Annotated in this window: 111 protein-coding genes, 1 tRNA gene and 1 pseudogene (1 of these 113 only partly in view); 51 read left to right on the top strand and 62 right to left on the bottom strand. The window is 70.9% G+C overall.

Annotation, left to right across the window (positions count from 1 at the left end; all coding sequences use genetic code 11):
- Positions 1 to 1,019: the 3' portion of an aminomethyl-transferring glycine dehydrogenase gene (gene gcvP, locus ABD205_RS19490; protein ID WP_344047762.1), read on the top strand. The gene continues 1,861 nt to the left of window position 1, outside the view; the window shows 1,019 of its 2,880 coding nt (coding positions 1,862-2,880); its start codon lies off the left edge, out of view; it ends in the stop codon at positions 1,017 to 1,019.
- A 6-nt stretch (positions 1,020 to 1,025) separates the two neighbouring features.
- Here gcvP and ABD205_RS19485 read toward each other — a convergent pair whose 3' ends face one another.
- The 4 genes from ABD205_RS19485 to ABD205_RS19470 all read right to left on the bottom strand — a co-directional run bounded on the left by ABD205_RS19485 (position 1,026) and on the right by ABD205_RS19470 (position 6,145).
- Positions 1,026 to 1,781 (bottom strand): class I SAM-dependent methyltransferase, encoded by a 756-nt coding sequence (locus ABD205_RS19485; RefSeq protein WP_344047760.1) that lies wholly within the window; start codon positions 1,779 to 1,781, stop codon positions 1,026 to 1,028.
- A gap of 31 nt (positions 1,782 to 1,812) precedes the next feature.
- A complete protein-coding gene (locus ABD205_RS19480; protein WP_344047759.1) occupies positions 1,813 to 3,276 on the bottom strand; it encodes a DNA recombination protein RmuC in 1,464 nt (487 codons plus the stop codon).
- Between the two features lie 82 nt (positions 3,277 to 3,358).
- Positions 3,359 to 5,797 carry an aminopeptidase N gene (gene pepN, locus ABD205_RS19475; protein WP_344047757.1) on the bottom strand — a complete coding sequence of 813 codons (2,439 nt, stop codon included), beginning with the start codon at positions 5,795 to 5,797 and terminating at the stop codon, positions 3,359 to 3,361.
- Positions 5,798 to 5,860: 63 nt separating this feature from the next.
- Positions 5,861 to 6,145: a Fe-S cluster assembly protein HesB gene (locus ABD205_RS19470; RefSeq protein WP_344047755.1), complete on the bottom strand. Its 285-nt coding sequence runs from the start codon at positions 6,143 to 6,145 to the stop codon at positions 5,861 to 5,863.
- Between the two features lie 79 nt (positions 6,146 to 6,224).
- Here ABD205_RS19470 and ABD205_RS19465 point away from each other — a divergent pair, with 79 nt between their 5' ends.
- Positions 6,225 to 6,662: an OsmC family protein gene (locus ABD205_RS19465; protein WP_344047753.1), complete on the top strand. Its 438-nt coding sequence runs from the start codon at positions 6,225 to 6,227 to the stop codon at positions 6,660 to 6,662.
- A 4-nt stretch (positions 6,663 to 6,666) separates the two neighbouring features.
- Here ABD205_RS19465 and ABD205_RS19460 read toward each other — a convergent pair whose 3' ends face one another.
- Positions 6,667 to 7,380: a peptidylprolyl isomerase gene (locus ABD205_RS19460; RefSeq protein WP_344047752.1), complete on the bottom strand. Its 714-nt coding sequence runs from the start codon at positions 7,378 to 7,380 to the stop codon at positions 6,667 to 6,669.
- Between the two features lie 75 nt (positions 7,381 to 7,455).
- Complete coding sequence (locus tag ABD205_RS19455; RefSeq protein ID WP_344047750.1) at positions 7,456 to 9,336, bottom strand: CocE/NonD family hydrolase; 1,881 nt, start codon at positions 9,334 to 9,336, stop codon at positions 7,456 to 7,458.
- A 43-nt stretch (positions 9,337 to 9,379) separates the two neighbouring features.
- Between ABD205_RS19455 and ABD205_RS19450 the strand changes: the two genes are divergently transcribed.
- Together ABD205_RS19450 and ABD205_RS19445 are read left to right on the top strand one after the other, a co-directional pair.
- Positions 9,380 to 10,261, top strand: coding sequence for an LLM class F420-dependent oxidoreductase (locus ABD205_RS19450; protein ID WP_344047748.1), 882 nt, complete (start codon positions 9,380 to 9,382; stop codon positions 10,259 to 10,261).
- 46 nt (positions 10,262 to 10,307) lie between these two features.
- The gene (locus ABD205_RS19445) at positions 10,308 to 11,045 is read left to right on the top strand and encodes a sortase domain-containing protein (RefSeq protein WP_344047746.1); all 738 of its coding nucleotides are present in this window, start codon (positions 10,308 to 10,310) and stop codon (positions 11,043 to 11,045) included.
- A gap of 1 nt (position 11,046) precedes the next feature.
- Here ABD205_RS19445 and ABD205_RS19440 read toward each other — a convergent pair whose 3' ends face one another.
- Together ABD205_RS19440 and ABD205_RS19435 are read right to left on the bottom strand one after the other, a co-directional pair.
- Positions 11,047 to 11,544 carry an SRPBCC family protein gene (locus ABD205_RS19440; RefSeq protein WP_344047745.1) on the bottom strand — a complete coding sequence of 166 codons (498 nt, stop codon included), beginning with the start codon at positions 11,542 to 11,544 and terminating at the stop codon, positions 11,047 to 11,049.
- Positions 11,541 to 11,879 carry an ArsR/SmtB family transcription factor gene (locus ABD205_RS19435; RefSeq protein WP_344047744.1) on the bottom strand — a complete coding sequence of 113 codons (339 nt, stop codon included), beginning with the start codon at positions 11,877 to 11,879 and terminating at the stop codon, positions 11,541 to 11,543. The genes ABD205_RS19440 and ABD205_RS19435 overlap by 4 nt, the downstream gene beginning before the upstream one ends.
- 59 nt (positions 11,880 to 11,938) lie before the next feature.
- Here ABD205_RS19435 and ABD205_RS19430 point away from each other — a divergent pair, with 59 nt between their 5' ends.
- From ABD205_RS19430 to ABD205_RS19420, 3 genes are all read left to right on the top strand, one after another.
- On the top strand, positions 11,939 to 12,400 hold the full coding sequence (locus ABD205_RS19430; RefSeq protein ID WP_344047743.1) for a GNAT family N-acetyltransferase: 462 nt from the start codon (positions 11,939 to 11,941) through the stop codon (positions 12,398 to 12,400).
- Positions 12,401 to 12,523: 123 nt separating this feature from the next.
- Positions 12,524 to 12,901, top strand: a complete 378-nt coding sequence (locus ABD205_RS19425; RefSeq protein ID WP_344047742.1) for a DUF2695 domain-containing protein — start codon at positions 12,524 to 12,526, stop codon at positions 12,899 to 12,901.
- A 44-nt stretch (positions 12,902 to 12,945) separates the two neighbouring features.
- Positions 12,946 to 13,554 (top strand): DNA-3-methyladenine glycosylase I, encoded by a 609-nt coding sequence (locus ABD205_RS19420; RefSeq protein ID WP_344047740.1) that lies wholly within the window; start codon positions 12,946 to 12,948, stop codon positions 13,552 to 13,554.
- Between the two features lie 6 nt (positions 13,555 to 13,560).
- Here the strand turns inward: ABD205_RS19420 and ABD205_RS19415 are convergent, their stop codons facing one another.
- Positions 13,561 to 13,959, bottom strand: a complete 399-nt coding sequence (locus ABD205_RS19415; protein WP_344047738.1) for a nitroreductase family deazaflavin-dependent oxidoreductase — start codon at positions 13,957 to 13,959, stop codon at positions 13,561 to 13,563.
- Positions 13,960 to 14,089: 130 nt separating this feature from the next.
- Between ABD205_RS19415 and ABD205_RS19410 the strand changes: the two genes are divergently transcribed.
- Positions 14,090 to 14,899 (top strand): PP2C family protein-serine/threonine phosphatase, encoded by an 810-nt coding sequence (locus ABD205_RS19410; RefSeq protein ID WP_344047736.1) that lies wholly within the window; start codon positions 14,090 to 14,092, stop codon positions 14,897 to 14,899.
- Between the two features lie 23 nt (positions 14,900 to 14,922).
- Positions 14,923 to 15,471 carry a GrpB family protein gene (locus tag ABD205_RS19405; protein ID WP_344047733.1) on the top strand — a complete coding sequence of 183 codons (549 nt, stop codon included), beginning with the start codon at positions 14,923 to 14,925 and terminating at the stop codon, positions 15,469 to 15,471.
- Between the two features lie 143 nt (positions 15,472 to 15,614).
- Here the strand turns inward: ABD205_RS19405 and ABD205_RS19400 are convergent, their stop codons facing one another.
- Complete coding sequence (locus tag ABD205_RS19400) at positions 15,615 to 16,001, bottom strand: PGPGW domain-containing protein (RefSeq protein ID WP_344047731.1); 387 nt, start codon at positions 15,999 to 16,001, stop codon at positions 15,615 to 15,617.
- Between the two features lie 175 nt (positions 16,002 to 16,176).
- On the opposite strand from ABD205_RS19400, the gene ABD205_RS19395 reads away from it, so the two are divergent.
- Positions 16,177 to 16,785, top strand: a complete 609-nt coding sequence (locus ABD205_RS19395; protein ID WP_344047729.1) for a glutamine amidotransferase-related protein — start codon at positions 16,177 to 16,179, stop codon at positions 16,783 to 16,785.
- Between the two features lie 77 nt (positions 16,786 to 16,862).
- On the opposite strand, the gene ABD205_RS19390 is transcribed toward ABD205_RS19395, so the two are convergent.
- From ABD205_RS19390 to ABD205_RS19380, 3 genes are all read right to left on the bottom strand, one after another.
- Positions 16,863 to 17,090: a hypothetical protein gene (locus ABD205_RS19390; RefSeq protein WP_344047727.1), complete on the bottom strand. Its 228-nt coding sequence runs from the start codon at positions 17,088 to 17,090 to the stop codon at positions 16,863 to 16,865.
- A gap of 219 nt (positions 17,091 to 17,309) precedes the next feature.
- A complete protein-coding gene (locus ABD205_RS19385; protein ID WP_344047725.1) occupies positions 17,310 to 18,161 on the bottom strand; it encodes an aminoglycoside phosphotransferase family protein in 852 nt (283 codons plus the stop codon).
- A gap of 38 nt (positions 18,162 to 18,199) precedes the next feature.
- Entirely contained in the window at positions 18,200 to 18,493 is a 294-nt protein-coding gene (locus ABD205_RS19380) for a WhiB family transcriptional regulator (RefSeq protein ID WP_344047723.1), read from the bottom strand.
- Between the two features lie 216 nt (positions 18,494 to 18,709).
- Between ABD205_RS19380 and ABD205_RS19375 the strand changes: the two genes are divergently transcribed.
- Positions 18,710 to 18,865 (top strand): hypothetical protein, encoded by a 156-nt coding sequence (locus ABD205_RS19375; protein ID WP_344047721.1) that lies wholly within the window; start codon positions 18,710 to 18,712, stop codon positions 18,863 to 18,865.
- Positions 18,866 to 18,882: 17 nt separating this feature from the next.
- Here the strand turns inward: ABD205_RS19375 and ABD205_RS19370 are convergent, their stop codons facing one another.
- Positions 18,883 to 19,899 (bottom strand): zinc-dependent alcohol dehydrogenase family protein, encoded by a 1,017-nt coding sequence (locus ABD205_RS19370; protein ID WP_344047719.1) that lies wholly within the window; start codon positions 19,897 to 19,899, stop codon positions 18,883 to 18,885.
- A gap of 133 nt (positions 19,900 to 20,032) precedes the next feature.
- Between ABD205_RS19370 and ABD205_RS19365 the strand changes: the two genes are divergently transcribed.
- The 4 genes from ABD205_RS19365 (at position 20,033) to ABD205_RS19350 (ending at position 24,381) form a co-directional block, all read left to right on the top strand.
- Complete coding sequence (locus ABD205_RS19365) at positions 20,033 to 21,565, top strand: UDP-N-acetylglucosamine 1-carboxyvinyltransferase (RefSeq protein WP_344047718.1); 1,533 nt, start codon at positions 20,033 to 20,035, stop codon at positions 21,563 to 21,565.
- An 86-nt stretch (positions 21,566 to 21,651) separates the two neighbouring features.
- On the top strand, positions 21,652 to 22,422 hold the full coding sequence (locus ABD205_RS19360; RefSeq protein WP_344047717.1) for a glycerophosphodiester phosphodiesterase family protein: 771 nt from the start codon (positions 21,652 to 21,654) through the stop codon (positions 22,420 to 22,422).
- Positions 22,419 to 23,804: an MFS transporter gene (locus ABD205_RS19355; RefSeq protein ID WP_344047716.1), complete on the top strand. Its 1,386-nt coding sequence runs from the start codon at positions 22,419 to 22,421 to the stop codon at positions 23,802 to 23,804. Before ABD205_RS19360 ends, ABD205_RS19355 begins: the two co-directional genes overlap by 4 nt.
- A 190-nt stretch (positions 23,805 to 23,994) precedes the next feature.
- On the top strand, positions 23,995 to 24,381 hold the full coding sequence (locus ABD205_RS19350) for an RNA polymerase-binding protein RbpA (RefSeq protein ID WP_344047714.1): 387 nt from the start codon (positions 23,995 to 23,997) through the stop codon (positions 24,379 to 24,381).
- A gap of 24 nt (positions 24,382 to 24,405) precedes the next feature.
- Here the strand turns inward: ABD205_RS19350 and ABD205_RS19345 are convergent, their stop codons facing one another.
- The 4 genes from ABD205_RS19345 to ABD205_RS19330 all read right to left on the bottom strand — a co-directional run bounded on the left by ABD205_RS19345 (position 24,406) and on the right by ABD205_RS19330 (position 28,017).
- Complete coding sequence (locus ABD205_RS19345) at positions 24,406 to 24,870, bottom strand: FxsA family protein (RefSeq protein WP_344047712.1); 465 nt, start codon at positions 24,868 to 24,870, stop codon at positions 24,406 to 24,408.
- A gap of 31 nt (positions 24,871 to 24,901) precedes the next feature.
- The gene (locus tag ABD205_RS19340; protein WP_344048209.1) at positions 24,902 to 25,624 is read right to left on the bottom strand and encodes a polyprenol monophosphomannose synthase; all 723 of its coding nucleotides are present in this window, start codon (positions 25,622 to 25,624) and stop codon (positions 24,902 to 24,904) included.
- A gap of 62 nt (positions 25,625 to 25,686) precedes the next feature.
- Positions 25,687 to 27,270: an apolipoprotein N-acyltransferase gene (lnt, locus tag ABD205_RS19335; protein ID WP_344047711.1), complete on the bottom strand. Its 1,584-nt coding sequence runs from the start codon at positions 27,268 to 27,270 to the stop codon at positions 25,687 to 25,689.
- A 291-nt stretch (positions 27,271 to 27,561) separates the two neighbouring features.
- Positions 27,562 to 28,017, bottom strand: coding sequence for an Lrp/AsnC family transcriptional regulator (locus ABD205_RS19330; protein WP_344047709.1), 456 nt, complete (start codon positions 28,015 to 28,017; stop codon positions 27,562 to 27,564).
- Between the two features lie 73 nt (positions 28,018 to 28,090).
- On the opposite strand from ABD205_RS19330, the gene ABD205_RS19325 reads away from it, so the two are divergent.
- The gene (locus tag ABD205_RS19325) at positions 28,091 to 29,002 is read left to right on the top strand and encodes a 5'-3' exonuclease (RefSeq protein ID WP_344048207.1); all 912 of its coding nucleotides are present in this window, start codon (positions 28,091 to 28,093) and stop codon (positions 29,000 to 29,002) included.
- On the opposite strand, the gene ABD205_RS19320 is transcribed toward ABD205_RS19325, so the two are convergent.
- The 12 genes from ABD205_RS19320 to dop form a co-directional block, all read right to left on the bottom strand.
- Entirely contained in the window at positions 28,992 to 31,805 is a 2,814-nt protein-coding gene (locus ABD205_RS19320) for a DEAD/DEAH box helicase (RefSeq protein WP_344047708.1), read from the bottom strand. The genes ABD205_RS19325 and ABD205_RS19320 overlap by 11 nt on opposite strands.
- Before the next feature lie 23 nt (positions 31,806 to 31,828).
- The gene (locus ABD205_RS19315) at positions 31,829 to 32,701 is read right to left on the bottom strand and encodes a diacylglycerol/lipid kinase family protein (protein WP_344047706.1); all 873 of its coding nucleotides are present in this window, start codon (positions 32,699 to 32,701) and stop codon (positions 31,829 to 31,831) included.
- A 27-nt stretch (positions 32,702 to 32,728) separates the two neighbouring features.
- A complete protein-coding gene (gene tatC, locus ABD205_RS19310; RefSeq protein ID WP_344047704.1) occupies positions 32,729 to 33,502 on the bottom strand; it encodes a twin-arginine translocase subunit TatC in 774 nt (257 codons plus the stop codon).
- A gap of 81 nt (positions 33,503 to 33,583) precedes the next feature.
- Positions 33,584 to 33,871 (bottom strand): Sec-independent protein translocase subunit TatA, encoded by a 288-nt coding sequence (tatA, locus tag ABD205_RS19305; protein ID WP_344047702.1) that lies wholly within the window; start codon positions 33,869 to 33,871, stop codon positions 33,584 to 33,586.
- A gap of 36 nt (positions 33,872 to 33,907) precedes the next feature.
- The gene (locus ABD205_RS19300; protein ID WP_344047700.1) at positions 33,908 to 34,906 is read right to left on the bottom strand and encodes a helix-turn-helix transcriptional regulator; all 999 of its coding nucleotides are present in this window, start codon (positions 34,904 to 34,906) and stop codon (positions 33,908 to 33,910) included.
- The gene (locus ABD205_RS19295; RefSeq protein WP_344047698.1) at positions 34,903 to 35,859 is read right to left on the bottom strand and encodes a helix-turn-helix transcriptional regulator; all 957 of its coding nucleotides are present in this window, start codon (positions 35,857 to 35,859) and stop codon (positions 34,903 to 34,905) included. The genes ABD205_RS19300 and ABD205_RS19295 overlap by 4 nt, the downstream gene beginning before the upstream one ends.
- A gap of 28 nt (positions 35,860 to 35,887) precedes the next feature.
- Positions 35,888 to 36,889, bottom strand: a complete 1,002-nt coding sequence (locus tag ABD205_RS19290; RefSeq protein ID WP_344047696.1) for an FKBP-type peptidyl-prolyl cis-trans isomerase — start codon at positions 36,887 to 36,889, stop codon at positions 35,888 to 35,890.
- A gap of 118 nt (positions 36,890 to 37,007) precedes the next feature.
- Complete coding sequence (gene pafA / locus ABD205_RS19285) at positions 37,008 to 38,369, bottom strand: Pup--protein ligase (protein WP_344047694.1); 1,362 nt, start codon at positions 38,367 to 38,369, stop codon at positions 37,008 to 37,010.
- A gap of 39 nt (positions 38,370 to 38,408) precedes the next feature.
- On the bottom strand, positions 38,409 to 39,311 hold the full coding sequence (prcA, locus tag ABD205_RS19280; RefSeq protein ID WP_344047692.1) for a proteasome subunit alpha: 903 nt from the start codon (positions 39,309 to 39,311) through the stop codon (positions 38,409 to 38,411).
- The gene (prcB, locus tag ABD205_RS19275) at positions 39,311 to 40,162 is read right to left on the bottom strand and encodes a proteasome subunit beta (protein ID WP_344047690.1); all 852 of its coding nucleotides are present in this window, start codon (positions 40,160 to 40,162) and stop codon (positions 39,311 to 39,313) included. Before prcB ends, prcA begins: the two co-directional genes overlap by 1 nt.
- Positions 40,163 to 40,165: 3 nt before the next feature.
- A complete protein-coding gene (locus ABD205_RS19270) occupies positions 40,166 to 40,363 on the bottom strand; it encodes a ubiquitin-like protein Pup (RefSeq protein ID WP_344047688.1) in 198 nt (65 codons plus the stop codon).
- 26 nt (positions 40,364 to 40,389) lie between these two features.
- The gene (gene dop / locus ABD205_RS19265; RefSeq protein WP_344047686.1) at positions 40,390 to 41,904 is read right to left on the bottom strand and encodes a depupylase/deamidase Dop; all 1,515 of its coding nucleotides are present in this window, start codon (positions 41,902 to 41,904) and stop codon (positions 40,390 to 40,392) included.
- 88 nt (positions 41,905 to 41,992) lie between these two features.
- On the opposite strand from dop, the gene ABD205_RS19260 reads away from it, so the two are divergent.
- Together ABD205_RS19260 and ABD205_RS19255 are read left to right on the top strand one after the other, a co-directional pair.
- Positions 41,993 to 42,841 (top strand): DUF1206 domain-containing protein, encoded by an 849-nt coding sequence (locus ABD205_RS19260; RefSeq protein ID WP_344047684.1) that lies wholly within the window; start codon positions 41,993 to 41,995, stop codon positions 42,839 to 42,841.
- A gap of 29 nt (positions 42,842 to 42,870) precedes the next feature.
- Positions 42,871 to 43,335 (top strand): aminoacyl-tRNA deacylase, encoded by a 465-nt coding sequence (locus ABD205_RS19255; protein ID WP_344047682.1) that lies wholly within the window; start codon positions 42,871 to 42,873, stop codon positions 43,333 to 43,335.
- Positions 43,336 to 43,354: 19 nt separating this feature from the next.
- On the opposite strand, the gene ABD205_RS19250 is transcribed toward ABD205_RS19255, so the two are convergent.
- The 5 genes from ABD205_RS19250 to ABD205_RS19230 all read right to left on the bottom strand — a co-directional run bounded on the left by ABD205_RS19250 (position 43,355) and on the right by ABD205_RS19230 (position 49,070).
- Entirely contained in the window at positions 43,355 to 44,716 is a 1,362-nt protein-coding gene (locus tag ABD205_RS19250) for a pyridoxal phosphate-dependent decarboxylase family protein (RefSeq protein WP_344047680.1), read from the bottom strand.
- Positions 44,717 to 44,767: 51 nt separating this feature from the next.
- Positions 44,768 to 44,947 carry a hypothetical protein gene (locus ABD205_RS19245; protein ID WP_344047678.1) on the bottom strand — a complete coding sequence of 60 codons (180 nt, stop codon included), beginning with the start codon at positions 44,945 to 44,947 and terminating at the stop codon, positions 44,768 to 44,770.
- 89 nt (positions 44,948 to 45,036) lie between these two features.
- Positions 45,037 to 46,803, bottom strand: a complete 1,767-nt coding sequence (arc, locus tag ABD205_RS19240; protein ID WP_344047676.1) for a proteasome ATPase — start codon at positions 46,801 to 46,803, stop codon at positions 45,037 to 45,039.
- Between the two features lie 114 nt (positions 46,804 to 46,917).
- The gene (locus ABD205_RS19235) at positions 46,918 to 47,898 is read right to left on the bottom strand and encodes a tRNA (adenine-N1)-methyltransferase (protein ID WP_344047674.1); all 981 of its coding nucleotides are present in this window, start codon (positions 47,896 to 47,898) and stop codon (positions 46,918 to 46,920) included.
- 11 nt (positions 47,899 to 47,909) lie between these two features.
- On the bottom strand, positions 47,910 to 49,070 hold the full coding sequence (locus ABD205_RS19230; RefSeq protein ID WP_344047671.1) for a site-2 protease family protein: 1,161 nt from the start codon (positions 49,068 to 49,070) through the stop codon (positions 47,910 to 47,912).
- A gap of 72 nt (positions 49,071 to 49,142) precedes the next feature.
- Between ABD205_RS19230 and ABD205_RS19225 the strand changes: the two genes are divergently transcribed.
- Both ABD205_RS19225 and ABD205_RS19220 read left to right on the top strand, forming a co-directional pair.
- Positions 49,143 to 50,006 carry a RecB family exonuclease gene (locus ABD205_RS19225; protein WP_344047669.1) on the top strand — a complete coding sequence of 288 codons (864 nt, stop codon included), beginning with the start codon at positions 49,143 to 49,145 and terminating at the stop codon, positions 50,004 to 50,006.
- Entirely contained in the window at positions 50,003 to 50,545 is a 543-nt protein-coding gene (locus ABD205_RS19220; protein ID WP_344047667.1) for a DUF1697 domain-containing protein, read from the top strand. The genes ABD205_RS19225 and ABD205_RS19220 overlap by 4 nt, the downstream gene beginning before the upstream one ends.
- Here ABD205_RS19220 and ABD205_RS19215 read toward each other — a convergent pair.
- The 3 genes from ABD205_RS19215 to metH form a co-directional block, all read right to left on the bottom strand.
- The gene (locus ABD205_RS19215) at positions 50,542 to 52,710 is read right to left on the bottom strand and encodes a DEAD/DEAH box helicase (protein ID WP_344047665.1); all 2,169 of its coding nucleotides are present in this window, start codon (positions 52,708 to 52,710) and stop codon (positions 50,542 to 50,544) included. The genes ABD205_RS19220 and ABD205_RS19215 overlap by 4 nt on opposite strands.
- Before the next feature lie 214 nt (positions 52,711 to 52,924).
- Positions 52,925 to 53,590, bottom strand: a complete 666-nt coding sequence (locus ABD205_RS19210) for an HAD family hydrolase (RefSeq protein WP_344047663.1) — start codon at positions 53,588 to 53,590, stop codon at positions 52,925 to 52,927.
- Positions 53,590 to 57,333 (bottom strand): methionine synthase, encoded by a 3,744-nt coding sequence (metH, locus tag ABD205_RS19205; protein ID WP_344047661.1) that lies wholly within the window; start codon positions 57,331 to 57,333, stop codon positions 53,590 to 53,592. Before metH ends, ABD205_RS19210 begins: the two co-directional genes overlap by 1 nt.
- A gap of 144 nt (positions 57,334 to 57,477) precedes the next feature.
- Between metH and ABD205_RS19200 the strand changes: the two genes are divergently transcribed.
- Positions 57,478 to 58,326: a PAC2 family protein gene (locus ABD205_RS19200; RefSeq protein WP_344047659.1), complete on the top strand. Its 849-nt coding sequence runs from the start codon at positions 57,478 to 57,480 to the stop codon at positions 58,324 to 58,326.
- 193 nt (positions 58,327 to 58,519) lie between these two features.
- Here the strand turns inward: ABD205_RS19200 and mshC are convergent, their stop codons facing one another.
- Genes mshC through ABD205_RS19180 form a run of 4 tightly spaced genes read right to left on the bottom strand, consistent with a single transcriptional unit; the run spans position 58,520 to position 61,907 of the window.
- The gene (gene mshC, locus ABD205_RS19195) at positions 58,520 to 59,752 is read right to left on the bottom strand and encodes a cysteine--1-D-myo-inosityl 2-amino-2-deoxy-alpha-D-glucopyranoside ligase (protein ID WP_344047657.1); all 1,233 of its coding nucleotides are present in this window, start codon (positions 59,750 to 59,752) and stop codon (positions 58,520 to 58,522) included.
- Between the two features lie 34 nt (positions 59,753 to 59,786).
- The gene (locus ABD205_RS19190) at positions 59,787 to 60,575 is read right to left on the bottom strand and encodes an SCO1664 family protein (protein ID WP_344047655.1); all 789 of its coding nucleotides are present in this window, start codon (positions 60,573 to 60,575) and stop codon (positions 59,787 to 59,789) included.
- An 11-nt stretch (positions 60,576 to 60,586) separates the two neighbouring features.
- Positions 60,587 to 61,171: a DUF3090 domain-containing protein gene (locus tag ABD205_RS19185; RefSeq protein ID WP_344047653.1), complete on the bottom strand. Its 585-nt coding sequence runs from the start codon at positions 61,169 to 61,171 to the stop codon at positions 60,587 to 60,589.
- A gap of 19 nt (positions 61,172 to 61,190) precedes the next feature.
- Positions 61,191 to 61,907 carry a histidine phosphatase family protein gene (locus tag ABD205_RS19180; RefSeq protein WP_344047651.1) on the bottom strand — a complete coding sequence of 239 codons (717 nt, stop codon included), beginning with the start codon at positions 61,905 to 61,907 and terminating at the stop codon, positions 61,191 to 61,193.
- A 45-nt stretch (positions 61,908 to 61,952) separates the two neighbouring features.
- Here ABD205_RS19180 and corA point away from each other — a divergent pair, with 45 nt between their 5' ends.
- Positions 61,953 to 62,933 carry a magnesium/cobalt transporter CorA gene (gene corA, locus ABD205_RS19175; RefSeq protein ID WP_344047649.1) on the top strand — a complete coding sequence of 327 codons (981 nt, stop codon included), beginning with the start codon at positions 61,953 to 61,955 and terminating at the stop codon, positions 62,931 to 62,933.
- A 103-nt stretch (positions 62,934 to 63,036) separates the two neighbouring features.
- On the opposite strand, the gene ABD205_RS19170 is transcribed toward corA, so the two are convergent.
- Positions 63,037 to 63,864: an undecaprenyl-diphosphate phosphatase gene (locus tag ABD205_RS19170; protein WP_344047647.1), complete on the bottom strand. Its 828-nt coding sequence runs from the start codon at positions 63,862 to 63,864 to the stop codon at positions 63,037 to 63,039.
- 121 nt (positions 63,865 to 63,985) lie between these two features.
- Between ABD205_RS19170 and ABD205_RS19165 the strand changes: the two genes are divergently transcribed.
- Complete coding sequence (locus tag ABD205_RS19165; protein WP_344047645.1) at positions 63,986 to 64,933, top strand: aldo/keto reductase; 948 nt, start codon at positions 63,986 to 63,988, stop codon at positions 64,931 to 64,933.
- Between the two features lie 32 nt (positions 64,934 to 64,965).
- Positions 64,966 to 65,184 (top strand): DUF5703 family protein, encoded by a 219-nt coding sequence (locus tag ABD205_RS19160; protein WP_344047643.1) that lies wholly within the window; start codon positions 64,966 to 64,968, stop codon positions 65,182 to 65,184.
- A gap of 22 nt (positions 65,185 to 65,206) precedes the next feature.
- Here ABD205_RS19160 and ABD205_RS19155 read toward each other — a convergent pair whose 3' ends face one another.
- Positions 65,207 to 66,997 (bottom strand): phosphatidylglycerol lysyltransferase domain-containing protein, encoded by a 1,791-nt coding sequence (locus ABD205_RS19155; protein WP_344047641.1) that lies wholly within the window; start codon positions 66,995 to 66,997, stop codon positions 65,207 to 65,209.
- 198 nt (positions 66,998 to 67,195) lie between these two features.
- Here ABD205_RS19155 and ABD205_RS19150 point away from each other — a divergent pair, with 198 nt between their 5' ends.
- Positions 67,196 to 68,074, top strand: coding sequence for a hypothetical protein (locus ABD205_RS19150; RefSeq protein ID WP_344047639.1), 879 nt, complete (start codon positions 67,196 to 67,198; stop codon positions 68,072 to 68,074).
- A gap of 107 nt (positions 68,075 to 68,181) precedes the next feature.
- Complete coding sequence (locus ABD205_RS19145) at positions 68,182 to 69,321, top strand: alpha/beta hydrolase (protein WP_344047637.1); 1,140 nt, start codon at positions 68,182 to 68,184, stop codon at positions 69,319 to 69,321.
- Between the two features lie 26 nt (positions 69,322 to 69,347).
- Here the strand turns inward: ABD205_RS19145 and ABD205_RS19140 are convergent, their stop codons facing one another.
- Positions 69,348 to 70,232 carry an SGNH/GDSL hydrolase family protein gene (locus tag ABD205_RS19140; protein WP_344047635.1) on the bottom strand — a complete coding sequence of 295 codons (885 nt, stop codon included), beginning with the start codon at positions 70,230 to 70,232 and terminating at the stop codon, positions 69,348 to 69,350.
- Positions 70,233 to 70,397: 165 nt separating this feature from the next.
- Here ABD205_RS19140 and ABD205_RS19135 point away from each other — a divergent pair, with 165 nt between their 5' ends.
- Positions 70,398 to 71,051 carry an NAD(P)H-binding protein gene (locus ABD205_RS19135; protein ID WP_344047632.1) on the top strand — a complete coding sequence of 218 codons (654 nt, stop codon included), beginning with the start codon at positions 70,398 to 70,400 and terminating at the stop codon, positions 71,049 to 71,051.
- Here the strand turns inward: ABD205_RS19135 and ABD205_RS19130 are convergent.
- Together ABD205_RS19130 and ABD205_RS19125 are read right to left on the bottom strand one after the other, a co-directional pair.
- Positions 71,048 to 72,367: a M20/M25/M40 family metallo-hydrolase gene (locus ABD205_RS19130; RefSeq protein WP_344047630.1), complete on the bottom strand. Its 1,320-nt coding sequence runs from the start codon at positions 72,365 to 72,367 to the stop codon at positions 71,048 to 71,050. The genes ABD205_RS19135 and ABD205_RS19130 overlap by 4 nt on opposite strands.
- Before the next feature lie 9 nt (positions 72,368 to 72,376).
- Positions 72,377 to 74,026: a SulP family inorganic anion transporter gene (locus ABD205_RS19125; RefSeq protein WP_344047628.1), complete on the bottom strand. Its 1,650-nt coding sequence runs from the start codon at positions 74,024 to 74,026 to the stop codon at positions 72,377 to 72,379.
- A 96-nt stretch (positions 74,027 to 74,122) separates the two neighbouring features.
- On the opposite strand from ABD205_RS19125, the gene ABD205_RS19120 reads away from it, so the two are divergent.
- From ABD205_RS19120 to ABD205_RS19080, 9 genes are all read left to right on the top strand, one after another.
- Positions 74,123 to 74,207 (top strand) — tRNA-Leu (locus ABD205_RS19120).
- Between the two features lie 242 nt (positions 74,208 to 74,449).
- Positions 74,450 to 74,986: an RNA polymerase sigma factor gene (locus ABD205_RS19115; protein WP_344047626.1), complete on the top strand. Its 537-nt coding sequence runs from the start codon at positions 74,450 to 74,452 to the stop codon at positions 74,984 to 74,986.
- A complete protein-coding gene (locus ABD205_RS19110) occupies positions 74,983 to 75,807 on the top strand; it encodes a zf-HC2 domain-containing protein (RefSeq protein ID WP_344047624.1) in 825 nt (274 codons plus the stop codon). Before ABD205_RS19115 ends, ABD205_RS19110 begins: the two co-directional genes overlap by 4 nt.
- A complete protein-coding gene (locus ABD205_RS19105; RefSeq protein WP_344047622.1) occupies positions 75,804 to 76,673 on the top strand; it encodes an ATP-binding cassette domain-containing protein in 870 nt (289 codons plus the stop codon). Before ABD205_RS19110 ends, ABD205_RS19105 begins: the two co-directional genes overlap by 4 nt.
- Positions 76,670 to 77,551 carry a hypothetical protein gene (locus ABD205_RS19100; RefSeq protein WP_344047620.1) on the top strand — a complete coding sequence of 294 codons (882 nt, stop codon included), beginning with the start codon at positions 76,670 to 76,672 and terminating at the stop codon, positions 77,549 to 77,551. The genes ABD205_RS19105 and ABD205_RS19100 overlap by 4 nt, the downstream gene beginning before the upstream one ends.
- A gap of 10 nt (positions 77,552 to 77,561) precedes the next feature.
- A complete protein-coding gene (locus tag ABD205_RS19095) occupies positions 77,562 to 78,185 on the top strand; it encodes a hypothetical protein (protein ID WP_344047618.1) in 624 nt (207 codons plus the stop codon).
- Between the two features lie 29 nt (positions 78,186 to 78,214).
- Entirely contained in the window at positions 78,215 to 79,108 is an 894-nt protein-coding gene (locus ABD205_RS19090) for a heavy metal-binding domain-containing protein (RefSeq protein WP_344047616.1), read from the top strand.
- A complete protein-coding gene (locus ABD205_RS19085; RefSeq protein WP_344047614.1) occupies positions 79,105 to 79,935 on the top strand; it encodes a heavy metal-binding domain-containing protein in 831 nt (276 codons plus the stop codon). The genes ABD205_RS19090 and ABD205_RS19085 overlap by 4 nt, the downstream gene beginning before the upstream one ends.
- A gap of 10 nt (positions 79,936 to 79,945) precedes the next feature.
- Entirely contained in the window at positions 79,946 to 80,353 is a 408-nt protein-coding gene (locus ABD205_RS19080; RefSeq protein ID WP_344047612.1) for a hypothetical protein, read from the top strand.
- A 70-nt stretch (positions 80,354 to 80,423) separates the two neighbouring features.
- Here the strand turns inward: ABD205_RS19080 and bglX are convergent, their stop codons facing one another.
- Positions 80,424 to 82,727, bottom strand: a complete 2,304-nt coding sequence (gene bglX, locus ABD205_RS19075) for a beta-glucosidase BglX (RefSeq protein WP_344047609.1) — start codon at positions 82,725 to 82,727, stop codon at positions 80,424 to 80,426.
- 198 nt (positions 82,728 to 82,925) lie between these two features.
- On the opposite strand from bglX, the gene ABD205_RS19070 reads away from it, so the two are divergent.
- Positions 82,926 to 83,471 carry an HAD family acid phosphatase gene (locus ABD205_RS19070; protein ID WP_344047607.1) on the top strand — a complete coding sequence of 182 codons (546 nt, stop codon included), beginning with the start codon at positions 82,926 to 82,928 and terminating at the stop codon, positions 83,469 to 83,471.
- A gap of 36 nt (positions 83,472 to 83,507) precedes the next feature.
- Here ABD205_RS19070 and ABD205_RS19065 read toward each other — a convergent pair whose 3' ends face one another.
- Positions 83,508 to 84,329 (bottom strand): hypothetical protein, encoded by an 822-nt coding sequence (locus ABD205_RS19065; RefSeq protein ID WP_344047605.1) that lies wholly within the window; start codon positions 84,327 to 84,329, stop codon positions 83,508 to 83,510.
- Positions 84,330 to 84,466: 137 nt separating this feature from the next.
- Between ABD205_RS19065 and ABD205_RS19060 the strand changes: the two genes are divergently transcribed.
- The 5 genes from ABD205_RS19060 (at position 84,467) to ABD205_RS19040 (ending at position 88,196) form a co-directional block, all read left to right on the top strand.
- A complete protein-coding gene (locus ABD205_RS19060) occupies positions 84,467 to 85,078 on the top strand; it encodes a sulfite oxidase-like oxidoreductase (RefSeq protein ID WP_344047603.1) in 612 nt (203 codons plus the stop codon).
- Entirely contained in the window at positions 85,075 to 85,788 is a 714-nt protein-coding gene (locus ABD205_RS19055; RefSeq protein WP_344047601.1) for an FAD-binding oxidoreductase, read from the top strand. Before ABD205_RS19060 ends, ABD205_RS19055 begins: the two co-directional genes overlap by 4 nt.
- A gap of 16 nt (positions 85,789 to 85,804) precedes the next feature.
- Positions 85,805 to 86,380 (top strand): LysR family substrate-binding domain-containing protein, encoded by a 576-nt coding sequence (locus ABD205_RS19050; protein ID WP_344047599.1) that lies wholly within the window; start codon positions 85,805 to 85,807, stop codon positions 86,378 to 86,380.
- A 19-nt stretch (positions 86,381 to 86,399) separates the two neighbouring features.
- Positions 86,400 to 87,569: a galactokinase gene (gene galK / locus ABD205_RS19045; RefSeq protein WP_344047597.1), complete on the top strand. Its 1,170-nt coding sequence runs from the start codon at positions 86,400 to 86,402 to the stop codon at positions 87,567 to 87,569.
- 63 nt (positions 87,570 to 87,632) lie between these two features.
- Positions 87,633 to 88,196 (top strand): hypothetical protein, encoded by a 564-nt coding sequence (locus tag ABD205_RS19040; RefSeq protein WP_344047595.1) that lies wholly within the window; start codon positions 87,633 to 87,635, stop codon positions 88,194 to 88,196.
- Between the two features lie 3 nt (positions 88,197 to 88,199).
- Here ABD205_RS19040 and ABD205_RS19035 read toward each other — a convergent pair whose 3' ends face one another.
- The 4 genes from ABD205_RS19035 to ABD205_RS19020 form a co-directional block, all read right to left on the bottom strand.
- Complete coding sequence (locus ABD205_RS19035) at positions 88,200 to 88,736, bottom strand: nucleosidase (RefSeq protein ID WP_344047593.1); 537 nt, start codon at positions 88,734 to 88,736, stop codon at positions 88,200 to 88,202.
- Positions 88,737 to 88,753: 17 nt separating this feature from the next.
- Positions 88,754 to 89,965 (bottom strand): acyl-CoA dehydrogenase family protein, encoded by a 1,212-nt coding sequence (locus ABD205_RS19030; protein ID WP_344047591.1) that lies wholly within the window; start codon positions 89,963 to 89,965, stop codon positions 88,754 to 88,756.
- Positions 89,965 to 91,356 (bottom strand): acyl-CoA dehydrogenase family protein, encoded by a 1,392-nt coding sequence (locus ABD205_RS19025; RefSeq protein WP_344047589.1) that lies wholly within the window; start codon positions 91,354 to 91,356, stop codon positions 89,965 to 89,967. The genes ABD205_RS19030 and ABD205_RS19025 overlap by 1 nt, the downstream gene beginning before the upstream one ends.
- An 86-nt stretch (positions 91,357 to 91,442) precedes the next feature.
- Complete coding sequence (locus ABD205_RS19020) at positions 91,443 to 94,247, bottom strand: Ig-like domain-containing protein (protein ID WP_344047586.1); 2,805 nt, start codon at positions 94,245 to 94,247, stop codon at positions 91,443 to 91,445.
- A gap of 251 nt (positions 94,248 to 94,498) precedes the next feature.
- On the opposite strand from ABD205_RS19020, the gene def reads away from it, so the two are divergent.
- Positions 94,499 to 95,101, top strand: coding sequence for a peptide deformylase (gene def / locus ABD205_RS19015; protein ID WP_344047584.1), 603 nt, complete (start codon positions 94,499 to 94,501; stop codon positions 95,099 to 95,101).
- Entirely contained in the window at positions 95,101 to 95,904 is an 804-nt protein-coding gene (locus ABD205_RS19010) for a TrmH family RNA methyltransferase (RefSeq protein WP_344047582.1), read from the top strand. The genes def and ABD205_RS19010 overlap by 1 nt, the downstream gene beginning before the upstream one ends.
- A 7-nt stretch (positions 95,905 to 95,911) precedes the next feature.
- Here the strand turns inward: ABD205_RS19010 and ABD205_RS19005 are convergent, their stop codons facing one another.
- Genes ABD205_RS19005 through cobA form a run of 3 tightly spaced genes read right to left on the bottom strand, consistent with a single transcriptional unit; the run spans position 95,912 to position 99,063 of the window.
- Positions 95,912 to 97,117 (bottom strand): low temperature requirement protein A, encoded by a 1,206-nt coding sequence (locus tag ABD205_RS19005; RefSeq protein ID WP_344047580.1) that lies wholly within the window; start codon positions 97,115 to 97,117, stop codon positions 95,912 to 95,914.
- Positions 97,118 to 97,168: 51 nt separating this feature from the next.
- Positions 97,169 to 97,840, bottom strand: coding sequence for an SDR family oxidoreductase (locus ABD205_RS19000; RefSeq protein WP_344047578.1), 672 nt, complete (start codon positions 97,838 to 97,840; stop codon positions 97,169 to 97,171).
- A 5-nt stretch (positions 97,841 to 97,845) separates the two neighbouring features.
- Positions 97,846 to 99,063: a uroporphyrinogen-III C-methyltransferase gene (gene cobA, locus ABD205_RS18995; RefSeq protein WP_344047576.1), complete on the bottom strand. Its 1,218-nt coding sequence runs from the start codon at positions 99,061 to 99,063 to the stop codon at positions 97,846 to 97,848.
- Positions 99,064 to 99,164: 101 nt separating this feature from the next.
- On the opposite strand from cobA, the gene ABD205_RS18990 reads away from it, so the two are divergent.
- The 5 genes from ABD205_RS18990 to ABD205_RS18970 all read left to right on the top strand — a co-directional run bounded on the left by ABD205_RS18990 (position 99,165) and on the right by ABD205_RS18970 (position 104,358).
- Positions 99,165 to 99,692, top strand: coding sequence for a YbhB/YbcL family Raf kinase inhibitor-like protein (locus ABD205_RS18990; RefSeq protein WP_344047575.1), 528 nt, complete (start codon positions 99,165 to 99,167; stop codon positions 99,690 to 99,692).
- Positions 99,693 to 99,718: 26 nt separating this feature from the next.
- Positions 99,719 to 100,504 carry an EAL domain-containing protein gene (locus ABD205_RS18985; protein ID WP_344047573.1) on the top strand — a complete coding sequence of 262 codons (786 nt, stop codon included), beginning with the start codon at positions 99,719 to 99,721 and terminating at the stop codon, positions 100,502 to 100,504.
- An 11-nt stretch (positions 100,505 to 100,515) separates the two neighbouring features.
- Positions 100,516 to 101,952, top strand: coding sequence for a glycosyltransferase family 2 protein (locus ABD205_RS18980; RefSeq protein ID WP_344047571.1), 1,437 nt, complete (start codon positions 100,516 to 100,518; stop codon positions 101,950 to 101,952).
- On the top strand, positions 101,949 to 102,164 hold the full coding sequence (locus tag ABD205_RS18975; protein ID WP_344047569.1) for a hypothetical protein: 216 nt from the start codon (positions 101,949 to 101,951) through the stop codon (positions 102,162 to 102,164). Before ABD205_RS18980 ends, ABD205_RS18975 begins: the two co-directional genes overlap by 4 nt.
- A 106-nt stretch (positions 102,165 to 102,270) precedes the next feature.
- Positions 102,271 to 104,358, top strand: a complete 2,088-nt coding sequence (locus tag ABD205_RS18970; protein WP_344047567.1) for an elongation factor G-like protein EF-G2 — start codon at positions 102,271 to 102,273, stop codon at positions 104,356 to 104,358.
- Positions 104,359 to 104,372: 14 nt separating this feature from the next.
- Here ABD205_RS18970 and ABD205_RS18965 read toward each other — a convergent pair whose 3' ends face one another.
- The 5 genes from ABD205_RS18965 to ABD205_RS18945 form a co-directional block, all read right to left on the bottom strand.
- Positions 104,373 to 105,035 (bottom strand): FMN reductase, encoded by a 663-nt coding sequence (locus ABD205_RS18965; RefSeq protein WP_344047565.1) that lies wholly within the window; start codon positions 105,033 to 105,035, stop codon positions 104,373 to 104,375.
- Positions 105,032 to 106,207, bottom strand: coding sequence for an LLM class flavin-dependent oxidoreductase (locus tag ABD205_RS18960; RefSeq protein WP_344047563.1), 1,176 nt, complete (start codon positions 106,205 to 106,207; stop codon positions 105,032 to 105,034). The genes ABD205_RS18965 and ABD205_RS18960 overlap by 4 nt, the downstream gene beginning before the upstream one ends.
- 96 nt (positions 106,208 to 106,303) lie before the next feature.
- A complete protein-coding gene (locus tag ABD205_RS18955; protein ID WP_344047562.1) occupies positions 106,304 to 106,954 on the bottom strand; it encodes a class F sortase in 651 nt (216 codons plus the stop codon).
- Positions 106,947 to 107,975, bottom strand: coding sequence for a hypothetical protein (locus ABD205_RS18950; RefSeq protein WP_344047560.1), 1,029 nt, complete (start codon positions 107,973 to 107,975; stop codon positions 106,947 to 106,949). Before ABD205_RS18950 ends, ABD205_RS18955 begins: the two co-directional genes overlap by 8 nt.
- A gap of 96 nt (positions 107,976 to 108,071) precedes the next feature.
- Positions 108,072 to 109,154 carry a PP2C family protein-serine/threonine phosphatase gene (locus ABD205_RS18945; protein ID WP_344047558.1) on the bottom strand — a complete coding sequence of 361 codons (1,083 nt, stop codon included), beginning with the start codon at positions 109,152 to 109,154 and terminating at the stop codon, positions 108,072 to 108,074.
- Between the two features lie 96 nt (positions 109,155 to 109,250).
- Between ABD205_RS18945 and ABD205_RS18940 the strand changes: the two genes are divergently transcribed.
- Positions 109,251 to 109,574, top strand: a complete 324-nt coding sequence (locus tag ABD205_RS18940; protein ID WP_344047557.1) for an antibiotic biosynthesis monooxygenase family protein — start codon at positions 109,251 to 109,253, stop codon at positions 109,572 to 109,574.
- Positions 109,575 to 109,605: 31 nt separating this feature from the next.
- Here ABD205_RS18940 and ABD205_RS18935 read toward each other — a convergent pair whose 3' ends face one another.
- Positions 109,606 to 109,998, bottom strand: coding sequence for a hypothetical protein (locus ABD205_RS18935; RefSeq protein WP_344047556.1), 393 nt, complete (start codon positions 109,996 to 109,998; stop codon positions 109,606 to 109,608).
- Positions 109,999 to 110,089: 91 nt separating this feature from the next.
- Here ABD205_RS18935 and ABD205_RS18930 point away from each other — a divergent pair.
- Positions 110,090 to 111,108, top strand: a pseudogene (locus ABD205_RS18930) (hypothetical protein); the annotation flags it as partial.

The following is a 111,108-nucleotide window of genomic DNA, read 5'->3' as shown; positions in this document are numbered from 1 at the left end:
TGGTGAAGTCCGCTGAGGACGGGACGGTCGACCTCGACGACCTGCGGGCCCAGTGCGACAAGCACAGCGAGGACCTCGCGGCCATCATGGTGACCTACCCCTCGACGCACGGCGTCTACGAGGAGGGCATCACCGAGCTCTGCGAGATCGTGCACAGCCACGGTGGGCAGGTCTACATCGACGGTGCCAACTTCAACGCGCTCCTCGGCTACGCCAAGCCGGGACAGTTCGGCGGCGACGTCTCGCACCTGAACCTCCACAAGACCTTCTGCATCCCGCACGGCGGCGGCGGACCGGGCGTCGGTCCGGTGGCGGTGCGCGCCCACCTGGCGCCGTACCTGCCCTCGCACGGCTTCCACCCCGACGAGGCGAAGCGCGCGGGGATCGGGCCGATCTCTGCGGCGCCGTACGGCTCGGCCGGCATCCTTCCGATCTCCTGGGCATACGTCCGGCTGATGGGCGCGGCCGGCCTGACCCGGGCCACGGCGAGCGCGGTGCTCAGCGCCAACTACGTCGCGGCACGCCTGGGCGAGCACTACCCCGTGCTGTACCGCGGCCAGAACGGCCTTGTCGCGCACGAGTGCATCCTCGACCTCCGGGGCATCACCGCCGAGACCGGCGTGAGCGTCGAGGATGTCGCCAAGCGACTCATCGACTACGGCTTCCACGCCCCGACGATGTCGTTCCCGGTCGCCGGCACGCTCATGGTCGAGCCGACCGAGTCCGAGGACCTGGCCGAGCTCGACCGGTTCATCGACGCGATGATCGCCATCAAGGGCGAGATCGACCGGGTGGCCTCGGGGGAGTGGACACCGGAGAACTCGGTGCTCCGCGGCGCGCCGCACACCGCCCGGACCCTGCTGGGCGAGTGGGACCGTGCCTACTCGCGCGAGCTCGCGGTCTTCCCGAGCGGCGTCGACCCGGACAAGTACTGGCCGCCGGTGGGCCGCATCGACAACGCGTACGGCGACCGCAACCTGGTCTGCGCGTGCCCGCCGCTGGAGGCCTTCGCCGAGTAGTCGGCGTCAGACGGTCGCCCGCACCGCCCAGGCGCGGGCGACCACGTCGAACGGCGGGTCCGGCAGCCGCCGCCGGCAGGCATCGCGCAGCCTCTCCCTCGCGCCGGGGGAGAGGCGCGCGACGTGGTCGCCGGCGGGTCCGACCCCGAGGGTGAACGGCTCCCACCACTCCTCGAAGGTCGCCATCGGCACCGTGACGCCGAGAAGAGCGTCGCCGAGGTCGTCGAACCCGGCGTCGCGCGCCATGGCCACGAGCTGCCCCGGGCCGGTGCCGGGCCGCCCGGCCTCGACCCGCACCGATGGGTCGAGCTCGTGGGCCGCGTCCCAGAACGGCCCGATCGGCGAGCCTTCGGCGAAGTCCCAGACGCAGGCCGCGACCGTGCCGCCCGGACGTACGACACGGCCCATCTCGGCCAGCCCCGCCACCGGCTCGGCCATGAAGTGCACGACGAGCTGCGCGTACGCCGCCCCGAACGTGCCGTCGCCGAACGGCAGCCTCTCCGCGGCGGCCACGACGACGTCGGTGCCCGGCAGGCGCTCGCGGATCGCGCCGACGAACGCCTCCGACGGATCGACCGCGCTCACCTGCTCAGCACCGTGAGCCTCGACCAGCCGCGTCGTCAGGGCGCCCGGCCCGCACCCGACGTCGAGCACGGGCGGCCCGTCCCCACCGCCGGCCCAGGCCAGGAACTCCGCCGCGAGCGGCTGCGAGAACCGGCCCATGTACCGGTCGTAGGCGCGCGCCGCGACCTCGAAGGACACGCGGCCAGACTAGGCCGACCGTGCGCTTCCGTCAGCCTGCGTCGGCCTCGTCGACCAGCTCGGCGTCGACGACCTCCGGCCCGATCTTCTCCTCGAAGGCGAGGGTGAGGTCGAGCTCGGGCCGGTCGAGGTCGGCGAGGACGGCGAAGTCACCGGCGGTGAGGGAGCGTGGCGCCTCCTCGATCTCCTGCGGCGCCGCGATCGCGGAGATCGGGTCGGCGGCGTTCAGCTTGCGCGCCGCCGGGAGCACCGAGCGCTCCAGGGAGCCTGTGAAGGCGTTGTAGTCCTTCACGCTGCGCTGGATCGAGCGGCCTAGCTTGTCGACGTGCTCGGCCATCTTCACGATCCGGCGGTAGAGCACCTGACCCATCTCGAACAGCGCCTGGGCATCCTCGGTGAGCGCCTCCTGCTTCCAGGTGAACGCGACAGTCTTGAGCATGCTCCACAGGTTCGTCGGCGTCGCGAGCACGATGCCCTGGCGGAAGGCGTGCTCCATCAGGGAAGGGTCGACGTCGAGCGCGGTGTTGAGCAGCTGCTCGTTGGGGATGAACGCGACGGTGAACTCCGGGCTCACGGGCAGGCCGGTCCAGTAGCCCTTGCGCGCCAGCACGTCGACGTGACCGCGCACCCTCTTGGCGTGGTCCTCGAGCAGCCGCTGCCGCGTCTCAGGCGCGAGGCCTTCGCGCTGGGCGTCCATGAACGAGTTGTAGGGGACCTTGGCATCGATCGCCATCTGCTTGCCGCCGGGCAGGTTGATGACCATGTCGGGGCGTCGGTCGCCCGAGTCGGCCTCGACCGAGTGCTGGAGCTCGAAGTCGACACGGTTGAGCAGGCCCGCGGTCTCGATCAGGGTCTGCAGCTGGGTCTCGCCCCAGGCACCGCGAACCACGTTGTTCTTGAGGACCGACGCCAGCGTGTCCGCGGCCTTGCGCGACTCTTCGACCGAGTGCTGGGTGTGACGGATCTGCGCGGCGAGCTCGGTGTGCTGCTCGACACGGGCCTTCTCGAGCGAGTCGACCTTCGTCTGCATGCTGCGCAGGTGCTCGAGCACGGGCGTCAGGGTCTTGAGCACCTGCGCCTGACCGGACTCACCCTGCTCGCGCTTGGTCTGCTCGCGGCGGTGGGCCTCGAGCTGTTCGCGGTGCTGGAGGCGTGCAGCCTCGAGCGCCTCCTGCAGCCCGGCGACCTGCGCGAGGGCGGCGGAGAGACGCTGCTCGACGTCCGCGCGGTCTCGGGCCGCCTGCTGGTGGAGCTGCGCGACGACCGCCTCCTGCCGCGCCGCGAGCACCGCGCGGGTGTGCTCGTCGTCGGCGGCCGCACGTCGCGCCGCCTCGCGCAGCGCTTCGTGGACCGCCTCGTCCCGCGCGCGGCGGGTCGCGTCGGCGTCGGCCAGGCGAGCCTGCTCGGCGCGATGCTGGTGGACCACGCGGACGGCCAGGCCACCGACGAGCATGCCGAGCACGAGACCGAGCAACACGAGACCCACCATTTCCATGGGTCACAGTCAATCAGCGACCGCCGACACTGAGCGCCGCACGCGCCGGGAGACGGTAGACGCCTCCCAGATCCTCACCGTCTCAGGCGGGGAAGGCCGCCTTCACGGCCAGCTGGCGGCGCAGCGCGTCCGCCGCGTCGACGAGTCGGCGCCGCAGCGGTCCGTCGAGATCAGGATCCTCGGCCAGGACCGAGGCCTTGGCGAGGGTCGCCTCCGAGATCGACGTCGCCGGGAAGAAGGCTTCGGCCGCGTCGGCGAGCACCCAGCCGCTGCGGACCTTCTCGGTCCCGGGCAGCTCGGCGAAGTAGCGGTCGACGTACGGCGCGGTGAGCTCCTCCTGACCGCCTCGCCACAGGCCGGCGCCGGCCGCCGTGACCTCGTAGTTGGGGAGGTCGGTCTCGCCGGTGAAGACGGACCAGGCGTACTCCTTCGCCTCGCGGTCGGGCAGCGAGCACAGCGCCCTGGTCAGCTCGACGCGGGCCTCGGCGGCCGGGTCGTCGTCGAACGCCGCCTGCAGCTCGGCCCGCTCGACCGCGCCCAGGGAGGCGAGGCGCACCAGCACGCGCCAGCGCAGGTCCCGGTCGAGCTCGATGCCGGCCGGGGGAGTGGCCAGCCACTCACGCAGACGGGCGGTGTCGGTCGAGGTCGCGACGGCCGCGCGGAAGCCGGCCAGCTGCCACTCCGTGCCCGCCGGGAGCGTCGCCAGCTTGCCGAGGACGGCCTCGTGCAGCCGTTCCGAGGACCCAACGGGTGCCAGCGGGAGGACCCGACTGAACAGCCACGTACGCGTACGCCGGTTGTGGTCCTCGGTGTCCTCGACGGGGAAGCTCGCCACGGCGATGTCGACGACGTCGGCGGGGGAGACGGCCGCGTTGTGGAACGCGTTGCGCAGGCCGTTCCAGACGCCGGCGCGCAGGTGCGCGTCCTCGATCGCGGGCAGCAGTGACGGCAGCGCCGCGATCGTCGCCGGGTCGGGGACTGTGACGGCCCAGGTGTCGTCGTACGGGTCGAGCAGCACGGCATCGCCCTCGGGGGCGTACGCCGTCTCCGCGCTGTCGAGCGTCACGGTCTCGGTGCGCCAGGACCCGCCGGAGGCGATCGCGACGCGGAAGCTGTGGGCCCGGTCAGCCTCGTGGCCGGCCGGCGGCGTGCGCCGCAGGACACCCGCCGCGCGGTCGAGCTCGATGCGGTCCGGACCGGCGGTCAGCAGCCACTCCTGGGTGAACCCGGACAGGTCTCCGGCACCCGCACGCTCCCACGACCCGATGAGGTCGTGCAGGGTCGCGTTGCCGAACCGGTGCCGGGTGAAGTGGTCGATCACGCCGTCGAAGAACACGCCGTCGCCCACCGACGAGCACAGCTGCCGCAGGATCGCCGAACCCTTCGTGTAGGAGATCCCGTCGAAGTTCTGGAGCGCCGAGACCGCGTCCTTCGCGCCGTTGCCGGCCACGGAGTGGCTGGAAGGCGCCTGGTCGGCGACGAGACCCCACTGACGCCGCGCGTAGGACATGTCCGCCCAGGTGTCGGAGTACTCGGTGACATCGGCGGTCACCCGGTTGCCGAGATACTCGGCGAACGACTCGTTGAGCCAGAGGTCGTCCCACCACACCGGCGTGACGAGGTTGCCGAACCACTGGTGCGCCATCTCGTGCGCGATCGTGGTCGCACGCTGGATGCGCACTCCGCGGGTCACGCGGGAGGTGAAGACGAGCGGGTCGCGGAAGGTCACGCACCCGGGGTTCTCCATCGCTCCGGCGTTGAACTCCGGCACGAAGGCCTGGTGGTACTTCCCGAACGGGTAGCGGATGCCGAACAGCCGGTGGAACTCGTCGAAGGACTGCCGGGTGACAGTGAGGATGTCGTCGGCGTCCCTCTCCAGGTCGGCCGCGATGCTGGCCCGCGACGACACCCCGAGCGGGATGCCGTCGTGGGTGTCCTCGATCAGGTGGTACGGACCCGCGACCAGCGTGACGAAGTACGTCGACAGGGGCGCCGACTCCTCGAACTCCCAGCGCCCGGGCTCCACCTGCTCGCCGGCGGCGTTGCCGAAGACGTGCCAGTCCGCCGGGGCCGTCACGTGGAACGTGTACGGCGCCTTGAGGTCGGGCTGGTCGAAGCAGGCGAAGATGGACGGCGCGGCGTCCATGAAGGACATGCCGTAGACGTAGTGGCGCCCGTCCGCCGGGTCGACGCTCCGGTGGAGGCCCTCGCCGTCGTTGCGGAACCGCATCGTGGCATCGACGACCAGCTCGTTCTGGCCGGCGCGGGTGTCGATCGTGAGCCGGCCGCGCTCGAGCAGGTCGACGTCGAGCGGCTCGCCGTTCAGGTGGATCGAGGCGACCGCCTGTGGCTTGAGGTCGACGAACGTCGCGCCGCCGCGGCTGGTGAAGCGCACGCGGGTCACGGAGCGGAAGGTGGCCTCGTCCGAGGCCAGGTCGAGCGTGACGTCGTACGAGGTGACGTCGAGGAGGGCGCGGCGGGCCTCGGCCTCGGCGCGCTGGAGAGACAGATGGGGGCTCACGGCGCCCAGCCTAGAAGCCGGCTGGTGGCGCGCCGCGAGCCCCCACCTCGAGGTCCGATCGGGTCAGGCCTGCTGCCCCAGGGCGAACTCGATCCTGCCTTCGGTGTCGACGCGTGCGTCGAGGACCTTGTCGTCGAGCAGGTCGGCCGTCGGGCCGTCCAGGTAGACGTTCGCACCCTCCCGGGAGACGAGCTGGTCACCCGGCGCCGCCTCGTCGGCGGCGGTCACCGCGAAGGGCGCCTCCGCGGTTCCTTCAGACGTGATCCGCAGGCCGGCTGTCTCCGGCTGCGGCGACTGGGTGGCGATGTTGCGGACGATGTTCGTCGCGTTCTCGGTCAGGGTCAGCATGCTGATCCTCCATCCGTTGACGTCAGGACCATGACCCAGTGCCCCGCTGCTCGCGACCCACACGTGGAATCCTTCGACCATGACCGACGCCACATCCGACCACCGTTCCGTCGACCTCGAGAAGGTGGGCGAGCACCGTTACAAGGCCGTCAACGCCCGTGGAGGGGTGCTCACCCTCGGACACGGGGACGATCCCGACTTCACACCTGTCGAGCTGCTGCTGGCCGCGCTGGCGGGCTGCGGCGCGATCGACATCGACTTCATCACCGGCAAGCGGGCGCCGTTCGAGACGTTCGCGGCACGAGCCGAAGGTGACAAGGTCCGCGACGAAGGTGGGAACCACTTGGTCGGCCTGACGGTGACCTACGACGTGACGTTCCCGGCGGGCGAGGGCGGCGACGCGGCGCGTGGCGTCCTCGAGTCGGCGATCCAGCGCAGCCAGGACCGGCTCTGCACCGTCGGCCGCACCATCACGCTGGGCGACGACGTGCGCTACCGCACCGGCACGCTGGAGTGACGGGTCAGCCGACGGTCACCTTGGTGAACTTCACCGGTGTCTTCGGCGCGCCCGTGCCGTCCGGGTTCGTCCCCGCGTTGCCCTTGGCCGCGACCGCCTTCAGGGTCGAGATCGTCTCTGGCGCGATCGTCCCGAACACGGTGTAGTCGGGCGAGAGCCCGATGTCACCGAACACCATGAAGAACTGCGATCCGTTGGTGTCGGGCCCGGAGTTGGCCATGGCGAGCGTGCCTGCGCCGTAGGTCTCCGAGCCGGTGAGCTCGTCGGCGAAGACGTAGCCGGGGCCACCCGCGCCGGCCGACGCCAGCTGCGAGGGGTCCTTGGCCGTCGGGTCCCCGCACTGCAGCATCGGGAACTGGGCCGGGTCGCCGATGCGGTGGCAGTAGATGCCCTCGAAGAAGCCCTGCTCGGCGAGCGAGACGAAGGAGTTGACCGTGCACGGCGTCTTGTCCGCGTCGAGGGTGAGCTTCAGGTCGCCGACGGTCGAGCTGATCGTCACCGGCACCTTCCCGGTCTTGCTCGGGTCGCTGGGCGGGAGCTTGACGTCGCTGGAGGAGCCGTCGGGGGAGTAGGTGCAGGCCCCGCCCGCAGGCGAGCTGCTCCCGGTCGCGCCGCCCCCTGCCGCGCTGCTGTCCGAGCCGCTGTCCGAGCTGCCGCATGCGGCGAGTGTCGTACCGGCGGCGAGCAGGGTGACGGAGAGCAGTGTGCGCTTCAGCATGGCTCGCATCGTAGGTGCCTTCGCTGTGCCCTCGGCGAACGGGCTACTCGACCCGGCACACGACACTCGCGCCGCTCAGGGTCGGTCCCGCGTCGGCAGCACCAGGCTCGAGGGGAAGGCTGTCGAGGAGTGCACGGTCAACGCGGTGAGCACACCTGGCGCCTGGGGGAGGGTCGGCGCGAGGTGGGGGACGTCGAAGGCCTGCACCGAGAGCCGCAGGCGGTGACCGGGCTGGATGGCCGCGCCGGTCGGGAAGACCTCGACGTCGACGGGCACGACCTGCCCGGGCTGGGCCGGGGCGACCGACGCGCTCGTGAACGGGTGGTAGGGCTGCACGACCCGGCCGTCGAGGTAGCGCGAGCGAGCGGTGTCGAGGCTGCGCATCGAGATGACCTGCCAGCCGCCGGTGAGCCGCTTCACCGAACCGTCGGGCGCGACGTCGCTGACGCCGACCGACAGCATCCCGTCGCCGGTGTTGCTCGAGACGAAGAGCCGCGCGTCGATCGGCCCGAGGATCGGCAGCGCCCGGGTCATGGGCGGCGTCTCGAACAGCGTCGCCGAGGCGTCGTTGACCCGGTTGTCGTCGAGGCAGGCGCCGTTGAGCAGCTGCAGCTGCGAGAGCAGCCCCGCCGTCCACTGGTCGGACGAGCGCGAGCACAGTCCGGCGACCGGCACCGGCAGCACCGTCGCCCGGTCGTCCCCGGTCGGCGCTGTGCCGAGTGTGCCCGGGGAGCCGGGCGCTGCCGAGCCGGCGAGGGACAGCGCCGTCGCGCGAGTGTCGGACTGGTCGACCCAGCGGTTCGCCGTACGCCACCGGTCGGTGCCCTGCTCGAAGTAGGTGATCGGGGCGATGTCGTCCAAGCCGGGGTCCGGCAGACCCTTGACCCAGTGGTCGAACCAGCGCAGCTGCAGCTCCTCGAGGCTCCCGTGCCCGGCGTCCGCGAGGCCGTCACCGGCGGAGGCCTGCAGGTGGTTCCAGGGGCCGACGACCATCTTCACCGGCACCCCGTGCTGCTGGAGGCGCTCGAAGAGGAGCGGGGTGCCGCGCTGGAAGAGGTCGTACTCGCCCGACACCAGGAACGTCGGCACCTGGACGCGGTCGACGACGTTGATCGGCGACCGCTGGGCGTAGAAGTCTCCGTCGTACGCCTGCTCCCGACCGCCGAGCGCGTCGAGCAGCATCGGTCCCGTGAAGCTGCCGAGGGTCGAGAGGTGCTGGGCGAGCGCCGTCACCCCGGACCGGGGGTCGGTCGCCGTGACCGCGGGTGGGATGGCGCCGGCGCCGGTGACCAGCCCCAGCCAAAGCGGGATGAAGCCGACGTCCACCTGGCCGCCGCTGGCCACCACGTCGCGGTAGACGTCGGCCGCCGGTACCTGGGGAAAGATCGCCTTCAGCCCCGGCGGGCGGGTGGCGGCGGCGAAGATCTGGTCGATCCCCATGTACGACGGCCCGGACATGGCCGTCGACCCGTTGCTCCAGGACTGCGTTGCCGCCCAGGTCATGATCTCGCCCGCATCGGTGTCCTCACGGGTGCAGAACGCGCACCACGAGCCTTCGGAGGAGCCGGTGCCGCGCGCGTCGACCGTCAGCTGCGCGTACCCGCGCTGCACCAGGTACGCCGGCTGGGCGCCGAGCAGACCGCTCGCGGCGGGCGACGCCTGGGCCGACTTGTTGTACGCCGTGATGGTGACGACCACCGGCCACCGGCCCGGCACGACGGCGCCGTCGGTGTCCGCCGGCAACGTCAGGTCGCCACGCAGCACGGTGCCGTCCGACATCGGGATCGCGAGGTCGTGTCGCGTCGCCGTGCCGGGGTAGTCGGGGGGCCGCGGCGTCCAGCTTGCCGCGGACGCCGGCGGGACGGGCACGCCCAGCAGCCCGACCGGCCCCGCCAGCACCAGCAGCCCGGCCAGCACGCCGATCGTCGCGAGATGGGTCAGTCGTCGCAGCGCCATGCCGTGACCAACGGCACATCCAGGCCGGGGTTACTGTGGCGGCATGGACGCCGGTATCCACTACTTCTCCTTCACCCACCCTGACTGGGAGCACCAGCTGACCGACCGCCTCACGGCGACGGCCCAGACGGCCGATCAGGGGGGCGTCTCGCTGCTCACCGTGATGGACCACTACTTCCAGATGATCCCGGTCGGCGGGCCGTTCGAGCCGATGCTCGAGGGCTACGCGACCCTGGGCTACCTCGCGGGCGTCACGCAGGACATCAACCTCGGGCTGCTCGTCACCGGTGTGACCTACCGCCACCCCGGCCTTCTGGCGAAGATCGCCACCACGGTCGACGTGCTCTCGCGCGGGCGTGCCTGGCTCGGCATCGGCGCCGCCTGGTACGACCGGGAGCACGAAGGTCTCGGAGTGCCGTTCCCCTCGACCGCCGAGCGGTTCGAGCGCCTCGAGGAGGCGCTCCAGATCGTCAACCAGATGTGGTCCGACGACGACGGGCCCTATGCGGGCAAGCACTACCAGCTCAAGGAGACGATCAACCTGCCCCAGCCGCCGCGGGGCCGGCTGCCGATCCTGATCGGTGGCGGGGGAGAGCGCAAGACGCTCCGGCTGGTGGCGCAGTACGGCGACGCCTGCCACCTCTTCGTCCGGGAGGGCAAGGACGCCATCGCCCACAAGCTCGAGGTGCTCAAGGGGCACTGCGACGCGGTCGGCCGCGACTACGACTCGATCCGCAAGACGATCGGCGGAGGTGGCGGCGGGATGGACCCGGTCACCGACAGCGATGCTTTCCTGGCCGCCATGGAGGAGTACGCCGAGCTCGGCGTCAGCCTCGTCACCGTCTCACCGCCGATCGGAGGCGACCCGCAGGCCTGGACGGAGCAGTTCACCGGGTCGGTGCTGCCGCGTCTGAAGGAGATCTAGCCCGACGCGACCGTCTGGGATCGGCCGTCGTGGGTACTTCCGGCACATGCACCCCTCTGCTCACACCGCCCCCATCGGTCACCGGCCGACCGGTCGTTCGCCGCGGAGAGCCGCCGCCCTCACCGCCGCGCTCGCCATCGGCGCCGTCACGTACGTCGGCGTGCCACCCGGCCCCGCCCAGGCACGCCCCGTCGGGGCCCACGCCGTCGCGGCCCCGGCACGGACCGCGATCGTCTACGGCAGCGGGAAGCCGCGCGACGCACGATTGACGATCCCGGCGATCGGCATCCGGCGGCTCTCCGTCATCGCCTACCGCGGCAAGACCGACGACGGGCCGGGCACACGGATCCAGAACCGCGGCATCGCCGCCAGCCCCTACGGCAAGGACGGCGGCACGGGCCCGGGCGGCATCGGCAACTACCAGGTCACGGCCCACCGGTCCTCACACGGCGGCATCTTCAGGCGGGTGCCGTCGCTCGACCCTGGGGACAGGGCGTACGTCGACGCCGGCGCGTGGCGCTACGTCTACCGCATCACCCGCACGCGGTGGGTGTCGTTCCGCTCGGCGGCTTCACTGCGCGCGCAGCGTGCCGCGGTCCCGGGCCACCCCGACCGCACGGCACACCGGGGCTACATCACGATCTCGACGTGCGCGACGTTCGAGGACCATGCGCGCGGCGACTACTGGACGGACCGCTACGGCAACCCCGAGCACCGGATCGACAAGATCGGCGTGCTGGTGCGGCGGGTCCACAACCCCTTCTTCCACCGCAGGCACCGCTGACTCAGACCGAGGCAGGCTCGGCGAGCAAGCCGTCGATCTGGCCGAGGGCCAGCGTCATGCCCTCCTCCATGCCCATGTCGGCGACCTGCTGCAGGTGCTCCAGGCTGGAGAAGTGGGTGGTCACGGTCATCCGCGAGCCGGGTCCGCCGTCCTCGATCGACACCTCGATGCGCATCGGCGCGGGGTCGTCGAGGAACTCGCCGTCTGCGTCGGCGAACGCGTCGGTGAACACCAGGCGGTGCGGGGGCGCGAGGTCGGTGACCTTCCAGGCGCCGTACGCGTGCTCGCCCTCGGGGCCGGTCATGTAGTAGTGGCTGCGCCCGTCGACGGCGAAGTCGTGGCGCGTGAAGGTGGCCGGCCAGGTCGGCGGACCCCACCATCGCGAGAGCTGCTGAGCGTCCTCCCACACCTGCCAGACGCGGGCGGGCGGGGCGGCGAACTCGGACGTGATGGCGAGCGTCAGACGCTCGGGGTCGCGGTGTGAGCTGACGACGGTCATGAGGGGGTCCCTTCCTCGGACAGGATGTCGGCGATGGCGTCGACGCGCTGCTCCCACAGCTGCTCGTAGGCCTGCAGCAGCTCTGCGGCGCGGTGCAGCGTCTCTCGGTCGGCGCGCACGAGCTGCTCGCGCCCACGGCGCTCTTTCGTGACCAGCGTGGCGCGCTCGAGGACGGCCACGTGCTTCTGGACGGCGGCGAAGCTCATCGCGTAGTGGCGCGCCAGGCCGGAGACCGACTCCGGTGCCCGGGCCGTGCGCGTGAGGATGTCGCGCCGGGTCACGTCGGCGAGAGCGCCGAAGATCCGGTCTGTCGCGACATCATAATCTACAACCATGAGGTTGTACATTACGCCGGGCCCGGATGCGCTGCAAGGGGCCGATACTGTGTCTCGCCGTGGATCTGCGCTTCGAGCTCGACGACCTGACCCGGCCCGCGATCATCGCGTTCCTCGAGGAGCACCTCGAGGACATGCACGCCGTCTCGCCGCCCGAGTCCGTGCACGCTCTCGATCTCACGGGGTTGCGTGGGCAGGATGTGGCGTTCTGGTCGGCGTGGGAGGGGGAGTCCCTGGCCGGCTGCGGGGCGCTCAAGGACCACGGCGACGGCACTTACGAGCTGAAGTCGATGCGAACGTCGTCCGGGGGCCGGGGGAGGGGAGTGGGCTCGGCGCTGCTCCGCTTCCTCCTCGACCAGGCGCGTGTCCGTGGCGCCGCGCGGGTGTTGCTGGAGACCGGGTCGGAGGAGTACTTCGCCCCTGCTCGGAGGTTGTACGCCCGTCATGGGTTCGAGGTGCGCGGGCCGTTCGCCGACTACACCGACGACCCGAACAGCGTCTACATGGAGCTCGCGCTCTGATTGGGGGCCGGTCGGCGTCCACAGCGTGACGCCGAACCGGCTCGTCCACAACTCCGGCCACACCCGAACACGGCTGTCGGTCATCCGTCCGACGATCGGTCACATCCGATCCGAGGAGGAGAGATGACGATCACCGAGGTCCCTGTCAACGCCGCCCCTGTCAACGCCCCTGTCAACGCCCCCGACCGTGCCCCGGGCCCCGACGAGTGCCTGGTGTGCTTCGTGCTGAGCCGTGTCGATCGCGACGGCTGTGACAACACGCTGCGCTGGGCGCGGTCCTATCGGGACGCGGTCGCGCTGGGCGACCGCGGCCTGGAGCGCCGGCTCGAGGCGGTCGGAGGCTACTGCGACTGCGAGATCCTGGTGAACGCCTTCGTGCCCACCTCGGTTGCGGCCGACGGGGACGAGTGGCCCGACGAGCTGCCCGAGTGCGGGGGAGTGCGGCATGGGTCCACGGTCCCCTGCCGGCACTGGGCGGCCGTGTCGGCGGGACGTCGATGACGCCCGCCTCCGCTTTGTCGGTGGCCGGTGGGAGGCTGACCCTCGTGACCGCCACGTTCATCGCGCCCGACGGCGACCCGCGCTGCGCCTGGAGCGGCTCGGCCCCGGACTTCCTCGACTACCACGACACCGAGTGGGGTTTCCCTGTCGCCGACGACCGCAGACTGTTCGAGAAGGTCAGCCTGGAGGGCTTCCAGTCGGGTCTCAGCTGGCGCACGATCCTGGCCAAGCGGCAGAACTTCCGTGCCGCGTTCCGCGGATTCGACTTCGCCGAGGTCGCGTCCTTCACCGAGCGCGATGTCGAGCGGCTGCTGCAGGACGCGGGCATCGTTCGCCACCGCGGGAAGATCGAGGCCGTCATCAACAATGCCGGCCGGGCCGTCGACCTCGTCGAGCAGGAGGGCTCCATCGCGGCTTACGTCTGGCGCTTCGAGGATCCCGAGCCCGAGCGCGTCCCCGAGTGGCGGGCGACCTCCCCGGCGTCGGTCGCGATGTCGCGCGACCTCAAGAAGCGTGGTTGGCGCTTCGTCGGCCCGACGACCGCCTATGCCTTCATGCAGGCGATGGGTCTGGTCAACGACCATGAGACCGGCTGCGTCGTCCGCGAGCAGGTGGCCGCGGCGCGCGCGAGCTTCACGCCGCCCGGGGGCTGACGTCGATCACGTGGTCGCACGGACACGCCGCACGCGCAGGAAGTCGGTCAGGGACCAGCGCTTCAGGATCTCGCGCTGGGGGAGCCGGGCGACGTTGAGCACTTCCGACTTGTCGACGAAGGTCGGGTCGCTCACGTCGTACCGCACGCCTCTCCAGACCATGGTGCCGCCGCCGGCCGCGCGGAGGTTGCGGACCCAGTCCGTGTCGCGACCCCACGGCAGCCCGACGTAGAAGACGCCGACCGCAGGAAAGACGGCAACGGGCGTGCGATACAGCGCGCCCGATCTCCGTCCGACATGGTGGACGAGCGCCCAGACCGGCATGGCGCGGGTGCCGGCCAGCTTCACGGCCACACGGTTGAAGACCAGCACGGCGCGGTTCGGCGGATGCCTTTCGGTTGCCATGCTCAACCGTCGGTCCGGCCGCCCGAGATGTCCAGACCCTTCGCACGAGGCCGCCGTTCGGGCATGATGGCCGGAACCCCGGCACCCGGGGGGTGGTCCGGACTGCCCGTCGGAGGGAGGAGTTCGAGCGATGCTGAGGTTCGACTACGCGGTGGCTTCTCACGTCGGGCTCGTCCGCGACGGCAACGAGGACTCGGGATTCGCCGCCCCCTATCTGCAGCTGGTCGCCGACGGGGTCGGCGGCGCGGCGGCCGGGGAGGTCGCGTCGGCCACGACCGCCTACGTCGTCAGCGCCATGGTCGCCGCCGATCCGGGGGCCGACCCCGCGACGTTGCTGCGACGGTCGGTCGCCGAGGCGCACCTGCAACTGCGTGAAGGTGTGCGGCGGTGTCCGGAGTGGGCGGGCATGGCGACGACCCTCACGGCGGTCGTCGCCCACGACGGCCAGTTCCACCTGCTGCACGTGGGGGACTCGCGCGCCTACCTGCTGCGCGGCGGCGAGCTGGCGCAGCTGACCGACGACCACACCCTGGTCCAGTCGTTGATCGACGACGGCCTGCTGTCGGAGGAGGGCGCCGCCGACTTCGCGTTCCGCTCGGTCGTCCTGCGGGCGGTGAGTGGGGAGGCGCCGGTCGAGCCCGACGTACGCCGCCTCGACCTGAGCCCAGGTGATCGGCTGCTGCTGTGCAGCGACGGGCTCTCCGACCTCGTCCCGGCCGACGTGATCCGGGATGCTCTGCTGACCGGGGACCTCGAGGACGCGACCGCGGCACTCGTCGACGCCGCGCTGGCCGCCGGAGGCCGGGACAACGTGACGTGCCTGGTCGCAGACGTCATCGACGGGCCGCCGATCAGTCGCGACGGCCGTGTCGTCGGCGCGTTGGCTGATCCGCGCCTCATCGTGGACCCGGGTGCGGTGAAGGTCGCGCACCCGGTGTGAGTGGCCGGCGATAGCCTGGCGCCGTGCCTGTGGTGGTTGTGCCGTACTCGTCTGACTGGCCGGTGCATTTCGAGCAGGTCGCACGCGACTTGCGAGCCGCGTTGGCCGCAGTTCCGTCCGCGACCGTCGAGCATGTCGGGTCGACGTCCGTGCCCGGTTTGGCGGCGAAGCCCATCCTCGACATCGACGTCATCGTGGAGGGCGTCGACATGGACGCGGCGGTCGCGGCGCTCGTCACTGTCGGCTATGCGCACCGTGGGGATCTCGGAGTTGCAGACCGGGAGGCGTTCGCGTCGCCCGACGAGGAGCCGCGGCGCCATGTCTACGTCTGCCGCGCCGGGACCCTCAACGTTCGCAACCACCTCGCTGTCCGGGACGCGCTCCGTGCGCGGCCGGACCTGCGCGACGAGTACGCCGCTACGAAGCTCGCGCTGGCGGCCGACGCCGCGATGGACATCGACACCTACATCGCGCGCAAGTCCACGGTCCTGCAGAAGGTGCTGGCTGCCTCGGACCTGACTCCCGACGAGCGGCTGCGGATCCTGCGCCTCAACGACCCGAGCGCAGGATGAAGGCTCGGAGCTGAGCCTGAGGGCGCGGTCGCGCAGCAGTGGGGCCACTTCCGCTGCCGCCGCGGCGCGCCACGCGGAGCGACCACGGCGTGTCGCGCCGTTTCAGTCTGCAGAGTTGGCCCCGCCTGACGGTGCGGAGCCCGTCACAAGAACGCTTGCGACCCCAAGAACGTCGTGATCGCACCGGTGGCGAGGGTCGTGACGACCAGGAAGCCGGCCGTGCCGGCGATGCCGGCGAGTCGCCGAACGGGGGAGCCGTCACGGGGGAGCGCTGTCTGCTTCGCGCGGGCGAGCGCGCGACCGAGCAGGGCCAGGAGGCCACGGGCCCACTGATACTCCACCGCCAGCAGTGCAAGGCCGAGCGCGATGACCACCAGGCCAGGGCCGGGAAGGACCAGCATCGCGACACCAGCGAGCACCACGAGCGGTCCGCCGACCGTCACGAGCACCTTCACCGCGATGGCGCGCACCGGACCCGAGCCCGACCAGGTCTCGATGCGGGACAGCAGCGACTGAGCGCGCGGAGACAAGGTCGCGTGAGACAAGAGGACTTCCCGGGGACGAGGCTGTGGGTGGCATCACGAGTGTCGGGCAGCCTTCTGAGAGCATCCTGAGCCGTAGCATCCGCATGTGACGACAGGCCCGAACATCGCGTTGCTGGGGGACGAGCGTGGCCATCGGAGCCACCAGGAGCTCAACGCGCTGGTGCCTCGTCTTGCCGAGGAGCTCGGAGTCTCGGCGGCCTGGCTGCCGACCGACTCACGCTTCGATGTGACTGCCTTCGACGGCGTATGGCTGGTGCCGGGCTCACCGTACGCCGACGACGAGGCGGTCATCGACGCCCTTCATGAGGTGCGGAAAGGCGGCGTCCCGTTCCTCGGGACCTGTGGCGGCATGCAGTACGCCGTGATGGAGTTCTTGCGGTTCGAACTCGGTCAGGTGGCCACCCACGCCGAATCCGACGGTGAGCGAGACGACAATGCCGTCATCGCCCTGGCGTGCTCGCTCTACGGCAAGGCAAGCACTGTGACACCTGTCGCAGGATCACGCTTCGCGGGCTGGTCTCCGGAGCCGTTCGAGGGCATGCACTTCTGCAACTACGCTGCTTCGCCCGACAGCGTGGCGGCGCTCGCGACCGCAGGGGTCGTCGTCGGAGCCACCGGAGACGAGGCCGGCGCGGAGGTTCTGGAATTCCCGGATCACCCGTTCTACGTCGCGAGCATGTTCCAGCCGCACATCGGCGCGTCAGCGGGCGCGCCCATTCACCCGCTCATCCGCGCGTTCGTGAGCGCTGTTCACGCGTCTCGCCGCTGACCGGCCTCAGGGGACGCGGCGGTGTTCGCGGGGAGAGTGCAGGTAGGGCGGATCTACATAAGTTGACATAATGTCGCTTATCGGCGATGCCAAGCAGCCAGGGGATCACGCTGCTCGCTGGGCCGTCGCAGCCACCGCAGCCCCCGAGTGGCTGCCCGGATCAGGGCCAAGGCGATGACGATCCCGCCGACATTGAGAACCATCGCAGGGAATAAGGGCAGTTCGTTGGCCCAGTGGCTCATCGACAGGATGCCGACGACAACGGCCAACAGGTTCTGGATGGTGGCCAGCGTCTGTGGCTTCACGGGCTACTCCTTCGTTGCGCGCAACGTATCGGATCTGCTGCCGGTGCAGGACCAGACTCGACCGACCCACGGTGAAGGCTCGCCAGATGCCTTTTGAGAACCCCGCCAGCGAGGCGACCTCGGCGCGTCGGACGATGTGGGCGTGTGGGCTGAGAGACGACAGGTCAGGGCCTGTATTGCTTTCGACGGGCCGTCGGACCCTACTGATGTGCGGTCAGCTCAGCCGACGCTCGCATACAGCGAGCCCAGCCGGCGATGCCCGAACCGCTCGAACTCCACGTCGCCGACGCCGTACGCCCACACAGCCGTGCCCACCGCCTGGCCGACGAGGTCGCGGCGCCATTGCTCGGGCTCACGAGGATCGTCACCGTAGCCGTCGAGGAATGCGGCCTCCAGTCTGGGATCGCGCGAGAAGTCCTGGCCGGCCAGGCGGAGGAAGTCCTCGGTCGGCGGCCGCAGGTCGGCGCGCCCGAAGTCGATCACCCGCACGACTCCCCCGTCGATCAGCCAGTTGCGTGGCTGCCAGTCGCCGTGGGTCGGCACGACGATCGACCCTCCGCTGGGCCAGGTCGCCAGCTCCGCCCGCACCGACTCCTCGATCTCCGGATCGATCCGGTGCGGGCCGTCGAGACTTCGCTGGACCCGTGCACGGAACTTGTCGTGCCATTCGTCGTCGTACGTCGACATCTGACCGTGGTACGCCGCCAGCAGCTCGCCCGCCTGGCGGTAGGCGTCGGGGTCGTCCTGAGCAGGCGTCCCTTCGAGCAGCCGCCCGGGCAGATACCGCGTGACCAGCACCTTGGCCTCAGCGTCGCCGTACAGAAGCTCGGGTGCGTGCCCGGTCGTGACCCACGGCCGCAGCCACTCCCGGTGAGCTCGCAGCTCACGCTCGATGTGGCCGTCCGACGGTCCGCCCGCCTTCAGGACGAGTCGGCCGTGGAGGCTGCTCAGCTCGAGCACGACGGTCTCGACCAGCCCCCAGCTGTGATCGACCAGGACCCGGGCATCCGGCACCCAGCGGGCGACGAGGTCACGCTGCTCCGGCCTGAGCCGACTCAGTTCATCCACCACGCGAGGCAGACTACTGATCCGACGGCGTCCGCTCCCCCTCAGCTCGCGAGCGGGGTCGCGTCCTTGCGCGGTCGCCCACGCGGCCGCTTGAACGTCACCACCGAGCCGTTCTCGAACAGCTCCCCGCCCCACACGCCCCAGGGCTCGCGCCGCGCGGCGGCCTCCTCGAAGCACGACTGCTGGAACGGGCACGTGCGGCACAGCGACTTCGCGCGCTCGACCGCGGCCGGATGCGAGGCGAACCACAGATCGCCGTCCGTGCCGCTGCACGGAACCTCGTCGACCCGCTCGAGGAAGCTCGGCGCGGGAGTGTCGTAGGCACTGTGGGTCATGCCCTCAGCCTGGCCATCTGAGGTACCTGGCCACATCGGGAAAGATCCCTAGTCCGACCGGTTCCAACCTGGTGGCCCGTCTGGGTGGTTCCACCCAGTTTCGGCCCCGCGCGGCTCATCGCGGGTGGAACGTTGCCGAAACGGTATCCAAACACGCCGCGACGCCTACGCCAACCAGCAGACCTGTGGGCGCATCGTGGATTCAGGAGGCCAGCAATGTGGGACACCGTCGAGATCGCGACCGAGCACCTCTCCCATGACCTGCCCTGCCCGCGCTGCGGCCATGCCGGGCACCGCTACCTCGCGTGCGACACGCACGCATGCGGCTGCGCCGCGCACCCGTTCCCGGGTGACGCGGCGTCCCCCGCCTAGACAGGCCCGATCTGCACTCAGGGCTGCAGGAAGACCTTGATGGCGGTGCGCTCGTCCATCGCGCGGTAGCCGTCCGCGACCGACTCGAGCGGCAGCGTCATGTCGAAGACACGACCGGGATCGATCCGGCCGTCCAGCACCAGGGGAAGCAGCTCGTCGAGATAGCGACGTACCGGCGCCATCCCGCCCGCCAGGCCGACGTTCTTCACGAACATCTGCCGCACGGGCAGCGTGACGCCGTGGGGCGCCCCGACGAAGCCGACCATGGCTCCGGGACGCGCCACCGAGAACGCAGTGTTCATGGCCTGGCCGGTCCCGACGCACTCCAGGACGGCATCGGCTCCGACGCCGTCGGTGAGCTCGAGGACCTCCGCCTCACCCTCCTCGCCGCGGGTCGCGACGATGTGCGTCGCTCCGAACTCCATCGCGAGCTTCTGGCGGTCGGCGTGGCGTGACATCGCGATCACCTTCTCGGCGCCCATCACCGACGCGGCGATGACGCCGCACAGGCCGACAGCGCCGTCGCCGACGACGACCGCCGTCCCACCCTTGCGTACGCCGGCGGCGACGGCGGCGTGCCAGCCGGTGGCCATGACGTCGGTGAGCGAGAGCAGCGACGGCATCAGCTCCGCCCCGGGGTCGCCGGGGACCTTGTAGAGGGTCCCCTCGGCCTGCGTGACGCGGGTGTACTCGGCCTGGCCGCTCATGGTGAAGCCGACGTGGGTGCAGGCCGACTGGACGCCCGCCAGGCAGTGCGGACACGTGTTGTCGCAGTGGCAGAACGGCACGATCACGAAGTCGCCCGGCCGGAACGACGTCACCGACGAGCCGACCTCCTCGACGATGCCGAGGCACTCGTGGCCGATCGTCATGCCCGGGGTGATCGTGTTGTCGCCGCGGTAGTTCCACAGGTCCGAACCACAGATGCAGCTCGCCGTGATCTTGACGATCGCGTCGGTCGGCGCCTCGATGACCGGGTCCGGCACCTCGGTGAAGCGGATGTCCTTCAGGTCATGCAGTGTGGTTGCGCGCATGCCTCCATGGTGTCAGAGTCGGGTCTGCCGCTCCCCTCCCCCTGTGCTCCACCGCGGGAACACGCGGGAGCACCGGGACACACCGACCCCGGCGTCTGTGGATCTATCTCATGTATGAGTTACCGTGGCCGACATGAGCGAGGGATACAAGGGCCGCATCGGCAACCTCATCCGCGACGCCCGCACTCACCGCGGGCTCACCCAGGCCCAGCTGGCCGAGCGACTCGGCACCAGTCAGAGTGCGATCAACCGCATCGAGAAGGGCCAGCAGAACCTCACCCTGGAGACGATCGCGCGCATCAGCGACGCCGTCGACTCGGAGATCGTCAGCCTGGGCGCCGGCCCCGTGCACCTCCGGGTCACGGGTCCGACGACGCTCTCGGGCAGCATCGCGGTGAAGACGTCGAAGAACGCCGGTGTCGCGCTGCTGTGCGCGTCCCTCCTCAACAGGGGACGCACGACGCTGCGCAAGGTCGCCCGCATCGAGGAGGTCAACCGGCTGATCGAGGTGCTCAACAGCCTCGGCGTCCAGACCCGGTGGCTGAACGACGACAACGACCTCGAGATCGTCCCGCCGCGCGAGCTGCGCCTGGACAACGTCGATGAGGACGCGGCCCGACGTACCCGCTCCGTCATCATGTTCCTCGGGCCGCTGCTGCACCGTGCGCGCACCTTCGACCTGCCCTACGCCGGCGGCTGCAACCTCGGCACCCGCACCGTCGAGCCGCACATGTCGGCGCTCCGCTCGTTCGGGCTCGAGGTCAAGGCGACCGACGGCGCCTACCACGCGACCGTCGACCCGCGGATCGTTCCCGGCCGCCCGATCGTGCTCACCGAGCGCGGCGACACCGTCACCGAGAACGCACTGATGGCCGCCGCGCTCCACCCGGGCACGACCGTCATCCGCAACGCCAGCTCGAACTACATGGTCCAGGACCTCTGCTTCTACCTGCAGCGGCTCGGCGTCCGTGTCGAGGGCATCGGCACCACCACGCTGACCGTCACCGGCCTGGAGACCATCGACGTCGACGTCGACTACGCGCCGGCCGAGGACCCGATCGAGGCGATGAGCCTGCTCGCTGCCGCGATCGTCACCGACTCCGAGATCACCATTCGCCGGGTGCCGATCGAGTTCCTCGAGATCGAGCTCGCGACGCTCGAGGAGATGGGCTTCCACTACGAGCGCTCCGAGGAGTACGACGCGGCCAACGGCAAGACCCGCCTCGTCGACATCACGACGAAGCACTCGGTGCTGCACGCGCCCAACGACAAGATCCACCCGATGCCGTTCCCCGGCCTCAACATCGACAACCTGCCGTTCTTCGCGGTCATCGCCACGGTCGCGACGGGCTCGACGCTGCTGCACGACTGGGTCTACGAGAACCGCGCCATCTACCTCACCGAGCTCACCAAGCTCGGTGGGCAGGTCAAGCTCCTGGACCCGCACCGGGTGATGATCGAGGGGCCGACGCACTTCTCGGGCGCCGAGATCGTCTGCCCGCCGGCGCTGCGGCCGGCCGTAGTGATCCTGCTGGCCATGCTCGCCAGCAAGGGCACCAGCGTGCTGCGGTCGACGTACGTCATCGCCCGTGGTTACGAGGACCTCGCCGAGCGTCTCAACGAGCTCGGGGCCAACATCGAGCCGTTCCGGGACCTCAGCCACTGAGCTGATCCGGGGGCATCCGCGACTCGGAGCGCCGTTCGTCGCCAGCTTGCGTACGCGGGAGCGTGATCCGGGTCATACTCTCCCCCGTGACCAAGCTGGGCCCGGTGGTGGCGTTCGCTCACCGCGGCGGCGCCTACCACCCCGACATCGAGGGACTCGAGAACACGCTGGCGGCCTTCGAGCACGCCGTGGCTCTCGGCTACAGCCATCTCGAGACCGACGTGCACACGACCAGCGACGGCGTACTGCTCGCGTTCCACGACGCCGTGCTCGACCGGGTGACGGACACGAGCGGCGAGATCGCGACGATGACGCTGGCCGACGTCCGAAAGGCTCGGATCGGGACGCACCACCAGGTGCCGACCCTGGCCGAGCTCTTCGACTCCTTCCCGGGGGCGAGCTTCAACATCGATCTCAAGTCGCGTACGGCGGCGTCGGCGCTCGCGGCGTTCCTCGACGAGCGCTCCGCCTGGGACCGCGCGGTCGTCAGCTCCTTCTCCCCCGCGACGCTCCGGATGTTCCGCCGGCTCTCGGGCGGGCGTGCCCGCACCGGCGCCCACCCGCTCGAGGTCGCCGCCTACCTGCTGCTGCCGAGCGCCCGGCTGGCCCGGCTCCTCACACCCGGCCGTCCGGTGGCGCTGCAGATACCGCACACGCGCGGGCCGGTCGTCGTCGCGAGCCGCGGCCTGATCCGTCGCGCGCACGCCAACGGCCTGCAGGTGCACGTGTGGACGATCGACGACCCGGCCGAGATGCGGGAGCTCCTCGACCGCGGGGTGGACGGTCTGATGACCGACCGCACAGACCTGTTGAAGGACGTGCTCGTGGCGCGCGGCCAGTGGAGGGACGAAGAATGAGGCAGACCGATCCGGCGCCGATCGCCGACCTGGCGCCGGTGCGCAGGCGCGCTCAGCAGCGTGCCTGGAACTGGTACGACTGGGCGAACTCGGCCTTCTACACCACGACCCTCACGGTCCTGTTCGGACCGCTCATGATCACCGTCGCCGGCCGCGCGGCCGGCTGCGGCGGCAGCCCCGACGACACCTGCAAGAAGACCGTCGACGTGCTGGGCCTGCACCTGGCGGCGGGGTCGCTGCCGTCGTACCTGACCAGCTTCGCCACGATCGCCAGCGCGTTCATCCTGCCGGTCGTCGGCGCGCTCGTGGACCGCAGCGGGCGCAAGAAGATGCACATGGCGTGGTTCGCCTGGTCGGGCTCGTTCTTCGCGGCTCTGCTGTTCTTCCTGCGGGGCGACAACTGGCAGCTGGGCGCCGTCGTCGTCGTGATCGCGAGCATCCTCGCCGGATGCTCGCTGGTCAGCTACTACGCGATCATGGTCGACATCTCCACCGAGTCCGAGCGCGACGGTGTGTCCGCCCGCGGCTGGGCCTTCGGCTACCTCGGCGGCGGCCTGCTGCTGCTGATCAACCTCGGCATGGTGCTCGGCCACGGTGCGCTCGGCATCGACAAGGAGCTGGCCGTCCGACTCTCACTCCTGAGCGCGGCGCTGTGGTGGGCGGGCTTCACGATCATCCCGGTGGCCAAGCTCAAGAACGTCCCGCCGCGCAACGTCTTGCCGGAGCCCGGCGGTCTGCTGAAGCGCAGCTTCGGCCAGCTGTGGGCCACGCTCAAGGACCTGCGCAACTACCCCATGACGATGACCTTCCTGCTCGCCTACCTCTTCTACAACGACGGCATCCAGACGGTCATCTACAGCGCCTCGATCTACGGCTCCAAGCAGCTCCACTTCGGGGAGAGCGTGCTCATCGCCGCGATCCTGCTCATCCAGTTCGTCGCGTTCGGCGGCGCGCTGTTCTTCGGTCGCTTCGCCGCCAAGTACGGCGCCTACCGCTGCCTCGTCTGGGGCACCGTGGCCTGGATGGTGATCGTCGTCGGCGCGATGTTCCTGCCCGAGAAGAACATCGCCCTCTTCCTGCTCGCCGGGGTGGCGATCGCGCTGGTCATGGGCGGCACCCAGGCACTGTCGCGGTCCTTCTACAGCCTCTTCATCCCCCGCGGCCGGGAGGGCGAGTACTTCGCGCTCTACAACGCCTGCGAGCGCGGCACGTCGTGGTTCGGCACGCTGCTGTTCGGTGTGGTCTTCCAGGTCACAGGCTCCTACCGACCCGCGATCCTCTCGCTCATCGTCTTCTTCGCTCTGGGGCTGGTCCTCCTCCTCCGGCTCGACACCCGCCGCGGCATCGCCGAGGCGGGGAACGCGGTGCCGAGCGTCGTCTGAGAACGCGTGTGACCGACGTCAAGACCGGGAACCTGGTGATTGTCGGAATCTTGGGCGGCTCGGTACCGTTGAAGACTTCGCAGGGGGACTTGGCCTACGTCGTCACGATCGGCGCGATGGTCGTCTGACGAATGGCCTGCGGTGACTGCCGGACCGGTGGTCAGCGGGAGACGAAACAGGAGGTGCCGCGATGGCGGAGCGCACACTACGAGGTGCCCGACTCGGAGGCCAGAGCTTCGAGGACGAGCGCGGGATCGAGTTCGCCGCGCGGCAGCAGGTCGGGTACCGCTGTCCTCAGGGGCACGGTTTCGAGATCACGATGTCGGACGAAGCCGACGTCCCGGCGGTGTGGGAGTGCCCGCGCTGCGGCCAGGAGGCGCTGAGCATCTCCGGTGTCCAGCCCGAGGCGAAGAACGAGAAGCCGGCCCGCACGCACTGGGACATGCTGCTCGAGCGCCGCTCGGAGAAGGAGCTCGAGGAGATCCTCAAGGAGCGCCTGGAGCTGCTGCGCGACGGCGAGATCGGCCCCGCGCACCTGCACCGCGCGAACAGCAGGAAGCGCAAGGCAAGCGCCTGATCGCCCTCCCCCGCCGGTCGGGGGTCAGTCGATCACCTCGCCCCGGACCACGGAGTCATCTCCGGGTCCGGGGCGCTTGTGTGCCACCACGGTGGTGACGCGACGGGCGACCAGCGCGGTCAGGACGCGGCGCCCGAGGGGGCGGGTGAAGGGCAGCAGCAGAAGGACGCCGAAGACGTCGGTCACGAAGCCGGGGCTGAGCATCAAGGCTCCGGCGAGCACGATCAGCGCGCCGTCTGCGAGCTCGCGGTGCGGCATCCGACCGTCCTGAAGCGCCTCGCGGAGCGCTGCGTACGCCTTGGCTCCCTCGCGCTTGATCAGCCATGTGCCGAGGATCGAGTCGGCGACGAGCAGCAGGAGCGTCCAGCCGACGCCGATGGCCTGCCCGACCTGGATGAGCACCCACAGCTCGACGATCGGGACGATCAGGAACGCGGCGAACACGGCCCACACCCAGGCGGGACGGCGGCGGCTTCGAGTCGGACTCACCTGACCATGATCCCGCGCACCGCAAGCGGTGTCAGCGGCGGCCCAACGCGCGCCGCAGCTGGGCCCGTCGCTGCTGGATGCCCCAGCGGGTGACACGCTTCATCGACTCGGCGGCGACCCCACCGCTCATCTTCGACGCACCGCGCACGCGCTCGACGAACTCGATCGGCACCTCGGCCACCGTCAGGCCGGCCTGCAGGGCCCGGGTGACGAGCTCGGTCTGGAAGACGTACCCCGTCGACTGCACCGTGGACAGGTCGATCTTCTCGAGCGTGGAGCGTCGGAACAGCCGGTAGCCGGCCGTCGCGTCGCGGACCTTGATGCCCAGCAGCAGGCGGACGTAGAGGTTGCCGCCGCGCGAGAGGGCCTCTCGCGACAGCGGCCAGTTCACGACCGAGCCACCAGGCACCCAGCGCGCGCCGATGACCATGTCGGCACGCGCGAGCGCCTCGAGCAGCCGACCGAGCTCCTCGGGCTGGTGGGACCCGTCGGCATCCATCTCGCCGATGACGTCGTAGCCCTCGGCGAGGGCCCACCGGAAGCCGTGGAGGTACGCCGCGCCGAGGCCGGCCTTCTCGGTCCGGTGCAGCACGTGCACCTGCCGGTCCGCGGCCGCGAGACGGTCGGCGATCTCACCGGTGCCGTCCGGGGACCCGTCGTCGACGACGAGCACGTCGACCGCGGGCTGGGCACGGCGCAGCCTGCCGACGACCCACTCGAGGTTCTCCGCCTCGTTGTACGTCGGCACGCACATCACCACACGGCCGAGGTCGGCCGGCTGCCTCGCGCCGGTCGCCTCGCCGGCCCTGCTGTCGCTCACGTCAGGCTCATCTCCTGGTCGGGTGAATCGGGTGCATCCGGGTGGGATGCTCGCACAACGCTACGACGGCGCCGACCCTGGAGTCCTGCGAACAGCAGGGCACCGAGCGTGATCACCGCGAACGCGCGCCCCGGCCACGGCCCGAGCCGGACGGCGGGCGTCAGCGCGTCCACCAGGCCGACCTGCTCGTCGAGCACGGCCGTTGTCCGCGGCTGCGCACGTGCGATCACGCGGCCGTCGGGTCCGATGACACCGGTCAGCCCGTTGGTCGAGGCCACGACCACGTACCGGCCGGTCTCGATCGCGCGCAGCCGGGTGATCGCGAACTGCTGCTCGATCTGGTGGGTGAAGATGAACGTGGCGTTGCTCGTCTGCACGGTCACCAGGCGGGCGCCGCGCGCGACCTGGTCGTCCAGCACGTCGTCGTACGCGACGTCGAAGCAGATCGCGTCCGCCACCTTCGTCCCCGCGACGGTGAGCGGCTCCTTGCCGGTGCCGGCCACCATGTCGCGGCCGATGATGGCGAGCCGGCCGAAGTTCCAGTTGTCGATCACGCCGCGGAACGGGATGTACTCGCCGAACGGCACCGGGTGTCGCTTGGTGTAGCGCTCCCCCGGCCCCGTCACCGGGTCCCAGACGATGCCCTGGTTGTAGATGTGCGTCGGGCCGCCGTCGACCATGCCACCGACCATCACGGGCACGCCGACCGACTGCACGGCGGACACGATGGCGGCGTTGTCGGCGCCGTCGCTGAACGGGTCCGCCGCCGTCGAGTTCTCCGGCCACACGACGAACGCCGGGGGCTCGTCGGTGCCGGCGCGCACCCGCTCGGCGAGCTGGATCGTCGCCTCGGCGTGGTTGCGGGTCACCTGCCGGTGGTCCCACAGGATGTCGTTGCCGGGCCCCGGCACGTTGCCCTGCACCGCGGCCACGTTGATCCGACCGGTCTCCTCGGCCTGCCACGGTCGTACGTCGGCCGCCACGACGGCCACGAGGACGGCCGCGATGCCCGCCAGGCCGAGCAGGTGGCGCCCTCGGCGGGCGATCAGCAGCCAGGTCAGCAGGGCGCCGAGCAGCGCGAGGGCGAAGCTGACGCCGGTCGCGCCGACGTACGCCAGCGACGGCGCGACGGGCGTGTCCGCCACGGCGTAGGCCAGCCTCCCCCACGGCATGCCGCTGAACGGCCACCCGCTGCGCACGAACTCCATCGACGACCAGGCGGCCGCCACCCACAGCGGCCAGAACGGTAGCCGCGAAAGCAGCGGGACGATCGCGCCGAGGGCGCCGTAGAAGAGCGCCTCGATGCTGGCCAGCGCGATCCAGGCATCGGTGCCGACGGTGCGCATCCAGACGATGTGCGTGAAGTAGAACGCCACGCCGAACGCGAGGCCGACCACGAACCCGACCCGCGGGCGCACGCCGCGCACCGACAGGAAGAACCCGGCGAGGGCGATCGGCATCAGCCACGGCAGCGCGACCGGCTCGAAAGCGGCCGCCAGCATCAGCCCGGATCCGACGGCCAGCGCCAGTCGGACGGCGAGGACGAGGACGCGCGGCACGCGCACACGGTACGCGCTCATCCTGAGGATTGGAGAGCCTCGGGAAGGACCCCGGTGCACGTCGGGCCAGCCCGCACCCGACCGGTTGCCGGGCGCGGGAGTTGTCTATCGAGACCGGGGTCCTTCCGCGGCGGTGAGTCCGCGACAACGGACCGACATAGATTCACTGGGTTGACGCGGAGAGTCAACCCTGCTCTGACCTGGGAAGACGATCGTTGCCGCAGGTCAGCGACGGTGTACGGAAGGCGAAAACGAAGGGGTCAATCCGTGACGTCCTCGGCGTGTCGTCCGCGACACGCCGAGGCCATCCCCTCAATCGGTGACAGGACGATTTTCGTAGTAGGTCGAGAGCACGATCGTCGTCCTGGTCGAGACGTTGGCGAGGTTGCGGATGCGGCCGAGGAGGTCCTCCAACGCCGCCGGGGTGGCGGTCCGGACCTTGAGCACGTACGACTCATCACCCGCCACCGACCAGCACGACTCGATCTCGGAGATGTCTCGCACCCGCTCCGGGCAGTCGTCGGGCTGGGAGGGGTCGATCGGCCGGATCGAGACGAACGCCGTGAGCGGCAGTCCGAGCTCGGCGTGGTTGACCGTGGCGCCGTATCCCTGGATCAGCCCACGCTGCTCGAGCCGCTTCACCCGCTGGTGCACAGCGGACGTGGACAGCCCCGTCGCCTTGCCCAGATCGGTGAAGGACATCCGGCCGTCACCCGCCAGGAGCTGGAGGATCTTGCGGTCGGTGCTCTCGACGGCGGAATCTGTCACGGCGGTCACTGTAGCCACCCGCGCCCGCGCGGCGCGCGGGCGTGATTGGATGCCGGACGTGACCCGTCGGCTGATGCTCCTCGACTCCGCCTCGATGTACTTCCGCGCCTTCTACGGGGTGCCCGACATCGCGGCGCCCGACGGCACGCCCGTCAACGCCGTGCGCGGGCTGCTGGACTTCATCGCGCGGCTGGTCGAGCAGTACTCCCCCACCGACCTCGTCTGCTGCTGGGACAACGACTGGCGCCCGCAGTGGCGCGTCGACCTGATCCCGTCGTACAAGGCCCACCGGGTGGTGACCGAGAACGCCGTCGGTCCGGACGTCGAGGAAGTGCCGGACCCGCTACAGATCCAGGTGCCGATCATCGTCGACGTCCTCGAGGCGTTCGGGATCGCGCTGCGCGGGGCGGACGGCTACGAGGCCGACGACGTGATCGGCGCGCTCGCCACAGGCGCCGGGATGCCCGTCGACGTCGTGACCGGCGACCGCGACCTGTTCCAGCTGGTCGACGACGAGGCCGGCGTACGGGTGCTCTACATCGCCCGCGGCGTCGGCAACCACGAGCGGGTGGACGACGCCTGGGTGCACGCGAAGTACGCCGTCCATGCCGCCCAGTACGCCGACTTCGCCACGATGCGCGGTGACGCCTCGGACGGCCTGCCCGGTGTGCCGGGTGTCGGCGAGAAGACCGCGGCCGGCCTGCTGGGCCGCTTCGGCGACCTGCCCGGCATCGTCGCGGCCGCCGCCGACCCGTCGTCCGGGATGGCGCCCGGTCCGCGCGCGAAGATCCGCGCGGCCTCCGACTACCTGGCCGTGGCGCCGAAGGTCGTCGAGGTCGCCCGCGACCTGCCGATCGACCGGGACGGCACCGCGCTCCCCCAGGTGCCCGCACATCCCGAGCGCCTGACCGAGCTCGCGGAGCGGTTCAACCTCGCCGGCCCTGCTGCCCGCGTGACGACCGCCCTCGCCGGGCTCAGTCGCTGAGACCCGAGTAGGCCACGACGCCCCGCCTGAGCAGCTCCACGAGGTCGCGCGCGTTGCGGCGGACCGGAGAGTCCCCGGCGGCCTTCGCGACCTGACCGGCGAGGTCGATGAGCTGCTTCATCCAGCGGACGAAGTCGCCCGCGGCCAGCTCGATGGCGCCGAGCACCTCGTCGAGGTCGTCGCCCTCCGCCCAGCGATAGGCGGCCCAGGCGAAGCCGAGGTCGGGCTGGCGCAGGAAGTCGAGCTTGTTGTCGCGCTCCAAGGCGTCCAGGTCGGCCCAGGTGCGGACCATCGCCGCGATGGCCTCGTTGGCGCGGCCGCCGGGCAGCCGGGGCGCCGAGGCGTCGTCGGGGCGCCGCGCCTCGAAGACGAGCGTGGACAGGGCGGCCGCCAGCTCGGAGGGGGTGAGCGCGTCCCAGACACGGTGCCGCAGCGACTCGGCCGCGACGAGGTCGAGCTCGGAGTAGAGCCGCATGAGCGGACGTCCGAGCGTGGTGACCTGCTCCCCGTCGAGGTAGCCGAGCGCGGTCAGCACGTCGCAGACCCGGTCGAACTGCCGTGCCACGGTGTTCGTGCGCGACTCGACCCGGCGCGCCAGCGTGTCGGCGTCCCTGCGCAGCTTGAACCACCGCTCCGCCCAGCGGGCGTGGTCCTCCCGGTCGGGGCACGAGTGGCACGGATGCGCCTTGAGCTGCTGGCGGAGGTCGGCGACCTGACGCTCGACGCCGGGCGGGAGTCCCTGCCGCCCGGGCTGCTGGCCGCCCGAGCGCAGGTGCGACGGCGGGATGTCGCGGGTGCGCTCCCGCAGCGCGCTGGAGAGGTCACGCCGCATCTGCGGGTTGCGGCCGTTGAACGTCTTCGGGATCCGCATGCGGCTCAGCGCGTGCACCGGCTCCTGGAAGTCGATCATCGCGAGCCGACGGGCCTGCCGGTCGAGCGTCACGACGTAGGGCCGCGGGCTGTCCGGGTCGAAGCCGGGGTCCACGACGACGGCGTACCCGGCGAACTTGCCGGACGGCACGTCGATGACGTCGCCGATCTTGAGCCGGGACAGCGACTGCAGCACCTCGTCGCGCCGGTCGGCGCGTCGGGCACGGGACGCGTCCTTCTCGGCGTCGCCGATCCGGTGACGGAGCGCGGCGTATTCCATGAAGTCGCCACGGTCGCAGGTGGCGCTCTCGCGGTAGCCGTCGAGCGCATCCTCGGCCTTCTTCAGCTGCCGCGCCAGCCCGACGACCGCCTTGTCGGCCTGGAACTGTGCGAAAGACTGCTCCAGCAGCTCGCGCGAGCGCGACCGGCCGAACTGGTTCACCAGGTTGACCGCCATGTTGTACGACGGCCGGAAGCTCGACCGCAGTGGGTAGGTGCGGGTGGAGGCGAGTCCGGCGACCTCGCCCGGGTTCATGCCGGGCTGCCACAGCACGACCCCGTGGCCCTCGACGTCGAGACCGCGGCGGCCGGCCCGTCCGGTGAGCTGGGTGTACTCCCCCGGCGTGATGTCGGCGTGCGTCTCGCCGTTCCACTTCGTCAGCTTCTCGATGACGACGGTGCGCGCGGGCATGTTGATGCCGAGGGCCAGCGTCTCGGTGGCGAAGACGACCTTGATCAGGCCGCGCACGTAGAGCTCCTCGACGACCTCCTTGAACGCCGGCAGCATGCCCGCGTGGTGCGCGGCGACACCGCGGGTCAGGCCGTCGAGCCAGTCGTGGTAGCCGAGGACGTGGCGGTCCTCCCCGGGCAGGTCGGCGCAGGCGGCCTCGACGTACTCGTGGATCTCATCACGCTCGGCCGGCGTGGTCAGGCGGACGTTGGCCGCCAGGCACTGGGTGACCGCCGCGTCGCAGCCGACCCGGCTGAAGATGAACACGATCGCCGGCAGCAGACGGTCGCGCTCGAGGGCGTCGATGACGTCGACGCGGGAAGGGATCCACACCCGCCGGCCGTTGCCGACGTTGCGGCGGTCCTTCGCCGTGCCCCTGGCGTTGCGGTCCCGAGGGCTGCGCCGGTCGCGGATCCGGGTCGAGGCCCAGTCGTCGCGCGCGATCCGCAGCAGCTCGCCGTTGACGGGCGCACCCTCCTTCACGAAGCCAGCGGCAGCATCGACGTCGGAGGAGGCGAACAGGTCGGTGATCCGCTTGCCGACCATCACGTGCTGGTAGAGCGGGACCGGCCGCCTCTCCTCGAGGATCGTCGTCGTGTCTCCGCGCACGGTGGAGAGCCACTCCCCGAACTCCTCGGCGTTGCTGACGGTCGCGCTGAGCGACACCAGGGTCACCGACTCCGGGAGGTGGATGATGACCTCCTCCCAGACCGCGCCACGGGAGCGGTCGGCCAGGTAGTGGACCTCGTCCATGACGACGAAGCCGAGACCGAGCAGCGTCGAGGAGCCGGCGTAGAGCATGTTGCGCAGGACCTCGGTCGTCATGACGACGATCGGAGCCTCGCCGTTGACCGTGTTGTCGCCGGTCAGCAGACCGACCTCGTCGGGGCCGTAGCGGTCGACGAGGTCGTGGTACTTCTGGTTCGACAGCGCCTTGATCGGCGTCGTGTAGAACGCCTTGCGCCCGGTCGCGAGAGCGAGGTGGATCGCGAACTCGCCGACGATGGTCTTGCCGGATCCGGTGGGTGCGGCGACGAGCACGCCCCGCCCGTCCTCGATCTCGCGGCAGGCGCGGGCCTGGAAGTCGTCGAGCGGGAAGTCGTAGAGGGCCGTGAAGTCCCGGAACACCGGGTGCTTGCGGTCACGGCTGAAGCTCGCGTAGCGCTCTGCCGGACCTCGGCCTGTCGACAGGTCGGCGTCCATGCGCTCCAACCTACCGGGCGTCGTCAGGCGTAGACGGTCAACGCACCAGGAACGACCTCGACGGTCAGCGGGAGATCTCCGAACCGCTCCCCGTCCGCGTACGCCACGACGCCCGGCGCGGCGACGGTCACGCGCCTCACCCGGTGTCGCTCGTACGCCGGGTGGCCGGTGTGGCCGCCCGAGAAGAGCTTCGGGTAGGTCTTGATGAGCTCGCGTCGCGGCACGCTGGTGAACAGCACGACGTCGAGCAGCCCGTCGTCGAGCTCGGCGCCGTGGGTGACCTTGAGCCCGCCGCCCATGGAGTCGCCGTTGCCGACCGACACGAGCATCCCGTCGACGTGCCGCGTCTCGCCGTCGAGGTCGAGGGTGTAGTGGATCGGCCTGAACGCCTTGAGCACGGCCAGGATGGCCAGGCTGTACTTGAGCTGCCCCTTCGGCCAGGCCATCGCGTTGGCGCGCTCGTTCACGGCGGCGTCGAAGCCGGCGGCGAGCACGGTGACGAAGTAGCGGTCGCCGCTGCGGGCGAGGTCGATGACCCGCGTCCGGCCGCTCACGACGGCGTCGGCGGCGGCCAGTGGGTCCTTGATCGGCAGCCCGAGCGAGCGGGCCGTGTCGTTGCCCGTGCCCATCGCGATGATGCCGAGCGGGACACCGCTGCCGGCGAGCACCTGGGCCGCGATGTTGACCATGCCGTCGCCCCCGCAGACGACCAGTCCGTCGACACCGTCGGCGACCGCCGCCCGCGCCAGTCGCTCCGACTCGGCCGCGTCGGCGCCTCGCAGCTCGCGTACGCCGAGCCCCGCCTCCCGCAGCCGTGCCGCGACCGCGGAGACAGCCGCATCGTTGCGGCCCTTCCCGGCCACGGGGTTGGGTAGCAGGGCCAGCACGCGCGTCACCCGCGGAAGACTAGTGGCAGGGCGGGATCAGAGCGGCGAGACCTCGTCGTCGCCCCACTGATCGGTGCTCTCGCGTCGACGGCCACGGGCCCGGTCGACGGTCCGGGCGATCACCTCGGCGATGCCGAAGAGGATCAGCATCGGCACGGCGAGCATGAGCATCGAGAAAGGGTCGGTCGACGGTGTCGCGACCGCCGCGAAGACCATCGTCCCCATGATGATCCAGGGTCGGTAGCGGCTCAGCATCTTCCCGGACACCACGCCCGCGAGGTTGAGCAGCACGACGAAGAGCGGGATCTCCATCGCGATGCCGAAGACCAGCAGCATCCGGGTCATGAACGTGAAGAACTCACCGAAGTCCTGGAGGTTCTTCACACCCTCCGGCGTGAAGGTGAGGAGCACCTCGACGCCCTTGGGCAGGATGTAGTAGCCGAGCGCAACACCGGCGATGAACAGCGGGCCGGCGACCAGCCCGAAGACGCGCGTCCAGCGCTTCTCGCGCTGCGTGAGCCCGGGAACGACGAAGCCCCAGATCTGCAGCAGCCAGTAGGGGCTCGAGACGACGATGGCCGCGATGCCGCACAGCTTGAGCTGCAGCATCAGGGGTGCGCTGACGCCGGACATGACGATCTCGGCGTTGACCTTGCCGCCGAGGATCTCCACGGCGTGCCGGTAGGGCTCGACGACGAGGTCGAGCAGCTGGTGGTAGAAGAACAGCGAGACGCAGAACGCGAGGACCAGGACGCTCACCGAGCGGATGATGCGTGCGCGCAGCTCGCGCATGTGGTCCGAGAGCGCCATGCGCCCGTCGGACCCGACAGGGTGATGCGGTCGACCTCGATACAGATCGACGACGCCGGCAATGGACACCGACGGTCCGGGTCAGAGTTCGCCGCGGTGCAGACGCTCGCGCTCAGCGTCGAGCTCCGCCTGCTTCGCGTCGAGCTCTGCCTGCTTGTTGACCAGCTCGGCGGTGCGCTGCGCCTCGGGCTTCTTCTCGGCGTCGTCCTCGTCGATCAGGCCCTTGGTCTCCGCCTTGAAGATCCGCAGGGCGCGGCCGCTGCCCCGAGCCAGATCCGGCAGCTTGGAGGCGCCGAAGAGCAGCACGACGACCGCCAGGATCAAGATGAGCTCGGGAGTGCCGAGGCCGCCGAGGAGCAGGGAAGTCATGAGGTCCTCACAGAGTTGTCGAAACGCGTCTTCATGCTACTCGCCAGACCTGTAGAGCGTGGCGGTTGCCCGGGCTCGGTCCATAAACGCGGCGGCGTACGACGCGGGGGCGACCACGCGTGCGTGCGGAGCGAGTCGCAGCAGCAGCCGGGTCAGCCAGCGCTGGTCCGCGACGAGCAGGTCGACCTCGTGGTGTCCAGCTCGGCCCGGACGCAAGGCCTCGACCGGGTAGTACTCGGTGATCCAGTACGCCGCGGGAGCGACGTCGAGCGTCACGAGCTCGACGTCCTCCTCCTGGGTGAAGATCCCCGGGGCGAGCTCGCGCGGCGCGTCGGTCGTCGTCACGGCGCTGTCGAGGACCTCCGCGGAGCGGATCCGGTCCAGCCGGAACCAGCGCGGCGCCTCGGCCAGGTGGCACCAGGCGTCCAGGTAGACCGCGCCGGAGTCCTCCTGGAACCCGCGCGGGTCGACGACGCGCTCGGACTCCTCGTCGCGCGACGGGACGTAGTAGACGAGCTTGACCTGGCGCTGCCGGTCGACAGCGTCCTGCAACCGCATCCGCAGCTGGAGCAGCGACACGTCGGGCGCGTCGCCGGGGTCGACCAGCGGAGTCGCCGCGCCGGCTGCCGCCGCCTGCTCGAGCTTGGCCAGCGCGCGGTCGACGACCTCCCGCGTCTCGTCGCTCGTGGCACCGCTGCGCAGAGCGCGGAGCGCGACGATGACTGCCGTCGCCTCGGTGGGCGTCAGGCGTAGGGGGCGGGAGAGGTAGTCGGCGTTGGTGACCCGGATGACGCGGTCCCCCTCGGGATCCTCGAGGGCGTCGATGTCGACGTCGATGAGGTCGTCGGGGTAGCCGCCCGGCAGCCCGCACATGAAGAGGACACGGAGGTCCTTGACCAGCTGGCGCTCGGTGACGCGCAGGGCCGTGGCGGCCTCGTCGAGGCGCACGTGCCCGTGCGCGTGCAGGTAGGGCACCAGGGCGAGCAGGCGGGCGACCTGCTCCCGGGCGCCCTGCACGGGTTGACGCGTGCTCATGCGACCACCTCGTCCAGCCGTGCGACCACCGCGTCGCGCAGCTCGGCCGGCTCGACGACGTACGCGTCGGGGCCGTAGGACAGAACCTCCGCGGCGAGGTCGACGGTGGCACGGGTGAGAACCACCCGGTCCCAGGATCCGCCGCCGGGGCCGGGAACGCCCTGCTCCACGGTGTCGGCGCCACGGCGCAGCGGGTGGCAGGTGCCGGGCCGCAGCAGCAGCACGGCGTGCAGCTCGGTGCGCTCCGGCGCGAGCCGACCGGCGATGGACCGGACGTCGGTGCCTGCGGGGATGTCGTACGAGCCGGGCTCGCCGTCCCTGCGCACCTCGCCCCGCACCCGCGAGAGCCGGAAGACGCGCTCGTCGTCGCGGTCGGTGTCGAAGCCGACGACGTACCACCGGCCCGACGAGCGGACCGCACCCCAGGGCTGGACGTGCCGGGTCTCGGGTGGCCTGCTCCCCCGCTGGTAGTCGAAGACGACCGGCGTGCGCTCCTGCGCCGCCTCCAGGAACAGGTCGAACGACGGCTCGTCGGCGCCCAGGCGGGGCTGCACCAGGTCGAGCGCGCCCACGTCGAGCTCGACGCCCGCGGCCGACAGCTTGCGCACCGCCTCGCTCGTCGCCTCGGCGAGCCGGGCGTGCTCCCAGACCTTGGTGGCGAGCGCGACCACCGATGCCTCGTCCGCGGTCAGGCTGATGTCGGGCAGCGCGAAGTCGGAGGGGCTGATCCGGTAGCCGGGGTCGTCGTCGAAGAGCGGGTCGCTCGTGCCGACCTCGATCGGGACGCCCAGGCTGCGGAGCTCCTCCTTGTCGCGCTCGAACATCTTCTCGAACGCCTCGTCGGAGGAGTCGGCGTACAGGATGTCGCGGATGCGCTCCTTGGTGACGTAGCGCTTCTGGACGAGCAGCATGATGAGCAGGTTCATCAGCCGCTCGGTCTTCTGCGCCGACATCGTCCCTCCCGCTACCCGACCGGACCGACTACTGCGCCGACGGGGACGCCGACGGCGAGGCCGACGCGGTCGGAGCGGGCTTGGTGGCGCTGAGCACGTCGACGACGAAGTAGAGCGTGCTGTTGGCCGGGATGTTCGGCTGCTCCTGGCCGCCGTAGCCCAGCAGCGGGGGCACCTGCAGGAGCACGCGGCTGCCGACCTTGACGCCGGTCAGACCGTAGGTCCACCCCTTCACCACCTGGGTGAGGGGGAACGCGGCCGGCTTCTTGGTGTAGCTCTCGTCGAAGGGCTTCTTGGCGCCGTACGTCATGCCGAGGTAGTTGACCTTGACGGTCATGTCGGACGTGACGGTCGTGCCGTTGCCCTGCTTGAGCGTGGTGCGCAGGAGGTCGCCGTACTGGTCGGGCTTCTGCACGCCCGTGAAGTCCATGCCGGACGGAACGGTCGGCTTGCCGGCGGTCGGCTTGAGCTTCGGCATCTTCGACCGGTCGACGTCGGTCGCCTTGTCGTTCGCCGGGGCGATCAGGTCGACCAGGATCAGCAGCGGGTCCTCGTTGGCCACGCCCATCGTGGGGTTGCCAGCGTCGCCGAAGATCTCCTTGGCGCTCGTGATGGCCGCGACCCGGGAGCCGACCTTCGCCCCGGACAGCATCTTCGCGAAGACCGGGCTGATGCTCTTGGAGTCGAGCGTGAGCTCCTCGGGCTGCTTGTTGTCGTAGTCGCTGTAGGCCTGCTTCTGGGTCTGGCCGTTGCCGATCCAGATGTAGCCCCAGACCTTGCCGCCCTCGGTGACGGCGGCACCCTTGCCGGCCTGCAGCGTCTTGGTCTCGGGCTTCGCGACGGCGGCCATCTGGCCCTTCCAGTCGACCTTCGGCGCGGTGCCGGCATCACCGGAGACGGTGGCCGCGTCCCAGCCCTCGACGGTCTTGCCGCCGAGGCCGACGGTCTTGCCGCCGCCACAGGCGGTGAGGCTGGTGGCGAGCAGGGTGGTGACGATGAGGGCGAGCGGGCGCGGGACGCGTCGGAGCACGGTTTCTAGCCTTCTTCACACAAGGGGACGACGGACGAGCGTGCGCCACCCTACAAGTCGATCCTGAGGGGAGGCTGACCAGGACTGCTGTGTCCGACCGTGAGGTCGGTGCGGTCGCTCACATGCCGTCGATGAGCCGCTGCACCCGCTCGTCGTACGCGCGGAACGGGTCCTTGCACAAGACCGTGCGCTGCGCCTGGTCGTTGAGCTTGAGGTGCACCCAGTCGACGGTGAAGTCACGACGGCGCTCCTGCGCACGCTTGATGAACTCACCGCGCAGCCTGGCCCGGGTCGTCTGGGGCGGGACCGACTTGGCCTCGAAGATCTTGAGGTCGGTGCTGACCCGCGCGACGGCGCCCTTGCGCTCCAGGAGGTAGTAGAGGCCACGCCCGCGGTGGATGTCGTGGTAGGCCAGGTCGAGCTGCGCGACCCGCGGGTGGCTCAGCGGCAGGCCGTGCTTGGCGCGGTAGCGGTCGATGAGCTTCCACTTGATCACCCAGTCGATCTCCCGCTCGACGAGCGAGAGGTCGTCTGACTCCACGGCCTTGAGACCGCGCTCCCAGAGGTCGAGCGAGCGCTCGATGACCGGCGTCGAGATCTGTCGGCGGTCGACGAAGTCACGCGCCTTGGTCAGGTACTCCTTCTGGATGTCGAGCGCGCTCGCCTCACGGCCGTTGGCGAGCCGGATCTTGCGGCTGCCGGAGGTGTCGTGCGCGATCTCGCGGATCGCCCGGATCGGGTTCTCCATCGTGAGGTCGCGCATCACCACGCCCTCCTCGATCATGCGCAGCACGAGGTCGCACGATGCGATCTTGAGCATCGTCGTCGTCTCGGACATGTTGGAGTCGCCGACGATGACGTGCAGACGGCGGTACTTCTCCGCGTCGGCATGCGGCTCGTCGCGGGTGTTGATGATGGGCCGCGAGCGCGTCGTGGCCGACGAGACGCCCTCCCAGATGTGCTCCGCCCGCTGCGAGATGGAGTACGACGCCCCGCGAGGCGTCTGCGTGATCTTGCCTGCGCCCACGATGATCTGGCGCGTCACCAGGAACGGGATGAGGACGTCCGCCAGGCGGCTGAACTCGCCGGCCCTGCTCACCAGGTAGTTCTCATGGCAGCCGTAGGAGTTGCCGGCCGAGTCGGTGTTGTTCTTGAACAGGTAGATCTCGCCGGCGATCCCCTCGTCGTGCAGCCGCTGCTCGGCGTCGAGCAGCAGCCCCTCGAGGACCCGCTCCCCCGCCTTGTCGTGCGTGACGACCTCGGTGACGTCGTCACACTCCGGCGTGGCGTACTCCGGGTGGCTGCCGACGTCGAGGTAGAGCCGCGCGCCGTTCCTGAGGAAGACGTTGCTGGAGCGACCCCAGCTGACGACCTTCCGGAACAGGTAGCGAGCGACCTCGTCAGGGCTCAGCCGGCGCTGCCCGCGGAACGTGCAGGTGACGCCGTACTCGTTCTCGATCCCGAAGATCCGGCGGTCCATGAAGACACCCTAGTCCGGTGGGACGCCCGATACGGCGGATCAGCCCGGCGGGGCGATCGGGGGTGCGTCGTCGTCCGTCTCCGACGGCGTGGCGGACGTCTGCTCGGTGCTCGACTCGACGCTGGACTCGACGCTGGACTCGGTGCTGGACTCGGCGCTGGGCTCGGTGCTGGCCTCGGCGCTGGGCTCGACGCTGGGCTCGACGCTGGGCTCGACGCTGGGCTCGACGCTGGGCTCGGCCTGGGGCCGCTCACCCAGCAGCGGACCGAGTCGAGCCGGCACCAGCCGCACGAACTTGCGCGCCTGGCTTCGGGTGCGGTCGAGGACCGCGACCTCGAGGTCGTCGACCTCGATCACCCGGGCCTCGGTCTCGTTGTGCCCGAGCGCGTCCACGGCGAGCCGGATCGCACCGGCGAGGTCGAGACCGGCGGAGTAGTGCTCCTGGAGGTACGCACCGACGACGTCGGCCGCACCGCCCATCACTGCGTACCGGTGCTCGTCGGCGACCTGGCCGTCGTAGGTGAGCCGGTAGAGCTGGTCGGCCTCGGGCTCGTCGCCGACCTCGCCGACGAAGATCTCGACCTCGTACGGCTTCTCGCCGCCACTGGAGAAGATCGTGCCGAGCGTCTGCGCATAGGCGTTCGCGAGACCGCGGCCGGTGACGTCGCGCCGGTCGTAGGCGTAGCCCCGCATGTCGGCCAGCCGGACGCCGGCGATGCGGAGGTTCTCGAACTCGTTGTAGCGGCCGACCGCCGCGAAGGCGATGCGGTCGTAGATCTCGCTGACCTTGTGCAGGGCCGCGGACGGGTTCTCGGAGGCGAACAGGATGCCGTCGGCGAACTGCACGGCGACGACCGAGCGGCCGCGCGAGATCCCCTTGCGGGCGAAGTCCGCCCGGTCCTTCATCAGCTGCTCAGGGCTGACGTAGAACGGAGTCGACATCAGCGACCGCCCTCCAGCTCGGCGTGGGGACCGTCGGGCAGCGTCATGCGCCCGGCCACGACGCGGTCGGCGACGGTGGCCACGTCGGCGTCGTCGAGCCGGCGCCCGCCGACAGCGGTGATCACGTGGACGACCGGGAAGATGCGTCGGGTCAGGTCGGGACCGCCGGTGGCGGAGTCGTCGTCGGCGGCGTCGTACAGCGCCTGCACGACGGCCTCCACGGCGCCGCCCTCGGAGAGGTCGTGGCGGTAGAGCTTCTTGAGCGCGCCGCGGGCGAACACGGAGCCCGAGCCGACGGAGTGGAAGGCGGTCTCCTCGTAGCGGCCGCCGGTGACGTCGTACGAGAAGATCCGACCCATCCCCTTGTCCAGGTCGAAGCCGGCGAAGAGCGGGACGACGGCCAGGCCCTGCATCGCCATCCCGAGGTTGCCTCGGATGAGGGCCGCGAGACGGTTCGCCTTGCCGTCGAGCGAGAGCGTGGTGCCCTCGATCTTCTCGTAGTGCTCGAGCTCGGTCTGGAACAGCCTGACCATCTCGACCGCGAGTCCGGCGGCGCCGGCGATGCCGACCGCGGAGTACTCGTCGGCCGGGAACACCTTCTGGATGTCGCGCTGGGCGATGACGTTGCCCATCGTCGCGCGCCGGTCGCCGGCCATGACAACGCCGCCGTCGAACGTGGCCGCGACGATCGTGGTGCCGTGCGGAGCGAGGTCGCCGGCACTTCCGGCCGGCATCCCTGCGAGGCCCTTGGCACGTCCGGGAAGCAGATCAGGAGCCTCGGCGCCGAGGAACTCGGCGAAGGACGACGTGCCCGGCGCCATGTAGCTGGCCGGGATGCGGGAGTCGCTCAAGGGCTACTCCCCGCCCTTCTGGATGAAGGACTTCACGAAGTCCTCCGCGTTCGTCTCGAGCACGTCGTCGATCTCGTCGAGGATGTCGTCGACGTCAGCGTCCAGCGACTCCTTGCGCTCGGCAACGTCGGTGTCGGAGGCCTTCTCGACCTCCTCGAGGTCCTCGTTGGCCTTGCGGGGCTGCTTCTGCTCCTGTGCCATGTCTCAGACCCTACCCACTCGCGGCGCTATGCACCCGCAGTCAGCGCAGCGAAGAGATCGGTGGCCGTCGCGCACCGGTCCAGCAGCTCGCCGACATGGGCCTTGCTGCCGCGCAGCGGGTCGATCGTCGGGACCCGCTGGAGCGACTCGCGCCCGGGCAGGTCGAAGATCACCGAGTCCCAGGACGCGGCGGCGACGTTGGCGGCGTACTTCTCCAGGCAGCGGCCGCGGAAGTAGGCCCGCGTGTCGGTGGGCGGCTCGTACTTCGCGGTCTCGATGACCTCGTCGCCGAGCAGCCGCTCGATCCGGCCGGCCTTGACGAGCCGGTGGTAGAGGCCCTTCTCCGGCCGGATGTCGGAGTACTGCAGGTCGATGAGGTGGAGCTTGGCATCGTCCCAGTCGAGCCCGTCGCGGTCGCGGTAGGACTCGAGCAGCTTGAGCTTGGCGACCCAGTCGAGCTCGGCGGCGCACAGCATCGGGTCGCGCTCGAGCCGGTCCAGCACCGACTCCCAGCGCGCCAGCACGTCCACGGTCTGCGCGTCGGCGTCCGAGCCGTAGCGGTCCTCGACGTACTTCTTCGCGAGGTCGAGGTACTCCAGCTGCAGCTGGACGCCGGTGAGCGTGCGCCCGTCGTGCAGCGTGACGGTCTGGGTCAGCGTCGCGTCGTGGGAGACCGCCCGGAGGGCCGCGACCGGTCCGTCGATCGACAGGTCGCGGTTGATGAACCGGTCCTCGATCATGGCGAGGACGAGCGAGGTCGTGCCGACCTTGAGGTACGTCGAGATCTCGGCCAGGTTGGCGTCGCCGATGATGACGTGGAGGCGTCGGTACTTGTCGGGGTCTGCGTGCGGCTCGTCGCGGGTGTTGATGATCGGTCGCTTGAGCGTCGTCTCGAGGCCGACCTCGACCTCGAAGAAGTCGGCGCGCTGGCTGAGCTGGAACCCGTGCTTGCGCCCGTCCTGGCCGATCCCGACACGACCGGCCCCGGTGATGACCTGGCGGCTCACGAAGAACGGCGTCAGGTGCTTGACGATGTCGGCGAACGGCGTCGAGCGGCGCATCAGGTAGTTCTCGTGGGCGCCGTACGACGCGCCCTTGTTGTCGGTGTTGTTCTTGTAGAGCGTGATGGCCGGCGCCGTCGGCAGCTGGAGGGCCAGCCGGGTGGCGTCGAGCATGATCCGCTCCCCCGCCTTGTCGAAGCGCACCACGTCGAGCGGCGTGGTGACCTCCGGCGTCGAGAACTCCGGGTGGGCGTGGTCGACGTAGAGGCGAGCGCCGTTGGTGAGGATGACGTTGGCCAGGCCCAGGTCCTCGTCGGTCAGCTGGCTGGGGTCGGCGACGTTGCGGGACATGTCGAAGCCACGGGCGTCGCGCAGCGGGGACTCCTCCTCGAAGTCCCACCGGGCCCGGCGCGCCTTGAGGGTCGCGCTCGCGTAGGCGTTCACCACCTGCGACGAGGCGACCATCGGGTTGGCCAGAGGCTGGCCCTGGACCGAGATGCCGTACTCGACCTCGGTGCCCATCACCCGTCGAACGCTCATGCACCGAGCCTACGCGGACGACCCCTCTTCGGACGGCCGACGTGTCGGCGTACTCCGGACCGGGTATCGAGTCGACAGGAGGCGAGCAATGACTCAGGTCAGCAGCAGTACGGTGACGCGGGCCGCCGCGGAGGCGCAGGATCATCCGGCTCTGTCGTGGACCGCACGACTCGGGTTCGCCTGCTACGGGCTGGTGTACCTGCTCATCGGCTGGCTTGCCGCGCAGCTGGCACTCGGTGACTCCCAGGGCTCACCGTCACGCAACGGTGCGCTGGCACAGGTCGCGCAGGAGCCCTTCGGACGCGTCGTCCTCTGGGTAGCCGTCGCAGGATTCTCCGCGCTGGTCGTGTGGGAGCTCTGTCAGCTCATCGTCGGCCACCGCGACCGCGACGGCATGAAGAAGGTCGTCGGCAAGGCGGGCTCGGCCGCAAAGGCCGCCGTCTTCGCGACACTCGCGGTCAGCGCCTACCGGGTCGCGGACAGCTCCTCCGGGTCCAGCGGCGGTGGCGGCGGCTCGGGCAGCTCGAGCCAGGGCTGGACTGCTCGCGTTCTCTCCTGGCCGGCCGGACCGGCACTCGTCGCCGCCGGTGGCGCGGCGATCGTCGCCTATGCGATCTGGAGCGTGGTCAAGGGCGTGACCGACCGCTGGACCAAGGAGGTCGACGTGAACGGGCGCACGGGGAACACCGGACGGGCGCTGGCCTGGACGGCACGCACCGGGTATGTCGGACGCGGTGCCGCGTTCGCAGTGGTCGGTGGCCTGGTGGTGTGGGCGGCCCTCACGCGCGACCCGCAGAAGTCCGGAGGCCTGGACGAGGCGCTGCGCACCGTCCGCGACGGCCCTGCGGGACCGCTCCTGCTCGCGCTCATCGCCCTTGGTCTCGCGTGCTTCGGGATCTTCAACATCGCCAAGGCGTGGCACCTGCGCCAGAGCTGAGCGCGGGTCGCCGGCGGTAGCGTGCCCCCGTGGGCAGCGACGGGTCGGAACGTGCCATCAGCGCGGCGGAGGCGCTCGACCTCGCCGTCACCGTGACGCGGCACGGCCCGGTCCGCTCGCTCGAGGAGGCCGCCGCCGCACGCGGCATCGAGCCTCGCCAGCTCGTGAAGACCATGGTCGTGCGGGTGAGCGACGGCGACTACCGGTTCGTGCTCGTGCCCGGCGATCGCGAGATCTCCTGGCCCAAGCTGCGCGGGCTGCTCGGCGTGAACCGGCTGTCGATGCCGCCGGCCGATGTGGCGCTCGAGGTGACCGGCTACGAGCGCGGGACCATCACTCCACTGGGATCGTCCACGGCGTGGCCGGTCATCGCCGACCGGCTCGTGGCGGGGACGATCTCGATCGGCGGCGGCGCCCACGGCGTGGGGCTCACGGTCGGCGCCGAGGCGCTGCTCGAGGCGCTCGGAGCGACCGTCGCCGACGTCACCGAGTGAGCGGGCGTGGACCGGTCCGTCAGGCCGTCTCCACCGCGTGGGCGAGCGCACCCAGGGCCCGCCGTACGTCGTCGCTCGTGGTCGCCCAGTTGCTGACCGAGACGCGGAGCGCCGCACGCCCCTGCCAGCGGGAGCCGGACATCCAGGCGGTCCCGTCCTCCAGCACGGCGCGGGTGATCGCCTGGGTGCGTTCGTCGTCCCCGAACGCCACGCAGACCTGCGTGTAGACGACGTCGTTGAGGACCTCCGCGCCGGGGAGCCTGCGGATGCCCTCGGCGAACGCGGTCGCATGGCGGCAGAACCCGTCGACCAGGTCCGCGACGCCCGATCGTCCGAGTGAGCGGAGCACGGCCCACACGGGGACGCCGCGCGCCCGACGGGACAGCTCGGGGACGCGGTCGCACGGCTCTCCGACCTCGCCGAGAACGAGGTAGGCGCCCGTCTTCCCGGTGACCGCGCGCAGCGCCTCCGCGCTCCGTACGATCGCGATGCCGCAGTCGTAGGGCACGTTCAGCGTCTTGTGGGCGTCGGTGGTCCACGAGTCCGCCTCCTCGAACCCGTCGGTCAGGTGCCGCAGGCGCGCCGAGGCGGCCGCGAACAGACCGAACGCGCCGTCGACATGCACCCACGCGCCGGCCGCCTGAGCGGCGGCGATGGCCGGCCCGAACGGATCGAAGGCGCCCGAGTGCACGTTGCCCGCCTGGAGCACGACGATCGTCGGCTCGCCCGGCCGCAGCGCGCCGACCAGCGCGTCCGGGTCGAGCCTCCCCTGCCGGTCCGCTGGCACGGTCTCCGGCGCACCAAGACCGAGGTAGCGCAACGCGTAGCGGACGCTCTCGTGCCCCTCCGCTCCCATCAGGACCCGCAGGCCAGGGGCGCCGGCCAACCCGTTCGCGGCGGCATCCCAGCCGGCTTCTCGCAGGATGCTGTCACGGGCGGCGAGCAGACACGTGAGGTTCGCGGTCGTCGCGCTCGTCGGGAAGCCGACGCCGGCGTCGGCCGGTAGCCCGAGCAGGTCGAGCAGCCAGGTCGCCGCGACCTCCTCGACCGCGGCAGTCGCTGGGGTCAGGCCGCGCAGCCCGTTGTTCTGGTCCCACGCGGAGACCAGCCAGTCGGCTGCGAGTGCCGCCGGCTCGGTGCCGCCGATGACCATGCCGTAGAACCGACCCGACGGCATGGCCGTCAGACCGGCCTCGCACGCCTCGGCGAGGAGGTCGACGACATCGGCCGGCGTGCAGGGGTCGTCAGGCAGGGCGCGCCCGAGCCGGTCCGCGACCTCGTCGGCCGTCGCTGCAGGTGGCACCGGGCGCTCGCCCAGCGAGGCGAACCAGCTCAGGGCGTGCTCGTGCGCTCTCCCGAGCGCGCGCGTCCGAGGATCCACTCTCCGCTTCTCCGGGTCACCCGGCGGCACGGTCGGTGGCACGGGGATGGCTCAGAGCCGCGGCCCGCTTTCATGGCCCCTGGCGTCGTCGCCGTACAGGGCGCGAGCCATCCGCATGTCGACGTCGGCCTTGTAGTCCATGGTGACGTCCGTCTTGTGCTTCCGGTCCATGCGCCACGCGAGGAACGTGAAGACAGCGCTGATGATGATGAACAGGCCCAGGAACCACATGGCTGCTCCTCCAGGGAAGGGATCCTTCGATCGTCCTCCTGGCGCGTGGGGTTGTCGAGGTCCGTTTCGGGGGATCCCGACAGCCGCGGCTAGAGGTATTGGCCGGTGTTGGACACCGTGTCGATCGACCGGCCCGGCTCGGTGCCCTGCTTGCCAGTGATGAGGGTGCGGATGAAGACGATCCGCTCACCCTTCTTGCCGGAGATGCGGGCCCAGTCGTCGGGGTTGGTCGTGTTCGGCAGGTCCTCGTTCTCCTTGAACTCGTCGACGCAGGCCTGGAGCAGGTGGCTCACCCGCAGGCCCTTCTGGGCCTCGTCGGCACCGGCGTCGAGGAACCCCTTGATCGCCATCTTCTTCGCACGGTCGACGATGTTCTGGATCATGGCACCGGAGTTGAAGTCCTTGAAGTACAGGACCTCCTTGTCGCCGTTGGCATAGGTGACCTCGAGGAACCTGTTCTCCTCCGACTCGGTGTACATCCGCTCGACGGCCGCCCGGATCATCGCCTCGACGGTGGCCTGAGGATCTCCCCCGAACTCTGCGAGGTCGTGAGGATGCAGCGGCAGGCTCGGAGTGAGGTACTTGCTGAAGATGTCGCGGGCGCCCTCGGCGTCGGGTCGCTCGATCTTGATCTTCACGTCCAGACGGCCGGGCCGCAGGATGGCGGGGTCGATCATGTCCTCGCGGTTGGAGGCGCCGATGACCAGCACGTTCTCGAGCAGCTCGACGCCGTCGATCTCCGAGAGGAGCTGGGGGACGATCGTGTTCTCGACATCCGAGGAGACGCCGGTGCCGCGCGTCCGGAACAGCGAGTCCATCTCGTCGAAGAAGACGATCACGGGCGTGCCGGCGGACGCCTTCTCGCGCGCCCGCTGGAACACCAGCCGGATGTGACGCTCGGTCTCGCCGACGTACTTGTTCAGGAGCTCGGGGCCCTTGATGTTGAGGAAGTACGACTTCCCCTCGGCACCCGTGCGCGCGGCGACCTTCTTGGCAAGCGAGTTGGCGACCGCCTTCGCGATCAGCGTCTTGCCGCAGCCGGGAGGGCCGTAGAGCAGCACGCCCTTCGGCGGCTTGAGCTGGTGCTCCTTGAAGAGCTCGGGGTAGAGGTACGGCAGCTCGACGGCGTCCTGGATCGCCTCGATCTGGTTGGCGAGGCCACCGATCGAGTCGTAGGCGATGTCAGGGACCTCCTCGAGGACGAGCTCCTCGACCTCCGACTTCGGGACCTTCTCGTAGACGTAGCCCGAACGCGCCTCGAGCAGCAGAGAGTCACCCGCACGGATCGGGTCGTCCAGGAGCGGCTTGGCGAGCCGGACCACGCGCTCCTCGTCGGCGTTGGCGATCACGAGCGCACGCTCGCCGTCGGCCAGGAGCTCCTTGAACATGACGACCTCGCCCACGGTCTCGAACTCGAGCGCGGCGACGACGTTGAGCGCCTCGTTGAGCATGACCTCCTGGCCACGCTGCAGCGCGTCGAGGTCGACGTTGGGAGAGACGTTGACACGCAGCTTGCGGCCGCCCGTGAAGACGTCGATGGTGTCGTCCTCGTTGCGACCGATGAAGGTGCCGAAGCCTGCCGGCGGCTGGGCCAGCCGGTCGACCTCCTCCTTGAGCTTCAGGATCTGGTCGCGCGCCTCGCGCAGCGTCGTGGCGAGTCGCTCGTTCTGTGACGTGACGGCAGCGAGCGAGCGCTGCGCGTCGGTGAGCCGGAGCTCCAGACCGCGGGACTGCCCGGGCACCTCGCCCAGACGCTGCCGCAGGTCGCGGATCTCGTCCTCGAGGAACCTGACCTGACGCTCCAGCTCCTGGCGGTCACGACCGCTCGCAGCTGAGAAACCATCGGACGTCGACATTCGGCGACCACCTCCTGTGCTCCTCGACCCTACCCGTGGAAGGGGACAAGGGAAGTGGGGATCTCACCGTGTTGGTCACGTTTTGGTCGCGGGCACGCCCGTGGGCGGTGAGGTTCAGGCCTCCGGCTCGCCCAGGTCCTCGGGCAGGACGGCGGGCGCGTCGTCCGGACGCGGACCGGTGTAGTCGGCGCCGTACGCACCCGGCGCCGGTCGGCGGGTCTTGCGCGGCGGCCGCTCCCCCGCCGCCAGGCGGCGCGCGGTCACGAGGAATGCGGTGTGGCCGATCATCTTGTGGCCGGGCCGCACGGCGAGGCCCTCGACGTGCCAGTCGCGGACGAGGGACTCCCACGCCTGCGGCTCGGTGAAGCCGCCGTGGACTCGCACGGTCTCGACGAACCGCGAGAGCTGGGTCGTCGTGGCGACGTACGCGCAGAGGATGCCGCCGGGGCGAAGTGCGTCCCCTGCCGCGTCGACGCACTCCCAGGGGGCGAGCATGTCGAGGATGAGTCGGTCGCAGCGGCTCTCCGACGCCGGCAGCTCCTCGGCCAGATCGCCGAGGGTGAGCTGCCACGACGGCGGCTCGCCCCCGAAGAACTGGACGACGTTCTTCTGGGCCACCTCGGCGAACTCCTCGCGGCGCTCGAACGAGCGGACGCTGCCGAAGGGCCCGACGGCGCGGATGAGCGAGCAGGTGAGTGCGCCGGACCCGACACCGGCCTCGACGACGTGCGCACCCGGGAAGATGTCCGCCAGGGCGACGATCTGGGCCGCGTCCTTCGGGTAGACGACCGCGGCGCCGCGGGGCATCGACACGACGAACTCGCTCAGGAGTGGACGGAAGACGAGGTACTCGCCGCCGACGGACGAGTTGATCGTGAAGCCCTCGTCGCGGCCGATGATGTCGTCGTGCTCGAGGTGGCCCTTGTTGGAGAAGAAGCGCTTGCCCGCGACGAGCTCGAAGTTGTGCTTGCGCCCCTTGGCGTCCGTCAGTCGGACCCACTCGCCGGCCCGCAGCGGGCCGCGGTGGACGCCTGACCATGCCTGCTGCGGGACGTCGTCACTGGAGGTGAACGGTGCGTCGGGAGTCTCGGGCATGACCCGGGAATCTAGTGGCCGGCGGCGCGGAACGCCGCATCGACGTCAGCCGTGGAGAGCACCCCGTAGATCGACCCGTCGGGCTCGATGAGGAGGTACTCGGCAGCGGGCGTGCGGGTGATCGCCAGGATGAGCTGCTCGCCGTCGATGTCCGCCGGCAGCGCCAGGCCCTCGCTCAGCGTGCGGGCCACCGTGGACGTCGCCACCCAGGGCCGCCGGTCCTCAGGCGTGGCCAGCAGAGCAGCCTCGTTGACGACGCCGACCGGTCGGCCGTCGCTCGTCACGGTGACGATGCTGCCCGCGGCAGCCTCCTGGGCACGGCGGACGGCCTCGGCGAGGGGCAGGTCGTCGGGGACCGCGAGGGTCCGGCGGGCCAAGTTCCGCGCCACCAGCCGCGGCAGCCGGCTGCGCAGTCGGGCGGACGCCATCGCGGCGGTCGCTCCGGTCCACAGGAACATGGCCACGACGATCGCGACGACGTAGTCCACGATGCCGACCGGCCAGCCGAGCACCTCGCTCTGGAACGTCGGCCAGAACAGCGCCGCGACCGCCACCACGCGCCCGACCCAGCCGGCCACGATCGTGCCGCTGTGGACGCTGCGGGTCGCGCCCCAGACGGCCGACTTCAGGACGCGACCGCCGTCGAGCGGGAGGCCGGGCACCAGGTTGAGGATGCCGACGAGCAGGTTCGCGCCCGCCAGCCCCTCGACGGCCATGAGCAGCAGCCCCTCCGGACGCAGGGTGTGCACCGCGAGCGCGACGCCGCCGACCGCCAGCGACGTCAGCGGGCCGACGACGGCGATCCAGAACTCCTCGCGCGGTCGTCTCGCCTCGCCCTCGATCGCCGTCGCTCCACCGAGGAAGTGGAGCGTGATCGAGCTGACCGGGTAGCCGTAGTGACGGGCGACGGCCGCGTGGGACGCCTCGTGCAGCAGCACGGAGCCGTAGAGGATGACGGCGAAGGCCAGGCCGGCGACGTACTTCCAAGCGCCGAGGCCGGGCGTCACCTGGTCCACCCGGGGTGCGACGAGCACGGCGATCATCGCCGCCACGAGGAACCACGAGCTCGACACCAGGACGTCGGCGCCCGCGAGGGTGCCGACCTTGAACGTGCCCGGAGGGCGCGGTGACGGCGCGGGCGCCTGCTCGGGCGGAGGGGCAGGGGACGACACGCAGCGAGCGTACGCGACCGCACCGGCCCCGGCTGCCCGCGACTGTCCCCGGGCTCGCCTAGGGTGCTGGACATGAGCAGCACGAGCGTGTCCCCGGCCGAGGTGCTGTCCACCCCGGTGGACGGCGTCGAAGTGGTCGGTGCGCTCTCGCCGAGCCGGGCCGGCGACTTCCTTGCGTGCCCCCTGCTCTACCGGTTCCGGACGATCGACAGGCTCCCGGAGCCGCCCTCGGTCGACGCCGTCCGCGGCACCGTCGTGCACAAGGTGCTCGAGGACCTGTTCGACCTGCCGGCCGCCGAGCGGACCGTCGCGCAGGCCCACGAGCTGCTCGCGCCGGCATGGGCGGGGCTCCAGGAGGCGGCGCCCGAGACGGCGGCCCTCTTCGGCGACGCCGAGGAGCTGGGACGCTGGCTGGCATCGTGCCGTGACGTGATCGAGCGCTACTTCACGCTCGAGGACCCGACCCGTCTGGAGCCGGCCGAGCGCGAGCTGTACGTCGAGGCGGTGCTGGAGTCCAGGCTGCTGTTGCGCGGCTTCATCGACCGGCTCGACATCGCCCCGACCGGCGAGGTCCGCATCGTCGACTACAAGAGCGGCCGCGCTCCTGGTGAGGCGTTCGAGGCCAAGGCGCTCTTCCAGCTCAAGATCTACGCGCTGGTCCTGTGGCGCACGCGAGGCGTGGTGCCGACGATGCTGCAGCTGATCTACCTCGGCAACGGCGAGATCCTGCGCTACCAGCCGGACGAGGCCGACCTGGTCGCCACCGAGCGCAAGGTCGAAGCGATCTGGCAGGCGATCCGGCGCGCCAAGGAGACCGGCGACTGGCGGCCGCGACCGAGCAGGCTGTGCTCGTGGTGCTCGCACCAGAGCCTGTGCCCGGAGTTCGGCGGCACTCCCCCGCCGCTCCCCGAGACAGAGTCGGAGCAGGCGCGGTGAGCCGGCGGATCGTCCTGATCCGGGCGGTCAACGTCGGCGGCGCGAAGCTGCCGATGACCGACCTCAAGGAGATCGCCGCTGACCTCGGTGCGACCGATGTGTCGACGTACATCGCCTCCGGCAACCTGGTGGCCGACGTGCCCGGCGATCCCGATGCGTTCGACCGGGCGCTGGAGAAGGCGATCGAGAAGCGCTTCGGCTACTTCCGCGAGGTCATCTCCCGCACGCGTGACGAGGTGGTCACCGCGCTCGAGGCACACCCGTTCGAGGTGGTCGAGCCCAAGTTCTCCTACATCTCCTTCATGCTCAGCGCGCCGAAGGCGGCGGCGGTCGACGCGGCCGCCGAGGTGCCGACCGGCGACGACCGGTGGCAGGTCATCGGTCGCGAGCTCCACCTGCGGTACGCCGGCGGCGCCGGCCGGGCCGAGCTCAAGGAGGCCCAGCTCGCCCGGGCCCTCGGGCGCATCCCGTCGACCGCGCGCAACCTCAACACCGTCCGCAAGCTGATCGAGCTGGCCGGTCCCGAGGACGACCGCTAGTCCGAGTCGGCCTCGCCCCGGTCGACGAGCGCGTCGCTGAGGAGCGTGACCAGCGCCTCGAGGCGGATGTCGGTCGTGGTCGTCTCCTCCTCGCTCGCGCCGTCGAGTGCGACCGCTGCCAGTCCGGCCTTGCTGTCGATCAGCTCGGCGATCCTGGCGTCGATCGTCTGGGCGGCGATGATGCGCCAGGCGGTGACCGGCTCGGTCTGACCGATCCGGTGCACCCGGTCGATCGCCTGGGTCTGCTCGGCATCGGTCCACGACAGCTCGGCGAGGACGACGTCGGAGGCCACCTGGAGGTTGATGCCGACGCCGGCTGCCGTGAGGGAGCAGACGATGACGCCGACCTCCGGGTCCTTCATGAACGCGTCGATCGCCTTCGTCCGCGCCGTCGCGGTCTGGTCGCCGCGGATCTCGGTGTAGCGGATGTCGCGCTTCGTGAAGACCTCGCCGGCGGCATCCATGACGTCGAGGTGCTTGGCGAAGAAGACGACCTTGCCGGCGCTACGCACCAGCTGGGCGGCGTAGTCGGCGGCCAGGCCGGCCTTGGCCCGGCCGATGCGGCGCACCATCGCGAAGATGTTGTCGCCCGAGGTCGACTCGTCGCCGTCGGACAGCTCCCAACCGGCCACCCGGCGCACGAGCTCGTGGTCGATGCCGTCTGTCTCGACCCCACGGTGCTCGCGACGCGCCTCGACCGCCGAGTCGTAGCGCTTGACCAACCGTGCCGCGAGCTCGCGCTCCGCGGCCCGGATCGAGCGTCCGTCGGCGTCGTCGAGCTCGACGGGCAGGTCTGCGATCCTCCGGGCCGGGATGTCGGCGGCCACGTCCACCTTGCGGCGACGCACGATGCCCATGTCGACGACGGCCTGTCGCGCCGCGGGGTAGAAGCCGAAGTCGGCCGGCGTCATGCCGGTCTCCTCGAGCCGGGCCATGAGGGCCGGACGCGGCGACTTGTCAGTGACCCAGCCGAGGAACTGCCAGATCGTCAGGAAGTCCTCGACGTCGTTGATCAGGGGGGTGCCGGTGAGGGCCATCATCAACGGCCGCGCGACGCGCTGCCGGACACGCTCGGCGATCTCCAGCACGTGCTGGGAGCGCTGCGACTTCTTGTTCTTGATGAAGTGGGCCTCGTCGACGATCATCCCGCGGAAGCCGTGGTCGCCGATCCAGCCGACGTGGCGGTCGAGGATCTCGTAGTTGAGCACGATGATGTCGGCGAAGCCGTCGACGTCCTGCCCGTCGCCGTGGACGACGCTGACCGAGCGGTTGGGGGTCCAGCGACTCGCCTCGCGCGCCCAGTTGGTCTTGACGACGTTGGGCACGACGACGAGCAGCGGGTACGCGTCCGCGGCCTGAGCCGCGAGAAGCGACTGGGCGGTCTTGCCGAGACCGGGCTCGTCGGCGAGCAGGAACGTGCGGTGACCGGCGGCCACCGATGCAACAAGCTTCGACTGGTGGTCCATGAGCGACAGGTCGGCCGGCAGCAGGACCGTCGGTCGCGCCGACGGGAGCTCCATGCAGGAGGAGACGCCGGGTGCCGGGTGCTCGAAGGAGTTGAGCAGCGGGCCGATCAGCTCCCACCCGACGAGTCGCCGCGTCTCGGGTTGCGGCGGCGCAGCGCTGAAGTCGGGCGCCATGAACGGCGTGATCAGCTGCGCGCGTGCCACCGACTGCGGCACCACCTGACGATCACTGCGCACGACTGACGAGAGCTGTCGGGTCGGCTCGGCCGCTTCGGGGTCGGGCTCCATGCCGGCCGCCAGCTGCAGCTCACGCTTGAGCCGGAAGGTGCCGTCGGTCTGCTCGGCGTCCTCGGCGAGCAGCGTGAACAACGACGGCTCGCGAGCCGCGGTCTGGGCGAGGATGCTCGCGATGCCGTCGAGCCTCTTGAGCTCGGCGGCGCGCGCCTGCTCGGTCAGCTCCGGGTCGGCCTTGAGCCGGGCACGCTCCTCACGGACCAGCAGCGCGACGACCTGGAACCGCGTGCGCTCGGACCTGCCGCGCTGCACTCCGGTCTCGACCTCGCGCACCGCCTTGGCGAGCACGGGGATGAGTCCGACGTCGTCGTGCTGGCGCCGACGTCCCTGTGCGGAACGACCCTGCGCGGAACGGCCTTGTCCGGACCGTCCGCGGCCGGACTGGCGCTGACCCTGAGCGGCCAAGCGAACTCCTCCTGTGTCACGGCTTCACGTGACGTTTCGTTTGCGTCGCCGCCGAGGCCTGCCTCGTCGCGGCGCCGCCGCCCTTCCGGGCGACCGAGCATCGATACCGACGGACGGCCGTGTGTCGGCCCTCCGGGTCCGTCCAGCCTGACTCGATGGCCTGGACGGGCGCCTGCAGAACAGGCTTACCGCAGAGGATATGCCCGATGCCTACTCAGCGCAGCAGCAGGTCGCCCAGATCGTCCGCGTTCAGTCCGGCCAGGGTCTCGCGGAACACCCTCCGGGGGCCGTCCAGCACCGGGACGTGGTTCTCGACGACGAGCACCGTGCACCCCGCCGCCTCGGCCGACTTCGCGCCCGTGTTGGAGTCCTCGATGGCCACGCAGTCAGACGGATCGACGCCGAGCGCTGCGGCCGCCGTCTCGTACGGCTCGGGGTGCGGCTTGCCGAAGGAGACCTGGTCACCGGTCACCACGACCTGGAACGTCCCGGGTGGCAGCTGACGCAGGACGGGGGCGACGAACCGCTGCCACGACATCGTGACGAGGGCGCAGCGCACCCCCGCGGCGTGGAGCGAGTCCAGCAGCTCCCGGGCGCCCGGACGCCACGGGATCGCCCGCTCGATGCGCTCCACGACGCCGTCGAGCAGCAGCTCGACGATCTCCTCCGGCGAGATGTCGAGGCCCATGCGACGCTGGATGTAGCGACCGGACTCGAGCAGGTCGTTGCCCACCAGCTCGAGGGCGTCAGCCCGGCTCCATTCGGCGCCGAAGCGCTCGGCGATCGCGAACTCCGTCTCGATCCAGTACGGCTCGGTGTCGCAGAGCGTCCCGTCCATGTCCCACAGGACGGCCGCCGGCGTCGTAGCGGCCGCGGTCATCAGTCCTCCGGGTCGTAGCCGAGGTTCGGCGAGAGCCAACGCTCGGCCTCGGCCTGCGTCCAGCCCTTGCGTGCGGCGTAGTCGGCGACCTGGTCGCGGCCGAGGCGGCCGACGACGAAGTACTGCGACTCCGGGTGGCTGTAGTAGACGCCCGACACCGACGCCCCGGGCCACATCGCCATCGACTCGGTCAGCTCGATGCCCGTGTTGGCCTGCACGTCGAGGAGATCCCAGATGGTGCTCTTCTCGGTGTGGTCAGGACACGCCGGGTAGCCCGGTGCGGGCCGGATCCCCTGGTAGCGCTCGGCGATGAGGTCGTCGTTGGACTTGTCCGACTCGCTGGCGTAGCCCCAGAACTCGGTCCGGACCCGCTGGTGCAGCCGCTCCGCGAACGCCTCGGCGAGCCGGTCGGCGAGCGACTCGAGCAGGATCGCGGAGTAGTCGTCGAGGTCGTCCTTGAACTCCTTGACCTTCGCGGGCAGCCCGATGCCGGCAGTGACCGCGAAGGCGCCGACCCAGTCCTCCAGACCGGAGTCGACGGGCGCGACGAAGTCGGCCAGGGACCGGTTCGGGATGCCGTGACGGTGCTCGCCCTGCTGGCGCAGGGCGAGGAGCCGGGTGCGCTCGGAGTCACGGTCGTCGCCGGCGTACACGATGACGTCCTCACCCGTGGAGGCCGCCGGGAAGAGCCCGTAGACGCCCTGGGCGCTGATCCAGCGCTCCTCGATCATGCGGTCGAGCATCGCCTGCGCGTCCTCGTAGAGCTTCGAGGCCGCCTCGCCCGTCGTGGGGCTGTTGAGGATGTCGGGGAACTTGCCCTTCATCTCCCACGAGTTGAAGAACGGCTGCCAGTCGATGTACTCCCGCAGCTCGGCGAGGTCGTAGTCGCTGAGCACGTGCACACCCGGGGTGCGCGGCGCCGGCGGGACGTACGACGACCAGTCGACCGGCGTCGCGTTGGCCCGGGCCTTCTCGAACGGCAGCTGCGGTCGCTCCGACTTCTGCGCGTGGCGAGCGCGGAGCGCGTCGTAGTCGGTCTTGATGTCGGCCATCAGCAGCGGTCGGCGCTCCTCGCTGAGCAGTGCCGCCGCGGTCGGGACTGAGCGGGACGCGTCCTTCACCCACACGACCGGGCCGTCGTACGCCTTGTCGATCTTGACCGCGGTGTGCGCGCGCGAGGTCGTCGCGCCGCCGATGAGCAGCGGGATCTTGAGCCCGACGCGCTGCATCTCGGCTGCGAAGCCGACCATCTCGTCCAAGGAGGGCGTGATGAGGCCGGACAGCCCGATGATGTCGGCGTCGACCTCCCGGGCGGTGTCGAGGATCTTCTGCGCGGGCACCATCACGCCGAGGTCGATGACCTCGTAGTTGTTGCACTGCAGCACGACGCCGACGATGTTCTTGCCGATGTCGTGGACGTCGCCCTTCACCGTCGCCATCACGACGGTGCCGTTGGTCTCCTTGGCGGTCGCGAACTCGGGGTTGTCGAGCTTCTCCTGCTCGATGTACGGGATGAGGTAGGCCACTGCCTTCTTCATCACGCGGGCGCTCTTGACGACCTGCGGGAGGAACATCTTGCCGGCGCCGAACAGGTCGCCCACGACGTTCATGCCGTCCATCAGCGGGCCTTCGATGACCTCGATGGGGCGGCCGCCGCGGTCGGCGATGAGCTGGCGAAGCTCTTCGGTGTCGGCCTCGACGAAGCCGTCGATGCCCTTGACGAGGGCGTGCGTGATCCGCTCGCCGACGGGCAGCTCCCGCCACTCCTCGGCCGCCACCTCCTGCTGCTCGCCGCTCCCCCGGTGCTGCTCGGCCAGCGTGAGCAGCCGCTCGGTGGCGGCGAGCGAGTCGCCGGTGCGGTTGAGGACCACGTCCTCGATCGCGTCGCGCAGGTCGGGGTCGATCTGGTCGTAGGTGACCAGGGCGCCCGCGTTGACGATGCCCATGTCGAGTCCGGCCTCGATCGCGTGGAACAGGAACACGGCGTGGATTGCCTCGCGGACCGGGTTGTTGCCGCGGAACGAGAAGCTGACGTTCGAGATGCCACCCGAGACCTTGGCGCCGGGCAGGCTCTGCTTGATCCAGCGCACGGCCTCGATGAAGTCCACGCCGTACGTCGCGTGCTCCTCGATCCCGGTCGCGACTGCGAACACGTTCGGGTCGAAGATGATGTCCTCGGCCGGGAAGCCGACCTGCTGGGTGAGGATGTCGTACGCCCGCTGGCAGATCTGCTTGCGACGCTCGAGCGAGTCGGCCTGACCGTCCTCGTCGAAGGCCATCACGACCGCGGCGGCGCCGTACTTGCGGCACAGGCGCGCCTGCTCGACGAACTTCTCCTCGCCCTCCTTCATGGAGATCGAGTTGACGATCGGCTTGCCCTGGACGTTGCGCAGGCCCGTCTCGATGACCTCCCACTTCGAGGAGTCGATCATGACGGGGACACGGCTGATGTCGGGCTCGGAGGCGACCAGCTTGAGGAAGCGGTCCATCGCCGCCACCCCGTCGATCATGCCCTCGTCCATGTTGACGTCGATGACCTGGGCGCCGTTCTCCACCTGCTGGGCGGCGACGGACAGCGCGGTGTCGTAGTCGCCGGCCTTGATCAGGTTGCGGAACCGGGCCGATCCCGTGATGTTGGTCCGCTCGCCGACGTTGACGAACAGGCTGTCCTCGGTGACGGTGAACGGCTCGAGGCCGGACAGTCGCATGGCCGGCCGGACGGTGCTCGGCGTACGCGGCGCGAGCCCGTCGACGGCGTTGGCGATCTCCGCGATGTGCGCGGGCGTCGTGCCGCAGCAGCCGCCCACGAGGTTGACGAACCCGGCGCCGGCGAACTCGTGCAGGTAGCCCGCGGTCTCGGTCGGGCCCTCGTCGTACTCACCGAAGGCGTTGGGCAGACCGGCGTTGGGGTAGCAGGACACGAAGGTGTCGGCCAGACGCGCCATCTCGGCGATGTAGGGCCGCATCTCCTTCGCGCCGAGGGCGCAGTTGAGGCCGACCGCGACGGGTCGCACGTGTCGCACGGAGTCCCAGAACGCCTCGGTGACCTGCCCCGACAGGGTGCGACCGGACGCGTCGGTGATGGTGCCCGAGATGATGACGGGCCAGCGCCGACCCTCCTTCTCGAAGAGCGTCTCGACCGCGAAGATCGCGGCCTTGGCGTTCAGCGTGTCGAAGATCGTCTCGATGATGATGATGTCGGCGCCGCCGTCGACGAGGCCCTGCGCAGCCGTGGTGTACGCCGACACCAGCTGCTCGTAGGACACGTTGCGTGCCCCGGGGTCGTTGACGTCCGGGCTGATGCTCGCGGTCCGAGTAGTGGGACCGAGCGCGCCGGCGACGTAGCGCGGCTTGGCGGGGGTGTCGAACTCGTCGGCGACGCTGCGGGCGAGCCGGGCGGCCTCGTGGTTGAGCTCGTAGGCGAGCTCCTCGAGGCCGTAGTCGGCGAGCGAGACGGCGTTGGCGTTGAACGTGTTCGTCTCGATGATGTCGGCGCCGGCCTCCAGGTACTCGCGGTGGATGTCCGCGATGATCTGCGGCTGCGTCACCGTCAGGAGGTCGTTGTTGCCGATCAGGTCGCTCGGGTGGTCCTTGAAGCGCTCGCCGCGGTAGCCGATCTCGTCGGGCCGGTCCCGCTGGATCGCGGTGCCCATGGCGCCGTCGATGACCATGATCCGCTCCCGCAGAACGGCGGACAGGTCCTCTGTCGCGTCGGGTCGGTGGTCACGCGTCGGCTGGGTCATGGGGCTCCTCTCGGGGATCCGGCGCCCTCCAGGCTACGGATTCCGTCCAGGAGACGGACGGGCTCGCCAGATCGTGATACCGCCACAGATCCTTCCACCGGGCTCGTCCCGCGTGTGAATCCTCGCGCGACTAGGGTTGTCGACGTGACCGAGATCGAGCAGAACTCCGAGCTCGTGGACCCGGTGGTGATCGCCGCGTTCGAGGGCTGGAACGACGCAGCGGACGCCGCCTCCGCAACGGTGGACCACCTGATGAGCGTGTGGAGCGCTCGCGTCGTCGTCGAGATCGATCCCGAGGACTACTACGACTTCCAGGTGAACCGGCCCTACACGGGCACCGACGAGCGGGGCATGCGGCGCATCACATGGCCGACGACGCGGATCGCGATCGCCTCTCCCCCGGACCTCGACCGCGACGTCATCCTGGTGCGAGGTCTCGAGCCCAACATGCGGTGGCGCCAGTTCTGCGCCGAGATCCTCGCCGCGATCGAGGAGCTGGGCGGGTCGTTGGTCGTCACGCTCGGTGCACTGCTCGCCGACACGCCCCACACGCGGCCCATCCCGGTATCGGGCACCTCGACCGAGCCCGACATCGTGGACCGGCTCAAGCTGGAGATCTCGTCGTACGAGGGTCCGACCGGGATCGTCGGCGTCTTCCAGGACGCCTGCACCCAGATCGACATGCCGGCGGTCTCGTACTGGGCCGCCGTGCCGCACTACGTCGCCCAGCCGCCGTGCCCGAAGGCCACGTTGGCCCTCGTGACGCGGCTCGAGGAGCTCCTCGGCGTCGCCATCCCGCTCCACGACCTGCCCGAGGACGCGCGTGCGTGGGAGCGGGGCGTCAACGAGCTGGCGGAGGAGGACGAGGACGTCGCCGAGTACGTCCGCGCGCTCGAGGAGACCCGCGACACCACCGATCTGCCCGAAGCATCCGGCGAGGCGATCGCCCGCGAGTTCGAGCGGTACCTCAAGCGCCGCCACGACGAGGACTGACCGCCGAGACGTCAATCCGTCCGGCCCGAAACGTCAATCCGTCCGGCCCGAAACGTCAATCCGTCCGGCCCGAAACGTCAATCCGTCCGGCTGAGACGTGCCGATTGACGTCTCGGACCCCACCGATTGACGTCTCGGACCCCACCGATTGACGTCTCGGACCCCAGGGATTGACGTCTCGGCGGAGGGGCGGTCAGAGCTTGAGGCCGAGAGCGGCGTCGAGCAGGTCACGGATGGTCGCGGCGGCCGTGGCGTCGCTCGTGTCGGCGAGGCCGTCGCTGCCGACGGTCGCGTCGACCCAGCCCTGGACGAGCTCGACCGCCGCCGGAGCGTCGAGGTCGGCGGCGAGCACCTCGAGCACGTCCTCGACGACGGGTGCCGCCGGCGCGCCGCGGCCGAGGGAGAGCGCCTTGCGCCACTGGGCGATCGTGTCCGCGGCGTCGAAGAGCTTCTCGTCGGTCCACTCCCAGTCGGCGCGGTAGTGGTGGCGCAGCAGCACCAGGCGGATCGCCATCGGGTCGATCTCGCTGTTGCGCAGGGCCGAGACGAAGACCAGGTTGCCCTTGGACTTCGACATCTTCTCGCCGTCGTACGCGACCATGCCGGCGTGCGCGTAGACGCGGGCGAAGCCCTCACCCGCGACGTGGGCATGTCCGGCGGACATCTCGTGGTGCGGGAAGACCAGGTCGGACCCACCGCCCTGCACGTCGAAGGAGCCGCCGAGGTGCTCGAGCGCGATCGCCGTGCACTCGATGTGCCAGCCCGGTCGGCCCGGACCGAACGGGGACGGCCAGGAAGGCTCCCCCGGCCGCTCGGCGAGCCAGAGGATGCAGTCGAGAGGGTCCTTCTTGCCCGGACGGTCGGGGTCGCCGCCGCGCTGCGGGAAGATCTCGAGCATCTGCTCGCGGGTGAGGTTCGACTCGGCGCCGAAGTCGGCGTCGGCCGTGACCGAGAAGTACAGGTCGTCCTCGACCCGGTAGACCGCACCCGCTGCCTGCAGCCGCTCGATGAACGCGATCACGAGCGGGATGGACTCGACGGCGCCGGTGTAGTGCGCCGGCGGGAGGACACGCAGCGCCTCCATGTCCTGGCGGTACAGCTCGGTCTCCCGCTCGGCGAGCTCCCTCCAGTCCACGGCGACCTTGTTCGCCCGCTCGAGGAGCGGGTCGTCGACGTCGGTGACGTTCTGGGCGTAGACCACGGAGTGGCCGGCGTTGCGCCAGGCCCGGTTGAGCAGGTCGAAGCCGACGTACGTCGCGGCGTGGCCCATGTGGGTGGCGTCGTACGGCGTGATGCCGCAGACGTAGAGCGTCGCGGGGCCCTCCGGGACGACCTGGACGAGCGTCCCGCTGGCGGTGTCGTGCAGCGCGACCTCGGGGCCCTTCACGGCAAGGGTCGGCAACTCGGGAGCTGTCCAGGCGCGCATGGGGCGAACTCTACTTGCGGAGTGGTGTTAGGCCTCAGAACGGGGGCCACGGAACGGACGGCCAGCCCCCACCGGGCTCGGGGAGGGTGCCGCGTGCCAGCAGGTCGTCGCACCGATCGGCGAGTGCTTCCAGGTCCCAGACCGACAGATACGGCTCGAGCGCCCGGCCCAGCTCGGCGTCGAGCGAGGTGCGCAGTCGACGCACGACGTCCGTCTCCTGCGTGGTCAGAGGCTCTCCCGCCCACCCCCACAGCACCGTGCGCAGCTTCGGCTGGCTGTGGAAGCAGATGCCGTGGTCGATCCCGTAACGGTGACCGTCGGCCATCTCCAGGACGTGGCCGCCCTTGCGGTCGGCGTTGTTGACGAGCACGTCGAACACCGCCATCCGGCGCAACGGCTCGCTGTCCTCGTGGATCAGGGAGACCGGCTGGTCGTCGGCGCCGAACCCGTCGAAGACGTGGCACCAACCGGTCGGCACCTCCCCTTCGGGGACGATCGTGACAGCCGCCTGCGTCTCGTCGATGTGGCACCAGCGCTGCACCATGCCGATGCCGTGCGGGCCCTCGCCCAGCCACGTCTCGGGCACGATGTCCCAACCGGTCGCCTCGGAGACGAGGAAGGCGGCGAGCTCGCGGTGCGCCAGGTTGCCGTCGGGGAAGTCCCACAGCGGGCGCTCCCCACGGATCGGCTTGTAGACCACGTCGAGGTCCTCGCCCGAGGGCGAGCGCAACGTGGCGACGAAGGTCAGGTTCGATGCCGGCATGACCCTGCCGCGCAGGACGAGCTCCCCCGCATCCAGACCCGGCTCCATCCCGGCGCTCATCGGTCGGCCGCTCAGGGGTCCCGGCGTCGGAAGCCGTTGGCCCGCGGGCAGAGGTGTCCGTTCGGGTCGATCGGGCCGCCGCAGAACGGGCAGTCGGGGCGACCTGCCGAGACGACCTGCTGGGCGCGCTTCGCGAAGGCGCGGGCCTGTCCCGGTGTGATCCGGATGAGCAACAGCTCCTCCGGCTCGGGCTCCTCGACCTCGATCTGCTGCTCGCCCTCGGCGGTCTCGGAGACGAACGCCACGGTCTCGTCGACCGGGAAGACCTCGATGACGACGCGCTCGTCGCCGGGGTCCCACGACAGCGTCATCGTGCCGGCACGGAACTCCTCCTCGATCGGCTGGTCGAGCGGGTCGTTGTCGTCGAGCTCGAAGGGTGCAACGGCGGGCACGACGGTCTCGGCGAGGCCAGTGACCTGGTCGAGCAGCTCGTCCACCCGCTCCGCGAGCAGGGCGACCTGCTGCTTCTCGAGCGCGACGCTCACCAGCTGGCGACCGGCACGGGCCTGGAGGAAGAACGTGCGCGCGCCGGGCTCACCGACGGTGCCCGCGACGAAGCGCTCGGGCGGGTCGAAGCTGTGGACGACGGACGGCATGGCACAACCCTAGGCGGTGCTAGGAGGGGCCCGCGCCGCCACCTACGGCCGCGTCGCCGGAGACGCGTCGCGAGGCTCGGCGGTGACCGGCCCGCTTCGGGGGCACGAGCCAGGACAGGTCACCGGCGTGGGTGTTGGTCGCGAGCACGAAGGGCCGCGACGGGGTGTAGCGGATGATGGAGACCGACGCCGGGTCGACGTTGATCCGCTGGAACAGGTCCAGGTGCATCCCGAGCGCGTCGGCGAGCACCGACTTGATGATGTCGCCGTGGCTGACGGCCGCCCACACGGCGCCCGGACCGTGCTCGGCCTCGACGAGCGCGTCATGCCGTCGTACGGCGGCCACCGCGCGGGCCTGCATCGCCTGCATGGACTCACCGCCGGGGAACACGGCCGCCGACGGCTGCGCCTGCACGACCTTCCAGAGCGGCTCCTTGGCGAGGTCCTTCAGCGGCCGGCCCTGCCACTCGCCGTAGTCGCACTCCGTGATGCCCTTCTCGGTGTGCCGGGACGGCTCGGCGGCCTGTCGGGCCAGGATCTCCTTGGCCGTCTGCCGGCAGCGCTCCAGCGGGCTGGTGACCAGCGCGGCCAGCGGCACGGCCGCCAGCCGGTCGCCCGTCCGCTCCGCCTGCCCCATGCCCGTCTCGTCGAGCCCGACGCCCGGGAGGCGTCCGGCCAGCGTGCCGGTCGCGTTGGCAGTCGTCCGGCCGTGGCGGACGAGGATGACGGTGGCCATGCGCGTCAGCGTAGCCAGCGCAGGCACGTGGAATAGCGTGGGCACGTGATCGTCGACAGCGCTCTCTACTCCGGCGGCCACCGGGTCGACCTCGGCTGCCACCCGCACGAGTACGACAAGATGCGGGCGGGCATCAAGAACCCCGGAGACTTCGTCTGGCTCGGCCTCTACGCCCCCAGCGAGCAGGAGCTCGCCGAGGTCGCGAAGGCCTTCGAGCTCCACCCCCTCGCCGTCGAGGACGCGGTCAACGCCCACCAGCGTCCCAAGCTCGAGCGGTACGGCGACAGCCTCTTCCTGGTCCTCAAGACGCTCTGGTACGTCGACGAGGACGACCAGGTCGAGACAGGCGAGATCAACCTCTTCGTCGGTCACGACTTCGTGATCACCGTCCGGCACGGCCGCGGCGCCCGGCTCGAGTCCGCCCGCCACGCCGTCGAGGCGGACCCGTGGAAGCTCTCGCAGGGGCCGTCCGCAGCGATCTACGCGGTCGCCGACCGGATCGTCGACGGCTACCTCAGCGTGCTGGGCGAGCTCCAGACCGATGTCGACGAGGTGGAGACCTCGGTCTTCTCGACCGAGCGCACCAGCGACGCGGAGCGGATCTACACGCTCAAGCGCGAGCTGGCGGAGGTACGCCGAGCGGTCATGCCCCTGCGCGAGCCGATCCGCGGGTTCGCGACGGGAGCGATCCCGATGGTCGACCCCGACATCCAGCCGTTCTTCCGCGACATCCTCGACCACCTCAACCAGGCGGCGGACCTGGCGGACGGCCTGGAGTCGCTGCTGTCGTCGGCGTTCGAGGCCCACCTCGCCCAGATCTCCGTCCAGCAGAACGACGACATGCGCAAGATCTCGGCAGGCGCGGCCCTCGTCGTCGTACCGACCTTCATCGCCGGCGTCTACGGCATGAACTTCCGGCACATGCCCGAGCTCGCCTGGTCACTGGGCTACCCGATGGCGCTGCTGCTGATGGCGGCATCGGTCACCGGGCTGTGGGTGTTCTTCAAGAGGTCCGGCTGGCTGTAGCGGTCGCAGCAACTGTCGCCGGGGCCGGTTCGGCGGTCGTCAGGATCCGGCGCCCGCCGACGGTCGGTCCGGCCCGAGCCCCTCGACTCGGGCCGCCGGACGGCTACGTGGCGCTGATGACGCCCGTGGCCAGCAGCACGATCAGCGTGCCGCCGAGCACCACGCGGTAGGGCACGAACGCGGCGATCGAGTGCCCGGCGACGAACTTCAGCAGCCAGGCAACAGCGGCGTACGCGACGACGAAGGAGACGAGGGTGCCGACCACCGTCGGGCCGATGCCGATCCCGGAGCCCGGGATGTCCTTCAGCTCGTAGAGACCGGCCGCCGTCAGCGCCGGGATCGAGAGGAAGAAGCTCAGCCGGGTCGCGGTGACCCGGTCGAGGTTGCGCAGCAGGCCGACCGAGATCGTGGCGCCCGAGCGTGAGACGCCCGGGATCAGCGCGATGCACTGGGACAGGCCGATGAGGATCGCGTCGCGCATCGAGAGTCGCTTCTCACCCCGGTCCTGGCGGCCGACGCGCTCGGCGAAGACCATCACGCCGCTCCACAGGATCAGCGCGGCGCCGACCACCCACAGCGATCGCAGCGGGCCCGAGATGAGGTCCTTGGCCAGGAAGCCGACGATCCCGATCGGGATCGAGCCGACGATGACGTACCAGCCCATCCGGTGGTCGAGGGTGCCGCGCAGCTCAGGCTTGACCAGCCCGCGGAACCAACCCGAGGCGATCTGGACGATGTCCTTGAGGAAGTAGAGGAACGCAGCCGCGATCGCACCCATCTGGATGACCGCCGTGTAGGCGGTGACACCGTCGTCGTCGATGGGGAGCCCGAGGATCTTCTCGGCGATGGTCAGGTGTGCGGTGCTGGAGACCGGGAGGAACTCGGTGAGCCCCTCCACGACGCCGAGGATCACAGCCTCGAGGTAGTTCATGTCCCGTCTTTCGAGTAGGCGGCGGGTGTCGGGCAGAGCCTAAGGGCCAGAAGATGAGGAATTGGTGAGGACCCGCGAGCCGCCTGGAAGGCGGCCCGGGCGTGCGGCTATCTTCTCGCCCATGCAGCATCGCACGCTCGGCGCCACCGGTCTCAAGGTCTCCCGCCTCGGGCTGGGCACGATGACCTGGGGCCGCGCGACCGACGAGCACGAGGCGCGCGACCAGCTGATCGCGTTCGCCGAGGCCGGAGGCACGCTGGTCGACACGGCCGCCGGGTACGTCGACGGCCGGTCAGAGTCGATGATCGGCGCGCTCATCGGCGACGTCGTGGCACGGGACGAGATCGTGCTGGCGACGAAGGCGGGCATCTCACGTCGCAGCGGGCAGCGCGCGATCGACACGTCGCGCGGGCATCTGCTCAGTGCGCTGGACGCGTCCCTGAAGCGGCTCGGCACCGACCACGTCGACCTGTGGCAGGTCCACATCTGGTCCGACGAGACGCCGATCGAGGAGACGCTGACCGCGCTCGACCTGGCGCTGACGTCGGGCCGGGCGTCGTACGTCGGGATCTCGAACTACACCGGCTGGCAGACCGCGCAGGCCGCGACCTGGCAGCGGGCCGTGCCCGGCCGGGCGACGCTGGCTTCGACGCAGGTGCAGTACTCGCTACTCGCCCGCGAGGTCGAGTACGACGTCGTGCCGGCTGCCCAGGCGAACGGGCTCGGCATCCTCGCCTGGTCTCCGCTGGCCGGCGGTGTGCTGAGCGGCAAGTACCGCACCGGCACGCCCTCGGACTCCCGAGGAGCCGACCGCGACTTCTCCGGACGCGTCGACTCCTACCTCGACGACCGAGGTCGCGGCATCGTCGAGGCGGTGCTCAAGGCGGCCGACGGGCTCGAGTGGGCACCCCTTCAGGTGGCCCTCGCATGGGTGCGCGACCGCCCCGGCGTGACAGCCCCGATCGTGGGCGCCCGCACTGCCGAGCAGCTGAGGGTCGCTCTGGCCGTCGAGGACCTCACCCTCCCCGCGGAGCTCGCCGCCGCCCTCGACGACGTCTCCGCCGAATAGCTGACGACTCTGGCCGAGCACAGGAGGATCAGATGTCCGCAGTCGACCGCCGCCCGCCCCGCCCCGGAGTGGAATGGGAGTTCGACTCGGTCATCTTCCCGCCTGACTTCTCGCGCAACGTCGTGCGCAAGCTGCTCGTCGAGCGTGCCGAGCAGGGTGGCTGGGTGCTCGACCGGGTGCGGATCGGCCACGACGGCAAGCGGCGCGTGACCCTGCGGCGCAAGATCATCCGCGCCGTGCGCACGGCCTGACCGTCGGCGTCGCCTTCCGGACCTATCCGACGGGTCCGAGGTCCCGGCCCGCGCTGGTCGCCGCGTCGACGCGGCGGGCCCGCTCGCCGAGGTTTCGCCACCACGCTGGTGCGACGAGGAACGCCTCGGCCCGGAGCACGGCCAGGGAGACGCTCGGAAGGTCGCCGGCAGACCGGAAGCAGACGAACCGGGGCACCCACTCAGGTTGGAACTTGGCGTTCGCGCGGTAGAGCGACTCGATCTGCCAGAAGCGCGACGCCTGCATCAGGATGGCCCGCCACAGACGCAGGACGGGCCCTGCACCGAGGCGCTCGCCACGCGCGAACACGCTGCGGAAGACGGCGAAGTTGAGCGAGACACGAGCGACGCGCAAGGCCGGAGCCTGCGCCATCAGGTCGGTCACCATCAGCTCGATGATGCCGTTCTCACCGGATCGGTCGCGGCGCATGACATCGAGAGACAGGCCGTCGGCCCCCCACGGGACCAGCTGGAGGAGACCGCGGAGCGCTCCGGAGGAGTCGTGGCACAGGACCATGACGGCATCACTGTCCTCGGGGTCGGCCAGCCGGCCCAGCGCCATGGAGAAGCCTCGCTCGACCTCGCCGTCGCGCCAGGCCTCCGCGCTGTGGACGATCGCGGCCCGGGTCTCCTCGTCCAAGTCGCCGACGCGGACGCACGTGCTGCTCAGGCCCGCCCGACGGCATCGCGTGACGGCCTGCCGGACGATCCGCATCCGGCGGCCCTCGGTGGTGAAGTCGGCGGTCTGCAGAATCGCCTCGTCGCCGAGCTCCAACGCATCGAGGCCCGCGCGATGGAACGCCGCCGCGCCATGCTCGCTCGCGCCCAGCACTGCAGGCAGCCACCCGTGTGCGCTCGCCTCCGACATCCAGGCGGCGATGGCGCCCGGCCAGGCCTCCGGGTCTCCGAGCGGGTCGCCGGCGGCGAGTGACACTCCCCCGACCATGCGGTAGCTGACCGCCGCCTTGCCGCTCGGCGAGAAGATGACGGCCCGGTCCTCCCTCAAGGCGAACCACGAGAGCGAGTCGACGGCGCCCCACCGCCGCAACAGGCCGTGGACACGGACCCGCTCCTCGACGTCGAGGCGGTGGGGGCCGGCGGCGGGTTGGAGCGCGACCAGCACGATGAGCAGCAGCAGGGAGGCGCCCAGGACGGCGAGGCCGATGGCGCTGCGCGTGGCCGCGCCGTGCTCCACGAACGACACGGGACCGGGGATCCCGACGAGTCCCAGGAAGGCCTCCTGCAGCTTCTCCAGGGCTGTCGTGCCGGGCACGAGCCCGTCGAGGTCGACGCTGATCCAGAGGAAGCCGAGCAGCGTGGCGACAGGGATCCCGAGGACCACGAGCGACACGATCCGACGCGGAGACCTCGGGTCGGGCAGAGCATGGAACCGGTGCCGCGCGACCACGAGCAGGGCGAAGACGGCGGCCGTAAGTGACGCCTCCTCGATGTCGAGGCCCTTGACCAGGTGCGCGACGGTGGCGAAGCCGGTGAGGATCGTGGCCAGCAACCACGCTCGGTACTTCCCGCGTCGCAACCCGTTCGCCAGCAGCATCAGGACGACGCCGGCCGCGAGGGTCCCGGTGGTGGCGGCCGCGGGGAAGACGGGTGGGACGATCGCCGTCACGACACTGACACGGCCGTGGAACGCGGGCGAGGCAGCGCTGAGGAACGAGACGACGCCGACGATCCAGACCAGTCGCGCCGTGGTCTTAGGGTTGCTGAGGTCGGCCAGGAGCCGATGGACACGCGATCCCTCGGCCGGTCGCGCCATCGCTCGGGAGGGCTCAGGCACGTGCGGGTCCTCCGGGGTGACGGGACGGCGAGGTGACGCGAGCGCACTTGGCCGCTGTGCCGGGGCGCGGTCGTGGCCGGGCATCGGTGACTCCTGCCAGAACGAAGGTGACGACGCCACGCTAGGCCGATGACCTGAAGGATTCGTGAAGACGAGGGAAGACCCAGCGCAGCGGTCCGGGCCGCCGTACGGTGAAGCATGACCCTCGCGCTGCTCTGCGCGCTCGGCACGTCGCTGTGCTACGGACTCGGCTCCGTGCTCCAGGGCGCGGCAGCCATGGACATCGCGCCGGCCGCTCGTCTGGACCCTCACCTGCTGCTGACCCTGACGCGGACCTGGCGCTATCCGACCGGGCTGGCGCTGGACGGAGTCGGCTTCCTGCTGTCGCTGGTCGCGCTCCGCTCGCTCCCGCTGTACGTCGTGCAGTCAGTCGTCTCCAGCTCCCTGGCCGTGACGGCCATCGCAGCGGTGGTGTTCCTCGGGCTCCGCATGCGCCGCCGGGAGTGGGCGGCCCTGGTGTCCGTCGTGGTCGGACTGACGATGGTGGGCCTCTCGGCCGCGTCGCAGCAACCGGACGCCGTCGGCACCCGCGGCCAGGTCGTCATCCTGATCGTCGCGGTTGCGTTGGTGCTCACCTCGATCGCCGTGGTGCGTGTCAGTGACCGTTCGGGCGCCTGGGTCCTCGGAGGCGCGGCGGGGCTCGCCTTCGGTGTCGTCGCGGTGGCGGCACGCGCCCTGCCGGCGTTCCCGAGCGGCAGTCGTCCGGCTCACGACGCACAGCTGCTGCTCACAGCGCCGGCACTCTATGCACTCCTGCTGGCAGCGGCGTTCGCCCTGACCGCGTACGCGACGGCGCTCCAACGCGGCACGGTCGTGCAGGCGACGGCGCCGCTGGTCGTCGGCGAGACCGTGCTGCCCGCGCTGGCCGGTCTCGCACTCTTCGGCGACCATCCGCGCCCCGGCTGGGGCGCTGTGGCCGTGGTGGGCTTCGTGGTCGCGGTGGGTGCGTCGTTGCTGCTCTCCCGCTACGGCGACGTCGAGGCGGCCGTCGACGCCGTCGAGCCGCTGGGGAGTTGAGGAGATCGACAGGTCCTCATCAGCCTTCCTTCAGGCAGGCGCGCTTTGATGAGGCGTCGGGCGCCCGCCACGCGGCGCCTGCGGGAGCCGGCACCCAGGGGTCCACCATGTCGCTCATCGGCCCGATATTCCTCGACGGGATCATCGTCCTGACCGTCGCGGCCTTCGTGGCGGTCATCCTGATCTGGCCGCGGCTCACGCGCCCCTCCGCCGGGCACGTCGCCGGCCGAGCAGGTGCGCTCGTCCTGGTGAACGCGCTCGTCCTGCTGACCGCGGCCACCCAGCTCAACGCCACGTACCTCTTCTTCGCCAGCTGGGCCGACCTGCGCGGCGCCATGAACGGGCACCTGGTCCAGACGTCGCTGCACCGGGGTGCGGGCGAGGCCCAGGCGGCCGACATCGCCGTGGCCGGGGATCCTGCGCCGGTGGCGGCCCATCCGGTGGCCCTTCGCGCGCCCACGACGTCGACCGGGCTGGTCACCTACACCGTGCACGGCGCTCTCAGCGGTCTGACCGGGAAGGTCCTCGTCCAGCTGCCCCCGGGATACTCCTCGGCCGCGGACGCGAACCGGCGCTACCCGGTGCTCGAGGCCTTCCACGGCTACCCCAGCGAGCCCCAGAACTGGATCACGTACTTCCACCTCGACCAGATGGTCGATCGCGCCGTGGGCCAGCACCGCATACGGCCGCCGCTGATCGTGATGCCGGCGATCGAGATCCCCAGCGGCGTCGACACCGAGGGCGTCAACGGGCTACCGGGCGAGCCGCAGGTCGAGACCTGGCTGACCCGCGACGTCCCGGACTGGGTGGGTCAGCACTTCCGGGTGGTCGGCTCGCGTAGCTCCTGGGCGACCGTCGGCTACTCCGCAGGAGGGTTCGACGCGGCCATGGCGACGATCCTGCACCCCGCGCAGTACGGCGCCGGGATCGTGCTCGGCGGATACTTCAGCCCCAAGTTCGGGCCGTTCTACGAGCCGTTCACGGCATCGAGTCCCCAGGGCCGCTACTACGACCTGGCCGCGACGGTCGCCCACCATCCGCCGCCGGTGTCGCTGTGGCTGGAGACATCGCACGCGGACCACCCCAGCTACAGCTCCAGCGCTCAGTTCCTCGGGGCGGTCCGGGCACCGACGGCCGTGCACGCGGTGGTCCTGCAGAACGCCGGCCACCGTACGTCGGTGTGGATGGCCCTGACGCCGGAGGCGCTGCGCTGGCTCGGCGAGAACATCCGCGGGTTCCGTCCCTGACACCTCGGCCGTCGCCGCCGGGACGGTCAGCTGCGCGGAAGGCCTGCCGCGAGCAGCGTGCGCGCGATCAGCCGGTGCCCGGCCGCGTCCGGATGGTCACCGTCCGCCGCCATGAGGGCGGTCACGTCCCGACCGGCCTGCTCGAACGGCTGGTAGAGGTCGACGTACCGCGCGCCCGCGGCGGTGGAGACGGACCTGATGACGGCGTTGGCCCGCTGGGTCAGCCTGAGCGAGGCCTGCAGGCCCGCCTCTCCGTAGGCGCGTCGGGCGACGTCTCCGTCCTCGAAGACGTTCCAGTAGCCGGTGACGAGCATCGAGGTGGGCTCGCCGTGCCGAAGCGCGCGGATCCTCGCGAGCACCGAGGCCAGGTGTGCCCCCATGGTGTCGAGCTCGTCGCTGACGCAGTCGGAGTCGCCGGCACCGCACGTGCCGCCGACGACCTGGTCGTGGTGGTCGCCGAAGTCGTTGGCGCCGATCGTCACGAGGAAGACGTCTGCCCGGCGTACGGCGCCCTCGACGTCGGGATCGCGCAGCTGGTCGATCACGTCGGCCGTCTGGAGGCCGCTCGCGGCGCGGTTGTCGACGGTGACCTGTGCGCCCGTGCGCCTGCTGAGCAGTGACCCGTAGGTCTCCGGGAACGGACTGCAGCCGCACGCATGGCCCGATGGCACGGAGTCGCCGAGTGCGAGGACGACGTGGGACTCGGACACGGGCCGGGTCGACGGGGTCGCGCGCTGGGTCGGCACGGTCACCTGGGTCGCGGGCGGCGCGGAGGGTCGGGCCGCCGGGCGCGCAGCGTCGGAAGCAGCGGACCCGTGGCCGATGGCGAGGGCCGCGCCCAGTGCCACCAGCAGAGGCAGGCAGACGGCCAGCGAGACAGCCCAGCGGCCCGCGGACGAGCGGGCTCTCATGCCGCCGTACCGCGGTCAGCGGTGCGAGTGGTGTGCGCGGGCATGGGTCAAGACTGTACCGACGGCTGTCACGTGGACCCCATCGGCGAGCGCGGCGCGCGAGGTAGCGTCACAGCACCAGGCGCGGGACGATCCGCGCGGGTCCAGTGTGAGACGAGGAGATGTATGGCGAACGTGGTGGTCCTGGGCGGACACGGCAAGGTCGCGCTTCTTCTGGCGCCACTGCTCGTCGCGCGCGGCGACGGTGTCACCGCCGTCGTCCGCAATCCCGACCACGAGTCGGATGTCGCCGCCACAGGCGCTCGTCCCGTGGTCGCCGACATCGAGGAGCTGGACGTCGACGGGCTCGCCGACCTGATCCGGGGACACGACGCAGTCGTCTGGTCGGCCGGCGCCGGAGGCGGCAGCCCGACGCGCACGTTCGCCGTCGATCGTGACGCCGCCGTCCGCAGCATCGACGCGGCCGTCTCCGCCGGGGTGCAGCGGTACGTGATGGTGTCCTACCTCGGTGCGCGGGCCGATCACGTAGTGCCGGCCGACGACCCCTTCCACGCATACGCCGAGGCGAAGGCCGCGGCCGACGAGCACCTGCGTGGGTCGTCGCTGGCCTTCACGGTCCTTGGCCCGGGGCGGCTGACGCTCGACGAGCCCACCGGCAGGATCGATGTGGTCACGTCGCGTGATGCCGGCGACAACCACGTGACGCGTGCAGACGTCGCGGCCGTGGTCGCGGCCGCGCTGGTGGAAGAGGCGACCGTGGGCCGCACGATCGGCTTCCGCAACGGCGAGACCCCCATCGCCGAGGCGATCCGCGCCTAGGCCAGGTCGAGGAACCGGTCGAAGACGCGGGCCCCGAACTCCAGCCCGTCGACCGGCACGCGCTCGTCGACCCCGTGGAAGAGCGCGGTGAAGTCGAGGTCCTCCGGCAGCCGCAGCGGGGCGAAGCCGTAGGTGCGGATGCCGAGCTTGCTGAAGTGCTTCGCGTCCGTGCCGGCAGACATCAGGTACGGCGCCACGACCGCGTCGGGGTCCTCGGCCAGCAGGGACCGGGTCATGGCCTCGGAGATCGCGGTGCCGTCGTACGGCGTCTCCCAGGAGCGCTGGTTGGTGACGAACTCGATGTCCACGTCCTCACCGCACAGCTCGGCGAGCGTCGCGAAGAACTCGTCCTCGTAGCCCGGCAGGAAGCGTCCGTCGACGTGCGCCGTCGCCTCCGTCGGGATGACGTTGACCTTGTAGCCGGCGCCGAGCATCGTCGGGTTGGCGACGTGACGCAGCGTGGCGCCGATCATCCGCGCCGCCGGGCCGAACTCGTCGACCAACGCCTCGGCGTTCTCCGGTGTCGCCTCCGTGCCGGCGAGCTCGGCGACCGCTGCGAGCAGCGTCTGCATCGTCGGAGTGAGCTGGACCGGCCACTGGTGGGCACCGATCCGCGCGACGGCGCCGGCGAGCCTGGTCACCGCGTTGTCGCGGTTGATCATCGAGCCGTGCCCTGCCGTGCCGCGGGCGGTGAGCCTCATCCAGGCCATGCCCTTCTCGGCGGCCTCGATCAGATACATCCGGCGGCCGCGCACGGTCGTGCTGAAGCCTCCGACCTCGCCGACGGCCTCGGTGACGCCCTCGAGGTGGTCGGGAAGGTCCTTGACGATCTGCTCGGAGCCCTGGTGCCCGCCGGCCTCCTCGTCGGCCAGGAACGCGAGCGTGACGGGTCGCTCGGGGACGCGACCGGCGCGTTGGCGGGCGCGCACGACGCTGAGCACCATCGCGTCGAAGTCCTTCATGTCGACCGCTCCCCGGCCCCAGACGTAGCCGTCGTGGACCTCGGCCGCGAACGGGTCGAACCGCCAGTCGGACGCCTCAGCGGGGACGACGTCAAGGTGGCCGTGCACGAGCAGGCCGTCGGTCCGGCCGGTCCCACCCCAGTGCGCGATCACACTGGTGCGCCCCGGGAACGGCTCGTGGAGCTGCGACTCGATGCCGACCTCGTCGAGCAGCGCGGCGACGTACTCGGCCGCCTTCCGCTCCCCCGGCCCCGATCCGTCGCCGTAGTTGCTCGTGTCGATCCTGATCAGCTCACGGCACAGGTCGACGACCTCACCGGCGGGGTCGACTGAGTGATCGATCGGCTCGGCCATGGCTCCAACCTACCCACCGGCCGACGCGTGGTAGGCCGCCACCGCGGTCGGCAGGGTCGGGAAGATCATGTCGTCGCCGATCCGCTCGGTCAGGCCGGCGCTCGCCAGCTGCGCGAGCAGATCCTGCTTGACGCGGGCCAGTCCGAAGGCGACGCCGTGGCCGACCAGCTCGAGGCGTACTTCATCCAGCGTGTCCGCCCCCGTGACGTCGATCTCGACGATCGCCTCGCAGTTGAGCACGAACCAGCGCACCTCCGCGGCCTTCCCGGCATGCTCGTACGCCGCGATGGCGCGGGTCCGGAAGTTGTCGGCGTTGGCGAAGAAGAGCGGCGAGTCCCAGCGGTAGATCACCAGCCCAGGCACCGGCTCCGCCTGTGCGAAGTCGTCGACGTCGTGCATGCCGGCCAGCCCCGGCACGAAGCCCAGCGACGCGTCATGGGGACGGGCCACCCGGCGGAGCAGGTCCGCGACGCTGAGGAAGATCGCCACGAGGATGCCCTCGAGCACGCCGGTCAGCAGCACGGCCAGGGTCGTGCCCAGCGCGATCAGCAGCTCGGTGGTGCGGAAGCGGGCGAAGCGGAGGAGCTCGCGCGTCTCGATGAGCCGGATCGCCGCGTAGACGACGACGGCGCCCAAGGCAGCGGTCGGGAACGCCTCGAGCACCGGCCGGGCGAGCAGCACGGCCGCGATGGTGCCGACGACTGTCGCCACGCCGGCCAGCTGGGACCGACCGCCGACCGCCTGGGCGATCGCGGTCCGCGAGCCGCTGCTGCTCGACGGCAGACCGTGCAGGAGGCCGGCTCCCAGGTTCGCCGCAGCAAGCGCCACGAGCTCGCGACGCGCGTCGGGGCGGTCGTTGCCCTCGGCGAACGCCCGGCCGGTCAGGATCGTGTCGGTGAAGGTGACGAACGCGATGCCGAGCGCAGCGGGGAGCAACCGCCAGAGGTCGTCGAGCGGTATGTCGGGCAGGCCGAACGGCGGAAGGCCGGCCGGGATCTCCCCCACGACGCCGACGCCCTTGTCGCGAAGGTCGAACAGCGCCACAGCGGCCGTCGCGCCCAGCATGCCGAACAGCGCCACCGGCGCCTTGGGCCATCGCCACGAGGCGATCAGCATGGCGGCGAGGACCGTGCCGCTGAGCACGACGGTCGGCCCGTGTGCGTCGGCGAGGTGCGTCGCGGCGTACCAGAGCTCGGGGAAGAACCCGTCGCCCTCGACCTTGATCCCGAGCAGAGCGTCGAGCTGCGACTGGATCATGATGAAGGCGATGCCGGTGAGGTAGCCGACCAGCACCGGCTTGGACAGCAGGTCGGCCAGTGCCGAGAGCCGCATGAGCCAGGCGACGAGGCACCACATCGCCGTCGCCAACGCGAGCGTGGCCGCGAACGCGGGCCGGTCGGCCACCGGCACGGCGGCGAGCGAGGTGGCCGTCATGAGCGCCGCCGTCGACTCCGGTCCGAGCGACAGCAGGCGGCCCGTGCCGAGCAGGGCGTAGCCCAGCAGTGCGCCGATGGCCGCCCACAGGCCCAGGACGGCCGGCACGCCGGCGAGCTCGGCGTTGGCCATCACCTGCGGCACGAGGTACGCCGTCACGGTCAGCCCGGCGAGCAGGTCACCACGGAGCCAGGCACGCTGGTAACCGCGGATCCAGGTCAGCACAACGGGACACTACCGAGGATGCGCCCCGCGCGGACTCTGATGGACTCCCCCGATTCGTCTACCGGGGGTCACGCTGCTAACGTTCTGTTCGCACTCGCGCGGGTGGCGGAATAGGCAGACGCGCTAGCTTGAGGTGCTAGTCCACGTATAGTGGGTGGGGGTTCAAGTCCCCCCTCGCGCACGCGAATGCAACCGGCCCTGACCTGGGAACACAGGTCGGGGCCGGTTCTCATTCCCCCGCAGGACGGTGCGCTCCGCAATCGCGCTGTCGTTCCCCGACGAGGACGCCGCCGCCGGAGTGGCCGGGGACATTCGCGGCAGCGAAGATCGGATGCGGACGGCTGGTGGTTGCCGAACCGATCGCGCACGAAGGAGGTTCGCGCTCCGTGGTCCAACGCGCGGGCGAGGTGCGACAGTCCTTGTATGGCTGACCGTGAGCTCACGGATGCCGACCTCCTCCACCTGATGGCCGGTAAGGACGAAGGTGCGCTGCGTGAGCTCTACGACCGGCATGCGACCTGGATCCACGCCCGGCTCTCCCACCGATGCGCCGACTCGGACGCGGTGGCGGAGGTGCTGCAGGACACCTTCATCGCTTCATGGGACGGCGCATCCCGGTTCCGCGGCGACGGCGAAGTGGCGGCCTGGCTGTGGGGCATCGCGGTCCGACGGCTGATCAGCCGTCTACGCCGCCGCAGCGACATACGTCTCGGCCCTGCGCTGCTCGAACGTGACGCGCAGGAGCTGTCGGCCGAGGAGCAGGTGCTCCTGCGCCTGGAGAACGTCGATGTCGGCACGGCACTGGCCCGGATCTCTCCCGAGCTTCGCGTCGTGCTGCAGCTGACCGTGATCGACGGGTTGTCGACCCGCGAGGCCGCGGTGCTGCTCGGCATCCCACGCGGCACGGTGAAGTCCAGGCTTCAGCGCGCCCGCGCCACGATGAGGGAGGAGCTGGCATGAGTGCGGTCTGGCACGTCGATGCGACGGCGCTCGCGGCGTACGCAGAGGGCCGGTGCACGCCGGTCGCCGGGGCGTCGGTCGAGGCACATCTGATGCGGTGCCGCAGCTGCACGGCGGGTCTGCGAGGCCTGATGCCCGAAGAGCCGGTCGAACGGGCCTGGCGGGCGGTCCGCGCGCACGTCGAGGAGCCCCGCGCCGGCGCCATCGAGCGATTGCTGCGCCTCGTGGGGGTCTCGGCGGAGTCCGCGCGTCTGCTCGGCGCGGTGCCGGCCTTCCAGGGCGCGTGGGTGCTCGGGCTCTTCTCGATCACGGTCTTCGCCGGAGTGGCCGCCGTGTTCGCGGGCGACCTGGGCATGTCGCTGTTCCTCATCGTCGCACCGCTCGCGCCGGTGGCCGGTGTCGCGGCGTCGTTCGGCGGCGATGCCGACCCCGCCCACGAGCTGGAGGTCGCGACGCCGTACTCCTCGTTGCGGCTGCTGCTCCTGCGCACGGCCGGAGTGCTGGCGACCTCGGTCCCGGTCGCGATGCTGCTCGGGCTCGGTCTGCCAGGTCCGGCCTGGCTCGCGGTCGCCTGGCTGACCCCGGCGCTGACGGGCATCGCGATCACGCTGGCGCTGTCGCCCTACGTCGGCACCACGACCACCGCTGCGGTGATCGGCGCGGCCTGGAGCCTTGGCGTCCTCATGGCCGACCGGGCCGGCGAACCCGAAACGGTCGTGGAGCCGGCCATGCAGCTGGTCCTCGCCGCCCTGGCGGTCATCGCCCTCGTCCACCTCGTCCTGAACCACCCGACCCTCGACCCTGCGGGGAGGAACTCATGAACACCGTCGCGCTGTCCGGTGTCGGCAAGTCGTACGGGCGGAACACCGCCCTGGCCGACGTCACCCTCGACCTCGGACCCGGGATCACGGGGCTTCTCGGGCCCAACGGAGCCGGCAAGACCACGATCCTCCGGATCCTCGCTACGGCACTGGCCGCCGATCAAGGCACCGTCCGGATCATGGGTGAGGACCCTCGCTCGCTGACGGGCCGGACGACCGTTCGCCGTCACCTCGGCTACGCCCCGCAGGAGACCGGCTTCCCGCGTGGCTTCACGGCGTTCTCCTTCATCGACTACCTGGCAATCCTCAAGGAGTGGTCCGACGCCGGCACTCGCCACGAGGAGGTACGCCGGGTCCTCGAGCTCGTCGACCTCGCCGATGTCGCCCCCAAGCGCGTGGGCGCCCTTTCCGGTGGCCAACGCCGCCGGCTGGTGCTGGCCCAGGCGCTGCTCGGGCGCCCGGACCTCCTCGTGCTGGACGAGCCGACGGCCGGGCTCGATCCCGCCCAGCGAGGACGGCTCCGCGACGTCCTCGGTCAGGCGGGAGAGTCGGCGACGGTGGTGATCTCCACCCACCAGACCGAGGACGTCGCGGCGTTGTGCGAGCGGGTCATCGTGCTCGACCGCGGACAGGTGCTCTTCGACGGCCGCATCGTCGATCTCGTCAGCGAGGCGGCAGGGCGGGTGTGGATGTCGGACACACGGCAGCCCACCGCGCAGTACGCGTGGCGCACCGGCACGGGCCGGGTCCGCAACGTCGGCGACCCTCCGCCCGACGCCGAGCTGATCGAGCCGGCGCTCGAGGACGCCTACCTGCTGCTGGTGGGCGACGCAGCGGACGACGAGCGGCTGGAGAGTGCGTCGTGAGCGCCGGCCTCGCTCGGGCAATGGTGCCGACGCCGCCCGCGCCTGACGTCTCGCGCGCGACCCTCCTCGCCCTGGCCAAGGCTGACGCCCGCCGGTATGCCCGCCACCCGTTGTTCGTGTTGCCGTGCGTGCTCCTGATCGTGCTGATGATCGTCGACTACGTCCAGAACAAGGGCGGTGGAACGAACCCGATGGTGGCCACCATGACCATCGCCTTCCTCCTCGGCGTGTTCGGTTTCGTCATCGCCCACCGGCTGACCACATCGCTGCGCCGCACCCGCGAGCTCGTCGGCACGGTCCCGGTCGACCATCAGGCACGGACACTCTCACTGTGCCTGGCCTGCCTCGTCTCCGGGATGGCAGGTGCGGCGTGCGCAGTGCACATGCTGATCGTGAACGCGCTGTGGCCGCCGCAGGGGATCCCGCCGAGCGCCCCCGTGACGTGGTTCGGCGACTACCCGGCCGTCGACGTCCTCGCCACCCTGATCTTGATGGGCCCGCTCGCGGCCCTCGGCGGGCCGCTCCTCGGCGTCGCCGTCGCGCGCTGGGCGCCGTTCCGGGGATCGGCCCTGCTCGGGGTCGTGGTCCTGGTCGTCGCGACCGCCATCCCGGCGAGCGACGACCGGGGAGGAGCCGAGCGGCTGGCCTCGGCGTGGCCGGTGCTGATGGACGAGCACGTCGAGAACGGGAAGGTGCTCAGCACGACCTTCGTCGCGTCCATCGAGCCCGTGTGGGCGCTCGGCTGGGTCCTCTGTCTGTGCGGCCTGGCCGTGGTCGCCGCCCTGCTCCGCGACCCGGCGCACCGTCGGGTGCTGGTGATCGCGGGCGCCGCACTCACCCTCGGCGCTGCGGTGTCGTTCGCCCTGGCGTTGTCATGACGTGGTGGCCATGAACTGGAGGAGCAGGACGCCGTGGCCGGTCGTGACGACGGCCGTCGGGACCTGCTCCCTCGTCCTCGTCGTGGCAGTCCTGCCGTCGGCCGACGCGGTCCTGCCGCTCGTCGGAAGGATCGCCGAGCTCGCGCTCGCGGGCAGTGCGGCCTACCTCATCGATGACGCGGCGGTGGCGCTGACCGCCGTCGCTCCCCGAGGGACGTGGCGGCGCCGGGCACCCACGTTGGCAGCGGGTGCGGCGCTGCTCGGCGTCGGCTGGGTGGCCGTCCTGCTGATGGCGACGTCTCGGGACCTCCTGCGGCCTCCGACGGCGGTCTCGGGCGAGCTGGTGGTGCTGGCCACGGTCGCCGTCGCGGCGGCCGCCACCCTGGCACGACGTGGCGACCCGGAGCCCGGAGTCCGCGTCGCGCCGGGGCTGGTGCTTCTCGGGGTCAGCCTGCTCATCCTCGAGTCCGTGCTGCGCCGCCCGCTCCTGGTGCCGTGGAACGGACCGGCCAGAGCGGGGCTGCTCCTGGCATGGGCGGGTGTTGGCCTGCTGGCGCTCGTCATCGCGCTCTGGGCCTCGCGAGACCCCGTCGGCAGATCGCGTCCGATGCGTCCTCCGTGTCGACGCCGCTGACCTCCGGCCGATAGGGCACGATGGCGCCCGTGTCCGCTGACCAGCCACGACCAGTGCCGTGGGACGGCCACGGGTTGCCGCCCCAGGCGCAGCTGCGCATGGAACGCGCGGCACGCTCGAAGGTGGCCGGCTCGCTGCTCTCGGCGCCCGAGGCCGCCGCGCTGGCCGCCGTCGGCTTCAGCCCCGTCGGCGAGGTGATGGGCTGCATCGTGCAGCACGCCGGCTGGGCCGGTTACGGGTGCGGCTACGCCTACGGGTGGAACGCCTCACGTACCGTCTCGTCGGGCAGTGCGACCAGCTGGGCGGGCCTGACGCCGTACGTCAAGGCGGTCTACGAGGGCTGGCACACGGCCCTTCGGCGACTCGTGCAGGAGGCCACCGCGCTCGGTGCGGACGGGGTGGTCGGGATCCGGCTCTCCGAGACCCACCTCGGCGGCAGCAACCGCGAGTTCCTCGCCTTGGGCACCGCTGTGCGGACCGACGCTGCGACGGCGACACGGCCGTTCACCACTGATCTGTCCGGGAGCGACGTCAGCAAGCTCCTGCACGCCGGCTGGGTGCCGACAGGGATCGCCATCGGCATCGCGGCCGGGGTCCGGCACGACGACTACGGGGTGCGCAACCAGACGTCGACCTGGGGGAACACGCAGGTCGACGGCTACACGGACCTGGTCAACACCGTCCGTCACGACGCCCGCGACCAGTTCGAGCGGCGCGCTCGCGAGCACGGCGGCGAGACGGTCATGGTCTCCTCCATGAAGCTGAGGGTGTGGGAGAACGAGCCGTCCGACAACCACCGCGACCACTACGCCGAGGCTCTCTTCATCGGCACGACGGCGACGTCCTTCCACCGAGGTGCCGTCGCGCCCACCCGCAGCCTGAGCATCCTGCCCCTCGACCGCACGAGAGAGACCGCCTCATGACCATCGCCGACGCCGCCATCCCCCGCGACGCCATCAACCGGCTGAACTCCATGCGCGAGGGCGAGCACCGTGGCCTGTTCACCTCCGACCTGAGCGTCAACGAGTTCCTGCTCGTGCGGGAGGCAGGCTTCCGTCCGCTGGGGCTCGTGCTGGGATCGAGCGTCTACCACGTCGGCTTACAGCTGGGCCGGTGGAGCAAGAACCAGGAGCTCACCACGCTCTCCGAGGCGATGTACCACGCCCGCGAGCTGGCGATGACCCGCATGGAGGCGGAGGCCGACGCGCTGGGTGCGGACGGCATCGTCGGCGTCCGCCTCGAGATCGAGTTCAAGGAGTTCGGCGAGAGCATCGCCGAGTTCATCGCCGTCGGGACCGCGGTCAAGGCCGACGCGGAGCACCCGCTCGCCCCGACCGGTCACTCCTGGCGCAACAACCTCGGCCAGCCGTTCACCTCGGACCTGTCCGGCCAGGACTTCTGGACGCTCCTGCAGGCCGGCTACGCCCCCCTCGGCCTGACCATGGGCACCTGCGTCTATCACATCGCCCACCAGAGGTTCTGGCAGGCGCTCGGCAACATGGGCGCCAACGTCGAGATCCCGCAGTTCACCGAAGCGCTGTACGACGCCCGCGAGCTGGCGATGGGCAGGATGCAGGCGGAGGCGGAGCGGCTCGACGCTGACGGCATCGTCGGCGTACAGCTGAGGAGCCTGCCGCACGGCTGGGGAGGCCACACGACGGAGTTCTTCGCGATCGGTACGGCGATCCGCGCGCTGCGTGAGGACCACACCATCGCCAAGCCGACGCTCGTCCTCCCGCTGAGCGACTGAGGAGACGCCGATGACCGATGAGTCCGACATCGACCTCGACAGCCTCGCCGCGTCGTTGCGGGCCGACACGCGAGACCTCGAGACGTACGCGAACGTCCTCACCGCCAACCTCGGCGACGTCCTGCCACCAGGTGTGGTCGAGGTCGACCGCAAGCGCTCGTTGGCCGACCGGCTGGCAGGACGAGAGGGCGCCGTCACCTCGATCAGGGTGCACTTCGAGGGCCAGGTGCTCGAGCTCGAGCCCGTCCCGGGGCGTGCGCCTCGCGCCCGGGTCGTGTCCGAGGTCGGCGGGGTCGTGATCTCCCGTCGCGACGTCAGCATCGACGCATGGGCGGCCCTGCTGGCCCGGAACGTGGCTCAGCTCGCCGAGCACTCCGAGGCCGCGCGTCTCGCGCTCGCCCGGCTCCTCGGGATGTAGACGTGGAAGGCTCGAGTGCCTCGGCCACCCAGGGGTGGCCCAGACACTCGAGCCTCGGTGTACTCCTTCCTCAGTGGGCGGTGACGGTGAACGTCTTCGTCAGGGATGCGGCCGACGAGTCGCCGGCATAGAGATCGATCGCGCCCGGCTCGACCACGAACTTGCCGCGGTTGTCGTAGAACCCGAAGTCGCTGCGGTCGACGGTGAACGTCACCTTGCGCGTCTCACCCGGCTGGAGCGTGACCCGCTCGAAGCCGCGCAGGCGGCGTACGGGCTGCGAGATGCTCGCCACCGGGTCGTGGAGGTAGAGCTGCACGACGTCGTCACCGGCGCGGGTGCCGGTGTTGGTGACGGTCACGGTCGCGGTCAGGCTCCCGTGCGGGCCCACCTGCGTGCGGCTCAGGTCGAGCGCCGACACGTTGAACGTCGTGTAGCTGAGACCGAACCCGAACGCGAAGAGCGGGTCGCACGTCCGCAGGTCCCGGTAGCGGGAGACGTACTTCTGCGTGACGTCACAAGGCCGACCGGTCGGCTCGTGGTTGTAGTAGATCGGGACCTGCCCGACCCGCTGCGGGAACGACACCGGCAGCTTGCCACCGGGGTTGACCTTCCCGAACAGCACGTCGGCCACCGCGTTGCCGCCCTCGATGCCGGGGAACCACGCCTCGAGGATCGCCGGGGACGAGTCCACGACCGGGCCGAGGGTGAGGGGCCGGCCGTTGAAGAGGACCACGGCGAACGGCTTCCCCGTCGCCTTCACGGCGTCGATGATCTTCTGCTCGTCGCCGGGGAGCGAGATGTCGGAGCGCGAGTTGGCCTCACCGCTCATCTCCCGGGTCTCCCCCAGCGCCAGCACGACCTGGTCGGCCGAGTTCGCGGCGGCGGTCACCGCGGCGAGGTCGGCGTTGCTGCAGGCGTCGTCGTCCTTGGCCGCCGGCGGGTCGACGTTCGCGCGGGTGCAGCCCTGGGTGAAGGTCGTGTTGGGGTTCTGCGCCTTGATCCCGGTGTAGAGCGACACGGCGTCCTCGTCTCGACCCTGCCCCCACCACGGACCCAGCATGTCGTGCTGGTCATCGCCCAGCGGGCCGATCACGGCCGTCTTGGCGCTCGCACTGAAGGGCAGCGTCGGGCCGTCGTTCTTCAGCAGGACCATCGACTTCTGTGCGGCGGTGCGTGCTGCGGTGCGGTCGGCCGCGGTGACGAAGCTGGCCGGGTCGACGGCACGGGCCTGGTCGACGTACGGGTGCTCGAACAGTCCGGCACGGAACTTCACACGCAGGATCCGGCGTACGGCGTCGTCGAGCCGCGCCATCGTGATCCGGTGCTGAGCCAGCAGCTGTGCGCCGTAGTCGCGGATGTTGGTGCTGACCATCTCCGAGTCGGTGCCGGCCATGAGGGCGTTCGCGCCTGCCTCCGGCCCGTCCGCCGCGGTGCCGTGTCCGCAGGAACCGTTGTCCGGCGTCTTCGGCGGGCACGCGCGGGTCTCGGCGACAGCGGTGTAGTCGCTCTCGATGAAGCCGTCGAAGTGCCACTCCTTCTTGAGGATCTGGGTCTCGGTGTAGGAGTTGGCGCAGCCGGGCACGCCGTTGATGGCGTTGAACGAGCACATCACGGTGTCGGCGCCGGCGTCGACCGCCGCCTTGAACGGCGGGAGGTAGATGTTGCGCAGGCGCTGCTCGGACATGTCGGTCGTGTTGTAGTCACGACCACCCTCCGGCTGGCCGTACGCGACGAAGTGCTTGACGCTCGTGACGACCTTGTCGGGCGCCGCGTAGTTGGGCCCCTGGGCGCCCTTGACGCGGGCGGCCGCCATCACGGAGCCGAGGTACGGGTCCTCCCCGTTGCCCTCGACGATGCGGCCCCAGCGCGGCTCGTGGGAGACGTCCACCATCGGGCTGTAGACCTGCTTGATGCCGACGGTGGCCGACTCGCGGGCGCCGATCGAGGCGTCAGTGCTGGCCACACCCGGGTCGAAGGAGCTCGCCGCGCCCAGTGGCACGGGGAAGACCGTCCGGTAGCCGTGGATGGTGTCGTAGGCGAACAGGATCGGGATGTGCAGCCGCGACTGCTCGACCGCGATCTTCTGGTAGTGGTTGATCTTCGCCGGGTCGGTCAGGCTGAACACGCCTCCGACCCCGGCCTGGGCGTCGGCGTCGGTGATCTGGCCGTCGGAGAGCAGCTGGACCTGCTGCAGCTTCTCCTGGGTCGTCATCCTCCGCAGCAGGGCGTTGACCCGCGCCTCGATCCCTCGGCTCGGTGCCGTCCTCGTGGCCTCCAGGGCCCTCTCGTCGTGTGATCGGCCGCCGCTGAGCCCGCTGCTCGCAGCCGCAGTCCCTCCCAGCACCAGCGCCGCCACGGCGACTGTGCTCGCCATACGCTTCATCGGGTTACCTCCGCGGGCGCGCTCGCACCCGGCCGGCACCCTGCCGGTCGTCCCTGAAGCGGGACCCGCTTGCGCCCGTACCCGCCCAGGCACCGTGCACAGTGCCCCGTGTGCCGCCGGTCGAAACAAGCCGGTCCCGAATCAGTCGCAGATCGGTCACCGACCGTGTCTGCGGTTAGCCTCGGGAGCATGACCCGAGCACTTCTGGCCGTGTTGAGCCTGATCCTCCCGGTGCTGGCCGCGGCGCCCGCCGACGCCGCGACATTGCCCAGCAAGTCGCAGTGGCAGGCCGACGTGAGGCAGGCGATGCAGGGGTCGGTCACCTATCTCGACCGGCGCGTCCCGCAAGGCGGTGGCCCGCTGGCGATCGTGCTCGACATCGACAACACCTCGCTCGCCACCCACTACGCGTGGCCGCAGCCGGTCCGGCCGACGCTGCGGTTCGCCCGCCACGCGCACGCACTCGGGGTGGGCGTCTTCTTCGTGACGGGTCGCTACCAGGACAGCCTCCACGGCGTGCGTCGCACCCTCAAGCAGGCCGGCTACACGGTCACCGGGATGTGCGGGCGCCGGCACGGCGAGGCCCTCGCCCACGGCAAGCAGCGCTGCCGCCGGCAGATCACCCACGCCGGCTGGCGGATCATCGCCGACGTCGGCAACCGGGCCTCGGACCTGGTCGGCGGCAACTACGAGCGCGGCTTCCGGCTGCCCAGCTACGGGGGCAAGCTGAGCTGACCCGGGCTGGCCTGGACGGACAATGGCTGATCCGGCTCAGCGGCCGTACTGCCGCGGCAGCCGCGGGCCGGGTACGTCGGGCCCGAGCATCGCGACCAGGTCGGCGAGCGTGTCGAACGGCGTCACCCCCGCCTCGTCGGGCGGCTGCTCGGCACGCTCGGCGTCGACCGGACGGTCGCGGCGTCGGCTCGACCGGCGGCCGAGCCGCTCCTCGGCCATGTCGGTGAGGACCGTGACCTCGGCGCCCATCAGGGTCAGCTGGTCGTAGGCGGGATGGCCGCGCACGACGCCGCCGCGGGCCTCGTGGTCGACCAGGAAGTCGACCAGTCGCTCGGCCTGCGGCAGCAGGTCGGCAACGCGTGAGAGCGCCGCCGGCGGCACACCGAGCTCGACCAGCACGGCGGCCCCGTCGCGCACCGTCTCGTACGCGTCGGCCAGGTCGGTGCGGATGAGGCGCCCGCCTGGCCGGCGTACGTCGAAGTAGTCCTGGGAGCGGGAGAGGGTGCTGAACCCGGCCACCAGGAAGCCGACCGTGGCGAGGGCGACGAACGCCTCCGACAGCCGGCCGTGGCCAGGGTCGCCTGCGACGGTCGTCGCCAGCAGGACGACGATGACGGCGCACACGGCCGTCACGGTGAACGTGACGATCGGCACCCACACGGCCGCCTGCTGCTCGATCTCGCGTCCCTTGGTCAGCTCGCTGGGCGAGTGGACGACCCGCTTCAGGCTGTGCGCGTAACGCGCGATGCGGACGCGGTCCTCGACCCGGCGCGTGAACTCGTCCGCCGTGTCGTCCTCGGCCCCATCGGTCTCCTCGACCACGTCGTCCGCCTCGGAGCGGGCGCTCAGGTCAGGCACCACCCAGGCGTGGGCGCGGAGGGGCCCCGGTGACTCGAGGGGCGATTGGTCGGGCACGCCTGCCTGATCGGCAGGACGGGGCGTCGGCTGAGGCCGCCGCGATTCCGACTGCGCCGTCGCGCCGCTACGGTGGACCGGTGCCGATCACCCGAGGCTTCAGCGGACGCGCCCGGCGCGGCCGACCGGGCCGTGTCCCGCCGGGTCAGTACGACACGGGGGCGGACTGGCCGACGCTGACCGCCGAGGTCACGCCCCACCTCGTGCCCGACGAGTGGACGATGACGGTCGACGGACTCGCCGACAACCCGCACACGTGGACGTGGCGCGACGTCCACGCGCTGCCCGGGTCGACGTACTTCGGCGACATCCACTGCGTCACCACGTGGTCCAAGCTCGACGTGACGTTCGGCGGGGTCAGCGTCGACACCCTCCTGGACATCGCTCGCCCCCGGCCCGAGGCGGCATTCGTGATGGCCCATTCGACGACCGGCTACACGACGAACCTGCCGCTGGAGGACCTGCGCGGCGACAAGGCCTGGATCGTCTGGGAGTACGACGGCCGTCCGCTGCCCGTCGAGCACGGCGGACCTGTCCGCCTGCTGGTGCCGCACCTGTACTTCTGGAAGTCGGCCAAGTGGATCACGCGTCTGGAGCTCATGGACCGCGACCGGCCGGGCTTCTGGGAGCAGAACGGCTACCACGACCGCGGCGACCCGTGGCTCGAGCAGCGCTACCAGGGCGACCCGTGACGGGCCTCGCCGAGGAGACGCGGGCGCCGATCGGCGGGTGGACCACCGGGACCCTCGTCGAGATGGACCGCGACGACCGTCTGGTGCGGCTGCGCCTCGACGTGGCGGATCGCGTCGACCACCTGCCCGGCCAGCACTACGTCCTGCGTCTGCGCGCCGAGGACGGCTACACGGCCTCGCGGTCCTACTCGGTGGCGTCCGACCCGGGCGACCCGCTGCTGGAGCTCATGGTCGAGTGCCTGCCCGGAGGGGAGGTCTCGGGGTTCCTCCACGACGAGGCCCGCCCGGGCGACGTCTTCGAGCTCCGCGGGCCGATCGGTGGATGGTTCACCTGGAGCGGCGACACGCCGATCGTCTGCGTCGGCGGCGGCACCGGCGTCGTGCCGTTCGTGTCGATGCTGCGACACGCGCGGCGGATCGGTGCGGAGCGGATGATCCGGGTGTGCGCGGTCGGTCGCAGCCGCACGGTGCTGCCCTACGCCGACGAGCTCCTCGCTGCGGGCGCCTTCGTCGCCCTGACGCGCGAGAACCTCGGCGGGCGGGTCGCGGCGCCGCCGTACCTCGACGAGCTGGAGCCGCTCGTCGCCGGGGCGGAGCGCGCGTACGTCTGCGGGTCGGTCGGCTTCGCGTCGTACGCGACCCGGCTGCTCGGCGAGGCGGGCGTGCCCACCGCTGCCATCCGGGTCGAGCAGTTCGGCGAGACCGGGTGACCGTAGGATCGGGTCCGTGACCTTCCGCCTGGGCTTCGTGACCGGCGCGACGCCCGACAAGTGGGCACGGACATGGCGCGAGCGCTCCAAGGAGCGGCTGGAGGTCATGCCGCTCACCGAGGCCGAGCAGGAGCCCGCTCTGCGCTCCGGCGAGGTGGACATGGCGATCGTGCGGCTGCCGATCGACCGTGACGGCCTCCACCTCATCCGTCTGTACGACGAGGTGCCCGTCGTCGTACTCGCCCGGGACCACTACCTGTCCCTCGCCGACGACGTGTCACTCGACGAGCTCGCCGAGGAGCAGCTGGTGCTCCCCCACCGGTCCGGGTGGACGCCCGCAGCGGACCAGCTCGCCTGGCCCGCGATGACCGAGAAGGACGCGGTCGAGACGGTCGCGGCCGGCACCGGGATCGTGATCCTGCCGATGTCGGTGGCCCGGCTCTACCACCGCAAGGACGTCGTGCACCGGCCCGTCCGCGACCTCGATCCGACCACGGTCGGACTGGCGTGGGCGATCGACCACGACGACGACCGGACACAGGCGTTCGTCGGAATCGTGCGCGGGCGGACCGCCCAGTCGTCGCGCGGCTGACGTCCCTACGCTGTCCGGCATGAGCCTGCCGCCCCCCGCGTCACCCGACGAGCTCGCCGACCGTGCCAGGCGCGGTCTGCACGACCGGCTGGGCGTCACAGCGTCCGTTGTCGGCTGGGCACCGGGGCGGGTCAACCTCATCGGCGAGCACACCGACTACAACGGCGGGCTCGTCCTGCCCGTCGCGCTCCCCCACGCCACCGCCGCGGCGGCCGCACGCCGCCGCGACGGCACGGTACGGCTCTCGAGCGCACAGGCCGACGACACCTGGAGCGGCACCGTCGACGACCTCTCGCCCGGGCGGGTGACCGGCTGGCCGGCGTACGCCGGCGGGGTGTTGTGGGCCCTGCGGGAGTCCGGCGTCGAGGTGCCCGGCCTCGACCTCCACGTGGACGGCACGGTCCCGCTCGGCGCCGGGCTGTCCAGCTCGGCGTCGATCGAGTGCGCCGTCGCCTTCGCCGTGCGCGGCCTGCTCGGCGGCGAGCCTGACGACGAGGTCCGACGAGCGGTCGTCGACGCCTGCATCCGGGCGGAGACCGAGGTGGCGAAGGCGCCGACGGGCGGCATGGACCAGACGGTCTCGGTGTTCGCCGAGGCGGGCAGCGCGCTGCTCATCGACTTCACGACGCACGAGCACAGCGCCGTGCCCCTCGCCCTCGGCGACCGCCGGATCGTGGTGACGGACACGCGCGTCTCGCACGAGCTCACGGACGGCGGCTACGGCTCGCGACGGGAGGACTGCGAGCGAGCGGCGTCGGAGCTCGGCGTGGCGACCCTGCGCGAAGCCACGCTCGACGACCTCACCCGGCTGACCGACGAGCGCGTCGCTCGACGCGCTCGCCACATCGTCACCGAGACGTCCCGTGTCCCGGCCGCCGTCGCGGCGCTCACCGATGCCGATTGGGGCACGCTCGGCGACCTCTTCGCGGCATCGCACGCGTCGATGCGCGACGACTTCGAGATCTCGACCCCGGAGCTCGACCTCGCGGTCACGACGGCCCTCGAGCACGGCGCCGACGCCGCTCGGATGACCGGGGGCGGGTTCGGCGGCTCGATCGTCGCGATCGTGGCGTCGGATCGTCTCGACGAGGTCGTCGCGGCGATCAACGGGGCGTTCGCCGACGCGGGCCTGGGGGCTCCCGACCACCTGCTCGCCGACCCGACCGCAGGGGCCCGGGTGTTGCGCTAGGGGTCGCTTGGGGGGACGGTGACGGGGTACTGGATCGGTCCCGACAGCAGGGAGAGATTCCAGATGGTCCACCCCGTCAAGACACCTCTCGGCGCCGTCCGCGCCGTCACCCACGTCTCGCTGCATGCGGTGCGCCACCCCGTCCGGACCGTCGGCGAGGTCGCCGGTCTGGGTCGCGGACTCGTCACCTCGGTGGTCAGCCGTGACCGGTCGGGCGCGGTCTCGAAGGTCGTGGAGTCGGACGAACGCGTCGCGCGGCCCGCACCCGCGAGCGAGTCCGCGACCGTGAAGAAGCAGGGAGACCCGCTGGCCAGGACGGCCACCACGAACCGCACCACGACGGAGACCGCCACCGAGCACGAGCAGATCGTCACCGAGCCCTCAGGCGTGACAGGTCCCGGTGACGCGGACGAGATCCCTTCCCCCGCCGTGCAGCCGGACTTCGAGGACATCGAGGTCATCACGCCGGTCGGTACGACGGGGGCCGGCCGCGACTACAACCCGGACACCACGGAGTCCGACCTGCAGCAGCGCGGCACCGAGCCGCTCATGGACCCGGCCACGACCAAGCGGATCAAAGCCGAGACCGACACCCTCCGGAGGGCGAGCGACCGCCAGAAGAAGTGACGCTCAGAGCTCGTCGGCCAGCCACGCCCCCAGCGCGCGGGCGCTGAGGTCGACGAGCTGCGGCCAGTCCATCGAGGCCTCGTCGGCCCGGTCCGACACGTGCTTGACCAGCCGGACGGGGACACCCGCCTCCCGAGCGGCCCAGGCGACGGCGTACCCCTCCATGTCGACGAGGTCCGCGACCGTGGCGAGGCCGGCCCGCACCGACGGGTCCGTCACGAAGAGGTCGCCCGTCGCCAGGCGAAGCCCGTCAGCCGACAGCGTGAGCCACTCCTGCGGGTCGACACCGAGCTGACGCAGGAGGCCGGCCGAGAGGTCGTGGTTGAGCACGCTGCCGATCTCGTGGAGACCCTCCAGGTGGTCGTGCAGTGCACCGGCCGAGCCGATGTTCACGACCTCGCTGATGAGCGGGTCGAGGGCCAGCGCTCGGGACACCGCGGAGGCCGCCGGCACCTTGCCGATGCCCGTCACCAGGACCTGGAGCCCGTCCGGGACGTACGCCGCCTCCTGCGGTGTCGCCGACACGACGAGGACTGTCATGCCGGCGACCCTAAGGCCTACTTGAGCTCAGCCGAGGTCAGGCCCAGCACCCGTCGGGCCACGATGAGCTGCTGGATCTGCTGGGTGCCCTCGAAGATGTCGAGGATCTTGGAGTCGCGCGCCCACTTCTCGAGCAGCTCGTGCTCCTCGTAGCCGACGGTCGAGCACAGCTCGACGCATGACAGCGTCACGTCGGAGCCGACTCTGCCTGCCTTCGCCTTGGCCATCGATGCCTCCAGCGAGTTCGGCTTGCGGTTGTCGGCCATCCAGGCGGCCTGGAGCATGAGCAGATACGCCCCCTCCCAGTCCGACTCGAGCTGCAGGAGCTTCGCCGCGGCGGCCGACTGCGTGAGTGCGGGACGGTCGTAGTCGACGACGACACCGGCCTCCGCCAGCAGGTCGCGGGTCAGGTCCAGCGCGGCGCGGGCGCAGCCGACAGCCATCGAGGCCACCAGCGGCCGCGTGTTGTCGAAGGTCGCCATCGCACCCGCGAAGCCCTGCTTCACGTCGATCTCGGGGCTGCCGAGCAGGTTCTCAGCGGGCACGCGACAGTCGGTGAAGGAGATGACGGCGGTGTCGGAGGCACGGATGCCGAGCTTGTGCTCGAGTCGCTCGACCTTGAGGCCGGGCGTGTCCTTGGGCACGACGAAGGACTTGATCGCGGCCCTGCCCAGCGACTTGTCGAGCGTCGCCCAGACGACGACGGAGTCGGAGCGCTCGCCGGAGGTGACGAAGATCTTCTCGCCGTTGAGGACGTAGTGGTCGCCGTCCGCGACCGCGGTCGTCGCGACCTGCGCGGAGTCGGAGCCGAACGACGGCTCGGTGATGGCCATCGACGCCCAAGTGCCCTTGAACCGCTCGAGCTGCTCGTCGTTGGCGACACTCGCGATCGCCGAGTTGCCGAGACCCTGCCGCGGCATGCCGAGGGTCAGCCCGACGTCGCCCCAGCACATCTCCATGACGCCCAGCACCGAGGACATGTTGGTGCCGTTGCGGTTGCCGGTGCCGCCGTCCTCGGTCCGTCGTACGCCGGTGGCGCCCGCGCCGGAGGACGTGCCTGACGACTCCAGGCCGTCGATCATCGCCGCGAGCATGTCGAGCTCCTTGGGGTACTCGTGCTCGGCGCGGTCGTACTTGCGCGAGATGGGACGCAGCATGTTCATCGCGACCTGGTGTGCCTGGTCGCGCAGCTGCACGAACTTCTTCGGGGTGTCGAGATTGATGGGCATCAGACGAGCACCGCACCTTCCATGATCCCGACGGCGCGCAGGTCGCGATACCAGCGCTCCACGGGATGTTCCTTGACGAAGCCGTGACCGCCGAGCAGCTGCACGCCGTCGAGCCCGATCTTCATGCCCTTGTCGGCGCACAGCCTGCGCGCGAGCGCGATCTCGCGGGCCGCATCCTGACCTCGAGCGACGAGTGAGGCCGCCTTGTAGGTGACGAGCCGCATCGCCTGCAGCTCGATCGCCATGTCGGCGACCATGAACGCCACCGCCTGTCGGTGCGCGATCGGCTCGCCGAACGCCTGCCGCTCCTTGACGTACGGCGTGACGTAGTCGAGCACCGCCTGAGCCGTGCCGACGGCCAGCGCGCACCAGGCCAGTCGTGAGAAGCGCACACACTCCGTGTACGTCGACCCGTCGGTGCTCTGCGGACTCCCGTGCCCGAGCAACGCGTCGGGACGCAGCCGGACGTCGGTGAGCGTGAGCGTGGTCATCCCGCCTGCGCGCACGCCCATCGCCGGGTCGCCCTCGATCGTGAGCCCGGGCGTGCGCGACTCGACGATGAACAGCACCGGCCTGCCCTCGAGCGACGCGCCGACGACGAACAGCTCCGCCTCGGCACCGCGCGCGACCAGTGACTTCGTGCCGTTCAGCACGTAGCCGCCGCTCCCCTCGCGGACCGCCGTCGTGCTCGGCCGCAGGACGTCGAAGAGGACGGCCCGCTCCCCGAGTGCGAGGGACGCGGCCGGCACTCCGCCGTCGGACGGCTCGGTGAAGGCGGGGAGGTAGGTCTTCTGCTGCTCGTCGGTGCCCCACAGTCCGATCGCGGTCGCGACGGCACCCGGCGCGAGCACGGACACCGCGAGCCCCATGTCGCCTCGGGCGAGCGCCTCGGCGACGAGGGTGCCGGCGACAGCCGACCGGGTCTCCGCGATGCCGCCGAGCGCCTCGGGCACCCCGAGGATGGGCAACCCGATCTCCAGCGAGGCGGAGAGCAGCTCCGGGGGCGCGCCGCACGAGTCGTCGGCCGCCGCCGCGGCCGGCCGGAGGAGCTCGGTCGCGAAGTCGTCCACGACGTCGACGAGCATCTGCTCGTCCTCCGTCGGGGTCAGGTCGAACTGGCCCGAGCTACCGGCCCCGGGGACCCGCACGCCCGGCCTCCCCTTCTTGCCGGCCTTCGCGAACTGCCGGCCCGCTGCCGCCATCACCTTGAAGCCGTTGCTGGTGGTCGTGAACACGGCCTGCTCGGTCTGCCTGCGCAGCCCGAGGCGGTCGAGCAGCTCACTCTGCGCCACCTTGTTGAGACCGGCCACGAGGTAGCCGATCGGGTCACGGCTCTCGCCTGACGGCACGCCATGACGGCCGCCGCCCTTGAGGCTGTTCAGGAGGGACATGCGTCAACTGTAACTCCGAGTTACACAGTGGTCTACAGTCGCCCGGGTGCGGCGGGTCACAGGCTCCGCGCGTCACGACACGGGCATCAACCCCGTACGTCGTCACGCCTGTCGCCCAGGCACTTGTCGTGGCCGTCGTTGCCGTAGACCACGTCCCTCCCTCCGCCGCGAGTGTCGATGCGGTCGTTGCCGCCCAGGCCGCAGACGACGTCGTGGCGACGCGTCCCGTGGAGGTGGTCGTTCCCGAACGTGCCCACGATCGTGCAGCGCTGGCCCTTCGCGCGGGCCGAGGCGGTGGACACGTTGTTCGCGAGCGCCGGGTCACGATCCGCGCTCACGCGCGCCGTGTTGGAGATGACCCCCGGGGCGACGAACGCGCCCTGGACCACGAGCACGCGGGTCTGGTTCGGGAGCAGCGTGCCCAGCTCGCACCGCAGCGAGGTGGTGCCGAGCGCCGCGGAGTGCGTCGCAGCACACCCGGAGCCGGTGGTCTTCCAGTACCGGAACTCCCGGGGCAGGACGTCGGTCACCACCACGTGCTGCGCCGCGACGCCCGAGCTGTTCCTCACCTTCAGCTGCCAGCCTGTCGTGTTCCCGACCCGGACCGTCGCGCCGAGCGCGACCTTCACGATCGAGACGTCGGTCGTCGGCGTCGCGGTCGAGCTCACGGTGACGTTGACGGTGCCGGTGGCGGTGCCGCCGTGCCCGTCGGAGACCGTGTAGGTGAAGGAGTCGGTGCCGCTGTAGCCGGCCGCCGGGGTGTAGGTGCAACCGGTCGCGGTGCAGGACACCGTGCCGTGGCCCGGCGTACCGTGCCCGGTCACGCTCAGCGTGTCGCCGTCGCTGTCGGTGTCGTTGGCGACCACGTTGACCGTGCCCGCGGTGTCCTGGAGCGTCGTCAAGGTGTCGTTGACGGCGGCCGGGTTGTGGTTGACGTGGGTCACGGTGACGTTGACGGTGCCGGTGGCGGTGCCGCCGTGCCCGTCGGAGACCGTGTAGGTGAAGGAGTCGGTGCCGCTGTAGCCGGCCGCCGGGGTGTAGGTGCAGCCGGTCGCGGTGCAGGACACCGTGCCGTGGGCCGGCGTACCGTGCCCGGTCACGCTCAGCGTGTCGCCGTCACTGTCGGTGTCGTTGGCGACCACGTTGACCGTGCCCGCGGTGTCTTGGAGCGTCGTCAGGGTGTCATTGACGGCGGCCGGGTTGTGGTTGACGTGGGTCACGGTGACGTTGACGGTGCCGGTGGCGGTGCCGCCGTGCCCATCGGAGACCGTGTAGGTGAAGGAGTCGGTGCCGCTGTAGCCGGCCGCCGGGGTGTAGGTGCAGCCGGTCGCGGTGCAGGACACCGTGCCGTGGGCCGGCGTACCGTGCCCGGTCACGCTCAGCGTGTCGCCGTCGCTGTCGGTGTCGTTGGCGACCACGTTGACCGTGCCCGCGGTGTCCTGGAGCGTCGTCAAGGTGTCGTCGACCGCGACCGGAGCGTGGTTCACGGGGACCGTGGACACGGTCACCGGCGCCGTGTCGCCTGAGGGGACGACGAAGTCGTCCGATGCCTGACCCGTCGCGTTGTTGTAGTACGTGCCCGCAGTGGCGCCCGCTGTCGCGGCGAAGGTCAGCGTGACCGCTCCACCGCCGGCCACTGTGGCGGAGACGGGCCAGGTCAGGGTGCCCGCCGCCTGTGTCGGGTCGGCCGTCGTCGCTCCGGTGGTGGTGCCGGTCACGTAGGCGAACCCGGCGGGCAGCGTGTCGCTGATCTGCGTGACGTGGGCGGCCACGGCCCCCGGGTTGGTCAGCTTGATGGTGTAGTGCACCTGGTCACCGACTCCGACGGTGGAGGCATCGACGCTCTTGGTCGTGACCAAAGGCTGCGCACCCGTCGGGGAGAAGGTGATGAGGCTCGACACGGTCGAGGTCGCGTTGGCGGCGAGGGCTACGTCCCACTGCAACCCGGCGCCGTTGTCCTGGTCGACGTCGCAGTCGCAGGTGTTCGGGAACACCGCGTTGGCGCTGATGGCGGCCCACACGTCCGAGAAGTCCGTCTCGAGGTAGTGCGAGCCCGCCGTGAGCGGGAACCACTGCTCGATACGCCCGGAGGCGGGCGCGGTGCATGCCACTGCGCCCGTGGCGGCGTCCACTGCTCCCTTGCCGGAATCGGAGTCGTTGAGGTAGCAGTCGGCCGCGCGGTAGAGGCGCACCGTACGCGCCGTCGAGCCGTTCTTGATCTGGATCGCTGTGCGGTAGGACTCCTGGCCCACCACGTAGCTGTCGGTCTGGATCAGCGAGACGCCGCTGCTTCCCGCGGCGACCGTGGTCACGACCTGGTACGGGCTGGCCGCGGTGCCGCTGCCCGTGACCGGACTCTGGCTCACCGGCGTCCACGGCGTCCCCACCGCCCCGCTGCCCGCCGGGATCGAGTCGGGTGAGTACCTCGTGCCGTCGACCACCAGGAACGTGCCGCACGCGTTGTCGCCGTAGAACTCCCCCGAGCCGTCACCGGCGTGGTTCACGGCGCAGTTGAGGACCGGGGAGGTCTCGATCCGGGTGAGCGGGCCAGCAGACGTGATCGCTGGTGCGGGGCTCGCGTCGACCTCGACGAAGACCGTCGCCGTCGCCGTGCTGGTGCCGTCGGAGGCGGTGTAGGTGAACTCGTCCGAGCCAGGTCCGCCCGTCGGGGTGTAGGTGCAGTCGCCGGCCGGCGTACAGGTGACGGTCCCGAGGGTGGGCGAGCTGCTCACGCTCATCGTGAGTGTGTCCAGGTCCGGGTCGGTGTCGTTGTCGAGCACGTTGAACGTCAGGGGGGTCCCGACGACGGCGACGACGTTGTCGTCGTTGGCCTGCGGGGGGTCCGCGAGTGCCGGGGTGGCGGCGGCGAGCGACGCGACTGCCCAGGTCATGGCGGTCAGCGCAGCGAGCGGACCCCGCAGGCGAAGCCTCGAGCGAGACGTGGCGGTCCGGGCGTGTCGACTGCGCGACATGATGCCTCCCCATGGGGCAGTGCGAGCCCGAGATGTGACACGGAAAGCGACAGCTCGTTCGAAACGTAGGTTTCGCCGGATGCCGGCCCCGAGCACCCGCGAAAGGTTCCTCAGTTCTCGGTATCGACAGCATTTCCGGGCCGGGTGACGCCGCGGCTAACCTCCCACCCATGGCTGAGGAGAACGCACCCGAGCACGCGCCGTACGGCCAGCTGCCCACCGGCGGCGCCGTGCGGCCGATGACCCGTTGGGGCACCGAGGTGATGCACCGGCGCCAGCAGCAGGTGACGGTCTTCGACGACGCGCTGCGCCAGCTCGCCGCAGACATGGTGGCCACGATGTACGCCGCCGAGGGCGTCGGGCTCGCCGCGTGCCAGATCGGCGAGGACGTGGCGATGTTCGTGTTCGACTGCCCCGACGCCGCCGGCGAGCGCTGGGTCGGCGTCGTCTGCAACCCGGTCGTCACCCTGCCTGAAGGGCGCGACCGCGTCCTCGACGAGGACCTGGAGGGCTGCTTGTCCTACCCGGGTGCCTTCGTCTCGTGCGCCCGTCCCGACACTGCCCGCGTCGACGGCGCCGGGCTCGACGGTGAGCCCGTGACGTTCCAGGGCGACGGCCTGCTCGCCCGCTGCCTGCAGCACGAGACCGACCACACCCAGGGCGTCGTCTTCGGGGACCGGATCTCCGACCGCAACCGCAAGAAGCTGCGCAAGGAGCACGACAAGCTGGCCGACGAGTTCCCGCCGGAGTGGCCGGTCGGCGCGACCGCCTGATGGCGACCCTGGTCGAGATCGACTCCCCCGAGGACCCGCGCCTCGCCGACTACCGCGACCTGCGCGATGTCGAGCTCCGCAAGTCGCTCGAGGCGGCGGAGGGCCTCTTCCTCGCCGAGGGCGAGAAGGTCGTCCGGCGCGCCGCAGAGGCCGGCTTCTCCGCTCGCTCGTTCCTCATGGCGCCGCGGTGGCTCGACGGCCTCGCCGACGTGCTCGACGCCTCGGACGCTCCCTGCTACGTCGTGTCGGAGGCGCTGGCCGAGCAGGTGACCGGCTTCCACGTCCACCGAGGAGCGCTGGCGTCGCTCGCGCGGCGTCCGCTGCCCACGGTCGAGTCGGTGCTCGACGGGGCCCGCTCCGTGCTCGTGCTCGAGGACGTCGTCGACCACACGAACGTCGGCGCGATCTTCCGCTGCGCGGCCGGACTCGGCTTCGACGCGGTGCTGCTGGCGCCGCGTTGTGCCGACCCGCTCTACCGCCGCTCCATCAAGGTCGCGATGGGCACGGTCTTCTCCGTGCCCTGGACCCGCCTGCCGGACTGGCACGACGCCCTCCCCGCCCTCGACGCGGCGGGCTTCACCACCGTCGCACTGACGCTCGCAGAGGACTCGGTCGAGCTCGAGGAGGCCGTCACCGGGCTCGACAAGGTGGCCCTCGTGCTCGGCTCCGAGGGCCACGGACTGTCGAAGCACTGGGAGCAGGCGGCGTCGCGCCGGGCGAACATCCCGATGCACGCGGGTGTGGACTCGCTCAACGTCGCCGCCGCCGCCGCGGTCGCCTGCTACGTGACCGCTCGACGCTGAGGGACGGTCATGCGATCTCGTCACCGAGGCGCATGTCCCGGGTGACGCGGCCGTACGCAACGGCGTCGAAGCAGATCAGGCCGACGAAGGTCAGGGTCACGGTCGCGACGTTCAAGAGCGGCATCGCCGGCGCGAAGGACAGGCAGGCCCCCGCAACGACGAGCCAGGTGGCGACGACCAGCCGCGGGATGCTGGGGCTTCCCAGCACACGCCAGCGCAGGGCCGACAGCGAGACCAGGTAGAGCGCCGCGCCTCCGTACAGCGTCACCATGACGACCCCGGGCACCTGGGCATGCGTCCAGACCCCGTCCTCGGCGGCGAGTCCCAGCATGACGCGGAGCCCCACGGCCATCAGCACGATGCCGGTCACGGCCGGCATGTGGAGATAGGTGAACACGTCACGTGCCATGCGAGTCCGGGCGTCCCCGGTCACATCCCGGAGGCCGCGCTCGACGGCGACGGCGATCGCGTTGAAGTAGGTGCGCCAGAGCGCGATCGCAAGCGCGACGCCGAGCAGTCCGCCGGCCAGGAGCGGCCAGTCGATCGCGCTGTGCGACACCGCAGTGCCGACGCTGACGACCGACTCGCCGATCGCGATGATCATGACCAACCCGTGCCGCTCCGCGAAGTGGCCCGGCGCCGCGACGTGCCAGCCCCGCGTCGCGCCCACGTAGACGCCGACATAGTCGACCAGCACCGCGACGGTCCAGACGAGCAGGCGGGCGTGCGGGTCCACGAACGCCCCGGCGAAGAGCACGACGACGGCGACGGACGTCGTGGCGAGCGCCATCTGGATCGTGCGGCGCAGATCGGAGTCGCCGTCGGCGGCCAGCCAGTAGATCACCAGGTGGGCGAGCCTGATCACGGCGTACGCCGCCACGAACACGACCGGACCGGGGAGGCCGCCCGGAAGGTCGTCGAAGGCCTCGTGGATCGTGAGTGCGACGACGAAGTAGCCCGCCATCGCGAAGTACATGGCCAGACGCAGCGGCCCCTCGTCGGCGCGCGCCTGGTTGCCCAGCCACGCGTATGCCGACCAGCCGAACCAGATCAGCGCCATGGTCACCAGTCCCTCGGCCAGGCCGCGCATGCTGAGCCGGTCGGTGATGCTCTCGCTCACGGCCGTGATCGCGTACACGAAGACGAGGTCGAAGAGCAGCTCCAGGGTCGTCACCCGGTGACGGTCCCCGGTCGGCAGGAACCGGGTCGGCATGCCGCCAGCGTAGGGGCCCGCGAGCGTCCGAGGCGGACGGAACGTGGATGCCTACGGGCGGCCGAGGAGCATGCTGAGGGGCCGCGTCCCCACCGGCAGCCCGTGGCGGTCGTAGTAGTCGAACATGGCCCGCAGCCACGGATGGTCCACCGCCACCTCGACGCGCGCGGCCCGATGGCCGGTCTCCGCGGCGAGGTCGGCGGGGCTCGCGACACGGGAGGCGAGCTCGTAGGTCGCCCCGACGTGGCCGTCCTCGGTCAGCACGACGCCCGCCGCCTCACCCACTTCGCCCAGGTCGGCGAAGCCGAAGACGGCATGGACGTCGTACGGCACCGCGAGGTCCGCCCCGAGGTCCAGGTTCTGCAGGTAGGCACCCGGCTGCAGGATCGTCCAGCTCAGTCCGGAGCGGCGCACCAGGTCCTCCGACCTGGCCTTGCCGAGGTGGTGGGGCATCTGTGGGGCGTACGGCGACGCGACCGAGTGGTAGACGACCCGCGTCACACCCGCCGTCCGCATCGCAGCGAGCGCCTCGGCGACGTACGCGGGCTCGTCGGGGTGCAGGTTCGGCGCGATCAGGTACGCCGACTCGCATCCCGCCATCGCGGACGCGAGGGTCGGCCACTCCCCGCGCCCGATGCTGACCGAGTCGACGCCACGTCGCGCCAGGGCATCGCGCACCGCGCGGCCGGTCTTGCCGTTGCCTCCCACGACTGCCGTGCGCACGGGACTCAGAACGCCTCTGGGTGCGCGACCCGGACGACCTCGCCGACCACGATGATCGCCGGCGGCTTGACGGACTCCTGTTCGAGCCGGGCGGCGAGCGTGCCCAGGGTGGCGAGCACGGTCCTCTCCGTCGGCATCGTCCCGTCGCAGACGACGGCCACGGGTGTCGCCGTCGGCCGTCCGGCCTGCAGCAGCGCCGACGCGATCGCCGGCGCGTTCTCGACCGCCATCATCAGCACGAGCGTGCCGGCGAGACCGGCGACCGCCGACCAGTTCGTGAGCGACTCGGGATGTCCGGGCGGCAGGTGCCCCGAGATGACGGTGAACTCGTGCGCCACCCCGCGATGCGTGACGGGGATGCCGGCCATCCCCGGCACGGCGACGGGCGAGGTGAGCCCGGGGATCACGGTGACGGGGACGCCCGCTGCCCGGCAGGCGATGACCTCCTCGTAGCCGCGCCCGAACACGAAGCTGTCCCCGCCCTTGAAGCGCACGACCGACTTGCCCGCGAGCGCACGCTCGACGATGACCCGGTTGATCTCCTCCTGCTGGGCGGAGCGCCCGCGGGGCAGCTTGGCGACGTCGACGAGCTCGACGTCGGACGGCAGCTGGGAGAGGAGCTCGCGCGGCGCCAGCCGGTCGGCCACGACGACGTCCGCCTCCATGAGGGCCTTGCGCCCGGCGACCGACACCAGGTCCGGGTCGCCCGGGCCGCCGCCGACCAGGATCACTCCAGGTGTCTGCGGGCGCTGGTGCCGGGCGTCGAGGCTGCCGTCGCGCAGCCCCGCGAGGATCTCGTCTCGGACCGTCGCCGAACGGCGTGGCTCCCGGTTGCTGAGCACGGCGACGGTGACTCCCCCGTGTCGGCCGACCGCGGGCGTCCAGGCGGTGGCGGCGAGGGCGTCGTCGGAGCGGACGCAGAAGATCCGGCGCTCCTCCGCGGCGGCACTGACCGCTTCGTTGACGACCTCGTCGTCGGTCGCGCACACGGCGTACCACGCGCCTTCGAGGTCCGCGGCCTCGAAGCCCCGCCGCGTCCAGCGCAGCTCCCCCGACCCGAGCATGCCCTCGATCGCCGGGGTGACCTGCGGCGAGACGACCTCGATCTCGGCGCCGGCGGCGATCAGCGCGGGGATCCGGCGCTGCGCGACGTGGCCGCCCCCGACGACGACGACGCGACGGCCGGCGAGCCGGAGACCGGACGGGTAGGGAGGATGGTCCACGGGCGCTATTCAACCGCCCCGGCGTACTTCACCCGGTGACGACCGTTCACCCACCGGACTAGGGTCGAATCGCCCGACCCGGACCCCGACCAAGGAGTGCCATGTCCCTCGACCGCCCGGTCAAGCCCGACCCGTACGAGCTCCTGCCCGTCGTCCCCTCCTTCTCCGTGACCAGCACCGACGTGACGGCGGGGCAGCCCCTCGGCGCGGCCCAGGTCGCCGACGGAGGCAACACCTCGCCGCAGTTGTCCTGGGAGCCCGGGCCGGAGGGCACCCGTAGCTACGTGGTCACCTGCTACGACCCCGACGCGCCCGTCGTCAGCGGCTTCTGGCACTGGCTCGCCGTCGACATCCCTGCCGACGTGACGTCCCTCGAGGCGGGCGCGGGCGCCGGCGACGACTCCCTGCCCGACGGAGCGTTCCACGTCCGCAACGACGTCGGCACCAAGAGCTTCACGGGCGCGGCCCCGCCGCCCGGCGACCAGGTGCACCGCTACTACTTCGTGGTCCACGCGGTGACCGAGGAGTCGCTCGGCGTCGACGGCGACGCCACCCCAGCGGTCGTGGGGTTCAACCTGGCCTTCAAGACCGCCGCGCGGGCCATCTTGGTCGGGACCTACAGGCACTAGGGGTACGCCGGGCCTAGGCTCGGTCCGTGTCAGCCACCCCACCCCCCTCCGACGACGAGATCGTCGGTGGCCTGCTGCAGCAGGGCCTCGACGTCGCCTACCAGCCGATCGTCGAGCTCGCCTCGGGTGATCTCGTCGGGTGGGAGGCGCTGCTGCGCGGGCAGCTGCCTGAGCACGGCGCCCTGAGCCCGTTGCACGTCGTGGGCTCCGCGACCCGCATCGGGGCGCTCGACACAGTGATGCGGCAGGTCGCCGAGCAGGCCCTGACGACCGCGTCGGTCGCCTCCCTGCGCCTGGGTCGGAGCATGACGGTCACGGTCAACCTCGAACCCGCCCAGATCTGGCCCGGCAGCCCCTTCCTCCAGTGGCTGGTCGACCGCTCGAGGTCCTGTCCCGCCCAGGTTCTCCTGGAGGTCACCGAGCGAGGGGACGAGACCGCTTGGGGCGAGGAGCAGGAGCTCGCGCTGGATCGCCTTCAGGCGGCCGGTCTCGGGATCGCGATCGACGACCTCGGGACGGGGGTGTCCCGACTGCGGCTGCTCGCCCGGCGGGACTGGACCTGGGTCAAGCTCGACCGGGGCTTCCTGCTGCTCGGCGACCGCGGGCTCGTCCTGCTGCGGCACACGGTCGCGATGCTGCACGAGCTCGGCACGGTCGTCCTGCTCGAGGGCATCGAGACCGACGAGCAGCTCGAGATCGCCCGCACCGCCGGCGTCGACCTCGTCCAGGGCAACCTGCTGTCGTGCCCGATGTCGGCCGACGCGCTGCTCGCCCACCTCGTCGATACGTCGTCACCTCGCGCCACCGAGTAAGTTAAGCCCGCGTGAGGAACGGACTCGAACGGCTCGTCGGTCTCATCGTCCTCGGCCTGACCGGCGCCGCCGCAGTTCTGCTGTGGCTGGCCGTGGCGCGTTCCGACGTTCCGCGAGGTGACGAGCGCGGAGGCGTCCTGTTCGGCGCGTGGCGCGTGCTCTACGACACGCAGGCGCCCACCCTCCGCATCCTCGAGATCGCGATCAGCGTCTCGTTGCTGTGCGCCGCGGGGCTCGCCTACCTCGAGCACCGCATCATCACGAACGCCCGGCGCTCGACCAACCCCCACGGCACGCCGCTGGCGCCGCGGGTCGTGATGGACGAGACCCGTGGCCGGTTCGACGGCGAGGTGACGGTCACCGTCCTGGTCCCGGCTCACAACGAGGAGGCCTCGCTCGGTGCGACGCTCACCTCCCTCGCGCAGCAGCAGCCCCCGCCGCAGCGCGTGGTGGTCGTCGCGGACAACTGCACCGATCGGACCGTCGAGGTGGCGCGCGCCCACGGTGCCGAGGTGTTCGAGTCGGTCGACAACACCCACAAGAAGGGCGGCGCCCTCAACCAGGCACTACGTCACCTGCTCCCAGGACAGGGCGAGAACGACGTGGTGATGGTGATGGACGCCGACACGATGCTCGACCAGGGCTTCCTCGCCTCCGCCGTACGGCGCTTCACCGACGACCGCGGGCTGATGGCGGTCGGCGGTGTCTTCTACGGTGAGGACGGACACGGGCTGATCGGCCAGTTCCAGCGCAACGAGTACATCCGCTACGCCCGCGAGCTGCGGCGGCGCCGAGGCAAGGTCTTCGTGCTGACCGGCACCGCCTCGCTCTTCCGGCCACGCGCGCTGCGCACCGTCGCCGAGCAGCGCGGGCACACGATCCCCGGCCGGAACGGCGACGTCTACGACACCGCGGCGCTCACCGAGGACAACGAGCTCACGATCGCACTCAAGTCACTCGGCGCGCTCACCATCTCCCCCGCCGAGTGCACGGTCGTGACCGAGCTGATGCCGAGCTGGCGCCTGCTCTGGCACCAGCGCCTGCGCTGGCAGCGCGGTGCCCTCGAGAACCTCGGCGCGTACGGCGTCACGCCGCAGACCTTCCGCTACTGGGCGCAGCAGCTCGCGATCGGGTACGGCGTCTTCGCGCTGTGGGCCTACTTCCTGCTGCTGGTCGTCATGCTGTTCGCCAGCAGCCACTGGATCTGGTTCACCTTCTGGATCGGGCTCGGCGTGATCTTCATGGTCGAGCGGCTGGTGACCGTGTGGCGCGGCGGCTGGGCGGCCCGGCTGGTTTCGATGGCGATCTTCCCCGAGCTGTTCTTCGACGCGTTCCTGCAGCTGGCCTACGTCAAGGGCGTCCTCGACATCTCACTGGGCCGCACCGCCGGCTGGACGCACGTCCAGCGTGAGGCCACGCAGGCCGACCGGACGGAAGGCGCCGCATGAGCCCCCTGATCCTCGGCTTCCGGTTGCTGCCCGAGAGCCTCCTGCACTCCGAGGCCTACCTGGTGCTGGTGACCTTCGTGTCCGTCAACACCGTCGCGTTCGCCGCGCTCTCGATCGCCAAGCTGCTGCCGCCGATCCGCGTGGCCGGCTGGTTCACGAGCCGCGACCGGCGCGCTGAGACGCGCAGCATCTATCCGGACGCGAAGCCGTGAGCTCCCCGGACGGATGCCGGCGTGATCCCGGCCTGATCCCGGCCTGATCCCGGCCTGATCCAAGTCCGGCCTTGTGCGGCGGGTCGCACAGGAGTTTGTTTGACCCATGGCCGAGAAGAGCACTCGAAAGGCGACCACCCAAGACGTGGACGCATCGGGGCCCGACGGGATCCGCAACGTCGTTCTCGTCGGGCCCTCCCAATCAGGAAAGACCTCTCTCGTCGAGGCCCTGCTCGCTCACGTGGGCGCCATCGTCCGTGCCGGCTCCGTCGCCGAGGGCACCACCGTCTGTGACACCGAGGACGCCGAGCAGGCCCACGGCCGCTCGATCTCCCTCGCGGTGGCGCCCGCCGTTCACGACGGCGTGAAGATCAACCTCGTCGACACACCCGGCTACGCCGACTTCGTGGGCGAGGTGCGCGCCGGGCTGCGGGCCGCAGACTGCGCGCTCTTCGTGATCGCCGCCAACGACGGGGTCGACGACAACACCCGGCGGCTGTGGCGCGAGTGCGGCGACGTCGGCATGCCGCGCGCGGTCGTCCTGACCAAGCTGGACCACCCGCGATCCGATCCCGCCCGCGTGCTCGCGGAGGCCCAGGACGCGTTCGGGCCCGGCGTGCTCCCGGTGTACGTCGTCACCGGGGACTCGCTCACCGGGCTCATCACCGGCGACTCGGCGCAGATCCAGGAGGACGCTCGCCGGGGCGAGCTCATCGAGGCGGTCATCGAGGAGTCCGAGGACGAGTCGCTCATGGACCGCTATGTCGGCGGGGAGGAGATCGACGAGAAGGTGCTCGTCGCCGACCTCGAGAAGGCGATCGCACGCGGGTCCTTCCACCCGGTGATCCCGGTGTGCGCGACGACCGGGGTCGGCGTACCGGAGCTGCTCGATCTGTGTGTTCGCGCCTTCCCCGCGCCGCCCGAGCACACGCCTCCCGAGGTGTTCACCCCGTCAGGGAAGGTCGCGACCGCGGTGACCTGCGACCCCGCGGGTCCACTCGTCGCCGAGGTCGTTCGGACCAGCAGCGACCCCTATCTCGGTCGGGTGAGCCTGGTCCGCGTCTTCTCGGGGACCTTGGCCCCGGATGCGCCCGTCCACGTCTCCGGGCACTTCTCGGCGTTCGAGGGGGCCGCCGCAGGAGTGCACGAGGACCACGACGAGGATGAGCGGATCGGCGCGCTGGCCTATCCGTTCGGGGCTTCCCAGGCGCCCGCGGCCCGCGTCGTCGCCGGCGACCTGGGCCTCGTCGCGCGCCTCTCGCGGGCCGAGACGGGCGACACCCTCTCCTCCCCCGAGCTCCCGCTGGTCCTGCGTCCGTGGTCGATGCCGGCACCGCTGCTCCCGATCGCCGTGGAGGCGGCCACGCGCTCGGACGAGGACAAGCTGTCCTCGGCGCTCTCCCGACTGACGGCCGAGGACCCGAGCCTGCGCGTCGAGAACAACTCCGAGACCGGTCAGCTGATCGTCTGGGTGATGGGTGAGGCGCACGCCGAGGTGGCCCTGGACCGGTTGCAGTCACGCTACGGCGTCACCGTCGAGCAGCGCGACGTCATCGTGCCGCTGCGCGAGTGCTTCGGCGGCCCCTCGAAGGGGCACGGCCGGCACGTCAAGCAGTCGGGCGGCCACGGGCAGTACGCCATCTGCGACATCCTGGTCGAGCCGCTCGCGGAGGGCAGCGGCTTCGAGTTCGTCGACAAGGTGGTCGGCGGTGCCGTCCCGCGCAACTTCATCCCGAGCGTCGAGAAGGGGGTCGCCGCGCAGATGGCACGCGGCGTGCGCGCCGGCTACCCCGTGGTCGACCTGCGCGTGACGCTCGTGGACGGCAAGTCCCACAGCGTCGACTCCTCCGACATGGCCTTCCAGAGCGCCGGCGCCCTCGCGCTGCGCGAGGCGGCGGAGGCGACGAGCGTCAACCTCCTCGAGCCGTACGACGAGGTGGAGGTCGTCGTGGCCGACGACCTGGTCGGCCAGGTGATGAGCGACCTGTCATCCCGCCGGGCGCGGCTGCTCGGCACCGACAAGTCCGACGAGGAGCGGACCGTGATCAGGGCGTACGTGCCCCAGCGCGAGCTGATCCGCTACGCGATCGACCTGCGCTCCACGACCCGCGGGGCCGGCACGTTCACCCGGGCGTTCGCGCACTACGAGCCGATGCCCGAGGAGCTGTCGCGGCAGGTGCCGCACCGGACCTGACGACGACCTGCCCGTCAGTACTCGGGAGGCCCGTCGCTGGCCGCACGAAGCAGGTCCTCGAACGAGGTCGGGCTCGCGAACTCCTCGTCGACCGACCGGCGGTGCTGCACGGGCCGCGGGACGTCGCCCGGACCGGCGACGACCGCCGCCAGCTCGTTGGCAGCCCGGTTGACCCGCTTCGCGAGGTCGCCGGTGCCGACGTCTCCACCGATGGCGCCGAAGTCCTCGCTCGCCGCGAAGACGCCGGTCGGCACGACGACCGCGTGCAGGTAGCTGAACAGCGGTCGCAGGGCGTGGTCGAGCACGAGCGAGTGCCGGGCCGTGCCGGCCGTCGCGGCCACCACGATCGGCTTGCCGTCGAGGACACCGAGCTCGAGGACGTCGAAGAAGGTCTTGAACAGCCCCGAGTAGGACGCCGAGAAGACCGGCGTCACCACGATCAGGCCGTCCGCCCGGCGTACCGTCTCGATGGCCGCCTTGAGCTCGCCGGTCGGGAAGCCGGTGAGCAGGTGGTCGGCCAGGGCGTGGGCCAGGGGTCGCAGCTCCACGATCTCGACGTCCGCCTCCTGGCCGCGATCATGGATGGCGTCGACGGCCGCCTCGCCGAGCATGTCGGCGAGGAGCCGGGTGCTCGACGGAACGCTCAGCCCCGCCGAGACCACGACGATCCTCTTCACAGCTCGCCCTCCAGGACCTTGGCGACCTCCGGGTCGCCCAGGGGCCGGTCGCTGGTGCCGGTGGCGGCGTCGCCCTCGGCGTACACGGTCGCGTCCTTCGCGCCGCCGGCCTTCTCCACGAGCGAGGCGTGGGTGGGCGCTTCCGGGACGCCGGGCTTGCGCAGCTTGGCGAACTCCTCGCGCAGGGTCGGCAGGATCTCGCCGTAGAGGTCGAGCTGCTCGAGCACCGTCTTGAGCGGGAGGCCGGCGTGGTCGACGAGGAAGAGCTGACGCTGGTAGTCCCCGACGTACTCGCGGAACGACAGCGTGCGCTCGATGACCTCCTGCGGCGAGCCGACCGTCAAGGGCGTGGCCTCGGTGAAGTCCTCGAGCGACGGGCCGTGGCCGTAGACCGGCGCGTTGTCGAAGTACGGCCGGAACTCCTTGACCGCGTCCTGGCTGTTCTTGCGCATGAAGAACTGCCCGCCGAGACCGACGATCGCCTGGTCGGCCGTGCCGTGTCCGTAGCGCTCGAAGCGCTGGCGGTAGAGACGCACCATCGCCTCGGTGTGGCTGGCCGGCCAGAAGATGTGGTTGTGGAAGAAGCCGTCGCCGTAGTACGCCGCCTGCTCGGCGATCTCAGGGCTGCGGATCGACCCGTGCCAGACGAACGGTGCGACGCCGTCGAGCGGACGCGGGGTCGAGGTGTAGCCCTGCAGCGGCGTGCGGAAGCGGCCGCTCCAGTCGACGACGTCCTCGCTCCACAGCCGCCGCAGCAACGCGTAGTTCTCGATCGCCAGGTTGATGCCCTGTCGGATGTCCTTGCCGAACCAGGGGTAGACCGGGCCGGTGTTGCCGCGCCCCATCATCAGGTCCACGCGGCCGTCGGTGAGGTGCTGCAGCTTGGCGTAGTCCTCGGCGATCAGCACCGGGTCGGTCGTCGTGATGAGGGTCGTCGCGGTCGACAGGATGATCCTGTCCGTCTGGGCGCCGATGTAGGCGAGCGTCGCCGTCGGGTTCGAGGCGATGAACGGCGGGTTGTGGTGCTCGCCGGTGGCGAAGACGTCGAGACCGATCTCCTCGGCCTTCTTCGCGATGGCGACGGTGGCCTTGATCCGCTCGTGCTCGGTGGGCGTCTTCCCGGTGGTGGGATCGGTGGTGACGTCTCCGACGGTGAAGATTCCGAACTGCATCGCGTGCTCCTCGCGGGACGGGCTCAGTGGACCCGGTTAGTTGAATTCTGAACTATCCGGTGAACCTTCGACACACCCACGCTATTCCAACGCTCGCTAACCTGCTGCCGGCGCCCGTCTGGCGACCACGACCACGTTGCTGAGGAACCGGCTGCCGTCCCAGTCCGCGCAGGTGATCAGCACCAGCTGCGGGGGTCCGTCCTGCCGGAACAGTCGTGCCGCCTGTGTCGACAGCGTCGCCTTGTCGAACACCTGGACGCGCTCGACGACGTAGCGCAGCGTCGAGCCGGCGGTGGTCACGACGACCGGTGCGCCCGGCGTCAGCCGACCGATGTCCTCGAGAGCGCCCTTGCCCGCGCCGTGCACCGTGTGACCGGCGATCAGCACGCTTCCGCGCGGCGCGCCCGGGCGGGCGCCGTCGGCCCACCAGCCGAGGGTCGCCGGGTCGCTCGGCGGGATGAGCGTCCGACCCGGTGCGCGCACCGGCACGACCGGCGCGGTCACGCCCAGCGTTGGAAGTCGCAGGCTCCGTGGTGAGCCCGCCCGCCAGGGGGCGCGCACCTCGGTCGGCAGCGGAGAGGACGTGGCCCCAGCGGCGTACGACGTCGCGCGTCGGGTTGGCCCACCCTCGCCGCCCGCCCGGTAGGCCTGGCCGGCGAGCAGGAGCCCGGCCGCCAGGGCCGCGACCAGCGACGCCTGCAGGAGGCGTCGCTGGTTGCGACCGGAGCGGGTGCCCTGGTCAGGCACGGCGGCGCAGGCGCAGCGCCACCGAGGCGACGGCCAGCAGGAGGCCGGCCAGCGTGAGGCCCAGCGAGAGCGGCGAGTGCGACCAGCGACCCAGGACGGACCCCTGCTCACCGGCGTCGATCACGACCGGCACAGCCGCCGCCGAGTCAGCCGACACGGCACCGCGCTCCGCGGCCACACCGGTCGTCGGGCCGGTCACGGCCTGGGCCATCGAGGGGGCCGAGAGCCAGGTGCTCGTCGCTCCGGCAGGCGAGGACGCGTGGCCGCCACTGGTGGGGGCGGCGGCGTACGTACCGGCCACCCCGCGGGCGGGAGTCGCGGTGGCGACGCAGGGCGCCACCCAGAAGACCTTCGTCTTGGTGTCGTTGCCACGCGAGCGCGGCGTCGAGACGGTCAGACGCACGTGATAGCCCTGCTTGGCCTGCGCCGGGCCGCTGAAACCGAGGGTGTAGGCCTGGACGGCGTCCGGACCGGTGGCGGTCCCCGCGCCGCTCGCGGCGTCGCCGCCGACCGGCACGACGCTCGGACCCGAGACCGTCAGACCGACGTCGCGGGTCGGCGCCTGCATGGTGAAGCTGACGGTCGACAGGACGTCCGAGCCGCCGTCGAAGCCGAACCACTCCACCTGGAACGTGCAGCCCGGGTGGGGGACGTTGTTCGGGATCCTGTCCATCTCGCCGAGCCGGTCGATCTTGATCGTCCCGTTGTTGCCCGACGGGTCAGTGGACCGTGCCGGAGCTGCGGCGTCGTGCGTGCCCTTGCTCGTGCCTGTGCCCTTGGCCGTCCCGTGGTGCTGCGCTGCCGCCTGACCGTGGGTGGGGCGAGCCTTCCCTCCGCTCGCGCCGGTCTGGGTCGGAGCGGGTGAAGTGGCGCCGTTCCGCACCTGTCCGGTGTGACGCCCGTGGTCACCGTTCGAGCTGGTGGCCCCTTGTCCGGCGAAGGCCGGAGTGCCCAGCGACCACGTCGTCAGAGCAGCAGCGCATCCGAGCGCGAGAGCAGGCCGCGATACCAAGTTCCTCATGGTTCTTCTTCTCCATCGTCAGCCTCCCCGCCCAACCGTTGACCAAGATGGGGACTGCACAAACGGAGCGTGATGTGGTATCCGTCACGCGGACGCCTAGCAGAGACCTCGCGACAGGATGAGGATCGCGCGGTCGTCGTCGCCGCGGTCGACCTTGGCGAGGATGCGTTGAGCCGCGCCGTCGAACCCGCGCCGGCGCACGTCCTGCTGGGCCACGCGCCGCAGCCAGTCGATCCCTGCGTCGATGTCGGAGCGCCTGCGTTCGATGACGCCGTCGGTGTAGAACATCAGCGCGTCGCCCGGCGCCAGGACACCCGTGCTGGCGTGGAACTCCGGGTCGTCGATGACGCCGAGCGCTGTGCCACGGGCGTTGTCGACGGCCCACTCCTCCCCCGCGGCCGACCAGCGAAGCGCGGGCGGGTGGCCGGCGCTCGTCACGCGATAGCTCCCGTCGCGCACGTCGACCGCCACGTGCACGGCGGTCGAGAAGGCCTCCTCCGTCTGCTGCCGCAGGAGGAACTCATTGGCCGCCCGTAGCAGCGGCTCCGGTGGCAGCGCACCGATGAGTCCGCCCAGCGCGCCGGCGAACTGGAGCGACTGCGGGCCGACGGCCGTGCCCTTGCCACAGACGTCGACGAGGACGAGCTCGAGCAGGTTTCCGTCCCGCAGGTCGGCCACCAGGAAGTCGCCCGCATACCCCGTCCCCGCCGCCGCGATCATGGCGGACTGCGAGCACCAGCCCTCGGGCAGCGCAGGGATGCGGCCCTGACTCTGCAGCCGGTCGCGAAGCTCGGCCAGCATCGCCTCGCTGAGCCCGACCGGCAGCCCGCTGCGCTGCTGGCTCGACTGCCGGAGCACGATGGCGATGGCCAGAGCCGCCACGACGATGTCGCCCGGGCCGAGCTCGCGGGACCGGCTGCTGTGCGCGTACGCGAGCAGGGCGGCGACCGCGGTGGCGCCGGTGAGCACGGCCAGCGGACGGAACCGGAGCAATGTCAGCCCGGCCAGCGGCCAGAGCAGGAAGGCCCCGCTGGGCAGCCAGTCGTACTCGAACCACGAGACCAGGAAGCAGAGCAGCAGCCCGACGAGCAGGAGCCCCAGCACCTGGAGCTGGCTACGCGACGAGCCCGTACGCCAGCGGCGAGCAAGGTCGCCGAGCCCGAGGCGCGACTGCTGCATGCGCGCAGCGTAGGAGCAACGCACCACCCGCCGCAGGCGAACGTCGACAGTCCTCGTCCGGCCTCGTCCGGGCGCGGGCTCGCTTAGCATCGGTGCGTGATCGCGCCGACCCCGGAGCCGCCGTACACCGCCGTCATCTTCACCTCTCTGCGCACCGAGGGCGATGACGGCTACGCCGAGGCCGCGGAGCGGATGGAGGCGCTCGCGGCGGAGCAGCCCGGCTACCTCGGGATCGAGGCCGCGCGGGACGGACTCGGCATCACCGTGTCCTACTGGGTCGACGACAACGCGGCGGCGGCCTGGAAGCAGGTGGCCGAGCACCTCGTCGCCCAGCGACGCGGGCGCGATGCGTGGTACGCCGACTATCAGGTGCGGGTCGCGACGGTGACGCGGTCCTACGGGCCTGACGGGCCGCGCTGAGGCTGGCGATCCCGGACGGCGCTCGTTGTCATCAGACGACGTAGAGCGCCCACAGTCCGGCCACGACCACACTCACTGCGGCCGCGGATGCGAGCCGGGGCCACCGGGGCGGAGTCCCGCCGCGCGCAGAGCGGACGATGTGCACGATGCCGTAGGCCAGGAACGAAGCGAGCACGACGGCCATTCCGGCGACAAGCACCGGGCTGTGCTTCCAGCCGACGCTGACAGCCGCTGAGAGACCGGCGAGAACGGCAACGCACACGCCCCCGAGTAGTAGCTCGCCGAGCGCGTCGAGCGCGTCCTCACCGAAGCCCCCTGCGGACCGGCGCTCGCGCTTGGGCGCACCGGCGTGCTGGACCGCGTACTTCGGGCTGTTCGGGTCCGCCACCCGTCTGGCATGCGGGATCGGGTCGTGCTCGCTCACGGTCGCATTGTGCGGGTCGACTCCCCCGTGGCTCATCGGAATCGGTGAATCGCGCGGTGGAACTGTCGGTGGTCTGTGGTGGGCTGGGGTCATGTCGATCTCGGGACTCGCTGCTGGTGAGGTGTCGCTGGATTCCAGCGGTGGCCTGCTGGCGGAGTTTCGTGCCTCGAAGGCCCGTGAGGCCCTCGAGCAGGTCCTCCAGGTCGAGCTGGCGTTGCAGTTCTGTGCGTTCAACTCCCCCGACTCCATCCACCCCGACTCGATCCACCCCGACTCGATGCACCGGGCGGCGACGCTGCCGGGCAGCGAGGGCGAGCTGGCCCTGGCGGGGCCGGGGGCGCCGGGGGTGGCGGAGTTCGCGGTGATCGAGTTCGGGGCCGTGGCCGGCATGTCGACCGACGCCGCCCGCCTCTACCTGGGCCGGTGCCTGGAGCTCGGCCACCGGCTGCCCAGGGTGTGGGCCGCCACCCGCGCCGGGCAGGTCCCGGCCTGGCGGGCACTACGGATCGCCGAGCACACCATGGCACTCCCGGTCGAGGGCGCGGCCTGGGTCGATGACCAGGTCGCCGACCTCGCCGGCCGGGTCGGCCCGATCGTGCTGAGGCGGCTGGTCGAGGAGGCCATCATCCGGTTCGACCCCGAGACCGCCGCCCAAGCCGCCCTGGAGGCCCTCGAGACCCGCCACGCCACCATCACCCTGCACCAAGCCCTCTCCGAGCTCGGCCCCGCCGGCATCGCCACCGGCCACCTCGACGCCATCCTCGAGGTCGCCGACGCCCTCGACCTCGACACCGCCCTGGCCGACCTCGCCGCCGACCTCGCCACCGCCGGCGACACCAGCCCCCTCGACGTACGCCGCGCCAAAGCCCTCGGCCTCCTCGCCCGCGGCCAGCACCACACCCTGCCAAGCGACCCGGCCGACCCAAGCAACCCGGCCGACCCAAGCCACCCCAGCGGCCCGGCCGACCCGCCGGTAGGAGCAGGATCCCGGCGGCGGCGGGTGGTGCTGCACGTCCACCTCACCGAGGCAGCCCTGCACGGTGCCGGCGACGGCATCACCACCCTGCACTCCCCCACCGGCCACCCGCTGGGCCAGGTCAGCGTCGAACA

The organism is Nocardioides panacihumi, assembly GCF_039530925.1.
Taxonomy (GTDB): domain Bacteria; phylum Actinomycetota; class Actinomycetes; order Propionibacteriales; family Nocardioidaceae; genus Nocardioides; species Nocardioides panacihumi.
This window is presented reverse-complemented; position numbering and strand designations above follow the sequence as displayed.

Excerpts from the sequence above, each read along its gene's own strand:
- ABD205_RS19480 (WP_344047759.1), bottom strand. The coding sequence starts at position 3,276 with ATGGAAATGGTGGGTCTCGTGTTGCTCGGTCTCGTGCTCGGCATGCTC.
- ABD205_RS19470 (WP_344047755.1), bottom strand. The coding sequence starts at position 6,145 with ATGCTGACCCTGACCGAGAACGCGACGAACATCGTCCGCAACATCGCC.
- ABD205_RS19465 (WP_344047753.1), top strand. The coding sequence starts at position 6,225 with ATGACCGACGCCACATCCGACCACCGTTCCGTCGACCTCGAGAAGGTG.
- ABD205_RS19460 (WP_344047752.1), bottom strand. The coding sequence starts at position 7,380 with ATGCTGAAGCGCACACTGCTCTCCGTCACCCTGCTCGCCGCCGGTACG.
- ABD205_RS19455 (WP_344047750.1), bottom strand. The coding sequence starts at position 9,336 with ATGGCGCTGCGACGACTGACCCATCTCGCGACGATCGGCGTGCTGGCC.
- ABD205_RS19450 (WP_344047748.1), top strand. The coding sequence starts at position 9,380 with ATGGACGCCGGTATCCACTACTTCTCCTTCACCCACCCTGACTGGGAG.
- ABD205_RS19445 (WP_344047746.1), top strand. The coding sequence starts at position 10,308 with ATGCACCCCTCTGCTCACACCGCCCCCATCGGTCACCGGCCGACCGGT.
- ABD205_RS19440 (WP_344047745.1), bottom strand. The coding sequence starts at position 11,544 with ATGACCGTCGTCAGCTCACACCGCGACCCCGAGCGTCTGACGCTCGCC.
- ABD205_RS19435 (WP_344047744.1), bottom strand. The coding sequence starts at position 11,879 with ATGGTTGTAGATTATGATGTCGCGACAGACCGGATCTTCGGCGCTCTC.
- ABD205_RS19425 (WP_344047742.1), top strand. The coding sequence starts at position 12,524 with ATGACGATCACCGAGGTCCCTGTCAACGCCGCCCCTGTCAACGCCCCT.
- ABD205_RS19415 (WP_344047738.1), bottom strand. The coding sequence starts at position 13,959 with ATGGCAACCGAAAGGCATCCGCCGAACCGCGCCGTGCTGGTCTTCAAC.
- ABD205_RS19410 (WP_344047736.1), top strand. The coding sequence starts at position 14,090 with ATGCTGAGGTTCGACTACGCGGTGGCTTCTCACGTCGGGCTCGTCCGC.
- ABD205_RS19380 (WP_344047723.1), bottom strand. The coding sequence starts at position 18,493 with ATGACCCACAGTGCCTACGACACTCCCGCGCCGAGCTTCCTCGAGCGG.
- ABD205_RS19375 (WP_344047721.1), top strand. The coding sequence starts at position 18,710 with ATGTGGGACACCGTCGAGATCGCGACCGAGCACCTCTCCCATGACCTG.
- ABD205_RS19370 (WP_344047719.1), bottom strand. The coding sequence starts at position 19,899 with ATGCGCGCAACCACACTGCATGACCTGAAGGACATCCGCTTCACCGAG.
- ABD205_RS19365 (WP_344047718.1), top strand. The coding sequence starts at position 20,033 with ATGAGCGAGGGATACAAGGGCCGCATCGGCAACCTCATCCGCGACGCC.
- ABD205_RS19355 (WP_344047716.1), top strand. The coding sequence starts at position 22,419 with ATGAGGCAGACCGATCCGGCGCCGATCGCCGACCTGGCGCCGGTGCGC.
- ABD205_RS19350 (WP_344047714.1), top strand. The coding sequence starts at position 23,995 with ATGGCGGAGCGCACACTACGAGGTGCCCGACTCGGAGGCCAGAGCTTC.
- ABD205_RS19340 (WP_344048209.1), bottom strand. The coding sequence starts at position 25,624 with ATGTGCGTGCCGACGTACAACGAGGCGGAGAACCTCGAGTGGGTCGTC.
- lnt (WP_344047711.1), bottom strand. The coding sequence starts at position 27,270 with ATGAGCGCGTACCGTGTGCGCGTGCCGCGCGTCCTCGTCCTCGCCGTC.
- ABD205_RS19325 (WP_344048207.1), top strand. The coding sequence starts at position 28,091 with ATGCTCCTCGACTCCGCCTCGATGTACTTCCGCGCCTTCTACGGGGTG.
- ABD205_RS19320 (WP_344047708.1), bottom strand. The coding sequence starts at position 31,805 with ATGGACGCCGACCTGTCGACAGGCCGAGGTCCGGCAGAGCGCTACGCG.
- tatC (WP_344047704.1), bottom strand. The coding sequence starts at position 33,502 with ATGGCGCTCTCGGACCACATGCGCGAGCTGCGCGCACGCATCATCCGC.
- tatA (WP_344047702.1), bottom strand. The coding sequence starts at position 33,871 with ATGACTTCCCTGCTCCTCGGCGGCCTCGGCACTCCCGAGCTCATCTTG.
- ABD205_RS19300 (WP_344047700.1), bottom strand. The coding sequence starts at position 34,906 with ATGAGCACGCGTCAACCCGTGCAGGGCGCCCGGGAGCAGGTCGCCCGC.
- ABD205_RS19295 (WP_344047698.1), bottom strand. The coding sequence starts at position 35,859 with ATGTCGGCGCAGAAGACCGAGCGGCTGATGAACCTGCTCATCATGCTG.
- pafA (WP_344047694.1), bottom strand. The coding sequence starts at position 38,369 with ATGGACCGCCGGATCTTCGGGATCGAGAACGAGTACGGCGTCACCTGC.
- prcA (WP_344047692.1), bottom strand. The coding sequence starts at position 39,311 with ATGTCGACTCCGTTCTACGTCAGCCCTGAGCAGCTGATGAAGGACCGG.
- ABD205_RS19270 (WP_344047688.1), bottom strand. The coding sequence starts at position 40,363 with ATGGCACAGGAGCAGAAGCAGCCCCGCAAGGCCAACGAGGACCTCGAG.
- dop (WP_344047686.1), bottom strand. The coding sequence starts at position 41,904 with ATGAGCGTTCGACGGGTGATGGGCACCGAGGTCGAGTACGGCATCTCG.
- ABD205_RS19260 (WP_344047684.1), top strand. The coding sequence starts at position 41,993 with ATGACTCAGGTCAGCAGCAGTACGGTGACGCGGGCCGCCGCGGAGGCG.
- ABD205_RS19245 (WP_344047678.1), bottom strand. The coding sequence starts at position 44,947 with ATGTGGTTCCTGGGCCTGTTCATCATCATCAGCGCTGTCTTCACGTTC.
- arc (WP_344047676.1), bottom strand. The coding sequence starts at position 46,803 with ATGTCGACGTCCGATGGTTTCTCAGCTGCGAGCGGTCGTGACCGCCAG.
- ABD205_RS19235 (WP_344047674.1), bottom strand. The coding sequence starts at position 47,898 with ATGCCCGAGACTCCCGACGCACCGTTCACCTCCAGTGACGACGTCCCG.
- ABD205_RS19225 (WP_344047669.1), top strand. The coding sequence starts at position 49,143 with ATGAGCAGCACGAGCGTGTCCCCGGCCGAGGTGCTGTCCACCCCGGTG.
- ABD205_RS19210 (WP_344047663.1), bottom strand. The coding sequence starts at position 53,590 with ATGACCGCGGCCGCTACGACGCCGGCGGCCGTCCTGTGGGACATGGAC.
- metH (WP_344047661.1), bottom strand. The coding sequence starts at position 57,333 with ATGACCCAGCCGACGCGTGACCACCGACCCGACGCGACAGAGGACCTG.
- mshC (WP_344047657.1), bottom strand. The coding sequence starts at position 59,752 with ATGCGCGCCTGGACAGCTCCCGAGTTGCCGACCCTTGCCGTGAAGGGC.
- ABD205_RS19190 (WP_344047655.1), bottom strand. The coding sequence starts at position 60,575 with ATGAGCGCCGGGATGGAGCCGGGTCTGGATGCGGGGGAGCTCGTCCTG.
- ABD205_RS19185 (WP_344047653.1), bottom strand. The coding sequence starts at position 61,171 with ATGCCGTCCGTCGTCCACAGCTTCGACCCGCCCGAGCGCTTCGTCGCG.
- ABD205_RS19180 (WP_344047651.1), bottom strand. The coding sequence starts at position 61,907 with ATGGCCACCGTCATCCTCGTCCGCCACGGCCGGACGACTGCCAACGCG.
- ABD205_RS19170 (WP_344047647.1), bottom strand. The coding sequence starts at position 63,864 with ATGAACTACCTCGAGGCTGTGATCCTCGGCGTCGTGGAGGGGCTCACC.
- ABD205_RS19165 (WP_344047645.1), top strand. The coding sequence starts at position 63,986 with ATGCAGCATCGCACGCTCGGCGCCACCGGTCTCAAGGTCTCCCGCCTC.
- ABD205_RS19160 (WP_344047643.1), top strand. The coding sequence starts at position 64,966 with ATGTCCGCAGTCGACCGCCGCCCGCCCCGCCCCGGAGTGGAATGGGAG.
- ABD205_RS19150 (WP_344047639.1), top strand. The coding sequence starts at position 67,196 with ATGACCCTCGCGCTGCTCTGCGCGCTCGGCACGTCGCTGTGCTACGGA.
- ABD205_RS19145 (WP_344047637.1), top strand. The coding sequence starts at position 68,182 with ATGTCGCTCATCGGCCCGATATTCCTCGACGGGATCATCGTCCTGACC.
- ABD205_RS19140 (WP_344047635.1), bottom strand. The coding sequence starts at position 70,232 with ATGAGAGCCCGCTCGTCCGCGGGCCGCTGGGCTGTCTCGCTGGCCGTC.
- ABD205_RS19135 (WP_344047632.1), top strand. The coding sequence starts at position 70,398 with ATGGCGAACGTGGTGGTCCTGGGCGGACACGGCAAGGTCGCGCTTCTT.
- ABD205_RS19130 (WP_344047630.1), bottom strand. The coding sequence starts at position 72,367 with ATGGCCGAGCCGATCGATCACTCAGTCGACCCCGCCGGTGAGGTCGTC.
- ABD205_RS19115 (WP_344047626.1), top strand. The coding sequence starts at position 74,450 with ATGGCTGACCGTGAGCTCACGGATGCCGACCTCCTCCACCTGATGGCC.
- ABD205_RS19110 (WP_344047624.1), top strand. The coding sequence starts at position 74,983 with ATGAGTGCGGTCTGGCACGTCGATGCGACGGCGCTCGCGGCGTACGCA.
- ABD205_RS19105 (WP_344047622.1), top strand. The coding sequence starts at position 75,804 with ATGAACACCGTCGCGCTGTCCGGTGTCGGCAAGTCGTACGGGCGGAAC.
- ABD205_RS19095 (WP_344047618.1), top strand. The coding sequence starts at position 77,562 with ATGAACTGGAGGAGCAGGACGCCGTGGCCGGTCGTGACGACGGCCGTC.
- ABD205_RS19085 (WP_344047614.1), top strand. The coding sequence starts at position 79,105 with ATGACCATCGCCGACGCCGCCATCCCCCGCGACGCCATCAACCGGCTG.
- ABD205_RS19080 (WP_344047612.1), top strand. The coding sequence starts at position 79,946 with ATGACCGATGAGTCCGACATCGACCTCGACAGCCTCGCCGCGTCGTTG.
- bglX (WP_344047609.1), bottom strand. The coding sequence starts at position 82,727 with ATGGCGAGCACAGTCGCCGTGGCGGCGCTGGTGCTGGGAGGGACTGCG.
- ABD205_RS19070 (WP_344047607.1), top strand. The coding sequence starts at position 82,926 with ATGACCCGAGCACTTCTGGCCGTGTTGAGCCTGATCCTCCCGGTGCTG.
- galK (WP_344047597.1), top strand. The coding sequence starts at position 86,400 with ATGAGCCTGCCGCCCCCCGCGTCACCCGACGAGCTCGCCGACCGTGCC.
- ABD205_RS19040 (WP_344047595.1), top strand. The coding sequence starts at position 87,633 with ATGGTCCACCCCGTCAAGACACCTCTCGGCGCCGTCCGCGCCGTCACC.
- ABD205_RS19035 (WP_344047593.1), bottom strand. The coding sequence starts at position 88,736 with ATGACAGTCCTCGTCGTGTCGGCGACACCGCAGGAGGCGGCGTACGTC.
- ABD205_RS19030 (WP_344047591.1), bottom strand. The coding sequence starts at position 89,965 with ATGCCCATCAATCTCGACACCCCGAAGAAGTTCGTGCAGCTGCGCGAC.
- ABD205_RS19025 (WP_344047589.1), bottom strand. The coding sequence starts at position 91,356 with ATGTCCCTCCTGAACAGCCTCAAGGGCGGCGGCCGTCATGGCGTGCCG.
- ABD205_RS19020 (WP_344047586.1), bottom strand. The coding sequence starts at position 94,247 with ATGACCTGGGCAGTCGCGTCGCTCGCCGCCGCCACCCCGGCACTCGCG.
- def (WP_344047584.1), top strand. The coding sequence starts at position 94,499 with ATGGCTGAGGAGAACGCACCCGAGCACGCGCCGTACGGCCAGCTGCCC.
- ABD205_RS19010 (WP_344047582.1), top strand. The coding sequence starts at position 95,101 with ATGGCGACCCTGGTCGAGATCGACTCCCCCGAGGACCCGCGCCTCGCC.
- ABD205_RS19005 (WP_344047580.1), bottom strand. The coding sequence starts at position 97,117 with ATGCCGACCCGGTTCCTGCCGACCGGGGACCGTCACCGGGTGACGACC.
- ABD205_RS18990 (WP_344047575.1), top strand. The coding sequence starts at position 99,165 with ATGTCCCTCGACCGCCCGGTCAAGCCCGACCCGTACGAGCTCCTGCCC.
- ABD205_RS18975 (WP_344047569.1), top strand. The coding sequence starts at position 101,949 with ATGAGCCCCCTGATCCTCGGCTTCCGGTTGCTGCCCGAGAGCCTCCTG.
- ABD205_RS18970 (WP_344047567.1), top strand. The coding sequence starts at position 102,271 with ATGGCCGAGAAGAGCACTCGAAAGGCGACCACCCAAGACGTGGACGCA.
- ABD205_RS18960 (WP_344047563.1), bottom strand. The coding sequence starts at position 106,207 with ATGCAGTTCGGAATCTTCACCGTCGGAGACGTCACCACCGATCCCACC.
- ABD205_RS18950 (WP_344047560.1), bottom strand. The coding sequence starts at position 107,975 with ATGAGGAACTTGGTATCGCGGCCTGCTCTCGCGCTCGGATGCGCTGCT.
- ABD205_RS18945 (WP_344047558.1), bottom strand. The coding sequence starts at position 109,154 with ATGCAGCAGTCGCGCCTCGGGCTCGGCGACCTTGCTCGCCGCTGGCGT.